Raw genomic sequence first — 115,343 nt, forward strand, 5'->3', positions numbered from 1 at the left:
TGGAAGGTACGGCCGATGGCCATCACTTCACCCACCGACTTCATCTGGGTGGTCAGGCGCGCGTCAGCCTTGGCGAATTTCTCGAAGGCGAAGCGTGGCAGCTTGGTCACTACGTAGTCGATGGACGGCTCGAAGGACGCCGGAGTCTTGCCGCCGGTGATGTCGTTCGACAGTTCGTCCAACGTGTAACCCACGGCCAGCTTGGCCGCGACCTTGGCGATCGGGAAGCCGGTGGCTTTCGAAGCCAGGGCCGACGAACGCGACACACGCGGGTTCATCTCGATAACGACCATGCGGCCGGTGTCCGGGCAGATGCCGAACTGTACGTTGGAGCCACCGGTCTCCACGCCGATCTCGCGCAATACCGCCAGGGAGGCGTTACGCAGGATCTGGTATTCCTTGTCGGTCAGGGTCTGTGCTGGCGCCACGGTGATCGAGTCACCAGTGTGCACGCCCATCGGGTCAAAGTTTTCGATGGAGCAGACAATGATGCAGTTGTCCTTTTTGTCGCGGACAACTTCCATTTCATATTCTTTCCAGCCGATCAGGGATTCGTCGATCAGCAGCTCTTTGGTCGGCGACAGATCCAGACCACGGGCGCAGATTTCCTCGAACTCTTCACGGTTGTACGCGATACCGCCGCCGGTGCCGCCCATGGTGAAGGACGGGCGGATGATGCATGGGAAACCCAAGGTCTCGAGGACCGCGTTGGCTTCTTCCATGCTGTGGGCGATGCCGGAACGCGGGCACGCCAGGCCGATGGACTTCATGGCCTTGTCGAAACGCGAACGGTCTTCAGCCTTGTCGATGGTGTCGGCGTTTGCGCCGATCATCTCTACACCGAATTTCTCCAGAACGCCTTCGCGCTCCAGGTCCAGAGCGCAGTTCAGCGCGGTCTGGCCGCCCATGGTCGGCAACAGCGCGTCCGGACGCTCTTTTTCGATGATCTTGGCAACGGTCTGCCATTTGATCGGCTCGATGTAGGTCGCGTCGGCCATGGCCGGGTCGGTCATGATGGTGGCCGGGTTGGAGTTCACCAGGATGACGCGGTAACCCTCTTCACGCAGTGCCTTACAGGCCTGTGCGCCGGAGTAGTCGAATTCGCAGGCCTGGCCGATAACGATCGGGCCAGCGCCGAGAATCAGGATGCTTTTTATGTCTGTACGTTTTGGCATGGGTTTGTCACTCAAATCCGCAGGTCAGTCGGCAAGCCGTCTTGAACAATCTTTGAAGAGCCTGCGGGGGCCTCCGAACTTCGGGGCCGCCCGCAAGCCGCTCAGTCAGCGTCGCTTGGCCATCTCATTGATGAAACGGTCGAACAGCGGCGCTACGTCGTTCGGGCCCGGGCTGGCTTCAGGGTGGCCCTGGAAGCTGAACGCGCTCTTGTCGGTACGTTCGATGCCTTGCAGGGAACCGTCGAACAGCGACTTGTGAATAGCGCGGACATTGCTCGGCAAAGTCGCTTCATCCACCGCAAAACCGTGGTTTTGGCTGGTGATCATTACGACGCCAGTGTCCAGATCCTGCACCGGGTGGTTAGCACCGTGGTGGCCGTGCCCCATTTTCAGGGTCTTGGCGCCGGAGGCCAGGGCCAGCAGTTGGTGACCGAGGCAGATACCGAATACCGGGATCTCGGTCTCCAGCACGTCCTTGATGGCCTGAATGGCGTAGTCGCAAGGTTCAGGGTCGCCCGGGCCGTTGGACAGGAAGACACCGTCCGGCTGCAGGGCCAACACATCGCTGGCCGGGGTTTGTGCAGGCACCACGGTAACGCGGCAACCGCGCTCGACCAGCATGCGCAGGATGTTGTACTTCACGCCGTAGTCATAAGCGACTACGTGATAGGGCAGGTCCGCGGACTCGATAGTCGCGTGACTGTCAGTCTTCAAGTCCCAGACGGTGGAGCGCCACTCGTACTGTTCCTTGGTGCTGACGACTTTCGCCAGGTCCATGCCTTTCAGGCCAGGGAAGCCTTGCGCTGCGGCGATCGCCGCTTCTTCGGAGATAGCGTCACCGACCATGATGCAGCCGTTCTGCGAGCCTTTTTCACGCAGGATGCGTGTGAGGCGGCGCGTATCGATACCGGCGATCGCCACAACGTTGTTGGCTTTCAGGTAATCCGACAGCGACATCGTGTTACGCCAGTTGCTCGCAACCAGCGGCAGATCGCGAATGACCAGGCCGGCGGACCACACGCGGTCAGACTCGACATCTTCCGGCGTTGTCCCGGTGTTGCCGATGTGCGGATAGGTGAGGGTAACGATCTGTTGGGCGTAGGAAGGATCGGTAAGGATTTCCTGATAGCCGGTCATGGCGGTGTTAAACACCACCTCTCCAACGGTTTGACCGTCGGCTCCAATGGCTTCGCCGCGAAAAATGCTGCCATCAGCAAGGGCGAGTATGGCTGGCTTAGTCAAGAAGACCTCCCGTAAATAAAGCCTGAAAGGGCGATCGCAGGTTGTAAAAAAGCGGAGTGACGTATGGACACGTCACCCCGCTTCTTCACTGAATTATTCTGCGCGCTTTTAGTGGACACACTAAAGCTGTAGCTTACAGAAAAAGGCTTTTTGGGTCCACCGCTAATGAGCCCTAAAGGCAGGAGAATGCGACAGTACGTCGCTTAGCGGTTAAAAAAGGGGCCTCAGGATAATCCTGAGGCCCCTTTTTAGCTACTGATTAGTGCAAATCCAGCACATCGCGCATGTCATAAAGACCAGGCTCGCGACCGTCCAGCCAGAGCGCAGCACGCACAGCGCCTTTGGCGAAGGTCATCCGGCTGGAGGCTTTGTGCGTGATTTCCAGTCGCTCGCCCTCGGCGGCAAACAACACGGTATGGTCACCGACCACGTCACCACCGCGAACGGTTGCAAAACCGATGGTGTCGCGCGCACGGGCACCGGTATGGCCTTCGCGGCCGTATACCGCCACCTTTGACAGGTCACGACCCAGCGCATCAGCAATCGCCTCACCCATGCGCAGCGCCGTACCCGACGGCGCATCGATCTTGTGACGATGATGGGTCTCGATGATCTCAATATCAGCCTCATCCCCCAGCACACGAGCAGCCATATCCAGCAACTTGAGCGACAGGTTCACACCAACACTGAAGTTCGCAGCAAAGACGATAGGAATATCCTTGCCCGCCTCCACCAGCAGTTGCTTCTGCTCAGCCGTCAAACCCGTAGTCCCGATGACCATGGCCTTGCGGGCCTTACGACAGAATGCGAGGTTTTTCAGCATCACTTCCGGCAGGGTGAAGTCGATCAGCACATCGAATTCGTCAGCCACCTGTTCAAGATTGCCGGACAACGACACGCCGATACGCCCCAGCGAAGCCAACTCACCGGCATCCGCACCGATCAACGTACTGCCCGGACGAACGATCGCCGCCGTCAGCCCAGAGGCCGGCGAGCGCTGCTGCACCGCCTCGACGAGCGTTTTACCCATGCGCCCGGCAGCGCCCATTACGGCTATACGTCGCATACTCAATTCCTTACAGGTCGCCGAAGAAGCGCTTCACGCCTTCGAAGAAGCCAGTGGTTTTCGGTGAATGGGTGTCATCACCCTCCAACGAACTGCGGAACTCTTCAAGCAGCTCGCGCTGACGGCGATTGAGGTTGACCGGCGTTTCCACCGCCACACGGCACATCAAGTCACCCGCACCGCCACCCCGCACCGGCGCAACCCCTTTGCCACGGATACGGAACTGTTTGCCGGTCTGCGTGCCCTCAGGGATCTTGAGCTTCACACGACCATCAAGGGTCGGAATCTCCAACTCACCCCCCAAGGCTGCATCGACAAAGCTGATCGGCACTTCGCAGAACAGGTGCTTGCCGTCGCGCTGGAAAATCGAGTGCTCGCGCACATTGATTACCACGTACAGATCGCCCGTTGGACCACCTTGAGTACCCGCCTCTCCTTCACCAGACAGACGGATTCGATCACCGGTGTCGACACCGGCCGGCACTTTAACCGACAGCGTCTTGTACTCTTCGACACGACCTTCGCCGTGGCAGGCATCACACGGATCAGAAATGATCTTGCCCTGCCCATGGCAACGCGGACAGGTCTGCTGCACCGAGAAGAAGCCCTGCTGCATACGGACTTGGCCGATACCGCCGCAGGTAGGACAAGTAATGGGCGAGGAACCTTTCTTGGCACCCGAACCGTCACACGGCTTGCAGTTGACCAGCGTCGGTACACGGATATTGACGCTGGTGCCGCGCACGGCTTCTTCCAGGTTCAATTCCAAGGTGTAGCGCAGGTCGCTGCCACGCTGGGCGCCACCACGCTGACCACCTCGACCACCACCGAAGAAGTCACTGAACACATCGCCGAAAATATCGGAGAAATTCTGACCACCAAAGCCGGCACCGCCGCCGCCCATGCTCGGATCGACGCCGGCATGACCGTACTGATCGTAGGCCGCACGCTTATTGGGATCAGACAGACATTCGTAGGCCTCATTGGCCTCTTTGAACATTTCTTCGGATTCTTTGCTATCCGGATTACGGTCCGGGTGGTGCTTCATCGCCAGGCGACGGTAAGCCTTCTTCAGGTCCGCCTCACTGGAACCACGCTCCACACCCAACACTTCGTAATAGTCACGCTTTGCCATAAGTCTTTGCACTCTTAAGGACGTTCAGCCAGACCCTCCTGAGCCTTGCCAAACTCGTTGAGCCCCAATACAGGCCCGGACCCAACTCACGTCAATTCAACGATCCTGGTCATTACTGCTTTTTAGCCAGGGACCCGGCCAAAAACGCGGCGTTTATTGTTCGGGAAGCAGGAGCATCCCCGATCACACCGCCAACACGCGAACGCTGTCGCATGCTGTAAAAATTCGCGTACCCCAGACACGCCAACGCGGGAGCAAGCTCCCGCGCGGCGACATCCTACCAGTCACCGCTTGTCAGCGGTCAACCGGGCGAACAGATTACTTCTGCTCTTTGACTTCTTCGAACTCAGCATCGACAACGTCGTCATGCTTGGCTTCAGGCTCTGCTTGTTGCGCAGCGCCATCAGCCGGCTGGCCTTGTTCGGCGTACATTTTTTGAGCAACCGGAGCGGAGACTTTCGACAACTCCTCAACCTTGGCTTCGATGGCAGCCTTGTCGTCGCCTTTAACAGCGGCTTCCAGGGCAACCACGGCAGCTTCGATCGCGGTCTTCTCTTCAGCGGTTACTTTGTCGCCTGCATCAGCGACCATTTTGCGCGTCGAGTGAACCAGAGCATCACCCTGGTTACGGGCACCGGCCAGCTCTTCGAACTTCTTGTCAGCTTCGGCATTGGTTTCAGCATCACGGATCATCTGTTGAATTTCTTCATCAGAAAGACCGGAGTTGGCCTTGATGGTGATCTTCTGCTCTTTGCCCGTTGCCTTGTCTTTCGCGCCGACGTGCAGGATGCCGTTGGCGTCGATGTCGAAGGTCACTTCGATTTGTGGCACACCACGTGGTGCTGGTGGAATCTCGGCCAGGTCGAACTTGCCCAGAGACTTGTTCTGAGCGGCTTGCTTACGCTCACCTTGCAGCACGTGAATAGTCACCGCGCCCTGATTGTCATCGGCAGTCGAGAACACTTGCGATTTCTTGGTAGGAATCGTGGTGTTTTTCTCGATCAGCGCAGTCATCACGCCACCCATGGTTTCGATACCCAAGGTCAGTGGGCTCACGTCCAGCAGCAGCACGTCTTTCACGTCGCCGGCCAGAACGGCGCCCTGGATGGCAGCACCCATGGCAACCGCTTCATCCGGGTTCACGTCTTTACGCGCTTCTTTACCGAAGAACTCAGTTACTTTCTGCTGCACCAGCGGCATACGAGTCTGGCCACCGACCAGAATCACGTCGTTGATGGAGCCAACGTCGATACCCGCGTCTTTCAACGCAATGCGGCAAGGTTCGATGGTGCGCTGAACCAAGTCTTCAACCAGTGCTTCCAACTTGGCGCGAGAAATCTTCACGTTCAAGTGCTTAGGACCGGTGGCATCCGCAGTGATGTACGGAAGGTTAACGTCGGTCGACATGCTCGAGGACAGTTCGATCTTGGCTTTCTCGGCAGCTTCCTTCAGACGCTGCATCGCCAGCGGATCACCCTTGAGGTTCATGCCGCTTTCTTTCTTGAACTCGTCAACGAGGTAGTCGATCAGACGGATGTCAAAGTCCTCACCACCCAGGAAGGTGTCACCGTTGGTAGCCAACACTTCAAACTGGTGCTCGCCGTCGACTTCTGCGATCTCGATCACGGATACGTCGAAGGTACCGCCACCCAGGTCATAAACGATGACAGTGTGGTCGCCTTTGGCCTTGTCCATACCGTAAGCCAGTGCGGCTGCGGTCGGTTCGTTGATGATACGTTTTACATCCAGACCAGCGATGCGGCCCGCGTCTTTAGTCGCCTGACGCTGACTGTCGTTGAAGTAGGCAGGAACGGTGATCACCGCCTCGGTCACTGCTTCGCCCAAATAGTCTTCGGCAGTTTTCTTCATCTTTTTCAAGACTTCAGCCGAGATCTGTGGCGCAGACATTTTGTTGCCATTCACTTCGACCCAGGCGTCACCGTTGTCAGCCTTGGCGATTTTGTACGGCACCATCTTGATGTCTTTCTGTACGACTTCTTCGTCGAACTTACGACCGATCAGACGCTTTACCGCGTACAGGGTGTTATGCGGGTTGGTCACAGCCTGGCGCTTCGCCGACTGACCAACGAGGATCTCGCCATCGTTGGCATAAGCGATGATCGACGGCGTAGTACGCGCGCCTTCAGCGTTTTCGATAACTTTAGCTTTGCCGTTTTCCATGACCGAGACGCACGAGTTGGTGGTCCCCAGGTCGATACCGATAATTTTGCCCATGATTTACTCTCCCGAAACTTGAATTTGGTTGCCGCAGCAGTTGTGGCTAACTGCGGTAGCACTTAAACGCTTGACTTATAAATGGGGGCCTTGCGACGTATTTCAAGCCTGCTCATCAATAGAAGGCGAAACCGGCGCCGGCGCCTTGCTGACAACAACCATCGCCGGGCGCAGCAAGCGACCATTGAGCAGATAACCTTTCTGGAAAACCTTCAACACGCTGTTGGGCTCAAGGTCATGACTTTCCTGCATGGCCATTGCCTGATGATGCTCAGCGTTAAACGGCTCGCCGCCTTGCGGGTCGATGGCTTCCAGCTGATAACGCTTCAGGGTGTCCTGGAACATTTTCAGGGTCAGCTCGATCCCTTCGCGCATCGGACGGATATTTTCGTCGTCCGGGTTGGATAACTCAAGGCCACGCTCCAGGCTGTCGATGATCGGCAGCAAGTCACTGGCGAACTTTTCCAATGCGAACTTGTGAGCTTTTTCTACATCCTGCTCGGCACGGCGGCGGACGTTCTGCAGATCAGCGGCAACACGCAAAGACTGATCCTGCGCAGCGACCAACTGCTCTTCGAGCACTTGCACACGAGTTGCCAGTTCATCACCGACGGCCGAATTGGCGTCTGGAGTTTGCGTATCCTGCGTCTGTTCGTCAGCCATAGTTCTCTCCTTTCAAAATCATGCGCGATCTCAACTCACGCTTCTGTTCCGGTATATGGGGCCACAATTTCCAGGTTCAAGGGCGGGGGCGTTACCAAAAGACTTTCCTGTGCCCTGAGTCAATTCCTCCACTTAAATTCTTTCTGGCACTAAGAAAAAGCACTAATCAAGCAAATCGAGCTAAGAACCCGGATTGTCAGCCCAAGACAAAACACTGTATAAATAACCAGACCTAACACCTGGGAGCGCCGTCATGCTCGTTCACCTGTCTGTACATAACTACGCCATCGTTGAACATCTGGATCTCGAGCTGGATCGCGGGATGAGCGTAATCACAGGCGAAACGGGCGCCGGCAAGTCGATCATGCTTGACGCCCTGGGCCTGACCCTGGGCGACCGCGCCGACAGTGGCGTAGTGCGCCCCGGCGCCGACAAGGCCGACATCCTGGCCACGTTCGACCTGTCAGACATTCCCGAAGCCGAAACCTGGCTGACCGAACGCGACCTGAATAATGAAGGCCCCTGCATTCTGCGACGGGTCATCACGGCCGAAGGGCGCTCCCGCGGCTATATCAATGGGACACCCTGCCCCCTGGGTGACCTGAAAGCCCTGGGTGAGTTGCTGATCGATATCCATAGCCAGCACGAACATCAATCCCTGCTCAAAACCGATACCCATCGCCGCCTGCTCGACGAATACGCAGGCGCCACTGACCTTGCCCGCCAAGTTCAATTGGCCGCGCAACGCTGGCGCCAGACACGCCAGGAGCTGGACCGCCTCTCCAACTCGGGCGATGAGCAACGTGCACGGCACCAACTCCTCAGCTACCAGCTTGAAGAACTGGAAAGCCTGAACCTTGGCGAAACGGAGCTGGAACAGCTTGAGCAGGAACACAAAAACCTCACCAATGCCGAAACGTTGCTGGGAATCTGTCGACAAGTCGTGGAGCAATGCAGCGAAAGCGATTCCGGCAATGTGCTCAATGCTCTTACGGCCAGTCTCAACCGCTTATCCAGCGTTAACAGCGCCTCAGGCTCGCTGAGCGAAGCGACTACTTTGCTGACCAGTGCGCAAATCCAAGTCGAAGAGGCCGTGGGCGAGCTGAATCGCTTTCTCGATCACTTCGACGCTGACCCGGCGCGCCTGCAGGAAATTGAAGAACGCCTGGACACCATCTATACGCTGGCGCGCAAACATCGCATCCAACCCACAGAAGTGGCAGCGATGCAGCAAAAGCTGCTGGATGAAATCGAAACCCTGAACGCCAATGACGAATCCATTGAGCGACTGGGAGAAGAGCTCGCCTCGTTCGCCCGTCATTATCAAGAGAAAGCACGCGAACTGAGCAACCTTCGCCAGCAAGCCGCCACAAGCCTTGCCGGCGCCGTTGAGCAGGAAATTCAACGCCTGGGCATGCCGGGCGGACGATTTACCATTGAGCTACGCGCCAATACCAACACTGAATTGCAGCCCCATGGCCTGGAACAGGTGGAACTGCTGGTCAGCGCCAACCCAGGGCAACCTCTCAAGGCGCTGGCAAAAGTTGCTTCTGGCGGTGAGCTCTCGCGAATCAGCCTGGCGATTCAGGTGATTACCGCACAGACCTCACGTGTACCGACGCTGGTGTTCGACGAGGTGGATGTGGGTATCGGTGGCCCGACTGCGGAAATTGTTGGCCAACTGCTGCGCCGCCTTGGAGATCGAGGCCAGGTGCTTACGGTTACCCACTTGCCGCAAGTGGCAGCACAAGGGCACCAGCACTTGTTTGTGCATAAGGTCAGAGGCAGTGATGCAACGCATACAGCCGTGTCCAAGCTGAACAAGTCCGAACGCGTAGAGGAAGTGGCGCGGATGCTAGGAGGAATCGATTTGACGAAAGAGTCTTTGGCGCACGCAAAAAAAATGGTCGTTGCGACCAAGGCCTGAAGACTTTTTCGCCTCATATATAAAGCACGAAGGCGACCCTAGGGTCGCCTTCGATCGTTTCGCAAAGCAATTTTGCGTCGTTTTTACTTTTTCTTACGGATGTACAGCACCAGATTATGGTCCACCAAATCGAACCCATGCTCCTCAGCAATCTGATGCTGGAGCTTCTCGATTTCCGGACTGGTGAACTCGATTACCTCGTTGGTATCCAGGTCAACCATGTGGTCATGATGACCACCGTCAGCCAATTCGAATACTGCATGACCGCCGTCGAAATTATGACGAACCACCAGCCCTGCGGCTTCAAACTGGGTCAGTACACGGTAAACCGTGGCCAGACCGACGTCTTCGTTAGACTCCATCAGCGCCTTGTAAACGTCTTCGGCACTCATGTGACGTTGCTCAGCAGAATCGAGCATTTGTAGAATCTTGACTCGTGGCAGAGTCACTTTAAGACCGGCTTTGCGTAGTTCGCTATTTTCAACCATGGTTAGCTTTCTCGCGGATGCTGCTTCGCAGCTTCTCTTAATACGGGTATGATCGGCGTTTACGTTGTCCCAGCCAAGATAGTGGAAGTCGCCCACCGATGCAAAACACCAAGCTCTTGCTAACCAGTTTCACCTTTGTGGGACTGCTCGCACTCGCCGGTTGTTCATTCCCCGGGGTTTACAAAATCGACATCCAGCAGGGCAATGTCGTCACGCAGGACATGATAGACCAGTTACGCCCGGGAATGACCCGACGGCAAGTACGGTTTATTATGGGCAACCCCCTGCTGACCGACACTTTTCACGCCGATCGCTGGGATTATCTCTACAGCCTGCAGCCTGGTGGCGGTGAACGCCAGCAGGAACGCGTCAGCGTCATTTTCAATGGCAATGACCAGCTCGTCAGCCTGTCCGGCGACTTCATGCCTGGCGTGAGCCGCGATGAAGCCCTGCTCGGCAAAGATAACGGCACTAACGTGACTGCGCCCGCGCAGGAAGGCGAGAAGCCGAAGTCCGAAGTCCCGGCCAAGCCCGGCTCCTTGCTCGACAAGATCCAGAAAGACGTCGACGGGGTGGAAACCGTTCCAGTCCCGACGCCACAGCCTCTGGACACCAGCCCGCAGTAACTTCGCGGCGCTCACAAAAAAGCCCGGCATGCCGGGCTTTTTGTTGCCTGTGGTTTGGCGACTCTACAGACCTCGCTGTTTAGCCAGTGCCGCCTTGGCTGCACGCAACCTGCGCACTTCCTTCGGATCGGCCAGCAGAGGACGGTAGATCTCGATACGGTCACCCGCTTGCACAGCGCGCACCTCAGGATCTGCGACCACCTTGCCGAATATCCCCAAAGGGCAATCAGCCAGATCCAGTTCAGGAAACCGCTCACCAATGCCTGACGTACGCACCGCCGCCCGCACACTGGTGCCCGCCGCCACCGCCACCACCAGCAAGACCTGATGATCGACAGCGGCATACACAACCTCAATCTCAACCATGCAGTTGCTTGGCCCGCTGGCAGAACGCATCCACCAGGGTATTGGCCGCCTGATTGAACAACGGACCCAGCGTCGCGCGCACAATCGGCCCCGCGTAATCGAACGATAGGTCCAGGCTGATTTTGCACGCCTTGTCAGTCAGCGCCTTGAACACCCAGACGCCGTGCAACTGGGTAAACGGCCCCTCCTGCAAGTTCATCTCAATAGACTTGCCAGGCACCAACACATTGCGTGTCACAAAATGCTGGCTGAGCCCGCCCTTGGCCACCCCCACACTGGCGACCATGTGCTCATCACTGTTTTCCAGCACTTCGGCGGTGGAGCACCAAGGCAGGAATTCCGGGTAACGCGCCACGTCGTTGACCAGGTCATAAAGCGCCTGCGCCGGATAAGGCAGCAGGGCCGAACGTTGAATATGCGTCGTCATGTGTGCGTCATTTCCACAGCTGAGCAGCAAACATCGCGAAAGAACAGCCCGATTCGCGAGAGAAAAAAACCAAAGAACTGCCCGCATTGTCCGGGATTCGTCCAACACGCTCAAGCACGCAGGTTGACCGTAGCCGACACGCTCGCAACTCCCTATAATGCCGCCCCTATGGCTAAACAAAAGAAACACCCTACAGGGACCATCGCGCAAAATAAAAAGGCGCGACACGATTACTTCATCGAACATCGTTTCGAGGCTGGTCTGGTCCTGGCCGGCTGGGAAGTAAAAAGTCTGCGCGCCAGCAAGCTGCAACTGGTCGACAGCTACGTATTGCTCAAGGACGGTGAGGCATGGCTGCTCGGCAGTCATATCACGCCACTGACCACCGCGAGCACCCACGTGATTGCCGACCCGGTGCGTACACGCAAGCTGTTGCTCAATGCCCGCGAACTGGAAAAGCTCGCCGCCGCCGTACAGCAGAAGGGCTATGCCTGCATCTGCCTGTCCTGGTATTGGAGCAAGCACCTGGTCAAGTGTGAGATCGCACTGGGCAAGGGCAAAAAGGAATACGACAAGCGCGATACCGAGCGCGAGCGTGATTCCAATCGTGAGCTGCATCGCGCCGTGCGCAACAAGGGCAAGGAAGACTAATCCTTGTAACGATGTGGCCTTGGGAATCCCCCCTGGCTACATCCCCTTGCGCCGCTCCGCACGCGCGACGCGCTGAACCTCCTGACGCACTTCCTCCAACACCTCCTGCACATACTCCAAGTGACGCGTCGACACTTCTCGTGCCTGCTCCGCGCGCCCCTCGATAATCGCCAGGTACAGATCCCGATGCTGACTGATCAGCATGTCGCGGGTTTCCGTGCGCTGCTGGTACATCCCGCCAATGTTAGTCACCACGTTGCGCTTAAGCAGGTCGAACAACCCGCGAATAGTGTGCAGCAACACCGCGTTATGACTGGCCTCGGCAATGGCCAAATGAAACCTCGCATCCGCCGCGCCCTCCTCCGCCCGACTCACTTCGTCGACGCGCGCATAACAATCCTGCAGCGCATCGAACGCCGCCGTCAGCCGCTCACGGTCGACTTCGGTCGCGCGTAACGCCGCGTAATAAGCACACGACGCTTCAAGGGTTTGACGAAACTCCAACAGATCGCGCTGCGCCTCAGGATTGTTTTCCAGCAGGTGAAGCAGCGGATCGCTGAAGGTTGACCCCAGGGACTCTGCAACATAATTGCCGCCCCCCTGACGACTCACCAGAAGCCCCTTGGCCGCCAGCTTCTGAATCGCCTCGCGCAGCGAAGGGCGCGACACACCGAACCGTTCGGCCAACGCGCGCTCAGCCGGCAAGCGCTCGCCAGACTTCAGCGTGCCCTCAAGGATCATGCCCTCGAGCTGCTCGACAATATCGTCAGACAAACGGCGCTGACGCACCAGATCAAACCCCATAACTCGCTCTCCACCATCCCGACCACTCGCCGGGGCCTCTATTCTGGCCTATCACCGCATTTCCAGCACCTACCAGAACGCCTTCGCTTTACCCGATCAGATGGGCCAACCGCTCACCTACGACCAAAGTTTCTCAGGCGGCAAATTGACACATCCCCCCGAAGGCTTTTAACCTAGCCCACAGCGATTGTAAATTGGTATTACCAATTATCCAAGCTGACCAAACAACAACAATCAGGGGCCACCCCATATGCAAACCTGGCAACAGCTTTACAGCCCACTCGGCAGCCTCGGCCTGTCCGCACTGGCCGCCGTCATCCCGATCGTATTCTTCTTCCTGGCCCTGGCCGTGTTTCGTCTCAAAGGTCATGTGGCCGGCAGCATTACGCTGGCGCTGTCGATCCTGGTCGCGATCTTCGCCTTCCAGATGCCCGTGGACATGGCACTTGCCGCCGCCGGCTATGGATTTGCCTATGGCCTGTGGCCCATCGCGTGGATCATCGTCGCGGCGGTGTTCCTCTACAAACTCACCGTCAAGAGCGGCCAGTTCGAGATTATTCGCAGCTCGGTGCTGTCGATCACTGACGACCAACGCCTGCAAGTGTTGCTGATCGGCTTCTGCTTCGGGGCCTTCCTCGAAGGGGCTGCAGGTTTCGGCGCACCCGTGGCGATTACCGCCGCGCTGCTGGTGGGCCTGGGCTTCAATCCGCTGTATGCAGCAGGCCTGTGCCTGATTGCCAACACGGCCCCTGTCGCCTTTGGCGCACTAGGGATCCCGATCATCGTTGCAGGCCAAGTGACCGGCATCGATGCATTCAAAATCGGCGCTATGACCGGCCGCCAACTGCCGCTGCTGTCGCTGTTCGTGCCGTTCTGGCTAGTGTTCATGATGGACGGCTTGCGCGGCGTTCGCGAGACCTGGCCGGCAGCGCTGGTAGCAGGCCTGAGTTTTGCCATCACCCAATACTTCACGTCCAACTTCATCGGCCCGGAACTGCCGGACATCACCTCGGCCCTGGCCAGCCTGATTTCCCTGACGCTGTTCCTTAAAATCTGGCAACCCAAGCGCACCGCAGGCGCGCAGATCGCCGGCGCCACCTCTGGCGTAGCGGTCACCGCCAGCGCCGGCGGCTTCGGCTTGCCACGCAGCACCATCGCCTCGCCCTACAGCCTGGGACAGATTGTCAAAGCCTGGTCGCCGTTCCTGATTCTCACCGTGCTCGTGACCATCTGGACGCTCAAACCGTTCAAGGCGATGTTCGCCGCCGGCGGCTCGATGTACAGCTGGGTCTTCAACTTCGCGATCCCGCACCTGGATCAGATGGTGGTCAAGGTCGCGCCCATCGTCACCAATCCAACCGCGATTCCAGCGGTGTTCAAGTTGGACCCGATTTCAGCGACCGGCACCGCGATCTTCTTCTCCGCATTGATTTCGATGCTGGTACTGAAAATCAACCCGAAAATTGGTCTTACCACTTTAAAAGAGACCTTCTACGAGTTGCGCTGGCCGATCCTGTCCATCGGCATGGTGCTGGCCTTCGCTTTCGTCACCAACTACTCCGGCATGTCTTCGACCATGGCGCTGGTATTGGCCGGCACCGGGGCAGCCTTCCCGTTCTTCTCGCCATTCCTTGGCTGGCTGGGGGTTTTTCTGACAGGCTCCGACACGTCGTCCAACGCCCTGTTCAGCTCGCTGCAAGCCACTACTGCGCACCAGATCGGCGTCAACGACACCCTGCTGGTCGCCGCAAACACCAGTGGCGGCGTGACCGGCAAGATGATCTCGCCACAGTCGATTGCCGTGGCCTGCGCCGCGACAGGCCTGGTGGGCAAAGAGTCGGACTTGTTCCGCTTCACCCTCAAACACAGCCTGTTTTTCGCCACCATCGTCGGCCTGATTACCCTGGCTCAGGCCTACTGGCTTACCGGCATGCTGGTGCATTAAAGGCACAAGCAATAGGGTAAGAAACGACGCCGGGCAGTCATCCCGGCGTCGGTTTTGCGCAATCGTGTTAATACGGCGCCCTGGGGGTGCTGAGCCTGGAGGCCCCATGAGTCTGCCCGCCGCTTTCCTTACTGACGTCGCACAGTTGATCCCCAAGGATCGACGCTTCGACGACCCGCTTTCCACCTTGGCTTTCGGCACCGACGCCAGTTTTTACCGATTGATCCCACGACTGGTAATCCGCGTGGAGTCGGAAGACGAAGTCGTCGCGCTGCTGCAATGGGCACAGCGTGACCGCGTACCGGTGACCTTTCGCGCGGCAGGCACCAGCCTGTCGGGCCAAGCGATAAGCGACTCGGTGCTGATCGTCTTGGGCGACAACTGGAACGGCCGCGAAATTCGCGGGCAAGGTACGCAGATCCGCCTGCAACCCGGCGTCATCGGCGCCCAGGCCAATGCCTGGCTGGCCCCCTACGGGCGCAAGATCGGACCAGACCCTGCGTCGATCAATGCCTGCAAGATCGGCGGTATCGTCGCCAACAACGCCAGCGGTATGTGCTGCGGCACCGCACAAAATACCTATCACACCCTGGCGGGCATTCGCCTGGTGCTCGCCGACGGCAGCCGCCTGGACACTGAAGATGCCGCCAGTGTCAGCGCCTTTCGCAAGCAGCACGGCGCACTGCTTGAGCGCCTGGCGACATTGGGCCGTGAGACGCGGGCAAACGCCGAATTGGCTGCAAAAATTCGCCACAAATATCGTCTGAAAAACACCACCGGCCTGTCACTCAACGCCCTGGTGGATTTCGATGAGCCACTGGATATTCTCAGCCACCTGCTGGTAGGTTCCGAAGGCACGTTGGGGTTTATCAGTGCCGTCACTTACGACACTGTGGTCGATCACCCCAACAAAGCCTCGGCGTTGATCGTGTTCCCAGACGTCGAGACCTGCTGCAACGCGGTAACCGTGCTGAAAACCCAACCGGTTTCGGCCGTGGAGCTGCTGGACCGACGCAGCATGCGCTCGGTGCAGAACAAGCCGGGCATGCCGGCTTTCGTACAACACCTGTCGGAAAACGCCTGCGCGCTGCTCATCGAATCCCGCGCCGCGTCCTCCTCGTTACTGCATGAACAACTGGCGCTGATCATGGCGTCCCTGGCCTCTTTCCCAGTGGAAAAGCAGGTCGACTTTACCGAAGACCCTGTAGAAAACGCTCGGCTGTGGGCCATCCGTAAAGACACCTTCCCCGCCGTCGGCGCCGTGCGCAAAACCGGCACCACGGTGATCATCGAAGACGTCACCTTCCCGGTCGAACAATTGGCCATCGGCGTGAACCGCCTGATCGCCCTGTTCGACAAACACCGCTACGACGAAGCCATTCTTTTCGGACATGCGCTGGAAGGCAATCTGCACTTCGTGTTCACCCAAGGCTTCAACAGCGCCGAAGAAGTCACACGCTACCAAGCGTTCATGGACGACGTTGCACACCTGGTGGCGGTGGAGTTCGGTGGCTCACTGAAAGCCGAGCACGGCACCGGCCGCAATATGGCGCCTTTCGTGGAATTGGAATGGGGCAGCGATGCCTACCAGTTGATGTGGCAACTCAAGCGTCTGCTCGACCCCAACGGCATACTCAACCCGGATGTGGTGCTCAGCGAGGACCCGCAGATTCACCTCAAGCACCTCAAGCCGCTGCCGGCGGCCGATGAACTGGTGGACAAGTGCATCGAGTGTGGCTTCTGTGAGCCGGTGTGCCCGTCCAAAGGGCTGACCTTAAGCCCGCGCCAGCGCATCGTGATCTGGCGTGACATCCAGGCAAAAAAACGCGCCGGCATCGATACCACCGACTTGGAAGAGGCCTATCACTACCAAGGCATCGAGACCTGCGCCGCCACCGGGCTGTGTGCCCAACGCTGCCCCGTAGGCATTAATACCGGCGACCTGGTGAAAAAGCTGCGTAGCCATGACGCTGACCGTACGAAAACCGCCGAATGGCTCGCCACCCATTTCGCCACCGCCTTGCAAGGTGCGCGTTTTACCCTGCACGTGGCTAACGGCGCGCGCATGCTGCTGGGCTCACCGCGCCTGGCGAAGTGGTCGGCGGCGGTGACCCACCTGTCCAAAGGGCAGGTCCCGCAGTGGTCTGACGCAATGCCACAACCGGAGAAGGCCATTCGCTTCAGCCCACCTGTGACAGACGAACGACCACGGGTGGTCTACCTGGCGGCATGCGTATCGCGGGCAATGGGCCCAGCCGCCGACGATAAAGAGCAGATGTCGCTGCACGACAAAACCCGTGGCCTGCTGGAAAAAGCCGGTTACCAGGTTGTCTTTCCCGACAACCTGGACAGCCTGTGCTGCGGCCAACCTTTCGCCTCCAAAGGGTACGCCGAACAGGCAGAGCATAAGCGCCAGGAGTTGATCGGCGCGCTACTGCATGCAAGCCGTGGCGGCCTGGACCCTATCTATTGCGACACCAGCCCCTGCACCCTGCGCCTGGTACAAGACATCGGCGAAACGCGTCTGGACCTCTATGACCCCGTACGCTTTATCCGCACGCACCTGATGGATCGGCTCGACTTCACCCCTCAGGAAGCGCCGATCGCCGTGCACGTCACCTGCAGCACCCAGCACCTGGGCGAAAGCCAGGCGCTGATCGACCTGGCCCGGCGCTGCGCCAAAACCGTGGTGATTCCGGAAGGCATCCATTGCTGCGGGTTCGCGGGCGACAAAGGCTTCACCACACCGCAACTCAACGCACACTCGCTGCGCAGCCTCAAAGACGCGGTGCAGCATTGCAGCGAAGGCATCTCCACCAGCCGCACCTGCGAGATCGGCCTGAGCCAGCATGGCGGCATCGATTACCACGGGTTGGTGTATCTCGTGGACCGCGTAACACAGGCACGCGCGCACTGACCCTGCAAAAAAACAGAACCCCTGCGCGCCGACGCAGTCATCTGCATAGGCCTCGACGAACGAGGCCCTTCAGTGATGTCGCTGGCAGCCCCTGAACGCCAGCAGCGTCGAGCCCTTTTACGCAAGGAGATACCCCATGAAGCGTTCCGCTCTTGCTGGCTTGTTCATTACTGCTGCGATGTTGACCTCCCCTGCCTTTGCGGCGGGTGAGGCCGACCTGTGCAAAATCAACCTGGATAAAATCAACAACGGCAAAGCACTGCTCGCCACCGACACCAGTGGCAAAAGTGGCGAGGTCGACACGGCCGTCTCCCAGGCGAAGGCCGCCCACGCCGCCGGTGATGACAAAAAATGCATCGAGATCACCTCCAAGGCGCTGCAGGACCTGCAGAACATGGACAAAGGCGGCGAATAGGCGCGAGGCCAACCTTCGGGTTGGCCTTCCGTGACCATTTGGCGTACACTGCACAGGCTTGTCACTCACTATGAAACAACGAGTTACAAGCACGGGGCCGTTTAGGATTCGACGCCGGTCGCGAAACTTTAGGTGCATGCCGAGTTGGTAACAGAACTCGTAAATCCACTGTTGCAACTACTTATAGTTGCCAATGACGAAAACTACGGCCAGGAATTCGCTATCGCTGCGTAAGCAGCCTTAGACCTGAGCTTCTGGTACCTTCGGGTCCAGCAATCACCAGGGGATGTCTGTAAACCCAAAGTGATTGTCATATAGAACAGAATCGCCGTGCAGTACGTTGTGGACGAAGCGGCTAAAACTTACACAACTCGCCCAAAGCACCCTGCCCTTCGGGTCGCTGAGGGTTAACTTAATAGAAACGGCTAAGCATGTAGTACCGACAGCGGAGTACTGGCGGACGGGGGTTCAAATCCCCCCGGCTCCACCATTTCATCATCTAAAGACGTCCACGGACGTCTTTTTTTGTGCCTGAAATCCATTAAATACAGGAGCTTCAGCGCTTATGGGAGCTTTGGAGAATTTCTGAGTTCCAGCCGGTTTGGTATCCCGGGTGGTATCCCGGACTGCCAAATGCTATTTTCAGGATACCAAAACGGTGCTGGAGGTAGCACCCATGCCTACTAACGCAACCCGCCTCTCCGATCGCCAGCTCAAAGCGGTCAAGGCAACTGGTAAAGACTTCGTCCTCAGCGACGGCGATGGCTTGCAGCTTCGAGTACGCGCCAGCGGCTCGATGATGTGGAACTTCAATTACCGCGAGCCGTTGACCAGAAGCCGTATCAACATGGCGCTTGGTCCATACCCCGACCTCTCGCTAGCAAGCGCCCGGAAGAAAGCCGCAGAGGCGCGAGAGTTGCTCGCTCTGGGCACTGATCCCAAAACCCGGCGTGATGAGGTAAGGCAAGCCAAACTTGCTGAGACTGAACACACTTTCGAGAAGGTGGCCACGGCCTGGTTCGAGTTGAAGAAAGACTCCGTAACCAAAGCCTACGCCGAAGACATTTGGAGATCGCTGACGCTGCATGTTTTCCCAAGCATGAAAACAACGCCACTCTCTCAAATCACTGCTCCGATGGTTATCAAGATCCTTCGCCCAATCGAGGCCAAAGGGAGCCTCGAAACCGTGAAACGATTGAGTCAACGACTCAACGAGATCATGACCTACGGGGTCAACTCCGGGCTGATATTTGCGAACCCCCTCAATGGAATTCGGGCGGTGTTCAAGAAACCCAAGAAAGAGAACATGGCTGCGCTACCACCTGAGGAGCTTCCCGAGCTCATGATGGAAATCGCGAATGCCAGCATCAAACGCACGACCCGCTGCCTGATCGAATGGCAGTTGCATACGATGACCCGCCCTGCCGAAGCAGCCACCACACGATGGGCAGATATCGACTTCGACAAGCGCATTTGGACCATTCCGCCAGAGCGCATGAAAAAGCGTCGCCCGCACACAATCCCCCTCACCGATCAGGCACTTTCGTTACTGGAGACGCTCAAGCAACTCAGTGGTAACAGAGAGTACGTGTTCCCCTCAGATAGAAATCCCCGCACCCATTCCAATAGCCAGACCGCCAACATGGCGTTGAAGCGCATGGGCTTTCAGGACCGTTTAGTCAGCCACGGCTTGCGCTCGATGGCGAGCACCATCCTGAATGAACATGGATGGGATCCGGAGCTGATCGAGGTCGCGCTGGCGCATGTCGACAAGGACGAAGTTCGTAGCGCCTACAACAGGACGGACTACATCGAACGCCGGCGTCCGATGATGGCTTGGTGGAGTGAACATATCCAGAAGGCGGCCACCGGCAGCCTGTCGGCATCGGCTATCAATCAAACCAGAGATCGCAACGTCGTACCGATTCGCTGAACATCCAAAAGGTACGCGCCACCGGCTACGATCCGTGTCGTGTAGTAGGGCGAAAGGAGTGACGACAGTTGCCAGATATCTGGTATGCCTGCGCTTTTTCAGCCAAGCCCCTGAGTATGGGAAGGCTCCGCATTCCCATACTCAGGGGCTCACGCTTAAAGGTCTATCAGGCAACCACGATTTTTGCCTTTCTACGGCGGATCAACCCTGCTGTTAACTCGTAGTAGTAAATGGTATCTGGAGCTGAGCATCGCAAATAGTGCTCCAGAAACCATCTCACGTGCTTTTCTCTCCAGGACCAGGGAGTCGCGCAACCCCAGCGTTCACGAATCACCTCGTGCATCCTTTCTGCTTGCCTGATGTGCCGCTGCTGCGTGGCATGTGCACCTTTGAGCACGGGGCGCAGGAACAACGCTATGTCGAACTCGGCCGTCATCGCCGGCCTCCGATGTAGGCACTCACCACATCGATGCGGTTATGTCCCAATTCGTGGCTGATCTGCTGTCGTGCACGCTGATCAAGCTCTCGATCTTCTCGATGAACGCGACCGCCATTGACGGGTGTATTGAAGCCAGTCAGTCGCTCATAACGCTCACAGGCGTAAGCCGCCCGCAGCTCATGAAAGCCTTTCAATCCATGCTCATGCAAGATGTCCCGTGCCGGTCGCACAACTGATTGCATAAACTCTTTGTAGCTCTCATTGGGGGCCAACAGGTTCCGACTGCGACTGGGTGAAGCCTCCCAGGCCCTATGCAAGGCGCCACGGATTTGATCTGTGATCACGATCCAACGCGGTGCTGACGCGCCTGATCGACCGCCTTTGGTGCCGTCCTGAATATTGATCTTGCCCAGTCGCCCGGCCTCACGTTGCAGTCGGGGCAGGTCCGCCAAGATCGCTTCACGCAGGCGCATACCAGTCTCCCGGGCCAGATGCACAATTGCAGCCACTCGTTGCTGACCTCGCTCTGACAGTGCGCGTGCGATCAACTCGATCTGAGCACGATCTTGGCCTTGCGGGGCCTCCACGCGCACGCTTGAGCGCTGCAAACCCAGCGCCTTGCTCGGACTGGGGATTTTGACGTACTGATCACCGCGCAGCGCAGCCATCGTTCGGTTCACGGTTGACAGTCGGTTCTGCGCGGTGGCGATGCCGACGTTACGCTGCTCAACCTGCTGCCGCATAAAGGCGGCGTACCGCATGAGGGTCTCGCGGTCGATCTGTCGCGCGTCATTGAGTCTCGGCCCTTCCTCGGATCGACACCAACGCACGAATGCTTGCCAGCGATCGCTATGGGCTTTGACGGTAGCAAAATGGCCCTCGCCAAATAGATCTTTCAAGGCTTGCGGTCCGGCATAGCTGAGCTGGCGACCAAAGCCGAAATTGCGCCCCGCTCGCTTATCGACGCGAGCCATTTTTCTGCTCCTGATCGACTGCAGCGAGCTGATGTTGAAGGGCTCGCCAGTGTGCGCCTACGATGGCGAACTGGGCCCAATCAGTAGGGCGAAAACATAGCGCGTTGTCGACGACGTAGAGATGCGCCCCCTCCTTTTCTAACCACTGGATAATGGCTGTCGTCGAGGTGACAGTTTTACGATCGGTGGCGACATCGGCGACAGCGGCGACAACCCTTGTCCTACCTGGTTTTGAGCGTGGCGACAAAGTGGCGACACTCGCGGCGACAAACCACACTTTCGGCTCATTGTGACGTTGAGCTAAGTGGTTGCGCAGTGCTTCATCAAGATTAAACATGGCGCACCTCGAAGGTGTGGCCGTCGGTGATCAGCCACTGATGATCAAGCAACTCGACTAACAGCTTGGTGGCATGGCGACTGCTTTTACGGGCAAAGCGGGGGCCGTTGCGGTTCAGGTCTCGAATACTAAAGCGCTTCCAATCTTTGACCTGCAGCCAGCGCAGCAGCCGGTCTGCCTCCTCTTTTACCCTGCACATCGGTTCCTGCTCGGTCAGGCGCTGGATCTCGGTGAGGTAGTAGCCGACTAAGGCTGAGGCCCGTTGGATATGATCGACCTCCACGACGCTGCTCTCCTCCACAACTGCCAGATTGCCGGCGACGCGCAGCAGGTTGTCGGCGGCCTTCGATCCGCTGGGCCGTACGCTGGCCAGCTCGCCAAACTCACCCAACTGAGCTTCGATAGCATCATGTAGATCAATCCAGCGACGGCGGGCTAACGGGCTGAGGCTAAGCGGTGATAGCTGCAAGGCACCATCAGCGGAAAGCGACCAGGGCTGATAAAACAGGGCCGAAAGGCGGCGGTGATATCGCTTCAGGGCGGCGTCTTTGGACAAGTCGACAGCCTGGTAGCTCCGTTGCCCGGCTAGACTGGTTGGCCAGGTCATCAAGCAACGACCGAGGATGCCTTGCCCCTGCAGCAACGGGTCACTGAGTAACTGCATGGCCAAGTACGGTTGAAGCATGAGGTGCAGGCTCAAGCGTCGGTCATAAGCCCGAAGGCTTTCGCCTGCCATCGAGCGAGCACGATCAATAGGGCTACCGTCCCAGAGTGACGACAAGGCCGTAACCGCTTTCAAACGGTTATCCCGACTCATGGTGCTGCTGCCGAGAAATTGTCCGCCCTCATCACAGAACAGCCCCATGCTGGGCAAGTCATGACAGAGCCCCTTGATCAGGGCTTCAATGGTTGGATCTGTGGTGATAAGTCTGGGTGCAGAGGGCTCCGCTTCAAGCGCAATGCTTACTGTGGAGCCGGGTTCGACAGGGTTGACACGCAATGCCTGTCGCTGCGCAACACGGTACCGGGCGAGCTGTTCGCTATAGCGCTGCCACTGCTCACGCTCCCATTGCCGCGCGGGCAGCAATGCAAATCGATCTGCCGCCGTTTTACGATCCCCTGACGCGGCCACCGTGATCAGGTACAGCGACAGGGGATAATTTCTCCCGTCGAGCTGTAAGCCCGCATGTCCTTGGGTGGCCAGCGCCGAGGTGGCCAACACCGATTGCGCGGCCAGTGCTTGGGGCACGCCGATAACCTCGGCCATGCGCTCCACCGCAGGCCCAAGAATCCCACCCAGTGCCTGCACCGGATAAGGCTGGGCCACGGGATTCGACTCAATCAGCGGTCGAGGTGGTCGTGGTAGTTCAAGCTTCGGATCTAACTGCTGCATGGGCCCTCTCCTCGTTCATTGCTGGTTGTCCTCACGTAGTCCCGCCACGGCTGTTGAGTGTTATCAGGGATCAAGGCCCCTGCGGCCTGTGAGGTGTTCACTGACGCGGAACGCACGGCTCCTTACGACCGGGAGCAAGGGCATGAACCCATGAATCAGGCCTCCTTAAACGCATCCGAAGATGCGGGCGGGTGGAGGCTGTGCCGACTGACGAGTTCGGCACCTGGAGATCCTGAGTGGGAGAAGGCAACAACATCGACACCAGGGGCATACCCGACTGTCAGTCAGGTGCAGCCTGTCCATAGGCTGCGGCACCGGTGCCTGTGTTATTGCGGATGGCGACGAATCGGAGTTGTCAGGCCGATTGTCACGAGGAGAGTTGCGGCAATGCCTTGTACGACATGGCTTACAGCAGTGGTACGAGCGCCCGTCTCTTTCCAGAAGAAAGAGACGGGCGCGGTCTGGCGCAGCGAAGTGTGCCGATAGGTGAGGTTGCTGCAGCGCAGCGAGGTAGGTCCATCGTCTGCCGCAGTGGGCAGATAAGTCGAGTGAGCACCCATCACTCTTAGGGAGTGACCGTGCGAGCTGCCGGATGCTAATCGCACTTTGGGAGAACCACCACACAAGTGGCGTAGCCTTAAAGGTTCTGGCTACCTGGGCAGGTGCTGTCAACGACAGCGATCCGTGCGCCAATTTTTATACCCACTCGAAAAGGCGGTCAAGCGTCACTGCCGAAGTGCTCAGAAAGTGGCGACTGTCGCCAATTTTGTCGCCATGCTCCAGGCCACGTTCTACGTGGGTTGTCGCCGGCGTCGCCGCTGTCGCCACACCTACATCCATGCCCAACGAAAAGATTCGCACATACACTGAAATGGCGCTGCGCTTGATAAAGGTTGCAGGGAATTACTGACGGGTGAAAGCAAGCGTGGCGTTCGTCAAATTTGAGAATGGGAGGGTGGAACGCCGCGGCTTTGAGAAAAGCGAGTGAACCCTCCGATCGGCGCGATCAAAGATCGCTGGATCGGAGGGTTTGGCGGGAAAAGCAAATCTCAAACGTCAATTACAGACTCAGGCATCAAAGCGGGGTTGATTGAGAAGTGACGGCCTCACGTCGCATGATCAGCGTCTGCTGCAACCGCAGCAAAAAACCTCCTTCAAATGCTTCTTGAGGATCACCCGGACGGTGATGCTTTCGGTTTTGCGCCAGTGCCCACCACAGCGGCAATGATGAGCCATCGAGCCAGGTCTCAGCGCATCGAACGCCGTCCTCAATCATCGGGCGGAATTCATTGCCCCATGGTGTTCGGATACCGGGACAGCCTTCAGCGGAAGGGACAGAGACGTACTCACCAATCTGTTGATGAACGCGCTGAGCAGGGATACCCGACAGATATCGGAATGCCTTGTCGAACAGCACTGCTGCGTCATCCAACAGCTCTACCGCCAGTTCAACATCTTGCGGAAAATGAAGCAGAATACTCTGTGCTCCATTAAGCCGAAGAGTGGCAGCCTGCCGTAGTTTAATGGCGGCATCTTCAGGGGTGAGCAACGCGGTATCGATGCTGTTGGGTTTGGGAAGGCCAATGAGAAGCGAGAGATCAAACATCACGGAATCCTCCGAGATAGTTTGTGGTACTAAAAAAACACCTAGGGCGGCGCACGGGCTTAAAAGGGGGACAGGTCATTTCCTTCTCTCCTCGGACAGTTAAGGAGCCGTCCACCCAGCCGTTCTGACACGAAATGGGTGGCGGACCGTACGGGGGTCAGAAACCGGCGTCCGAGGGAACCGGCCAGGCCTAAGCCTGCCCCGCACGGACCGCCATAGAAAAGCAGCAGCTAAGCCTCTGTAAGCACTTAATCGCTGGCTATGGCGCTATGCGCCTCGAACAATTCAGGTTCTGACACCCGGCCACGGGATTGACCGCGACGACGCAAAGCGTAAATGTGAAGTAGCAACAATACAAGCATGAGTGTCAATAAGCGCCGTATCCTCATGAAAGCGTCAGGCAGAAGATAACGCTCATCCACATCTATTGCCTTGCGCTCAGTCCGCCCAACCTCTCTTTATTACAGAATCCGGCCATGATGTTAGAATTAGATGGTAGACATAACGCCTAAGGAAGAAACGGCATGAATGCAGAGTTGACGGAAGACGAGATGCGCCGGGCGCTATTCGGTGAATCTGAGCCCACTGTACCTGCGATTGACTCTCGCGCGCAAAATACCATCTCGGATGTCATGCTAGCGAAACCGGTAAAGAAGGCGAATAAACAACAAGCCTCAAAAGGCTTCACACCCAGGCTGAAAGTCACCTTGCGCGTGGGAAATGAATTCGAAGGAGAGATGCACGAGATTGTGCATGAGGCCGATACGCTGAGCTCTTTAGTAGCCGAGCAAGACGCAACAAAGACGGCCAGAAAAAAATTCAGGTTTGTGGAAGTGGTATCGGTCAAATCAATGTAAGCTGGAGTTCTAACTTTACATCGTATCGTTTTCTGTCAATCGACCAGTTTGTTCCGGCTGGCGAATCAACCCACAACTTACGATGTAAGTATCGCAGACTTAAACGCGAAGCCAAACCAACCAATAGTCAGCTTATTAGCCACAACATAAACTTGAAATCGCCTTCAGGAATTTATTACTCAAAAAGTCGAATCAGCTATACAACCAATGATAAAGCCGAATGAACTGAAAACGCGCTTCTTAGGTCACCATTCGGATCAAGCATATCCTCTAGCTCTAATGGCCAAGGCTCGCCCAATGCCTTCACTGCGCCCTTCCATTTACTGTTAGCTATATCAGGCAATCCATTCCTGATTCTCACGAATAAACTCTCAGCATCAACCGTCCGAGGGCAAGACATATGATGCGTGTATACAAAAAGATTTCTCCAAGAGTTCAATTTAATTAAATCGTTCGACATTCCATTAAGAGAAAAACCACCATTAGATAGAGCAGAAAGCAGAGCATCAAAGCCAACCCACTCCTTATTCGGAGTGGCCATTCTAGCTCCACTACGGGAGGTAAAATCAAGCATGTTTTGATCTGCGCATTTAGCCGCAAGCAGCCATTCAGCCGCCCTGTGCAAGAATAGTAAAGCAAGCACATAATTTTTATTAGCATAATGAATATCCGAGGAAACCGTCATAAACGCTGAGGCCTGCCTGAAAACATCAGACTCCTTCCGCGTAGATGTCACCTCTAAATGCAAATCTGCTGCTTCCTCTTTAATTGCCTCAATCCACTCTTTGATTTTTTGCAGGCTAGAAGGTATCCCACCATTTAGAATAGCGGCAAAACGCTGGCTTGAACGTTCTAAAGAGTTAGCCAACGATGCAGGCTCTTTCCACCAAACTCGGTGTTTAGGTAATGCGTCATCATGAATGAAGAAAGCAGGCAAGCTCCACTCATGTAATGAAGTACGTCCAAAATCCGATGCAAATTGTGAAACTTTTATGAGAAGACGCTGTGAACTTACAGGTAAAACATTAGACATTCCGCTAAAAATTTCTAGGCGTGCAGCAGATGTACATACTGCATTAATATCGAAGCGCCTCAAGCCAACTAACAATTCACAAGCAGACTGCACTATATCCCGGACAGACTCTTGCAACGTACCAACGGCAGCGAGAAACCCTGGCGTATCAATTTGTTGCCGGACACAGTCTTTAATACCCTGCAGACGTACTAAAGCGTCTATCACATCGACGTGCGCACAACCGGCAGGGAGCACTCTTACAACCTGCTCTACGTTAGGCCAATTACCACAACTAATGTGCAGACTGGCATCATCCATATCATTGTGCTTAACGTAAACGATGCGAGCACCGCCTAGCGAAGTTCCTTCTGTCCACAGCACATGCTTACTCCACAGGCCAAAGATCAGAAGGATCCTGTTCGAGCTGATTGGCAAAACGAGTTAATGCCTCCCTAAACTTCTCCATAGCCTTCTCGCCAGTACTTTCCTCGAATGCAGCCGGATCACTCTTTCTCAAATCTCTTAGAGAACCAGCTTCGGTTTCGCCGAAAAAATCAGCTAAATTGCGCTTAACATCTCGGGATATTTGATCAAGCATTGTTGAGGAATAACGTAGCGCCGCATCTGTACCTAAAGCCAACAATCGACGATCAAAAACTCCCTGCTGCTCTAAATCCATGTTGGCTTTCAACTGCTCTATTAACGCTTCGCGCACGTCTCGACGCAGAAGAGCAGCAAGCTGAACATCGGCCCATGCATCTCTAGCCCACTGCGCGCCAAAATTGATGTTATCGTTCTTCCAAAGCACCCTGCGAGTATATAATTGATGCTCACTCAAATAATCTAACTGGGAAGATGCTACGAACACATTAGAAGCCGCTACTGCAGCATTCACTATGTGAATATTATCAACCCCTTGGTGAGCTAGCTCACGAGCCAGAGTTAACCAAAAGCGCATATAACCTTGCTGGAAGGCTTGTCGCATATACACGACATCTTTATCTGGCACTTGGGTGTCAGCCTTGAATACTGCCCAAGCGCCCTGAGCGAGTTCGTCATACATCTCTCGCTCATTATAAACAAATCGAGCAAGATAGTTAGACAAGCTTGCACTTGCCGGATTCCCAAGATCGGTCTGCTTTTTGACTTTAGCAAACGCTTTACCTAAGCGAGATTCAAGCTCTTGATATGGACGCAACTTACGCAATAGAATATCTAGCGCAGGAGTAAGGTGAGAGTTAATTTGCTCCCTAATTATTGGATCAATACGCAGCCCTGGAGATTGGTCACGCATCCCCAACGGATCAAATTCAGGGTCGATTTCCTCTAGCTTATCCTCACACTCTCCGAGGTGCAGCATCGCTGCGGCCAAACGCGGGACACCAAACAAATAATTCTCAAGTATACCGGCGATTATAGACACAGTGGTGATAGAAAAAGGTCGCAATCTGGCGTCGGTACTTTGATTCTCGCGTGTATTCCACTCTAACAAATGGAGACGGCTCCAATTGTTGTCCTCTATATCATGTTTCCACTGGTTAGCTAAGGAACGAACCGCAGAGGCTGCGTTACTTGAGTCATCAAGTAACAAGATGAAATGTCCACTAACACGCTGTGGTTCTGAGTTGACTGTAACAAAAATATCGCGCAAGTCTTTGACAATCTGCTCATCCGCCTCCGCCGTAGCTAAGGGCATCCAAACTATACAAACAGGCTGTTCAATATTTGCCACGATCTGTTTAGTTTCCGGCTTACTATTTAGCAGCCGTAGCGCTTGAAGCCGATGCTGCCCGTCTAAAGTTACCAACTTCGTACGGTCTGGATTGACCCCAAGCATAGCCGCGTAGTCATAAAATTCTACAGCCTCGCCAAGCCAATCTATTACGCGCCCACCTTGCCCCTGTGCGGCTTGGTACAAGTCTAGCTTGAAGCCATCACGATCATAAACCGTACTTAAAGTGCCCTCTGAAATCGGTTGCTGAATGACAGAGTCATAATTAGGCTTAAGATTGTTATCGCCGTCCATCACCGCTAGACAAACCAACAACGGCGGAAAAAACACCGCCCGCTGGCTCCCCATTTTTAAGTAGCCTTCAGCTATACGAACAACCCTAGAATGATCAATATCCCTCTGAATAAGCTCTTCGAATGCTACACGGCGAATGTTGAATACATCTGCAGCTACGTTGAGCTTTTCAAGCTGACTAATTCGGAGCGTAGTAGACAGATAATTCAACGTATGACTCGAATCGGTTTGAAATCGACCGAATGAGCCACGCAGCTTCAAGCCAAAAACGTCAATATTTCTTGGGCCGGGCGGCATAGCCATATGCTGTTATCCTTTAAAATCTGTTAATGGGGCTATCTTGCCTTATCACATGATTCGAAGCTAGACGCAAAATCTGCCCTTCAGAAGGCGCACGGCCTTACTGCAGTGCGCCGCCCCCCCCCACAACTGAAAGGTTGACCAGTGAATGTAGCCTGTTTTTTGCCTTACGTCGGCGAATCGTTTGCGTCTCTGCACGTCATCGGTATTCATGCGGCTGTGTAACGCGTCATTGAGTGTTGGGCGTCGCCCCACTACTGAGAAGGACCCGCCAAAAAACTCTGTTTCACAAGGGTACAGACCAAACCCACCAATCAACCCGCTCGCTTTCTACCTAACACACGTTTCGGTAGATAGTATCCGCTAGATAGCTATCGCTCTTACCCGCGAGGTAAGAGAGCCCTCGATGCAGATGACTCACACATAGCTTCCTAATGTTTTCAACACTTGGTTCTTTACCATCTTGCTGAAGACGCTGTAGCAAAAGGTTAAGATATAGCTCTTCAAATCCGCCTGTAAAGACTCGCCAATCTATCTCTACTCCGCCACTATAATTGAACTCCTCATCTGGCAGCACAGATGGCTCGGCCAAAGACAGGCAAAGTGCATGCCGACATATAGAATTATAATGCTCCATACCGGTCTTACGCTTTAAAGTAGAAAGCTGAATTTTCGCTGCCGCGGTTAAACGGATTCGGTCAATCATTAGTCATTACCAAGTGGGTCTGATGAGCTTTTACCGAAACTAAACTCCGACGACTCTCGTCGTCAAAAATCAATTCATACTCTCGACTCAGATGCTGTTCCAAAGCCTCATGCACACTACCTTCCACTTCCTCATCCGTGGACAACACTAACACTTGATGAGAAACCTTGGCGAAGAAGTTATGGATTAAAGCTTCTCGATGCTGGCGATCTAGGCGCGCTAAAGGGGTATCTACTACTACTGGGAATCGACCTTTGCGCTCTCGAATCAGCGCGCTCAATACGGAAATAGCCAGTATTTGCCGCTCACCTGCTGATAAGCGCTCCATTGGCAAGGTATAACCATTTACATCTTCGATGGAAACCGCGTACGTCTGCGGTTCCACTAAAACACGAGAGATCAAGTTTCTCTTACGAAGTAGCTGCTTGAATTCGGCGGTTATCATCTCTGACAGCCACTTTGCCTTGGAAGCTAATAGGCGATCTCGAAAGATGTTCAGCGCTAATTTCGCACGATCAGCAGCTTCCAAAGCAATAAGCTGGAAGGCACCCTCCTTAAGCTCGGCTCGATTCCGTGACATTGCAGCGTTGTATCGCTGCTCGAAGTGAGCTTGTTTACCCCTCAGTTCGCCCAGTTCTCGACTCAGCTCTTGTGACTTCCATTCAGCGACTGAAACAGCTTGAGTAAGACTCTGCATAGCCTGAAAAACAGAACCAATTTGTTCATCGTCAGGTATCTGCTCCGCTGCCTGCTGAGCTTTTTCCATAATTTGTTGAGTGACCGCAACGTCTTCCTGCGCAGCTTTCAAACGTTGTTTGGCTTGCTCTAGACCCGGCTCTAACTCAAACGGGTCCCCCCCTTGCAGAAATACTGGCGAATGCTCTTCGACCGCTCGCAGCTCCTGCAAGTCAGCTGCTAACAGGTCAGCGACAGCATGTTGAGCGTTCGGAGCCCTATCAGCTAATAGCTCCAAAATTCGTTTGTCACGATCAGCAAACTCTTCAAGCAGCAAGCTAGCGTGCTTAGCATCGCGATCTTTCTGCCACTGAGCCTTGTAGCCAGCCCAAAGTGGAGATAACCATGCTAAAGGGAGGAGCGGATCCTCTAAGGCAGCTACTAACGCCATTTGCGCTTGTTCATTTTGCTGCTTGCTAAGTTTGGCTCGAGCCCCTAAATCCGCAGCTTGCTGATATGCTTTAAGGCCACTACGCTGCGCCTCGACGGAGTAGGCCTCTAACTTGCGCTGCGCATCGTCTAGCTCGTTCCTAGCTTGGGCTTGACGTTGCGACAATATACCGATTTGCCCCTTTAACTCTTCGAGCTGCTGCTCATAGTCGTCAGCCAGTGGCTCGTCGTTGCCCCCCCCAGAAGCATTCTTTTTATTAGTTCGACGCTCTAGAGCTCTCAAATCTCCAGCTAATGCGTCGATGCCGCCGACACCTAGGAAAACCTCAGTCGCTCGACGTAAAAGCTCAGGAAGACGTTCAGGGTTAGCCAACGCCTCAATTTTTTCTCCATCAAAAAGAAAAAGGTGAACTAGCTCTACCGGCATGATGCCGTTGATGAAGTCATCCCAATCTTCCGCTAGTGCTAAATCCTCAAAATGTCCAGCGAAGACTCGGAAACGCTCACGATAACCTTTTTCCTTAGGTAACCACTCACGGCGGATGGTAAGCACCTGTGTGTAGTCGCCGACCTCAATACCAAGCTGCATCTCTATTCGAGCAGGTCCAGTGGCATCTGTCCGCTGCAAACCAGTGATCAGTTGGTCATATTCTGTGCGCCGAGTTTGGTTAATGGCCTTGTAACCATACAATCCAATCTGCAAAGCAGTGAGAAGAGTGGTTTTACCGCTACCATTTAGAGCTTTCACCAAGATCACAGGGCGCAGAGCATGCACGCTCAAATCGAAAATCTGCTGCTCACGAAATGGGCCGAGATTTTCGATAGAAATTTTGTTAATTGTTAACTTGGCCATGCTTACGTCTCTTCCACTTCTACTACTGCCAGAGGGATTAGTTCTAGCTCGTCGTTAGTACTTGCCTCATCCTGACTTTCGTCTCGAGTGCTTTTAGCGAATTCTAAAGCATCAAGCTCTGTACGGAATGCGTTGGCCTTGAGAACTTCCTCCAAACGGTCTAAATGGCGAGAGCGTTTTTGGGTCTGCATGGATTGAAACTGGACAGCGAGCAGGTTGCGAGTGAGTTGATAAAGCTGTTCACTAGCCTCCGGATCGAGCTCTGCCGCGACCTCGCTCAATAACGCTAAGTCCTCTGCTTCCAAAGGAACAGGCTCCATTGCCCGCCCTGGGTATTTTTCAAGGAAAACGCGCTCATAGATTTCCGGTACTAAGTCCTCGATTTCGCCCTTTTCCTCAACCCAAATGCGTCGAATGGCATCAAGTTCATCGAGGGAGATTAATTCGATTTGAACATGTCCTGGGACTTTGGCATCCCGCAACGCACACTGGGTACGCAGTAGCTCTTCCAGCAGCTTTGCTCGATAACTCTGCAAATACGGACCATGTATAAGCTCAGCAGTATCTCCCTTGCCCATTAGTTTTACGCGGCCGTTCATGCGTTTGAAATCCCGGACATCCCAATCCTGTACGCTTAAATAATTATTGCGGAAGTCCAGAATCGGCTTCATCCATGACTTTTGATCATCGTTCTGGATCATGGCCTGCATGGACTTGTCCTGCGACACCATGGTGCAGACGTAGCACCCAAAGCGACTGTCACCACAGCTGGGGGTCGATTTATCGACCACTACCGGGCATTCAGCATCAGGAGTTGCTCCTTTATAGATGCTGAACAAATCCTGATTGTCGACGCCCCAAGGATTTTCATCAGTCAGGACGTACATCCAGACGTCATCGCTAGTCCAGGTTTCTATAGGAAGGTAAACCCAAACTCGAGAAAGTTTGGGATCACGATTACGACTCAGACGATCGCGAGTACTTCCACTGTAGTTTTCGATCACCTTGTCACGCGCCTGGCTTTCGCCTCGGCGCTGACCGAGCACTAAAATTGCCTCGTTATTAGCCTCAGACAGCTCCTGAATAAATTTCGTGGAAGCACTTATCTTCAAGCGATCAGTGCACCAACGGAAACGATTTCGCGGAGCGGGATAACCCTTGCCAATCAGATTGACCCAAAAACGGTGCTCGATGCTGGGAGTAAGCCGGTGAGGATGAATTGGCAGCCCCTGCCGCTCCGCCTCGACCTTCATACTTCGTAGTGATGAATCAACCCAAGCCGCAATAACTGGGTTCTCGACCAAGGTATCAGTACTGATGACATGAATATCTTTGGTACGTTGTTCGGCAGGGAGAGCCGCGACAGCCTTCCATATTAGCTGCAGTGACGCCGTTGAGTCCTTACCGCCGCTATAACCTACGATCCAGGGCATGGAATCAGAGCGGTAAAGCGACTGAATTTCTTCAATGATAGTTTCGGGAGGCGTGGTCATAATTTTTCCGATGTGAAGCGTAGAGCCTTACTGGCGGGCAGCAGCAAAGGCGCTTTCGATAATTTGCTCTTCAGGGCTTAAAGGAAGTCCGAGTGTGCGTTTGATTTCGTTGCACGTGAGCGTGATATTTTGGCTATTTTTCGCCATCCTTCCGCCAATCATAGCGCGCCCCTCCCACGTCTTAATGTTAGATCGAGACCAATCAATCTCACGCAGGTTGCTGAAAACGGTTTTCAGGTTGGGCTGCCCTGCTCCAGCTTTGTAAATGAATTTCCCAACGCGTCCCAAAGCTTGAAGTACGATTGCGTGCGAATGGATAAAATCCTGGCGCACCTCTCCGGCTGTCATCCGCCCTTCTCGTACGTATATCCACTCCGGGATTTGGTCGCCAATAACCTCCCAAAACTCATTGCATTTCTTCGATGCAGCAGAGAAATCTTCCAACTCCTGCTCGCTGAGCATCTCTAAAATGGAGAAATGAAGCGCACTTAGGGTAAACAGCTTGCGGGAACGCTTGGACAGTGACGATCGTTCCGACTCTATCAAGTTCCTGAACACTCGCGAGGTCAACCCCAAATGCTTAGCCACACTAGCTGCCGCGTTACGGTGATCATAAAGCACGCTCAACGAAGCTGAAGGCTTGACGGCGTGCCTATTGAGATCGGCGAACATTTGCTGACAACGTTCCAGTCCACGGTCATGAAAAAACACAACCGCGATGGTTTCATCACCAAGCTCAGGTCGCTCTTCAATAGCCAGCTCGATAGCCGCCCGCCGATGTTGCCCATCGTTGACGATGAATTTGGCGTCCATATCGACCGTCAACGTCCCCATACGAAAGTGATTGGTATCGCGTTCGCTCACTGGAGCGAAGCTTAAGCCACCGTCGATGGACGCCGTAATGGCAGAGAATGTGTAGCTTCCCGAGTTGGAGACGATGTATCGTGCAATTTCAGGAATGCGTGAGCGGTTGATCGAGCGCTGCGCTCTCAGCTCCGGCATCAACTCCTCATTGTCAAAGACAAATAGCTTCGCCAAAAGCCTAAGCGGGCACATCGAGACGTAATACTCCCGCCCCGCTTGTACTCCACGGATCGCAGGAAATGTGTAAGAAAAAGGACTAGTCATGGCTGCAAAGCCTACCATGTTTGCTTCTCAACAGACAAACAAGAGCAGTCATCCAGACGTACAGCTAGCTAGCCCAAATTTGCCCTTGTCAGCATAATTCAGACGACCGGTCTGAGCAGGAAATGCTGTCGTGAACGGCATTTACAGGCCTAAAGGGTAAAGCGCCTGTACATGCCTTTGATTACATAAGCTATAGCCAACTGCCATCCAGCTCACAATGGGGCACGCCTTCGTATGAATACGCAGGTGACGCAGCTAACCATCCAGCGGTAGCCATCGCGCTCAATCTTCGTGTGTAACGAAAAACTCAAGTCCGGTAATGATTCGAACGTAGGCTCAACGCTACCTACGATGCCGGTGAATTAGCAACCTATCGCTCATCAAAGCGCATTTTGCCTGCATAAGAGCTAAGCGACTGCAAACCTCCGGTGTGCCCAGCTACGGATCCGATTGTTGCATTTCTTGCATCTTCCATGAGCGAGCATCTCTCAACTGCACAATAGCTTCGTGCCATTACACGGTTTTTCGGTAATACTCTAGGAGCTAGGGATTCGTGGAAGACTAGAAATGGATTTCGATCGCACCATCACCCAACTTTGGTACGCACCAGTCACACCTTTCGGGGCCATGATCAAGATTCGCACGGTTGTGGGCCAATGGAACAGACCAAACCGCCGACGATTTCAACCACCCTATTTGAACCTGGTAGCATCACATCGCCCCGATCTACTACAATCTTCACAGAATTGTGTCGAAGTTAGATCGAATTGCATTGAATCATTGAACCTGCCTAAGAGTTTGATTTTCCTCATAAGAGAAGTGTACAACCGCGCGCGCAATTTTACTATATTCCGGGCGAGAGCTTCTACCCATCGCACAGCTAAATTCTTGTTTACTTCGCACCGCGCTGAACAGCGGCTACAGACAACTTCATTAAAGTGAAACATATATGATAGATAAAAACATAATAAAGGCAAATCCCACCAAAGAATTTTTCATCAACATGTTGACGCGTGACATTGCAACTGACCGAGCGATACTTGACTTAATTGACAACAGCATAGATTCCGCTATTCAAAACAACCTAAAAAACCCAGAAATAATAATAACCGCGACGAAAGAAAGCTTCCAGATCAAGGACAACTGTGGCGGCTTAGACTTAGAAAAAGCAAAGGGTTACGCCTTCCGTTTTGGTCGCCCCAAAGATGCGCCAGACACTCCAAACTCTGTAGGGCAGTTTGGGGTTGGTATGAAGCGCACATTATTTAAGCTAGGAACTAAGTTCGAGGTTGAGTCAAACCATAATCACACCGCATACAATGTAAGTGTCGACGTAGAGAAGTGGGTAAACCTTGATGAGTGGCACTTTTATTTTAATATACTTGAAGACTCAGACTTAAAAAATGGAGAAACGAAAATATCAGTAACCAAACTAAAAGAGGAGACGATCGAAAATTTCTCCGAAGAACCCTACCTCAACAACTTGATGAGGGAAATCTCTTCAGCCTACTTCAAGCAAATAAACAACGGCTTTAAGATTTACTTCAACAACACCTTAATAAAAAGCAAAGACATAACAATAAAAAACTCAAAAGACTTAAGCCTAATAAAAAAGAAATTCACATATGAAAATGTGGATATAACTATAACTTGCGGCCTATCGGACCGAAACAAAGATGACAGTGGTTGGTACATCGTATGCAATGGTCGGCTAGTTGCAGAAGCAGATCAAACAGAAAAGACTGGATGGGGAAAAAATGGAGCAAGCAAGTTTCATACTGACTTTGCCTTCTTCAGAGGCCTAGTTGAATTCGCCTGTGAAGACGCATCCAAACTACCTTGGACTACTACCAAAACGGGCGTGGATGGTGACAGCAAAGTATATAAGTATGCCTTACTCCTTATGGGGCAGTGCATGGAGCCAATCTTGAAGTTCCTAAGAGAACGTACTGAGGAAAATTACCATTGCGATCAGGAGCTAATAGAAGTAACACCTCTGGCCAATAGCATAGCCGCGGCAGACGCCATTAGAATTTTAGACGCGCCGTTTTCCGAAAAATTTATACGCCCCGAAAAAATTATCCCTCCAAAGCCAGACAAAAACCACACATCGATCACTTACACTATTTCGAATGACAAGCTTGAAAAAGCCAAAGAATCTCTCAACGTAAAAACTGCCACCCAAGTTGGCAAGCTAACTTTCGACTACTACTACCAGTACGAGTGCGAAGATGAGTAATAGCGGCAGAAAAATAAATTATTCTATTCGACCAGCCAAAAGCATTGAGCGTAAAATGATGCGAGATGTATTTAGCTGCCTCCGTCACCACGCGCCTCTTAGGGACTATCAATATATCGGCTTCGGATCAAAATACTTCGTAGATTTTTCTCTATTCCATCGTCATTTGGGGATAGAAAACTTAATAAGCATCGAAGCCGACACAACTAATATTGAACGATACGAGTTCAACAAGCCATACTCCTCCATTCAAATGAAGTTTGGCAGATCCACGGAAATACTACCGCAACTTTCCGCCCAACCTGGAAGAAAGATTTATTGGCTTGACTATGACGGGACATTCTCTCCGTACATGCTTGATGATGCCGCAATAATCGCTGGGACCATTGAAAGCGGAAGCATCTATAGCGCTAGTTTCAATTGTTCTCCATTAATTTCCGGCTCGCACCAGAATGACCCACCTGAAGATATAGAGTCTAAACTTGTAGATTTAGTTGGAAAGCCCTACGTTCAGCCAGGCATAGATACCAGAGGTTGGAAGCAAAGTAAAAGACTAGCAATATTTCTAAAAGAATGCTTAAAAAAAGAAATACAAAAAATAATAACAATTAGAAACACTGCACTACCTCCCGAAGACAGAATAATTATAGAGCAAGTATTATTCTTTCGGTATGCCGACGGCTGCGAAATGGCAACAATCGCTTTTACTTTCTATAAAGAAAGCGACACCCAAATTCACTCCGACTGCAGATTCAATGAACTTTACTTTCACAGAAGCGGAGACTCGCCCTTTGAGATAAAAACGCCAAATTTAACAATAAAGGAAATTAGACATATCATGGAGACTATGCCTGACAGAGAAAAACTCTCAAAGAAAATCTTCACAGATAAAGATATTGACGCATTATGGGACAACTATAGATACTTTCCAAACTTCACTGAAGTCGAGTCAACATGAATCGTCCAAGGACCATTGTCGAGGCCATTGTAAATATCCTTACCCAAAATAAGGACGACCTCTCAGCTCAGCAAATCTATGAAAAAATAGAAGAGAAACAACTTTACAGATTCAATACACAATCTCCTGTAGGAGTGGTCCGCCAGCAAATACGTAGGCATTGTGAAGGGCTAGCATTTCCCTCAGCCATGCCACGTAAGTATTTCTTCCAGGCAGAAAGCGGGAAGTATGGACTAATCAAAAATATTGAAACCTCTGTATCTATTACTACTACAAGCAAAGATAAAATCCCGGAAGAACACCTCCAGCAAGCTCATGAAAGACATATTACCGAGACAAAACAGGAACTCCTAGGAAAAATAATAACTTTACAACCTAGAGTTTTTGAATCCTTAGTACTCGACTTATTGCTAAAGATGGGCTACGGGATCAATGGATCAATTAAACACAGTCCTTCCGGTGCAGATGGTGGTATTGATGGTGAAATCCACTTGGATAAATTAGGATTCGATAGAATTTATGTTCAAGTCAAACGCTATGCATACAACCGTACAGTTGAGGCTTCCCAAATAAGGGATTTTGTTGGCGCGATGAAAAACGGTGTTAGAGGGGCCTTTATAACCACATCAAAATTCTCGAGGGCCGCAATCAACTTTGCAGAAAAAGAACAGCAGCAAAAAAACTTAGCGCTAATTGATGGAAATAACTTAGCACAACTGATGATAGAGTACGGACTGGGTGTCATAGAAACAAAACAATACTCCACATACAAACTCGACTCAGACTATCTTGGTGAAACTTAGTATTCTTTCGCCTATACTCTCCAGACAGTTCCCTGTTACCAGCCCTACAAAATCGCCTGGCTTTGAAGACGTACTATACGCCTCTGAGCCACGCCAAAGTAAAGCTACAATCATGATACAATACATTGAAAAGATTTAACTGAAAATCAGAATAACACTAACCTATATTGTTTTTAAAAAAGAAATTGGCGACCTCTTTTATAAATGGTTCATTACCATGATCCGCAGTCATGATCATGACATTTAGCCCATTTTCAATAATTCTTATTTTTGACTCAAAAAAACGAAAATTTAAAAAAACTCTAAATCTCAGACCTAAAATGTAAAATTCAAAAAAGTTGAACTCTTCCCCAGCGTGAAATGATGGAATTGATATTATATCATTCAACCCATCATACTTATTGACAGAAATCATTATTAAAGAATTTTCGAGATTGATACATCCTCCCAACAGGTACTCTTCGATCCGCCTCAAGCTCTCGTAACTAACTCGAACATCAGCACCACCAAAGCTACAATCCTCACCAGGCCATTTTATTGCACGCCATACGACGCTAACCGCAAAATAATGTAAAGACCTGACAATAAATTGATCCAAATCTTCAGTTGCATATCCATAATTTTCGCCACGAATACTTACGGGGTGAAGCAGCTGAAGAATTTCCAGAAGCGGAAATTTTTCTCCTCTAGCCCAAAGTTTTGAAACTACGTCTTCACCTCTTATGGAGAATGTTTGCTCACATTTTCCACATAAAAAATACTCCACTATCTGCCGATCCGTTTTTACAAATCTTTTCCGATCAATTTCAACTTTAGTTGGTGGTGAAAACTTAGCGCCTGAGGACCTAAGTACTTTGTAGGCCGATTTAGGCAATAAATGACTTTTCTTGAGAATTGCCTGTCTTTTGCACAATCCACATATCCCATTTTTCAATTATTTTCCTCTGCAAGCATTCTAGGAATTCTATTAAGCCAAAAAAGCTTACATCGCAATGTGAGATAGCGTGTCTGGCGCGTACATACTCCGCCAAGGAACGAATGACAACGGTTTTCCGAGCAATCTGCTTATCACGTTGGGCGGATCGCAAACGAAAATCCATTAACTCCGCAATTCGTTCGAGGATGTGGCGAGCTCGGACTGACTTCTATCAGCGGACTAAATTCCGATATAACAACGCGAAGCGCCAGCCACAAAAGCAAACCGTTCGGAGGTACTACCACAAATTCTATCCTCTGCCCGGCGCAATAAATAGTAGCCATCGGGATTTTCTATGCGGACTCTAACATTAGCTTTTTTCCTACAGCCAATACCAACTGAACGGCAAACTAGTGGCCAGCTTTGCCTGTCGCAACTTTCAGCTCAGATCGATTGTGGTCTGTTATCCCGACAGATTTTCGAAGGTCCCTGCTAATCATAGATACGAAAAAATTGCCACCTCGGATACACCCGAGAGCTAACAGGATACTTTGAGGTATTCCAATTGGTATTCCAGTCAAAACCTGGGACAAGAGTTTATTATATTAATCAATAGCATAAAGAACTGTTTCAGATTACCCCGGCCCACCACTTCATCATCTAAAGACGTCCACGGACGTCTTTTTTTGTGCCTGAAATCCAGCAAAATCAAGGGTTTAAGCGCTACTGGGGCTCCGTGGAGTTTTCTGAGCCCCAGCCGTTTGGGTATTTCAAATGGTATCCCAGGCTTTCTCGTGCCAATTTTTGAAATACCAAAACGGGTCACAGGCAGCTCTCATGCCCGCTCAGGCCCATCGCCTAGCTGCGCGACTAAGCCGGCCACCAGCATTGCGACTCACTCTTCAGCGAAGTAATCACTGTCCAGCTGCTTCACTTCATAGACCTGTTTAACGCTCACACCCAAGTTGTTTTCCACCATCAACCGCGCCAGCTCAATACCGTCGATCAATACCACTTTGATATCCAGCCCCAGCGCCGCAGTGCGGGCGCCTTCGGAAAACTCCGAGGTGGTGATGAACACGCCCTTACGCGCACGCTGGCGAGTCAATGCGCCGATAAACTTGTCGATTTCCGGACGATGCACCGTATTGGCCCAGCGTTTGGCCTGCAGATAGATCACATCGAGACCTAGCTTGTCTTCTTTGATGATGCCGTCGATACCATCATCGTTGGTCGCTTGGGTCGCTTTGCCAGCCTCTTTACGCGAGCCGCCGTATCCCATAGCAATCATGAGATCGACCACCAATTGTTCAAAGAAGCGGGGGGTGGCCAGCCGGACTTGCGTCAGCAGCTCATCTGCCAGGGACTGCATCAGTGCTTGATGCGCCTCAGCCAACTGCTCGTCTGGCGTGGTTTCGGCGATACCAACGCTCAGCAGGGATGGCGCGTCGACTGATTGCGGTTTGGCCGTATGGAAGTCCGCAAACTCGGGAAACTGCTTTAACCAGCTCACCGTGATGCGCTGCGGGCCATTGGTCAACGCATCAAGACCACGCGGGGTAATTTGCACCATGCCTTTAACCGGAATGCACAGCAGCCCGGCCTTATTCAAATAGGTACGAGCCCAGCCCACTCGGTTGTTGATTACCGTCTGCTGACCAGACGGCAGGCGCTCCTTGCGTTCGTCCTCGGTCAATTGAAATTGGTCAGCCATCCGTTCGCGCAGCTCATTGAGCGGCAGCGGCGCACCGTTCTGCACGGTGCTTAACACCGGGCGCATCACACTTTGAAAATCCGGAATTGCCACGGTTACTCCCTAATTCTGGCGGCCGATTCAGATTCCGTCCGCGCGGTTTTCATCAACGGCAGCCGCAGTCTTGAGCATCTTCAAAATCACCAGCGCAAACGCGCGGCTCTTCGTTTCGTTGTCCAATACTTCCAGTGACAGCTTCTCGTGGTCGGTCATGGCGTCCAGCACGGTGTCGAGGACGCGCTTGGGAAACAAGCCGTGCATCACTTGATCAACCGAATGATTGTTTACCTGGGCCATCACATCTGCTTGGCGGCTGATGCGCTGGGCGATGCCGGTAAGGAACTGCAGTTGGTCGTCGTCGCTCACTTCAGCACCAAAGATATCGTTAAGCGCCTCAATGATTTCGGATAAGCGCTTCTTCTCCGGATCATGCGGCTTACCGCTCCCAACGTCACTGCCGGGTTTGACGGTGTATTTGCCCGTTTCCTCGTTCAGACGCAGCACGTGCTCAGCGCGCTTGCTCAGGCGGTAGTGGCTCAGTTGCAGCTCCCCCACATCCACGTCATCTTCCAGCAGACGATCTACGCGCAGCAGCGGGTGCAGATGCTTGGCGTACACGCACAGTTGCTCTAGTTCGCGGTCCTCATAAGGCACGATCTGCGAAAGAAACTCGTATAGGCGCACAAAGCTTTGCAGGTTCTTGCGGAACAGGTCGAGCTGATCGACCTGCTCGCCAGCTTCTTTCAATGCGTGCTCGGCTTTTTTCAAGCCGGCGCTATCCCCATTGGCTTCGGCGGTTCGTTTGTAATCAAGTGCCTGCTGACGAGACTCCTGCGAGAAGGCATAGCGCTTGGCAAAGCGCTCTTTGGCCGGCGCACAGTAATAACTGAGTTTGCTGGCTTGCGCCTTAGGATCGAAGAAGGCTAAGGCAAAAGCTTCGACCTCTTGCCAGTGATAGATGCCCTCGGCATCCAACGTCTTCTGCAAGTCATAGATGATCTGCGGGTCGGTCACGTCGGTCAGCTCGGCCTTGGTGTAGTACGGCAAGAAGGCGTCGAGAATGTCCTGCGGCTCGTTGAAGAAGTCGAGGATAAAGGTTTGTTTGTTGTTACCAAAGGTGCGATTCAATCGCGACAGGGTCTGCACGCAGTCCACGCCTTGCAGTTTCTTGTCCACGTACATGGCGCACAGCTTGGGCTGATCAAAACCGGTCTGATACTTGTTGGCCGCGATCATCACGTTGAAGTCCTGGGTGTCGAAAGCGTCCGCCAGATCTCGGCCATTCAGGCCCGCGTTGAGCAGGCTGCTATTTTCCGTCACCTCTTCGGGGATTTCCTCGTCCGGTAATACGCTGCCGGAAAACGCCACCAGCGGATGCACATCGCTGTAACCCATCTGCTGCACATAAGCTTTTAATGCCAACTGATAACGCACTGCTTCCTGACGGCTGCTGGTGACGACCATCGCTTTGGCCTGCCCATTGAGCAGACCACGGATATTGGCGCGGAAGTGCTCGACGATCACCTCGACCTTCTGGCTGATGTTGTACGGGTGCAGCCGCACCCATCGGGCTAGCTTGATACGCGCCTTTTTACTGTCCACCTCGTCGTCTTCGCCATCCGGGTGGGCGATTTTCCAGGCGGTGCTGTAGGTGGTGTAGTTGCGCAGCACATCGAGGATAAAACCCTCCTCGATGGCCTGGCGCATGGAGTACAGGTGAAACGCCTCGGGCTTGTTGCTTGAGCTGGCCGGCAGCGTCGGGTCGGCCGGGCGACCGAACAGCTCCAGGGTCTTGGCCTTGGGCGTGGCGGTAAAGGCGTAGTAGCTGATGCGCTCGTTCGGCTGGCGCGCCTGTACGGCGGCGTCAAGCAGCTCGTCGGCGCTGACTTCTTCGGCATCCAGCGCATCGCTGCCGAGAATCTGTTTCAGCTTGCTGGCCGATGAGCCGGTTTGCGAAGAATGCGCCTCGTCGGCGATCACCGCATAGCGCCCGCTGGCCAGCTTGGGGTACTTGTCCAGGGCATCGAACAGCGCCGGGAAGGTCTGGATGGTGACGATGATGATGCGCGTCTGCTCAGCCAGCGCCTCGGCCAGTTGTTCGGATTTGCTCTGGTTGCCGACATCGCGACTGATCGGCTTGACCACACCCTGAGCGTGTTCGAACTGGTAGATGGTGTTTTGCAGTTGGCTGTCCAGCACCGTGCGGTCGGTGACCACGATCACCGAGTTGAACAACCGCTGACCGGCCTCGTCGTACAGCGAGGCCAGTTGGTGAGCGGTCCAGGCGATGGAGTTGGACTTGCCTGAGCCGGCGCTGTGCTGGATCAAATAACGCTTACCCGGCCCTTCGGCGCGGGTGGTGTTGATCAGCTTATTGACCACTTCCCACTGGTGGTAACGCGGGAAAATCATTGCTTCCTTCGTTACCGGTGTGCCGTCGAAGCCTTCGCTGGTTTTCTTGTCCAGGTGCAGAAAGCGCCCCAGCACCTTGAGCCAGGCATCCGGCTGCAGCAGCCGTTGCCACAGGTAGCTGGTGGCGTACTGACCGTCGTCCTCCGGCATCGGGTTGCCTGCGCCGCCTTCTGCGCTACCTAGGTTGAACGGCAGGAAGAAGGTGTCTTTACCCGCCAGTTTGGTGGTCATTGCAACTTCGTTTTGGCCGACGGCAAAGTGCACCAGCGCGCCGCGTTTGAAGGTCAGCAGTGGCTCGGGTTTACGCGTTAGCGGGTCTTTTACCGGACGGTCCTGGCGGTATTGGCGCTTAGCGTTTTCCACCGATTGCTTGAACTCGCTTTTCAGCTCCAGCGTTGCGGTGGGGATGCCGTTGACGAACAGCACCAGATCCAGACGCGGGTTGTAGCTCTGCCCGCCGCTAGCGGCATCACACGCATGCGGCGAGTAGGACACCTCCGGCACCACGCGCAGGCGGTTGCACTGGTAGCGTTTGAGGGTGTCCGGGTTCATCCCGTGGTCGGGCTGGAAACTGCACAGCTCGACCTTTACCGCCGGCAGCTTAAAGCCGTGGCGCAGCACATCCAGGGTGCCGCTCTGCTCCAACTCGCGCACCAGCTTCTGCACCAGTACGCCATCCGGATCATTGGGGTTGGCCTTGGCGAACTTGTCCCAACGTTCTGGCCAGGCGTCCTTGAAGTAACCCAGCACATCTTCGGTATACAGCGCCGTGCGGCGATCATAGCCGCTGGCGGTGCCGACCAGCCAGCCTAGGGCTGCTAGGGCGTCGATAATGTCTTGTTGAAACTGAGCTTCCTTGCTATCCGCCATTACACGGCCTCTTGTTCTAGTTCTGGGGTTTGCGCGCTAGCCGGTGGTTGCCAGCCGCGCACGTCGATTTTACCGGTGACGGCGGCGGAGATTAGGGCGGAGCGGCGTTCTTGGAGCAGGCAACGCTGACTAGCGGTCTCAGTAATCAGGTCATCTAATTTTTTTAGCATGTCACTTAGAAACTGCAGAATGTTCTTCTGCTCGCCAAGTGGCGGGAGTGAAAGAGTCATATCCATTACGACTGACTGCGAGATGTTTTGCATCGAGTCACTTGCGCCACTCGCAGCCAATTCAATTTGACTTCTAGGAGCGTTTGATCCGAGATACAGCGCCAAAAATTCGGGAATAGCCCGCTCCATGTTTAGACGCAGTCGGTAAAGTTTGTCGCACAGCATCAGTCGCGGGAAATCTTTTGTCGCAACAGCGGTACTGCCAACCAATTCTCTAGTATTCGCTCTCGATATCAATAGGTCGCCTTGCTTGATCGCTAGTCTCTCTACTGGCTCAAGCTCAACGGGTAGATGCTTGTTCTCAGCAGAGTTAAATTGGCCGCCATTTACACAGCCGACTTTTAATACACCCCACTCACCATCTTCAGCTGGATAGTTATCGCACTGAGGGCTCCATCCTTGTTCGAGGTGGCTAACTACATATTTTAGAGCTGTTACTTCCCAATGCGTCGGTACCTTGCCTAACCACTGTGCTCCGGAGTCTTTCATCGGCACATTCGGGTCGAGTCCTTTGGTGACGGCGTGCGAGATCATTGCGTGGCGCTTTTCCTTGAGCAGTTCGATCAGGCGCTGCTGCTCTTCGATCAGCGCGTCGATGCGGGCGGTTTCGTGGTCGAGGAAGCGAGCGATTTGGGTTTGTTCAGGGATTCCAGGAGCTGGAACTTTTAGATTGGCAATAATTTCTTGATTGATATTCGGCTGCCCACCACCTGACGCGTACAAATCGATGATGCTTTGCTTAAAAACGAGCAGCCAATAAAACGTGAATTTGACATGCAAGTACTTCGGCCGAGTCAACAAACAGCATGCTTGATTTGTAGTGGCATCAACGCCAAGGATTCCAAGTCTTCCAATAGTTGCGCCATACATAGCGATAGCTAAAGAGCCAGCAGGATGAAGTCGGAGCGCTGAAAAAGCAGAAAGAACAGTAGATGAAAGTAGTTTTTTGGTCTCCCAAATAACACCCTCTCTCAGCTCGCCTGTAGTCACCCAGGGCACGGTTCCATCCTCATACCACCCAGCTTCACTAGTGGGTGGTGTGGTGCCGCTACCAAGCTCCCCAAATGCATGAGATATCTTCCAAGACTCCCAATACGATGGCACCGCCCCTAGCCACTCGACCCCGGAGTCCCTGTAGCCCGGATACGCTGGGAACGTCATGCCGACAGCCCCTCGATCATCTGCTTGATACGGTCGGTGCAGGCTTTCAGGTCGCGGTCGATCTCGGCCAGCGGGCGTGGCGGCTGGAACACATAGAAGTGGCGGTTAAACGGAATTTCGAAGCCGACAATGCCGACCTCGCCGTCCAGCGCATCGGTTTTGCTTTCGTCGATCCAGGCATCTGGCACATGGGGGATGACTTCGCGCTGAAAGTAGTCGTACACCGACTCGCCCAGCGGCACATTTTCGTTGTCGCGCAGGCCGGCATCGGCTTCCGGCTGGCCTTTGCTGGTACAGATATCCGCCTCGGGGTCACGCTCGCCCAGGGCGCTCATAAGGGCTTTTAGCTCCGGCGTGCTGAGGCTGAGGCTATGCGCGGTAAGCGCTTTTTTCAGCAGCTTGCTGAACTGCTCGCGGTTACGGTGCAACTGGCTGGCGTCCATCGCTTGCAGGGCAGCCATGAGTTGCTGCTGGGCGGCGCTGTCGAGTTTCTGCAGGGCTTTTTCTTCTAGCACCTTGGCGATGCGCTCGTCACTGGCTTGGAAGTTCAGACGCAGCGGACGCTCGACGGTGATACGCCGGTAGCCGAAGGCGTCGATGGGGAAAATCTTGCTCTGTGCGCTGTGCTCGAAACTGCCATACAAACGCACCAGCTCGCTGATTTGATCCTCGGTGATGTACTGGCGCTTGCTGCCCAGCGACTTGCGCATTTTGGCGTAGTGCTGGCTGCCGTCGATCAACTGCACCTTACCCTGGCGCGCAGCGGCTTTGTGGTTGGAAAGAATCCACACATAGGTGGCGATGCCGGTGTTGTAGAACATGTCGGTGGGCAACGCGACGATGGCTTCAACCAGATCGTTCTGCAGCAGGTAGCGGCGAATCTCCGACTCACCCGAACCCGCGCCACCAGTAAACAGCGGCGAGCCGTTAAGGATAATGCCGATGCGCGAGCCACCGTCGCGCGGATCACGCATCTTGCTGACCAGGTGCAGGAGGAAAAGCAGCGAACCGTCGGACACGCGCGGCAGGCCGGGGCCGAAGCGGCCTTCGAAGCCCTTGTGGCTGTGCTCGTCGGTGATCTGCTTCTGGACCTTCTTCCACTCTACGCCAAACGGCGGGTTGCTGAGCATAAAGTCAAAGCGCTTGTCGGCAAGCTGGTCGTTGGACAGGGTGTTGCCGAGCTTGATGCTGGCTACATCCTGGCCCTTGATCAGCATGTCCGCCTTGCAGATGGCGTAAGACTCAGGGTTAAGCTCCTGGCCGTGTAGCGACACGCTGACCTTCTCGCTGATGGACTGGATGTACTCATCGCCCTCGGACAGAAAGCCGCCGGTGCCGGCGGTTGGGTCATAAATGGTGACGATGCTATTGGGCGCGAGCTTGTGGTCCTGATCGGTGATCACCAGCGAGGTGGTGAGGTGGACTATATCGCGCGGGGTGAAGTGCTCCCCGGCGGTTTCGTTCGAGCTTTCCGCAAACTTGCGGATCAGCTCTTCGAAGATAATGCCCATGCCGAAGTTGCTGATGAACTCGGGGCTCAGATCGGTGGCGGCGAAGCGCTGCACCACCTGATACAGCAGGTTGGCGGTTTCCAGCTGCTGAACGAAATCTTCAAAGTGAAAGTGCTCGAAAATCTCGCGGGCATCCTTGCTGAACGCCTGCACGTAGCTCATCAGGTCGGCGGAGGTTTGGGTGTCTGACAGCGTGCCAAGGGTCAGTGGCGAGGCGTTGAAGAACTGCTGTCCACCTGCGGCCCGCATCATATACATATCACGTACGGTGTCCGGGCGGCCTTCTTGAGCATAGAACTCGCGAACCACAGCGTCTTTGTTTGGCGCCAGGACACACTCCATCCGCCGCAACAGGGTGAATGGCAGGATGATGCGACCGTATTGCGACTGCTTGAAGTCACCGCGCAGCAGATCGGCAATGGACCATAGAAACGCAGCCGTCTGGGAATGATTTTCCGTGTTCACGCAATAACTCCTTGGAGTACGGGCAAAACCGCAAGTCTAACACTTGAGGGTGCACATCCGGAGCGTCCGCTTTAGCTTGTCAACTGCCACCGAGCCGGCGTCCACTTTGGGCAGATCTGGCTGACAGTCCTATCCCCCATATACCTTAACCACCCAAACCCGCCTCCAAATATGCGCAACTTTATTACACCGCCTCATTCAATCTTAATAATTCTCAACTAAAACTAGTAACTTAGCCAACTATCTATTTTCAACCCATCAATCGAATAGCCCTTCCCCGCCCCCCTATTGCTTTAACGATAAACCCACCCATTATTTCTCTTCACATATCTTTTACATTCCCACACATATGCTAATGTCATTAAGACATCACCACTGTTTAAGCCAAGACCAAGGGGGCGTGTATGGCAGGTGTAATGGCATCCGTAAACAGCCGCACGCAACTGGTCGGCCAGAACAGACTGGAACTATTGCTATTTAGATTCAACGACCATCAGTTGTATGGCATCAATGTCTTTAAAGTCAGGGAAGTTATTCGCTGCCCCAAGTTATCTCTACTACCAAAGTCTAATAACAACATTTGTGGCGTGGCCAATATTCGGGGCACGTGTATTCCGATTCTAGACCTCGCGATGGCGACTGGGCTGCCGGGTATCACGGATAAGGAAAGCGCTTTTATCATCCTTACGGAGTACAACAACCGCGTTCAAGGCTTCTTGGTGTACGCCGTCGAGCACATCGTCAATTTGAACTGGGAAGACATTCATCCGCCGCCCAAGGGCAGCGGCGATAACAATTATCTGACGGCGGTGACTCGAAGCGATGACCGCCTGGTAGAGATCATTGATGTCGAAAAGGTGCTGACGGAGATCTCGCCGTCCAGCGAAGAAATTTCCTCAGGCGTGCTGGACGACGACGTCACCCAGCGGGCTCGTCATCTGCGTGTGTTGACCGTGGACGATTCGATGGTGGCGCGTAAACAGGTCACCCGCTGCCTGGAGACGGTCGGTGTCGAAGTGGTCGCCTTGAACGATGGTCGCCAGGCGTTGGACTACCTTCGCACCATGCTCGACGAGGGGCGAAAGCCGGAGGAGGAGTTTTTGATGATGATTTCCGACATCGAAATGCCGGAAATGGACGGCTATACCTTGACCGCCGAAATCCGCAGCGACCCACGCATGGCTGCCTTGCACATTGTGCTCCACACCTCGCTGTCGGGTGGGTTCAACCAGGCCATGGTCAAGAAAGTCGGGGCCGATGACTTCCTGGCGAAGTTTCAACCGGACGATCTCGCCGGCCGCGTGGTCGCGCGCATCAAGGCAACGATTCCAGCCTGACGCTTAAAACAACACACCTCAAGCCAAGGAGGCTGCCGAGAACAGTAATAAAAAGAACGTCAACAGAGGGCATGCCATGTTGAAATGTAATGAGCTCAATGATCAGACGCCTGATGGCGAAACCAAGCCATTTTGGCGGGACCGGGTGCCAAGCGCCCAGCCTGACGCCCCGTGCGCCATGGGGTGCGGTGCCCAACCCGGCGATGCTGGGTCCTCGTCTGCTCCGGCCGTCGCAACGCCAAATCCCCCCACGTCCATGCAGGATGAACTGGTCGCCGCGCAAGCCATCTGTGGCCGCGCCAAGACCGCCGTGGTCGAAATGTTCGGTCATGCCCGCATGGGCAGGGCCTTGGAATTGGAAAGCGTCAGTGCACTGGTCGAAGATATTTCCAATTCGATCGCACGCCATCCCGATGCTTTTATCAGCCTGGCACGCTTGAAGAGCATCGACGACTACACCTACATGCACTCGGTTGCCGTGTGCGCATTGATGATTGCCGTGGGCAACCAGCTGGGCCTCTCCAACGCAATGATCCGCAGGGTCGGGATGGCCGGGCTGCTGCATGACATCGGCAAAATGGCCATACCTGGCGCAATCCTCAACAAGCCCGGCAAGCTCAGCGATGATGAATTGCAACTGGTACGCACCCACCCGCTGGAGGGTGAAAAAACCCTGCTGGCCACCGCGCAGATGTGCGAAATGGTCGTGGATGTATGCCTGCATCACCACGAAAAAGTCGACGGTACCGGCTACCCCCATCAGTTGGTGGGCGACCAAATCAGCCTGGTTGCGCGGATGGCCGCGGTCTGCGATGTCTACGACGCAATCACCTCGGACCGGTCCTACAACCAGGGTTGGGACCCCGCTGTTGCGATCCAGCAAATGTCATCGTGGGAGGGGCATTTTGACGATGAAGTGTTCCGCGCGTTTTTAAAGTCCGTGGGCATTTACCCAGTCGGTTCTATTGTTCAATTGAAAAGTGGCGGCATCGGCGTGGTCATCGAACAACACGCCGACTCGTTGTTGGCACCCAAAATAAAAGTGTTCTTTCTACCCGTACTGAACATCTATATCCCCCACCAAATAATAGACCTGAGCGAGCCTAACCAACCCGATCGTATTATTGCGCGCGTCCCTTCACAACGTTACGGTTTCAAAAACACCGAGCGCTTGTGGCTCGACGCTGAAACATCACAGACGCACTAACAATCTACAGCGCTGTACAGCATATCCATGCCTAAACAGCCGGTGATTCATTAAGCCTTGCGTACACCAAAAACACTGAAATGCCGACATCCCATGATGTTGGTAACTATAAGCGCGGGCGGGAAACATCATGAAATTCAACTCATTGCAGACTCGAATTTGCTTTACGGCCGGACTCTGCCTGTTTATTTCGTGCGCAAGCCTGGTGTTATATGGGTTGTACTCCTCAAAGGCCAATGAAGCCTACGTCGGTACCGAAGTTTCGACATTGATAGAAAGCGCCACCATCCGCGAAGTGCAAAACCTGGCGGAGTCGCGTGCCAATGCCATTCAGGCGAAGCTGCAAAATGCCTTGGACTCGGCACGCACACTGGCCAATACGCTCGGCGCGGGCAAGGCCGCACAGAGCCCGCTGGCCTTGAGCCGGGACGCCATTAATACGATGCTGCTCAGCGTGCTCAAGGACAACCCGGACTTCAACGGCACCTACTCCTGCTGGGAGCCGGATGCGTTGGATGGCCAGGATCAAGCCTTTCGCAACAACGAGGGCGGTAACAACCCGTTGACGGGCCGCTTCACTCCCTATTGGACGCGAAGCGCAGACGGCCACATCGCGGTGCAGCCGCTGGTTGAATATGACTCCGATGCCCGCCACCCCAATGGCGTGTTGAAGGGCGGCTGGTACTCCGGCCCCCGGGACACCCTGAAAGAAAGCGTACTCGCCCCCCTCCCCTACGTGGTGCAAGGCAAGAATGTGTGGCTGACCACCCTGTCGGTGCCGATCACCGCCAATGGCAAGTTCTACGGCGTGGTCGGTGCCGACTTCGATATCTCGTTTATCCAGAAGCTCAGCGAGCAGATGTCCGCCGACCTGTATGGCGGCAAAGGCTCCGTGTCGATCCTCAGCCATCAAGGCCTGGTGGTGGCCGACAGCAAGCGGCCGGAGCTGATTGGTCAGCCACTCAAAGCCTTGCTACCAGGCACTTGGGACAAGGTCCTGGCCAATGTGCAGAAAGGCCAGGGCGACAGCCGCCTGAACCAGGACACTCAGGAAATCGAGGTGCAGATGCCCATCAACCTCGGCCGTACCGGCAAGCCTTGGGCTATCGTGATCCATCTGCCCAAAGCGGTTGTCATGAGCCAGGCCCTCGCACTTGAGCAGGAATTGCAGTCACGCGGCGTCAAGAGCAGCACCTGGCAGGTCTCGGTCGGTGTTGCCATTTCCCTGCTGGCACTGCTCGCCCTGTGGTTCGCCACCGCGAAGATCGTCGGCCCGATTCGTGAAGCCGCCGCCTTGGCCGCCAACATCAGCCTGGGCGATTTCTCTCGGCGGCTGGAGCAAAAGTCTGAAGATGAAGTCGGTCAACTGTCCTTTGCCTTGAACGATATGTCGGAAAGCCTGCAACGCCAGGTTCGGGTGGCCGAACGTATTTCCGAAGGGGACCTGGACCTGGAAGTGCGTCTGTCGTCGCCCAACGACACACTGGGCAAGTCACTGGAAAAAATGGTCGGCAACTTGAACGCCCTGATTTCCCAGGTCCAGGCCAGCGCCACACAAATCACCGGGAGCTCTGCGCAGGTCACCGAGTTGAGCCAGTCATTGTCCGATGGCGCATCGAACTCGGCGTCTTCGATCACGGAAATCAGTGCGGTGATGACGCAAATGGCGGCGCAGACCACCGATAACTCTGCCAACGCGAAAAAGGCCGATGAGCAGTCCCAGGCAGCACGCGCCGACGCAGGCGAAAGTGACAAGCTGATGAGTGAACTGATCGCGGCCATGGCCGAAATCGACAATTCGGGCAAAGACATTACCGCCATCATCACCACCATCGACAACATTGCCGCGCAGACCAACCTGCTGGCGTTGAACGCGGCGATCGAGGCGGCACGTGCCGGTGAGTTGGGCCGTGGCTTTGCCGTGGTCGCCGATGAGGTGCGCAGCCTCGCCGCCCGCAGTGCCGAGGCGGCGCAGCAAACGGCGGCGCTGATTGCCGACTCTTCGACCAAGACGCAACGCGGCATGGTCATCGCCGGGCGCACCGCTGACTCGCTGCGCAACATCGTTACCGGCACCAGCACCGTCTCCAGCCTGGTGTCGATGATCTACCAGGCGTCCAGCGAACAGGCGTCCGGCTTGCAACAGGCCAGTATCGGGCTGGAGCAAATCGACGAAGTGACCCAGCAGAACCAGCTCAACTCGCAGCAATGCGCAGCAGCAGCCAGGAACCTGTCGGAGCGCGCCAGTGCCATGCAGCAAGGCTTGAGTCGCTTCAAAGTCAAAGCCTAGCGGTACGTCTAACGCAGCCGGGGGGCGCGCCCCCCTGGCATCGCGTGATAAACCCTCTGTCCGTTCACGAAATATTAAGAATCGCCTCCCTATACTCGCCCCTTGCCCGAGTCGTTCCCCCCGAATGCCCTCCTGCCCTGGTAGCCAGACTTCATGACGCGCCCCGCTCCTCTGCTGCTCCTTCTCGCTGGTCTGTTGTTCTTCTTCGCCCTGGGCAGCCATGAGCTGCAAGGCTCCACAGAGGCACGCGTCGCCGGCATCGCCATGGCCATGCACCTGGACAATGACTGGGTGATCCCACGCCTGTTTCGCGAGCCCTTCCTGGAAAAACCGCCCCTGAGCCTCTGGCTGGATGCCGGCGCGATTCGCTTGTTTGGCGCCACCACCTGGGCTGTGCGCCTGGCTTCGGCGTTTGCCGGACTGTTCAGCGTGATGCTGTTCTACGGCATGTTGCGCCGCTTCGGGCGCCCCAAAACCCTGGCGTTTTGCGCGGCGTTGATTCTGGCGACCATGGCCAGTTACTGGGGCAATGTGCGCGGTGTGGGTGAGGATTCGTTGCTCAGCCTCGGCGTGACCACCGCATTGCTGGCGTTCTACCAGGCCGTACGCCCCGAACGTGAGGGGTCCAGTACCGACGCGTGGGCGCTGTTTACCGTGGGGATGGTGATCGCCACCCTGAGTAAGGGCGTACTGGGCCTGGCCATGCCGGGGATTGTGATTTTCGTGTACCTGCTCAGCACCAGCGTGATGGATAAACGCCTGCGCATCGGCGACTGGATCAAACCGGCGGTATTCACACTGCTGGCCTTGGTGCCGCTGCTGATCTGGCTGGGGTTTCTCTACCAGCGCGGCGGCCCGCAGGCCGTGGCCGAGGTGCTGTGGACCAACAGCGTCGGACGCTTCAGCGGCTCGTTTGTGGAGGCCGGGCATTACGAGCCCCTCTACTACTACATCGCAAAGCTGCCCGAGGCCTTTTTGCCGTGGAACATCCTGGTGTACCTGGGCTTGTGGCACTTTCGTAAAAGCCTGGTGCGCAACCGCTACTACCTGTTTTTCAGCGTGTGGCTGGTGGCGCAGTTCACCCTGCTGACCCTGGCCTCCAGCAAGCGCACCGTTTACCTGATGGCGCTCACGCCAGCCGCAGCGGTGCTCGCGGCAGAATATGCAGGGGTCGTGTTGGCGTGGCTCAAGACGCGCAAACCGGCGCTGTACCGCTACCATCGCGGCATCATCGTCGGTGCGTTCAGCCTGGCGATTGCCAGTTATCTGACGGCCGCGTTCTGGTTCGCGCCAAAGGCGGACAAGCGCGAGTCCTTCGTGCCGGTGATCAGCCAGGCCAGGGCCTTTCAAAACCAAGGCAAAGACGTGGTGATGTTCCGACCCAACGAGCGTATCGCCGGGGCGAGCGTGTTCTATCTGCAGGGGTACTTGCCAATCCTGCAAACCGAGGCAGAACTGCGCAGTTTTCTCACGGCCAAGCCCGGCAACGTTGCGCTGCTGGACAACCCCAGCCAGTTGAACGAGAAGGTCAGCGTGATCAAAGAGATGAAGATTGGCCGCCAGCCTTACTATTTCATCGAACAGTAAGGCGGGCGCGAAGGGATCAGTGCTTGGTGACCTTGTCCAGGTAACCCATGGCAAACGCCGAGACCACGAAGGTCATGTGGATGATCACGTACCACATCAGGTGCTCGGGATCGACGTTCTTGGCATCCATGAAGATGCGCAGCAAGTGGATCGAAGAAATCGCCACGATGGAGGCCGCCACTTTCATCTTCAGCGACGAAGAGTCCATGGTGCCCAGCCAGTTGAGTTTTTCTTTGTTGTCATCGATATCCAGCTGCGAGACGAAGTTCTCGTAGCCGGAAATCATCACCATCACCAGCAAACCGCCGACCAGCGCCATGTCGATCAACGACAGCAGCAGCAGGATGACGTCAGCCTCGAGCATGGAAAATACGTTGGGCAGAACGTGGATGATTTCCTGGAAGAACTTCAGCGCCAGGATCAGCAGGCCCAGGGACAATCCGAGATAGATCGGCGCCAGCAGCCAGCGTGAAGCGTACATAGTGTTTTCAATAAAGCGTTCCATGGGGTCTCACACAGCGTGGCTAGAAATGGCGGCGAGTATACCAGCCGCCACAAGACACCTGTAACCGCGAGAAAACTGACCCAGGCGGCTTCTGTAAGAGAATTTTTCTGCTAGTGTCGAGCCGAATAACTCGGCTCGATGACGTCGGACAGGAAGAATGTAAATGATGGATGTGCGATCACCTTTGGCCACTGTCAGCCTGTGTGCGGCATTGCTGCTCGGCAGCGGCTGCTCCCCCAGCGATGAACAGAAGCAGGCCACCCTCGAAGAAAAGACCGCCACCTTCGAACAGTCCCTCGACCGCATCCAAGACCCCAAACTGCGCGACGCCATCGCCGATCTCGGCGGTTCGTTGCTGTTGCTCGAACGCGCACGGGTCAAGCTCGCCGCCAAACCCATCGAAGCCGAATACGGCGAAGACGCGCTGGCCCTGCTCAAGCACTACCCCACGCCTCAGGCGCTGGTAGACACCTATATCAACGGCCTGTTCGTGCTGCGCAAAACCTCGCACTCCGACTACCTGACGGATTTGCAGCCGGTCTTCCCGTTCAGCTTCAACCTGCCCGACGCATTCCCGTTCCCCCATGGCGTGGAGTGGCAATCGGTGACGCTGAGCAACAACAAAGTCATACCGTTCCAGCCGGAGTGGTCGGAAACCGACCCAGGCATCCAGTTGAGCCCCAGCAGCTCCAACCTGACCAACCCGGATGACTTGACGGTGACCTACCCGTTCATCGATGGCATCGAAACGGAAAACAAGAGCCAGCCGCAGCCCGTCAGCCTCAAGGCCGCAGTGGAGGTGATCGCGCCGAGAGCGGTGTTGACGTTCGACCTGTCTAAAAAGGACGTCGGCCACAAGCGCACCGAGGGCGCTGTCACCGTCAACCTGCTGCTCCTGGAAAAAAACTACGCCGAGATCGAACTGATCAACAACGAGCCGCTGGCACCGCAGGTGGGCGATGTGTCACCGAACCCGTTGCTGGTGCAGGCGCGCGATGCCACCGGACAATTCCTCACGCGTTCGGGGTCGATCAACGAAAGCGCCGCGCAGGTCGCGTTCTATGAGAAACAACTGGCCGAGATGCAAAAACAGACGGTCTGGTCCGACGCCTTCGAAAAACAGCTCACCGAGCAACAAAAGGCCTTCGAACACAAACAGAGCAGCCATTACGCCAAGGTGTATTTCAACGGCCTGATCGACAGCGTGCAGGTCAACGTGCTGGACTTTTCAGAGGCGTCCGTCACGCGTAAGGACCTCGATCTGCCGGTGATGCGCTTCGACAAGAACAGCCTGGAAAAAACCGTGCAACCCTTGCCGATGCCGGTCACCGTGTACGACGACAGCGCCGCCAACTGGCTCAAGAGCGCTGCGCTGACCGAGGACCAGCTCAAAAGCAGCGTGACCATCAGCCAGTCCGTCGAAGACGCCAGCGCCGCCCATATCACGTTCGATCACCCCTATACCTTCAATGACGAACTGGTAGGTGCCGAGCGCAGCAGCAGCGAATCGCCGGTGACGTTCTTTACCGCCGACGACAAGGGTGAACGCGGCGAACCCATTGAGTTGCCCACCGAGGCTTACGAAATGAACCCGGCGCGCGGCACGCTCACCTACGACCTGACCCTGTTCCCGGAAAACCCGGCCTTTGTGGTGGGCTCCATTCCGCTGTTCCTGGCGACCATCGAAAAGGGCGAACTGGAAGCGGCCAAGCTACCCAAGGGCTTGTCACTCAAGGACAACGCACTGATCGTCGACCAGAAAGAATTCCCCGCCGACAGCTGGCGTTTCTACGCCAAGGACGCCAGCGGCCAGTACCTCAAGGAAATCCTCGGCGTCAGCCACCGCGCAGAGGAATACGGCACGCCGGTGTTTGACGTGCATTATTTCTACGGTAAGCCGACCACCCTGGAAAGCTACCAGCGCACCGACCTGAGCACCGTGCAATACGGCTTCGAGGTCAAGCTGGACAAACCCGAGGGCAAATAGCCAGGCTACAGCGCAAGCTGTTCACGATTGCCGTTGAGCTGTCGCAAATGGGCCTGCATATGCAGGCACCAGATCTGCGGGTCGCCCGCCAGCTCATAGCCGTGCATCGTCAAGCTGTCGACGATGGATTCCAGCATGGTTTGCGCCGCAAACGGCCCATGAAACGGGCCTTGCGACTTGATGGTCGACGGCTGCTCGCCGGACATGCCGGCGGCAAACAATAACGTCCACATCCCGGCATCCCCCGCGAGAGGGCGAATGGAGCATTCGATACGGGTGACCAGGCCGAAGCACTGGCGAATAAGGCAAAGGTTGCGCGGCATGGCGGCGACCCTCGGTAGATCGGTGTTCAACCTCAGCCCATGGCGAGGCTGTTTCTATCCAGCGACTCCTGTGGATATCCCTGAAACAGAGAATAGAAGAAAAACTCACCAAACCAAGGCGCTAAGGACCAACGGTGGTGCCGCCCACATTCCAGTCAAATTATTGGCGAGACAGCCGACCCCGCGCAGCGGCCCCAAACGACCGCTGCGACGTGTCAGATGATTTGATTGGTCTGGCTTCAGGGCTGCTTCGCAGCCCTGCGCGGGGCAAGCCCGCTCACCACAAAAGAGAACGGGCCGGGCCATTTCAACCGGCGGGCTTGGCCTCGGCGAGCGCCTGCTGCGCCAGTTCTTTCTCCGCCTCCTTCAAGTCTTCCTCGCTGATCATCTCGGCAATCGCGCGCAAGCGTTCTACCACGCGCGCGTTGACGGTGCCTTCCGGGAACTGCCCCTCGGCATCCGGCTCCCCGGCATCCTCGCCCACCAACAGGCTCAGCGCCTCATCCGCCTGCCGCACCGCGTAGATATGGAACTGCCCGGCGCGTACGGCCTGCAGCACCTTCTCATCGAGCATCAGGGTGGCGACGTTGGCCTGGGGAATGATCGCTCCTTGCTCCCCGGTCAGTCCGCGCGCTTCGCAGAGCCGGAAGAAGCCCTCGATCTTCTCGTTGACTCCGCCCACCGCCTGCACTTCACCAAACTGGTTGATCGAGCCGGTAATGGCAAAACACTGCTTGAGCGGGGTTTTCGACAACGCCGAGATCAAGGTGCACGCCTCGCCCAGGGACGCACTGTCACCGTCCACATAACCGTAGGACTGCTCCAGCGCGATACTCGCCGAGATCGCCAGCGGGAATTCCTGGGCGTAGCGGCTGCCCAGGTACCCGGTGAGGATCATCACGCCCTTGGAGTGAATCGGCTGGCCGAGATTGACCTCGCGCTCAATGTCGACGATTCCGCTGCCACCGGGGTACACCGTGGCGGAAATCCGCGCCGGCACGCCGAACGCCGAGTCCCCCACCTCCAACACCGTCAGCCCGTTGCATTTGCCGACGGCCGCACCGGCGGTGTCGATCAGAATCACCCCGGCGAGCATGTCGTCCAGAATCCGTGCCGACACCCGCCCGGTGCGCGTGGCCTTGGCCTTGAGCGCGCGCTCGATGTGGCCGGCGTCGGTCATCTCGTCGCCCGCCAGGTGGCGGATAAAATCCGCCTCACTGACCAACTGGAACAAATCGCCAATGCGCGCCGACAACCGCCCCTGGTGCTCCGCCAGCCGCGCGCTGTAGGTGGCGAGCCGCGCCACCGCGTCCGAGGTGAGCGGCGCCATACCCTCTTCCGAGGTGCGGGTTTTGAGCAACTGGGCAAACTGCTCCAGGCTCTCGTCCACCATCGGGATGTCTTCGTCGAAGTCCACCAGCACCCGGAACATCTCCTGGAAGTCCGGATCGGCATCCTGCAGCGCGTAATACAGCTGGCGCGAGCCGATGATGATCACCTTGACCTGCAACGGGATCATCTGCGGGTTGAGGGTCACCGTGGCCAGGCGGCCCAGCTCGCCCAGAGGCGATTCCATCTTCAGCTTGCGCGACTGCAGGGAACGCTTGAGGGCGTCCCACACAAACGGTTCGCTGAGCATTTTTTCGGCTTCAAGGATCAGGAAGCCGCCATTGGCCCGGTGCAAAGCCCCCGGACGCAACTGACGATAGGTGGTGTAGAGCGCGCCCTGGTCGGTGCTGTATTCAATGCGGCCGAACAGGTTGTCGTAGGTCGGGTGCGGCTCGAACACCACCGGTGCGCCGCCGTTGACCGAATGGCCCACCACCAGGCTCGGGCAGTATTGCTCCTCGAGCAGCTTGCGCGCCTGGGCGTCGGTCTTGGCGTCGTCGACCAATTGCTCGACCACGGTTTTGAGCAGGTACACCTGCATGGCTTGCAGGTAACCACAGACGGCGGCGTTTTCTGCGTACTTTTCCGACAACGGCGCCAGCAAAGGTTGCAGCGCCAGGGTGATGGTTTCTTCGTTGAACTGGCGTAGCTGGTTGTTGGACTCGCGCTTCCACTGCGGCAGGCTGGCCAATTCTTCGTTGAGACGCTCTTCCAGCTCAGAAATGTCCGTATGGAAGCGCTCGCGATCCACTTCGGGCAACTGCGAAAACTCGGCTTCGTCCAGCGCCTTGCCGTCGAGCATCGGTGTGAAGGCGATGTTGGAACTGTCGCGGTACAACGCCACGTCTTTTTCCAGGGCCAGACGCTCGATCACGTCCAGGGCCTTGTCGTAACGCTGGTTGAAGGCGCGGTCGATGGCGCTTTTACGCTGTTGATACGTCGGGTGCTCGAAGACGGCCGGGAAGGTGGCCACCAGGTTATCGACCAGGCCATTGATATCGGCAATGAACGCCGCCGCTGCGCCGCCGGGCAATTCCAGGGCGCGGGGTTCGCGCGGCTCATCGAAATTATTCACATAGACCCAGTCCGCCGGGGTCTGCAGGCGCTTGCCTTCGGCCTTCAGGTAACGTTTGACGAACGAAAAGCGGCCGGTGCCCGGCTCGCCCATGACGAACACGTTGTAACCGGGGCGTGGCATCGCCACACCGAACTGCAACGCTTCAACTGCGCGTTCCTGGCCAAGCACACCGCGAAAGGGCTCCAATTCATGGGTGGTCGAGAAGCTGAACTGTTCAGCGGAGAAAGGGCGAGTCAGCGCTTCAGGCGCTAGACGCAAGCTGGCAGCAACAGGATCAGGCATCGGACTTCCTTACATCAGGCGGGGCAGATGACGGCATTCTGGCTCCCCCTTGCGCGCTCTGGCAAGGCGCGGCGTTGGGAAAGCGCAGGCACGGGATGCGTCCTACAAAAAAATCGCGACAATGCTGATTGTTTTATAAAAACACACGGAACCCTTGGAAAGTGCCTAAACTCCAAACTGCGCGGGTTGGACTAATAACTGGCCCCTAGGGCGCTACGAAGCGCCTGAACCCTTGTCCATTGGTTTGCACACAAAGAGAACAAAGCTATGAAACGGATCCTTCTCGGTACTCTCTTCACCGTCGTCTCCCTCAATGCAATGGCAGAAGCACCAGGTGGCCCGAACTGCGGTTGGGGCAACATGTTGTTCGAAGGCCAGCGCGGTACTCCGGCTCACTTCCTGGCTTCCACCACCAACGGCACTTCGGGCAACGCCACCTTCGGCATGACCTCGGGCACCAACGGTTGCAGCACCAACAGCGCGCTGACCTACGGCGGCAAGTCCTGGATTGCCATGAATGGCATGATGAACGAGCTGTCCGAAGACATGGCCAAGGGCAATGGCGAAGCACTGACCACCTACGCCGTGGTACTGGGCGTGGCTCCGGAAGATCGCGAGCACTTCGCGGCCGTGACTCACGAACACTTCCAGCAAATCTTCAGCAAGGCTGACGTCACCGCTGATGATGTGCACAACAACACCCTGGCTGTACTCAAAGGCGATGCCCGTCTGGCGAAATACGCTACCCAGGCTTAAGCTCGACCTGCCCGCGCCTCCCCAGGCGCGGGTTTTATTTTTTGGGCCCACCTCCCTTTGGGTCTGTCCAATATCCGACTTAAGTTGCCCCTATGCTCAAACGCTTTGCCTGGATGGCACTCTTCGCCTGCGCCCCGCTGTACGCGGCACCGCATCTTGATGATCAACGTTTGCAGCAACTGGCCAACGATCCGTTCTGGCTGTCGTTAGGCCATTACGAAGCCGGCAAGCTAAAAGGCTGGCGCAGTTATGTCAGCGACCAGAAATTCTTCCTCGCAGCCGATGGCGCCCACCACCCGGATGCGGAACTCAAGGCCACCGTTGACGCCCTCTATGCGCCGGCCAGCCTGGGTGAAAAACACGCCCAATGCGTTTACCCCGCACGTACCCGCTGGCTCAAGGATCAGTTGCACCTGACCGACCTGCCGGCCGTGGACTGCACCGAATTCAAACAATGGTTCAAGGACGTCGCCCCCCACAGCGCGGTGATGATTTTTCCGGCGGCCTACCTCAATAGCCCGTCGTCGATGTTCGGCCACACCCTGCTGCGTATCGACCAGGCTGACGTGCAGAGCAACAACACGGCGCTGCTCAGCTATGCGATCAACTTCGGCGCCTACATCGAAGGCTCGGACAACAGCATCCTGTATGCCTGGAAAGGCCTGATGGGCGGCTACCCCGGCCTGTTCGCGCTGGTGCCGTACCAGGAAAAACTCTCCGAATACCGCAGCCTGGAAAACCGCGACCTGTGGGAATACCGCCTCAACCTCACCCAGGTCGAGACCGAGCGCATGGTCGAGCACGTGTGGGAGCTCAAGCAGATCAAGTTCGACTATTTCTTCTTTGACGAAAACTGCTCTTATCGCCTGCTCGAACTGCTGCAAGTGGCGCGCCCCGGCCTGCGCCTGACCGAACAGTTTCCGCTCACCGCCATTCCCACCGACACGGTCAAGGCTGTGAAAGACGCGGGCCTGGTCGAAAAAATCGACTACCGGCCGTCCCGCGAGCGCGAACTGTTGGAACGCGCCAAGCCGCTGGACAGCGATGAGCAGCAATGGGTGCTCAAGGTCAGCGATGACCAGAAACAATTGCAGGAGCCGGCCTTCAAAGCGTTACCCCGCGACCGTCAGGCACTGATCATCGACGCGGCCTATCGCCTGGGCCGCTACCGCGCCAACGGCCTGGAGCGCGACACTGCCCGCTCCCAGCGCAGTTTCGAACTGCTGCGCGCGATCAATCAGAACCCTGCACCGGACCTGAAGATCACGCCCCCTGGTCTGCCGGAAAACGGCCATGAGTCGCGCACCTGGCAAGCCGGCATCGGCACCCGTGGCGACAAAGCCTTCGGCGAATACGGCCTGCGCATGGCCTACCACGACCTCAACGATAACGCCGAAGGCTTCCCCCTCGGCGCGCAGATCGAAATCCTGCAAATGAAACTGCGCCAGTACGAAGGCAACCACTGGCAAATGCAGCAACTGGACCTGGCCACCATCCGCTCCCTGACCCCGCGCAACGCCCTGCTGCAACCCTGGTCATGGCAAGTCACCGGCGGCCTGGAACGCGTACCGGGCAAACACGACGACGAGACCCTGGTGGCCCACGTCAACGGCGGCGCCGGCGGCACCTGGCAGCTGAACGACGACATGCTCGGTTTCGCCCTCGGCACCGTGCGCGTGGAACACAACAACGACTTCAGCGAAGCCATCTCCCCCGCCGCCGGCTTCAATACCGGCGTGCTGTGGAAAAACCCGCTGGGCAACTTGAGCCTGGAAGCCAAAGGCGACTTCTTCACCAATGGCGAGGTGCGACGCAGCATCAGCCTCAACCAGCAATGGGAACTGTCCCGCAACCTCGGCCTGCGCCTGAGTGCACAGCGCGAGTACAGCCACTTGTCGACACCGGTGAATGAAGTGATGCTTGAGGTGAAGTGGTATCACTATTAGGAGGATCAACAACATGGAAGTGACCTGCACCAGCCTGGACGAGGTTCGACACCACATCGACCGACTCGACCAACACATCGTCGCCTTGCTGGCCGAACGCGGCCAGTATGTGTCCCAGGCGGCACGCTTCAAAAAAGACGCCGACGGCGTCAAGGCCCCCCAGCGGGTTGAACAGGTCATCGCAAAAGTGCGGGACTTGTCGCACGCGCTGGGTGCCAACCCGGACGTCACCGAGCAGGTGTATCGCGCCATGATTGCGGCGTTTATCAGGCAGGAATTGGCTGAGCACGCGGCGCTGAACACCTAACCTCTTGCGTCCCGGTCTACACATTTCTCACACCCCTTTCACATCCCCCCAACGAATCCCCTTCTAGACTTCCCACATCAGCCGTGAAACGGCCAGGGAGCAAGCGATGTGGCGGTATGCAGTGGTGCTGTGTGCGGTGATGTGGCTGGCGGGTTGTCAATCGACTCGCCAGGAGTTGCTGGCCAAAGGGTATCCACCGGCGTTTGCCGATGGCTTTGACGACGGCTGCAGCAGCGGTCGCCAGGCGGCCGGGGTGATCAGCGGGGAGTTTCGCAAGAACGTGCCGCGTTACTTGAAAGACCGCACCTACGCCGAAGGCTGGGAGGATGGTTTCCGCCAGTGCAAGGCCATGCGCGAGAACGAAGAACTACGCGACTACAAGGACAACCACTGGAATGACCGTGAACGCGCCTGGCAGCAGGAGAAAGACCGCGATGCCGCACGGGCCTATCGCTCGCCCTAGGTCGTTTTCAGACATCCATCGAAACTAAAGCGCGGCGACCATGGCCCAAGCTCCATAGAGGGAGAACACCATGAGCCGAGCTTTTGTGAATGAAGACAGCGCCGCCGCCCAGGCCGATCAGCCGGTGGAGCGCCAGGTCAGCGAGCAACCCAATCGCCTGACGGCGCAGGGTTTGGCGCAGTTGCAGGCCAAGGTTGCGCAACTGCAGTCCGAATACAGCACCGAGTCCGCCAGGGGCGAGCAGGCCGACAAACAGCGCCAGGCCGACCTTGAACGGGACCTGCGCTACTTCAACCAGCGGGTGCAGAGCGCTCAAGTAGTGGCGCCGGCCACCGCCACCGACAAGGTTCAGATCGGCAGCTGGGTGACCTTTGCCAACGAGCAGAATGAACAGCAGCGCATCCAGTTGGTCGGTGAGGACCAGGCGGACGCCGGTGCCGGCCTGATCAACTGGGGCTCGCCCCTCGGGCGCGCCTTGCTGGGCGCCCGGGTGGGTGACGAGGTGCTGTGGAAGCGCCCCGTCGGCGATCAGTTGATCGAGGTGCTGCGCATCGACGCTGACGTCTAGACGATGCCTTGGGCCAGCATCGCGTCGGCAACCTTCACGAAGCCTGCGATGTTTGCGCCCTTCACATAATTGATCCGGCCGTTTTCTTCGCCGTAGTGCACGCAGGCGTGATGGATCGATTGCATGATGTTATGCAGCTTGCTGTCGACCTCCCCGGCCGTCCACAGCAGGCGCATGGCGTTCTGCGACATTTCCAGACCGCTGACGGCCACGCCACCGGCATTGGATGCCTTGCCCGGTGCGAACAAAATGCCCGCCTCGATAAAGATGTCCACCGCTTCCAACGTCGTCGGCATGTTGGCGCCTTCGGCCACGCAGAGGCAGCCATTGCGCAGCAGCGCGCGGGCGGCGTCGGCATCCAGTTCGTTCTGGGTGGCGCAAGGCAGCGCGATATCGCACGCCAACGCCCACGGCGTCTCGCCGTTGCGAAACTCCAGACCAAAGCGCTCAGCCAGTTCGCTGATGCGACCGCGCTGCACGTTTTTCAGCGCCAGCAGGGCCGCCCACTGTTCTTCGGTCAAACCACTTTCGGCGTACAGCGTCCCTTCGGAGTCAGACAGGGAAATCACCTTGCCGCCCAGGTCCATCACCTTGCGCGCCGCGTATTGCGCCACGTTGCCGGAGCCGGACACCGCTACACGCTTGCCCTCGACTCGCAGGCCGTTGCGCTTGAGCATTTCTTCAGCAAAGTAAACGCAGCCAAACCCGGTGGCTTCCGGACGGATCAGGCTGCCGCCGTAAGTCATGCCTTTGCCGGTAAGCACCGATGTGAACTGGTTGCTCAGGCGTTTGTACTGACCGAACAGGAAGCCGATCTCACGGGCCCCCACACCGATATCGCCGGCCGGAACGTCCACGTCCGCACCGATGTGGCGGTACAACTCGCTCATGAACGCCTGGCAGAAGCGCATGACTTCGGCATCGCTCTTACCTTTTGGGTCAAAGTCCGAGCCGCCTTTGCCGCCGCCCATGGGCAGCGATGTCAGGGAGTTTTTGAAGGTTTGCTCGAAGGCGAGGAATTTCAACACGCCCAGGTTCACCGACGGGTGAAACCGCAGGCCGCCCTTGTACGGGCCGATGGCGCTGTTCATCTGGATGCGGAAACCGCGATTGACCTGAACCTTGCCATGATCGTCCACCCACGACACCCGGAAGGTGATCGCGCGTTCAGGCTCGCAGATGCGCTCCAGAATGCCTGACGTCAGGTAATGAGGATTGGCCTCAAGAAACGGCCACAGACTGCGTAGGACTTCTTCTACGGCCTGGTGGAATTCCGGCTGGTCCGGGTCGCGTTTCTTGAGGCGGGTAAGGAAGGATTCGACGGATTCGGTCATGAACAGTCTCGGCAAATTGATTGTTTTTAAGGGAGATTGAGCCGGACTTTATCAATTCGTGTCGCACCGCGACAGGGCAAAATGTCGCTTTTGTGAATTTAAAAGGTGCATTTGATATAAATGTATCCACTTTGAAGGGGGCTTACGCACCATTTAAGGGATAAAGCCTGGCCGTTGCGCACCAATACAATCCCCTATAAATCCCGAGCAAAAAAAAGCGGAGCCCGAAGGCTCCGCTCATTCACGCCGCAGACCTGAATCAGGCCAGCTTTTTGTGACGCACACGGTGCGGCTGGGCAGCAGCTTCGCCCAAGCGTTTCTTACGATCGGCTTCGTACTCGGTGTAGTTACCTTCGAAGAACACCGCCTGGGAGTCATCTTCGTACGCCAGGATGTGGGTCGCGACGCGGTCAAGGAACCACCGATCGTGAGAGATCACAATGGCGGCGCCCGGGAAGTCCAGCAGGGCTTCTTCCAGGGAACGCAGGGTTTCAACGTCGAGGTCGTTGGACGGTTCGTCGAGCAGCAGCACGTTGCCGCCCTCTTTCAGGGTCAGGGCCAGGTGCAAGCGACCGCGCTCACCACCGGACAGGTCCTTGACGAACTTCTGCTGGTCGCCACCCTTGAAGTTGAAGCGCCCCACGTAAGTGCGCGACGGGATTTCATAGTTGCCGATGCGGATCTGGTCGGAGCCGTCGGAAATCTGCTGGAACACGGTCTTGCTGCCGTCGAGGTCGTCGCGGCTCTGGTCCACACAGGCCAGTTGCACGGTTTCGCCGATCTCGATGGTGCCGGAGTCCGGGGTTTCCTTGCCCATCAGCATGCGGAACAGGGTGGATTTACCCGCACCGTTACCACCGATAACGCCGACGATCGCGCCTTTTGGCATGGAGAACGACAGGTTGTCGATCAACACGCGATCGCCATAGCCTTTGCACACGTTCTTGAACTCGATGACCTTGTCACCCAGGCGCGGGCCAGCCGGGATATAGATCTCGTTGGTTTCGCTGCGCTTCTGGAATTCCTGCGACTGCATCTCTTCGAAGCGTTGCAGACGTGCCTTGGATTTGGACTGGCGGGCCTTGGCGCCTTTGCGCACCCACTCCAGTTCTTCCTTCATGGCTTTTTCGTGAGCCGATTGCTGCTTGGATTCGGCGGCCAGACGGTCGGACTTGGCTTCCAGCCAACCGGAGTAGTTGCCCTCGTAAGGGATACCGGCGCCACGGTCGAGTTCGAGGATCCAGCCTGCAACGTTGTCCAGGAAGTAACGGTCGTGCGTGATCGCGACCACGGTGCCTGGGAAGTCGTGAAGGAAATGTTCCAGCCAGGCGACGGAATCGGCGTCCAAGTGGTTGGTCGGTTCGTCGAGCAGCAGCATGTCGGGAGCCGACAGCAGCAGACGGCAAAGCGCCACACGACGCTTCTCGCCACCGGACAGGTGTTCAATCTTGGCGTCCCAGGCCGGCAGGCGCAGCGCGTCGGCGGCCACTTCCAGCTGACGCTCCAGGTTATGACCGTCGCCGGCCTGCAGGATGGCTTCGAGCTTGGCCTGTTCGGCGGCCAGCTTGTCAAAGTCGGCGTCCGGCTCGGCGTAGGCCGCGTAGACCTCGTCCAGGCGCGCCTGGGCGTCCTTGATCACGCTGACGGCCTCTTCGACCACTTCACGCACGGTCTTGGACGGATCCAGTTGCGGCTCTTGCGGCAGGTAACCGATGTTCAGTTCGGGCATCGGGCGGGCTTCGCCTTCGAACTCGGTGTCGACGCCGGCCATGATTTTCAGCAGCGTGGACTTACCCGAACCGTTGAGGCCGAGCACGCCGATCTTGGCGCCAGGAAAGAAAGACAGCGAAATGTTTTTCAGGATTTCCCGCTTCGGCGGAACAACTTTTCCCAGCCGATGCATGGTGAAGACGTATTGAGCCATGGTGAACCTAGCGTCAGTGACTGATGAATTAAGCGGGCGAAGCCCGTGTCAGGCCATGCGCGGCGCGGGCCGTTGATTATCATCAATGCCTGCGGGCGGAAAAAACCTGAATGTCTGGGGCTGGAACGCCCCCGCGTAACCGGCAAAGCTACCTGAATGCGCTTGGTCAGTCCAGCCGAGCGGGACTGGCACTTTGCCACAAGTCAAGGCATGCTAGCCGCCCTTCGGGCGTCCGGCTTATAGTGCACGTCGCGCGCCAGTCCAGCCAAACCGCAGGATCACAGCTTGTCCAAAGTCACGCCGCCAACTCCCTTGCGCGCCGCTCATATAGCGCCGGGAGCGCCCCTGCACGGCACCCTTAAAGGCGCATTGGCGACGCTTGTCCTCATGCTGCTCGCCTTATTGTTCTGGCAACTGCTGGACCAACTGCAGCAAAACCAGAAAAACCAGCAGCAATACACCATCGACTACAGCGCCGATCTGGCGGAACAGATCAGCCTGAACATGGCCCTGAGCGCAAAAATCGCCCTAAACCTGCTACCGATGGTCGAGCCGCCACGCGACAGTGAACAACAACAGGCGCTGATGCGTACCTTGCAACGCTCGCTGCCGGAACTGCGCAGCATTGCCCTGTTGGCGCCCAGCGGCGCGATGATCAGCGACAGCGCCACTGACAGCCGGGACCGCGCCTGGCTCGAAGAATTGGTACAGCGCAGCCACGGCCAGTCCTATTACCTGAGCAACAACGACGACGGCACGATCGTTTATCTGCTGCTGCATCAACCCAGTGGCGGCTCGCGGATGTACTGGGCACTGCGCCTGGCGCCCGACTATCTGGTCAACCTGACTCGCCAGGACAGCCAGGGCCAACGGCCGATGTGGGCCATCGAAAATCGCTTGAACCAACGCGTGGTCAGCCGTGACAGCGGCATGCCGGCGCAATGGGCCGGCACCCTGACCCCGGGCGAGCTGAACAAAAGTGTGCTGGTCACCCCCTTAAGCAAAAGCGATTGGCAACTGCGCGGGCTGTTCGACCGCTCGGCCGTGCTGGAGCAATTATTGCCGGCATTTATCGGCAAGTGCCTGCTGGGCCTGGCATTTTCGTTGGTCCCGGTGATCGTGCTGTTGAACATGCGCCGCCGCCAGCGCCAGGTGCATGAAGGCCGGCGGCGTTACCAGGATATTTTTGAAGGCACCGGCGTCGCTCTGTGCGTGCTGGACCTGTCGGGCGTGAATACGTTCTTTGACAAGGCGCACGTGAAAAGCCGCGAGCAACTGCTCGCCTGGCTGCAAGGCAGTCCCGAAGAATGCCGACGGCTACTCAAGGAGCTGCGCGTCACCGAAGTCAACCAGGTGGCGGTGCGCCTGTTGAACGTGGGCTCGTGCGAGGACGCCTGGGAGCGGCTGATCAACGACGGCCCAGGCAACCCCACCTCCATCGGCCACCGGATACTCGAAGCCTTGCTGACCCAACAGCAACAGCTTGAACTGGAGATCCAGCTCAAGGATGTAGCCGGTAACGAACAGTACCTGTGGTTGGTCATGCGTCTGCCCGAGCAGCAGGACGATTTCAAGGCCGTGATCCTCAGCATCAGCGATATCACGAGCCGCAAGCTGATCGAGCTGTCGTTGGTGGAGCGTGAGAGTTTCTGGTCGGACGTTGTGCGCACGGTGCCCGATCACCTGTATGTGCAGGATGTGATCAGCCAGCGCATGATTTTCAGCAACCACCACCTGGGGCATACGCTCGGCTATACCCAGGCCGAACTGCAGCAAATGGGCGAGTACTTCTGGGAAATCCTGCTGCACCCCGAAGACGCTGAGCACTACCACGATTTGCGCCAACAGCAACGCCAGGCCGGCTATTTGACCCAACTGCAATGCCAACTGCGCTTTCGCCATCGCAACAATGAATGGCGCCGCTTCGATATTCGTGAGCAGGCCCTGGCCCGGGACAATACCCACCACGTCACACGCATCATCGGCGTGGCCAAAGACATTACCGACCAGATCGAAGCCAGCGAATCCCTGCGCGACAGCGAAAAACGCTACCGCATGCTGGCCGAAAGCATCAGCGACGTGATCTGCTCCACCGACAGCCAATTGGCCCTGAACTACGTCAGCCCCTCGGTCAACGCGGTGCTGGGCTATGACGTGGACTGGGTGTTCAAGAACGGCTGGCAGTCGATCATCGCCAACCCGCAGCAACTGGCCGGCGTTTATAGCCTGATGGAACAGATCAGCCGCGCGCTGGGCGACATCGAGGCGCTGAACAGGCTGCGCGATGAAGTCCAGACACAGCTGTTTCTATTCGACTGCCTGCGCGCAGACGGTCGCAAAGTGCCGATCGAATTGCGCCTGGTACTGGTCTGGGACGAGCATGGTGCTTTCGAGGGCATCCTGGGTGTCGGCCGCGACATCAGCCAGCAACGCCGCGCCGAGAAAGACCTGCGCATGGCCGCCACGGTATTCGAGCACTCAACCTCGGCGATTCTGATCACCGACCCCGCCGGTTATATCGTGCAGGCCAACGAGGCGTTCAGCCGCGTCAGCGGGTACGAAGTGAGTGACGTACTCGACCAACTGCCGAACATGCTCACGGTCGACGAACAACAGGAAGCCCACCTGCGCTACGTGCTCAAACAACTGCACCAGCACAGTACCTGGGAAGGCGAAGTGTGGCTCAAGCGTCGCAATGGCGAGCATTACCCGGCCTGGGTCGGCATTACTGCGGTGTTCGACGATGAAGGCGACCTGGCCAGCTACGTGTGTTTCTTCAGTGATATCAGCGAGCGCAAGGCCAGTGAGCAGCGCATCCACCGCCTGGCTTACTACGACGCCCTGACCCACCTGCCTAACCGCACACTGTTCCAGGACCGCCTGCACACCGCGCTGCAGTCTGCCGAGCGGCATAAGTCGTGGGTGGTGCTGATGTTCCTCGATCTCGACCGTTTCAAGCCGATCAACGACTCCCTGGGCCACGCCGCCGGCGACCGTATGCTCAAGGAAATGGCCACTCGCCTGCTCGGCTGCGTGGCCGAAGACGACACCGTGGCGCGCATGGGCGGTGACGAGTTCACCCTGTTGCTGCAGCCGCGGGTCAACCGCGAACTGGCACTGAACCGGGCGATTCACGTCGCCGAACAGATCCTCGCCAGCCTGGTCAAGCCGTTCGTGCTCGAAGGCCGCGAGTTCTTTGTGACCGCCAGTATCGGCATCGCCCTCAGCCCCCAGGACGGGAACGAGCTGAGCCAACTGATGAAGAACGCCGACACGGCGATGTATCACGCCAAGGAGCGCGGCAAGAACAACTTCCAGTTCTACCAGGCCGACATGAACGCCAGCGCCCTGGAGCGCCTGGAACTGGAAAGCGACCTGCGCCACGCCCTGGACCAAAACGAATTCGTGCTCTATTACCAGCCGCAGTTCAGCGGCGACGGCAAACGCCTGACCGGCGCCGAAGCCCTGCTGCGCTGGCGCCATCCGCGCCGCGGGCTGGTGCCGCCGGGGGATTTCATTCCAGTGCTCGAAGAGTTGGGCCTGGTGGTGGAAGTGGGCGATTGGGTCATCGCCGAAGCCTGCCGTCAGCTCAAGACCTGGCACCAGAACAAGGTGCGCGTGCCAAAAGTCTCGGTGAATATCTCGGCGCGGCAGTTCTCCGATGGCCAGCTGGGCACCCGTATCGCCACCATCCTCAAGGACACTGGCCTGGCGCCGGCATGCCTGGAGCTGGAGCTGACCGAAAGTATCCTGATGCGCGAAGTCAACGAGGCCATGCACATCCTCGACAGCCTGAAAAACCTTGGCCTGAGCATTGCGGTGGACGACTTCGGTACCGGTTACTCATCGCTCAACTACCTCAAGCAGTTCCCGATCGACGTGCTGAAGATCGACCGCACCTTCGTCGACGGCCTGCCGTCCGGCGAGCAGGATGCACAAATCGCCCGCGCCATCATCGCCATGGCCCACAGCCTGAACCTGGCGGTGATCGCCGAAGGCGTGGAAACCCATGAGCAACTGGACTTCCTGCGTGAGCATGGTTGCGATGAGGTGCAAGGGTATCTGTTCGGGCGGCCGATGCCGGCCAATCGCTTCGAAGCGCAGTTCAGCAATGACGCGCTGTTCATGTTCGACTGAAAGACTGGGTGGGGGCTTATGGCCGCCACATCCCCAGATGAGCCCCGCTTGTCCGCGACATGACGTCCTTTCATATGCCATCTAAAACCCATTGGGTTAGAATGCCCTCCTTTTCTGCCCCCGATCCTTGAGGACCGCCATGTTCAGCCGTGATTTGACCATTGCCAAGTACGACGCCGATCTCTTCGCCGCCATGGAGCAAGAAGCCGTGCGCCAGGAAGAGCACATTGAGCTGATCGCTTCGGAAAACTACACCAGCCCCGCGGTCATGGAGGCTCAAGGTTCGGTGCTGACCAACAAGTACGCCGAAGGCTACCCAGGCAAGCGCTACTATGGCGGTTGCGAATACGTCGACGTGGTTGAGCAACTGGCCATCGATCGCGCCAAAGAGCTGTTCGGTGCCGATTACGCCAACGTCCAGCCGCACGCCGGCTCCCAAGCCAACAGCGCCGTCTACCTGGCCCTGCTGCAAGGTGGCGACACCATCCTGGGCATGAGCCTGGCCCACGGCGGTCACCTGACCCACGGCGCCAGCGTCTCCTCCTCTGGCAAGCTGTACAACGCCGTTCAATACGGCATCGACGCCAACGGCCTGATCGATTACGACGAAGTCGAGCGCCTGGCGGTTGAGCACAAGCCAAAAATGATCGTGGCCGGTTTCTCTGCCTACTCGCAGATCCTGGACTTCCCGCGTTTCCGCGCCATCGCCGACAAAGTCGGCGCGTACCTGTTCGTCGACATGGCCCACGTGGCCGGCCTCGTCGCCGCAGGCGTCTACCCGAACCCGGTTCCATTCGCTGACGTGGTCACCACCACTACCCACAAGACCCTGCGCGGTCCACGTGGCGGCCTGATCCTGGCTCGCGCCAACGCCGACATCGAGAAGAAGCTGAACTCCGCCGTATTCCCTGGCGCCCAGGGTGGCCCACTGGAGCACGTGATCGCCGCTAAGGCGATCTGCTTCAAGGAAGCACTGCAGCCTGAGTTCAAGACCTACCAGCAGCAAGTGGTGAAGAACGCCAAGGCCATGGCCGGCGTCTTTATCGAGCGCGGCTTTGATGTAGTGTCCGGCGGTACTGAAAACCACCTGTTCCTGCTGTCGCTGATCAAGCAGGACATTTCCGGTAAAGATGCTGACGCTGCCCTGGGCAAAGCCTTCATCACCGTAAACAAAAACTCCGTGCCGAACGACCCACGTTCGCCGTTCGTCACCTCGGGCCTGCGCTTCGGCACCCCGGCTGTGACCACTCGTGGCTTCAAGGAAGCAGAGTGCAAGGAACTGGCCGGCTGGATCTGCGACATCCTGGCGGACCTGAACAACGAAGCCGTGATCGACGCGGTCCGTGAGAAGGTCAAGGCCATCTGCAAAAAGCTGCCGGTATACGGCGCTTGATTGCAGTTTCGTGAATAAGAAGCCCGGCTTTTGAGCCGGGCTTTTTATTTCAGTTTGAAATGCAATTCACGGTTGGTAGACCTTGGCAAACCCCTCACGAATTTTGTCTTCCGGCAATTCATCGGCAATAAACACCATCACACTTTCCCGCGTTTCGCCTTCGGCCCATTCGGTATCCCAGTCGAAGCCATAAAGCTTCAACACCCCCTGGAACACCATGCGTCGATCCTCCCCGGCAATATTCAGCACGCCCTTGTAGCGCAGCAGTTGCTTGCCGTGGTCTTCCAACAGCTCGTTCATGAAGGCGCTGAGACGGTCGATATCCAGCGGCTGGTCGGTGCGCAGCACAAGGCTGGAGATACGGTCGATGGACGGCGCCTTGCTCACCGGGCGCAGGCTCATGCCGGCGTTGAGGTTGAAGCCCCGCACATCGAGCAACTCGGCAAGGTCAATGTTGCCGTGGTCCACCACACGGATCGGCGCGCGACGGTTGATACGCGTCAGACGTTCGCTGAGTGCATCGAAGGTCGCGTCGTCCACCAGATCACGTTTGCTCACCAGCAGGCGGTCGGCGAAGCCGATTTGGGCCTGGGCAATGGTCTGGGTCAAATGATGCTCGGCGTGGGCCGCGTCCACCAAAGTAATAATGCCATCGAGGATATACCGCTCGCGCAGCTCTTCATCGATGAAAAAGGTCTGGGCTACCGGGGCCGGATCGGCGAGGCCGGTGCATTCGATCACCAGGCGGTCGAACGCGATCTCTGCGCTGTCCAGGCGCTCAAGCAACAGATAAAGGGCCTTGGTCAGGTCGGTGTGGATGGTGCAGCACACGCAGCCGTTGGACAGGGTCATGACTTGCACCGGCTCTTCGCCCAGCAGTTGGGTGTCGATACCGGCGTCACTGAATTCGTTTTCGATCACGGCGATTTTCAGGCCGTGCTCGGCTTTAAGCAGGTGACGCAGCAACGTGGTTTTGCCGGCGCCGAGGAAACCGCTGAGGACGGTGACGGGAATGGGAGAGGACACAGCATTCTCCTTGAAGGAACGCAGAAACGAATGTGGGAGGGGGTAAGCCCCCTCCCACAGTTAGATCACCGCCAGCCCGAACAATCGGGTCAACAGCACTTGGGCCCACCCTTGCCGCCGTAACGAGCTTCCTGGCGCTCCCGGAAGAACGCCTTGTAGTCCATCATCGGCTTGTCCGGGTGCTTGGTTTGCATATGCTCGACGTACGTGTCGTAGTCGGGCATGCCGACCATCAGGCGCGCGGCCTGACCGAGGTATTTACCGAGGCGACTGATGTCATTGAACATGGCTGCAATCCTCGATCAAGCGTCCGGTACGGCCTGGAACGGGGCTTCTTTATCCGTGCGTTCTTTGTTGCCCCAGGCGGCGACACCGACCTTGAGCGCATAGAACAGGATGCTGAATACCACGAACAGGAACAGCGCCGTCAGCGTTGCGTTGGTGTAGGCGTTGTAGATCACGTGCTGCATCTGGTCGATGCTCTTGGCCGGCGCCAGGATCTGGCCGTTGGCCAGGGCATCGCTGTACTTCTTGGCCAGCGACAGGAAGCCGATCGCCGGGTTGGCGTCGAACAGCTTGATGAAGCCCGCCGTGGTGGTGCAGATCAGCAGCCAGACCGCCGGCAGCATGGTCACCCAGATGTAGCGTTGGCGTTTCATTTTGATCAGCACGACCGTCGCCAGCATCAGCGCGATACCCGCCAGCATCTGGTTGGAGATACCGAACAACGGCCACAAGGTGTTGATGCCGCCCAGCGGGTCGATCACGCCTTGGTACAGCAGGTAACCCCACATGGCCACACAACCGGCGGTGGCGATCAGGTTGGCGGTCCAGGATTCGGTGCGTTTGAGCGCCGGCACGAAGGACCCCAGCAGGTCTTGCAGCATGAAGCGACCGGCGCGGGTGCCGGCGTCGACAGCGGTCAGGATAAACAGCGCTTCGAACAGGATCGCAAAGTGGTACCAGAACGCCATGGTGTTTTCACCCGGCAGCACACTGTGCAGGATCTGCGCGATACCGACCGCCAGGGTCGGTGCACCGCCGGCACGGGCCAGGATGGTGGTTTCACCGATGTCGTGGGCCACGGCCGACAACGCTTCAGGGGTAATTGCAAAGCCCCAGCTGCTGACGGTCTGCGCCACGGTGACCACGTCGCTGCCGACAATCGCCGCCGGGCTGTTCATGGCGAAGTACACACCAGGCTCGATCACCGAAGCGGCGACCATCGCCATGATGGCCACGAACGACTCCATCAGCATGCCGCCGTAACCGATGTAACGGGCGTGGCTTTCATTGGCCAGCAACTTGGGCGTGGTGCCCGAGGAGATCAGCGCATGGAAGCCCGACACCGCGCCGCACGCGATGGTGATGAACAGGAACGGGAACAGGCCGCCCTTCCACACCGGGCCGGTGCCGTCGATGAACTGGGTCAGCGCCGGCATTTTCAGGTCTGGCATGGTGACCAGGATGCCGATTGCCAGGGCGATGATGGTGCCGATTTTGAGGAAGGTCGACAGGTAGTCACGCGGTGCCAGAATCAGCCACACCGGCAACACCGCCGCCACGAAACCGTAGCCGATCAGCATCCAGGTAATTTGAATGCCGGTGAAGGTAAAGGCCTTGGCCCAGACCGGGTCAGCAGCGATCTGCCCGCCCAGCCAGATCGAGCCCAGCAGCAAGGCCACGCCGATGATCGAGATTTCGCCAATGCGGCCCGGGCGGATGTAGCGCATGTAGATGCCCATGAACATCGCGATCGGGATGGTCGCCATCACCGTGAAGATGCCCCATGGGCTCTCGGCCAGGGCCTTGACCACGATCAGCGCCAGCACCGCGAGGATGATGATCATGATCAGGAAGCAGCCGAACAGCGCGATGGTCCCCGGAATGCGGCCCATCTCTTCACGCACCATGTCCCCCAGGGAACGGCCGTTACGACGGGTGGACAGGAACAGGATCATGAAGTCCTGCACCGCACCGGCAAGCACCACGCCGGCAATCAGCCAGAGTGTGCCGGGCAGGTAGCCCACTTGCGCCGCCAGTACCGGACCGACCAGCGGGCCTGCACCGGCAATCGCCGCAAAGTGGTGACCGAAAAGGATGTGTTTGTTGGTCGGCACATAGTCCAGACCGTCATTGTTGACGACTGCGGGGGTGGCCCGCCGTGGATCGAGTTGCATCACGTTATTGGCGATGAACAGGCTGTAGTAGCGATAAGCGACCAGGTAAATGGCCACCGCAGCGACCACAATCCACAAGGCGTTGATCGCCTCGCCGCGGCGCAAGGCCACTACGCCAAGGGCGCACGCTCCTACGATTGCCAGCACCAGCCAGGGTAGGTGGCGTAGCAGGCTATTATTATTTTTCATTTTTATATTCCAGCCAGGGTGGACAGAAAGGACAGCCACCCGGAGTTTAGCGCTGTTGGCCTTAAAGACCACCCCCCTACGTTGGTCTAGAGCCTTGCAACGGCAAAAAAAGCAGAAAAAAAGGCCCAGTGATGGCGCAGGGCTACACTGCTTCTATTCACAGAGGGTTTCACCATGACCGACCACCCGTCCGACCGCCGCTGCTTCCGCCGTATTGCCCTGGATGCCACCACCGAACTTCGGCAAAACGGCCACGAATGGCCGGTGCAATTGGTGGATTTGTCGCTCAAGGGCCTGGCAGTCAAACGGCCCGAGCCCTGGAAAGGCAATAAAGCATTGCCATTCGAGGTCGACATCCGCCTGGACCCAAAGGCGCACATAAAGATGCAGGTCAAGCTGACCCACGATGACCACGGCCAATTAGGCTTTGTATGCAAGGAAATCGACCTGGACTCGATCAGTCACCTGCGGCGGCTGATCGAGCTGAACCTCGGTGATCAGGAAGAACTCGAGCGGGAACTCGGTGCGCTGCTGGACGTGTGAGCGTTCAGGGAAACTCGGTGCGCGCCGGGAATTCGTTTTCCATGTCCCAAAAGCCTTTTTTCTGGCGCGAGGCGCCCTGCCACTGCCCATCGACAAACCGATAAGTCTCGTAGCGGATAGCAAAATCATCCTCGCCGTCACCGTCCATGAAGCACGATACCTGCAACAGCTCATCCACCCCGCCAGCGTCTGGTGTGGCAACGGTCCAGTCGGCCTTGCCGGTGTGCGCCAGGGTCAGCGGCTCGAGTTTGCCGTCGGCGCGGGTGTAACTCAACGGCGTGAGCTGCTGCCTGGCCGGTTGTAACAGTTGCGTGGCGGGCCCGCTGTAGCTGCCCATCGGCGCAGTCTGGTCGATGCTCAAAAAATATACCGGCGCGGGTAGCCCCTTGAGCCCCGATTTGCTGAGCTTGGCCAGGGGATAACCGAGGGCTTGCCGGGCGACCACCTCGCCCGAGGCCGATAGCAAACGCACCTGGGCGTTGAGCAGCGGGTTTTCGATGAAGTCCGTAGGGTCGTCGAACGAATCCTCATCCAACCCACTGCCCCAACTGTCCTCGTGCAACTGGGCGCTGATGCGCTGGTCTTCAAGCACCTGCAACACGCTGCCATCGTCGGTGACCAGCTTTTGCGCCAAGCGGTAACCGGCAGGCAGCGCAGCCGATGCCACGGCGGGAAATCCGACAAATGCGACAAACAGGGCGACCAGCCCCCAGACATTCATTCGTTGCATAGCGCCCATCCCTGAAAAATTATTCAAACAGCGCATCCAGCGCCTGTTCAAGGCGCGTTACCGCAATAATCTGCAAGCCCGGCGGCGACTCTTTCGGCGCATTGCCCTTGGGCACGATCGCGCGCTTGAAGCCATGCTTGGCCGCCTCCTTAAGGCGCTCCTGGCCGCTGGGCACCGGGCGCACCTCGCCGGACAGGCCCACCTCGCCAAACACCAGCAGGTCGTGGGGCAACGGCCGATTGCGCAGGCTGGACATCACCGCAGCCATCAACGCCAGGTCTGATGCGGTTTCCAGCACTTTGACCCCGCCCACCACGTTAAGGAACACGTCCTGGTCATGGGTGGGGATGCCACCGTGACGGTGCAGCACCGCCAGCAACATCGCCAGGCGGTTCTGATCCAGGCCGAGGGTCACCCGACGCGGGTTGGCCAGGTGGCTATCGTCCACCAGTGCCTGCACCTCGACCAGCATTGGCCGGGTGCCTTCCCACGTCGCCATCACCACACTGCCTGGGACTTCTTCCTGGGCGCGGGTCAGAAAGATCGCCGACGGGTTGGAGACTTCCTTCAGCCCGCGGTCGGTCATGGCGAACACGCCCAATTCGTTCACGGCGCCGAAACGGTTCTTCACCGCCCGCAGCAACCGCAGGCGGCCGTCGGATTCGCCCTCGAAGTACAAAACGGTGTCGACCATATGCTCCAACACCCGCGGCCCCGCCAGCGCGCCCTCTTTGGTCACGTGGCCGACCAGGAAAATCGCCGTGCCGCTCTGCTTGGCATAGCGCACCAGCAGCGCCGCACTCTCGCGGACCTGGGACACGCCCCCCGGCGCCGATTGCAGTTGTTCGGTGAAAATCGTCTGGATCGAGTCGATCACCATGACCTTGGGCTTTTCGATACGGGCCGTGGCGATGATGCTTTCGATGCAGGTTTCGGTCATGACCCGCAATTGATCCTGGGGCAAGCCCAGGCGACGGGCGCGCATGGCCACCTGCTGCTGGGATTCTTCCCCCGTGACGTACAGCGCCGGCGTGCGGCTGGCGATGCTGCACAGGGTTTGCAGCAGGATGGTCGATTTGCCAATACCCGGGTCGCCGCCGATCAGCACCACCGAGCCGTCCACCAGGCCGCCGCCGAGTACCCGGTCCAATTCTCCGGAGGCGGTGGAGAAACGCGGGACCTCCTCGACACTGACTTCGGCCAGGGTCTTGATCTGTGCCTGCTGCCCGGTCCAGCCGGCGCGACCGGTGGGGGCTGCCGCGCCGCCGCTCTCGATCATGGTTTCGGTCAGCGTGTTCCACGCCCCGCATTCGCCGCACTGGCCGGCCCACTTGGGAAAGGTCGCGCCGCACTCGGTGCAGCCGTACATGCGCTTGGCCTTTGCCATTTGAGAACCTCCAACCGAAAAACCGCGATGATAGCTCAGCGCGGCGCCGGGGTCCGGATTTCACCGCTCGCCAGGCGTGAAGCACTGTTGCCGATCGGGTCTTCGGCGTTCAGGTCGGCGCCCTTGGCTTTCAAGGCGTCAAGCAACTCAATGCGCTTGAACAGCCCGGCGTACATGGCGGCCGTCTGTCCGGCACCGTTGCGCTGGTCGGGGTTACAGTCGGTAGCCAGCAGGCGCTGGGCGATTTTCAGCTCGCCCTTGAAGATCGCGCCCATCAGCGCTGTGTTACCGCGTTTGTCCTGTACACAGGCGTCGGCCCCTGCGCTGAGCAGGCGCTCCACGAACGGCCCCTGGCCGTGGTAAGCGGCAAGGATCAATGCGGTGTAGCCCTTGTCGTCCTGGGTATTGAGGCTGTAACCGGACTCGATAAAGGTATTGAGCATGTCGAGGTCGCCACGGCGGGCGGCATCGAAGTAATAGTCCTGCAACTGCGCCTTGAGTGCCGCCGGCTCCGCGGTCTCGGCGTGGGCGACAAAGGCCAGCATGGCCATCAGCCAACCGATGAAAATTCGCATAGGGTTCTCCTGTCAGAGGCCGACGCCCCACAGAGCGTCGACCGGGACCAACGGTTCAGTCCGTCAGTTTTTCCGCCAGCGCCTTCACGCGCGCCAGATCACCCTTGGCAACCTTGGCCACGCCGGTGCCGTACTCCGGATCGGCTTTGTAGAGGAACGACAGGATGATGTGCTTGCTCTCGTCATCCGTGGTGGCCAGGGAGCCGCCAAAGTTTTCGATCAGGTCCTGGCGTTCCTTGGGGCTGTAGGAACGGTACAGATCACCGGCCTGCTTGAAGTTCTGCTCACGCTGGATCTTCGCCTGCTGGGTACTGCCCACCAGCGCCGACTGGCTGTAGCGCGCGGTTTGCGGCTCTTCGCGCGGCATCAGCCGGCTTGGCTGGTAGTTCACACCGGTGCTGGTTTTACCGCTGTTCATCGCGCCATCCTGGTTACCGTTATTGACGGTGACTCGCGGGGCGTTGATCGGCAATTGCAGCGCATTGGCGCCCAGGCGGTACATCTGGGTATCGGCGTAGGAGAACACACGGCCTTGCAGCAGACGGTCTTCCGACGGTTCGATGCCCGGCACCAGGTTGGCCGGGGCCATCGCTACTTGCTCGGTTTCCTGGAAGACATTCGCCGGGTTGCGGTTGAGCACCATCTGCCCGACTTTGCGCTCGGGTACGTTTGGCCAGATCTTGGTCGCGTCCAATGGGTCGAAATCAAACTTGGCCAAGTCTTCCGGCTTGAGCACCTGTACATACAAGTCCCACTTGGGGAAGTCGCCCTTGTTGATATGGGTGACCAGGTCGTTGGTCATGTGGCTGTAGTCACGCCCCTGCACTTGGGTGACTTGCTTGGGGTCGAGGTTTTTGATGCCTTGCAGACTCTTCCAATGGAACTTGACGTAGTGCACTTCGCCCTTGGCGTTAATCAACTTGTAGGCATGTACGCCGTTGCCGTCCATTTCCCGGTAACTGGCCGGGGTACCGGAGTCGGAGTACAACTCGGTGAGCGTACGCGTGGACTCGGGAACATGGGAGAAGAAGTCAAACCGACGCGAGTCGTCATCCAGGTTAGTGCGTGGGTCCGGCTTGAAGGCGTGGACCATGTCCGGGAACTTGATGGCGTCACGAATGAAGAATGTCGGGAAGTTATTCCCGACCAAGTCCCAGTTGCCATCAGCGGTGTAGAACTTGGTGGCGAAGCCCCGCGGGTCGCGCAGTGTTTCCGGGGAATGGTTGCCGTGGACCACGGCCGAGAAGCGCACGAAGACCGGCGTGGTTTCACCCGCGGCAAACACTTTGGCCTTGGTCAGGTCGCTGAGGTTATCAGTGACCGTGAAGGTACCGTGGGCGCCGGTGCCACGGGCGTGTACCACACGCTCCGGGATGCGTTCGCGGTCAAAGCGCTGCAGTTTCTGGATCAACTGCACGTCTTGCAGCAACACCGGGCCGTTGGCGCCGGCGGTCTGCGAGTTCTGGTTGTCACCTACCGCAGCGCCGTTATCGCGAGTCAGGTTGGCGGCCTGCACCGAAACGGACAGGAGGCTGGCCGTCGCCATGACCAGCGCATATCGCGCCAGCACCGGGCGGCCGTTCATTGGAGTCTTCATCAAGGTGTCCTCTGGTTTTTTTAGTGCACATTCAGTTGTGCTTGCCAGAGGCTAGTGACCCACGGGTCAGAAGATAAATAGAAAAAGCCCACCGGGGCGATTAGGAAATTGATGTGGTAAACCACTGAAATGGCGCGTATTTCGCGCGCGATTGGTGGCACTTTGCAAACTATTTGCGTTTTAATGTGTCGATTAAAACTAACAGTGTTAATGGTTGTGTCCGGCAGGCCCGCTATGACTGACTTACACTGAGTCCCACCCTTCTCATCTGTAACAAGGAATAACCTATGAGCGTGATCAGTGAGTTCAAGGCCTTCGCGGTCAAAGGTAATGTGGTCGATATGGCCGTCGGTATCATCATCGGCGCAGCCTTCGGCAAGATTGTTTCCTCGTTCGTAGGCGACGTGGTGATGCCGCCCATTGGGCTGTTGATCGGTGGGGTTGACTTCGCTGACCTGGCCATAACGCTCAAGGCGGCGCAAGGCGATGTGCCTGCCGTGGTCTTGGCCTACGGCAAGTTCATCCAGAGCGTGATTGATTTTGTGATCGTCGCATTTGCGATCTTCGTGGGTGTGAAGGCCATCAACCGTCTCAAGCGCCAAGAAGCCGCGGCCCCAAGCCTGCCGCCAACGCCGAGCAAGGAAGAAGTGTTACTGGGCGAGATCCGCGATCTGCTCAAGGCACAGAACGACAAACCGCTCTAAGCGGAATCGGTTTGAAAAGAAGGCGCCTGTGGTTGAGGCGCCTTCTTTATTACCAGTAGTTTTCCACCGCGACCTGCCCCGGACGTCGGCTCAGGCTCAGTTGCATGTCACGTTGCTTGAGCAATTGGCGGGTGTCATCGACCATTTGCGGGTTACCGCAAATCAGTACGCGGGAATGTTCCGGGGCCAGCTCAATGCCAGCCGCGCGCTCCAGCTCGCCATTTTCAATCAATGTGGTGATACGCCCGTTCAGTGCACCGGGATGTGTCTCGCGGGTAACGATGGGGATGTAAGTGAGTTTATGTGCGTATTCGGCCAAATACTCACGCGCCCCCAGCTCGTTGATCAGCGACTGGTACGCCAACTCCCGGGCCTCGCGGGCGCTGTACACCAGGACAATGCGCTCAAATTTTTCCCAGACCTCAAAGTCCTGCAGGATCGATAGAAACGGCGCGACCCCGGTGCCGGTACCCAGCATCCACAAATCGCGGCCGTCGACAAATCGATTCAGGGTCAAAAAGCCTGTGGCCTGGCGCTCTACCATCAACGTGTCGCCGACCCGCAGGCGACTCAGCTCACTGGTGAACTCGCCACCTGGAACGACGATCGAGAAGAAATCCAAGTGTTCGTCAAAGGGTGACGACACCACCGAATAGGCACGCCATACGGTACTGCCGTCGGCCTTGGTCACACCCAGGCGCACGAACTGGCCGGCGGTAAACCGGAAACCCGGATCACGGGTAGTACGCAGGGTAAACAGGCTGGGGGTCAGCGATTGCACATCAAGCAATGTCTGGCGGGTGAATTTTTCAGCACTGGCCGTCATGGGGAACTCCGTTTTGCACAGGGCCCTAGTGTCCCTCAAAGCAGCACGCGCTAACACCGATGATTTGTCCCGGCATTGCCGCTCCACAACTCGCCAGCACACTACCTCCCGAAAAAACCACTAAGTTGCTGAGGTTATTCCGCTAAAACTTACGGCTTCAACTGAACTAATTATTTCGCTATTAGACTTGGACAAATCCAATTTAAAAATGCGAACTCACAGCCAATGCTGGTAATTTGATATCACCCCCAAGCTTTTAAAATAGATAATTTTTCAACTTGGTATCAATATTTTTTATACAAATGCACGCCCCCTTGTACAAGTTAGGAAAATTCAAATACTTCATCGTTATTACGATTTTTTTCCTACAAAAAACATCCGCTGTCCTACACTATTTTTCGTGCCGCGTTGGGATTCAGGACGTACCCAAGGCACGCAAAATACCCATGGAGAGTTACCGATGGTCAACTGGCGCAACACGAGACTCCCGAAACTGGAAGACCAGGACCAAGTCACAGAAGTTTTTGAAATGGTTATCAACGAGACACATGCGCTCGGCTTCCAATTCTGTTCATTCACGATGAGTACTCAACAACCCCTAAACCCCGCTCCACTGTTTGAAAGAAACAACTATCCCGCTCAATGGAACCATCTGTACAAACAAGCACGTTTTTCAGAGGTCGACCCCGTAATTGCCCACTGTCAGCGTTCGGTACTGCCTTTCGTCTGGCAGGAAACGGCGTTTAGCGACGCGCCGCATTTATGGGCGCTGGCCAAATCCCACGGTGTACACGTGGGATGGACGCAACCGTTGCATGGCCCCAAAGGCACATTCAGCATGCTGACGCTGGGCCGAAGCACCGATGAGATCAGCCCGGAGGAGCTTTACGAAAAAGCCGGTAATGCCTTGTGGCTCTGCCACGCCATGCACACGGTGGTCGCGCATAAATATGCGAATGAGCCGGTGGCAAAAACCAGCAGCAATTTAACGCCACGTGAGATCGAAGTGCTGCGCTGGTCAGCGATGGGAAAGACTGCAGGCGAGATCGCCAAGATCCTGTGCCTGTCTGAACGTACCGTCGGTTTTCACAACTGCAGTTCGATGCGCAAATTGGGCGTCAATAATAAGATTGCCGCCGTGATGGTGGCAGCGAAAGCCGGGTTTCTGTAAAGACCCTATGTAATCCTTGCGGAAAAAACGTAACATTCGCGACCAGTTCCGGGTGATGACGCAGCGTGCAGCTTAGCGTCGCGGTTCACCTGGATGGTTCGATTACCCAGAGTTTTCTCCCGCCATGCCCCTGCTCGAAAGCCCCTTCGCCCAGCTCGATCTGATCCGCCAGCCAGAGCAGCACAACGATCCGCTGCAAGCCTTCGATGCCGCCGACGAGTACCTGCTCAATCACCTGGCAGAACAGCAGCCAGCGGCGACGACACGCGTGCTGGTACTCAACGACAGCTTCGGCGCGCTGGCCGCCAGCCTTGAAGGCCGGGTGCAGGTGACGTCCAGTGGCGACTCATTCCTCGCCGCGCAAGGGCTGGAGAAAAACCTGGTGCGCAATGGCAAGGCATTTGATGCCGTGACTTTCATACCGGCCAGCCAAATCCCGAGCGGCCCTTTTGACCGCGTACTGATCCGCGTACCCAAGACCCTGGCGCTGCTGGAAGAACAGTTGATTCGCTTGCAAGGTCAACTGGCACCGGGCGCCGAAGTGATTGCCGGGGCGATGATCAAGCATTTGCCACGGGCGGCCGGGGAGTTGCTGGAGCGCTATATCGGCCCGATGCACGCCTCGTTGGCCGTGAAGAAAGCCCGACTGCTGATCGCAACCCCGGCCGACCGCCCGGCCGCCGTTTCCCCCTACCCCACGCGCTACACGCTGGACGCCCCCGCCCTCGAACTGCTCAACCACGCCAACGTGTTCTGCCGCGAAGGCCTGGACATCGGCACGCGCGCGTTCCTGCCGCACCTGCCGACCGGCTTGGGCAGCGCACGCGTGGCCGACCTGGGTTGCGGCAACGGCGTACTGGCTATTGCCAGCGCACTGCAAAACCCCGATGCCCACTACACGCTGGTGGACGAGTCCTACATGGCCGTGCAATCGGCGGCCGAGAACTGGCAAGCGGCGCTCGGTCATCGCGAAGTAACGGTACAGGCCGGCGATGGCCTGGCCGGTCAGGCGCCAGATTCTCTGGATGTGGTGCTGTGCAACCCGCCGTTCCACCAGCAGCAGGTGGTGGGCGACTTCCTCGCCTGGCGCATGTTCCAGCAGGCACGCGAAGCGCTGGTGGTCGGCGGTGCTCTTTATATCGTGGGCAACCGCCACCTGGGTTATCACAGCAAATTGGCGCGCTTGTTCCGGGGTGTCGAGCAGGTGGCCGCCACGCCCAAGTTCGTGATCCTTAAGGCACGCAAATAAAAAAACCCTGCCTTTCTTGCCAAAGGCAGGGTTGCAAAGCCGGGCCGCGAAGCCCGGTCGGGATGTCAGTGGGTGGTCAGGCCGGCCGCATTCATGAACATGCGCATCAGGCTGGCCACGACAAACAGGGCCAGCACACTGCCGGTCCAGATCATCGCCAGCCACCCCAGACGCCGCCATAACGGCTGTTTCTCGGCCTTTTCGATCTCGTGCAACGTCGGCTTGCCGGACATTCAACGACCCTCCTAGTGATAACCGTCTTCGTGGGTGACCTTGCCGCGGAACACGTAGTAGCTCCAGAAGGTGTAACCCAGGATGAACGGGATGATGAACAAGGTGCCCACCAGCATGAAGCCCTGGCTTTGCGGCGGAGCGGCGGCGTCCCAGATCGACACTGACGGCGGAATGATGTTCGGCCACAGGCTGATGCCCAGACCGCTGTAGCCCAGGAAGATCAACACCAGGGTCAGCAGGAACGGCGTGTAATGCGCATTGCGCGCCACCGCGCGGATCAGCCCGTACATCGTCACCAGTACCAGGACCGGCACCGGCAGGAACCAGAACAGGTTAGGCAGGGTGAACCAGCGCGACGCGATTTCCGGGTGCGACAGCGGTGTCCAGATACTCACGATGCCAATCACCGCCAACACCACGAACGCCAAAGGCCGCGCCAGATTGTGCATTTGCTCCTGCAACTTGCCCTCGGTCTTCATGATCAGCCAGGTGCAGCCGAGCAACGCGTAGGCCACGATCAGCGCCGCGCCGCAGAACATCGTGAACGGGGTGAACCAGTCCAGCGAGCCGCCGGCGAACTGGCGGTCGACCACTGCAAAGCCGTCGATAAACGCCCCCAGCGCCACGCCCTGGAAGAAGGTGGCGGCAATCGAGCCGCCGATAAACGCCTTGTCCCATAGATGACGCTTGTGGTCCTTGGCCTTGAAGCGAAACTCGAAGGCCACGCCGCGAAAGATCAGCCCGATCAGCATCAGGATCAGTGGCAGATACAACGCCGACAACACCACCGAATAGGCCAGCGGGAAGGCGCCGAACAGCGCCGCGCCGCCGAGTACCAACCAGGTTTCGTTACCATCCCAGACGGGCGCGACGGTGTTCATCATCACGTCACGGTCGACTTTGCCCGGAATGAACGGGAAGAGAATGCCGATCCCCAGGTCGAAACCGTCCATGACTACGTACATCATGATGCCGAAGATGATGATCACGGCCCAGATCAGCGGAAGATCAATACCCATCTCAATGCCCCTTGTGCTGAATATGGTCGTGGTCGTCATCGCTGCCGTCATCGGCAGCCGACAACGGACGCGCCGGTGTGCGCTTCTGGCCAGGCCCGCCTTTGGTTGGCTCGGTGCCTTCATGGGTCACAGGCCCTTTGCGCACCAGGCGCATCATGTAACCCAACCCTGCGCCGAACAGCGCGAAGTACACCACCACGAACAGCACAAGCGTGATGGTCATCTGCGCCAGGCTATGCCCGGAGGACGCGTCCGCCGTGCGCATCAGCCCGTAGACCACCCACGGCTGTCGGCCGATCTCGGTGGTGAACCAGCCGGCGAGAATCGCGATCAGCCCCGATGGCCCCATCCACAACGCCAGATACAGGAACGGTTTGGAGGTGTACATCTTGTCGCCCCGGCGCAGCCACAGGCTGAACAGACCGGTGAAGATCATCAGAAAGCCCAGGCCGACCATGACCCGGAATGACCAGAACACGATGGTCGAATTAGGGCGGTCCTCCGACGGGAACTCCTTGAGGGCCGGCACCTGTTTATCCAGCGAGTGGGTCAGGATCAGGCTGCCCAGATAGGGAATTTCGACCGCGTATTTGGTTTCTTCGGCCTTCATGTCCGGCCAGCCGAACAGGATCAGCGGGGTGGGCTCGTCGCCCTTGTTTTCCCAGTGGCCTTCAATCGCCGCGATTTTCGCCGGCTGGTGCTCAAGGGTATTGAGGCCGTGGAAGTCACCGATCACCGCCTGGATAGGCGCCACGATCAAGGCCATCCACATGGCCATCGAGAGCATTTTGCGGATCGCCGGGTTGTCCCTGCCCCGCAGCAAATGCCAGGCCGCCGACGAGCCGACGAAGAACGCAGTGGCAACAAAGGCCGCCGTGGCCATGTGCATCAGGCGGTAGGGGAACGACGGGTTGAAGATGACTGCCAGCCAATCGGTCGGGATCACCCGGCCGTCGATGATTTCAAAACCCTGGGGCGTCTGCATCCAGCTGTTGGACGCGAGGATCCAGAACGTGGAAATCAAGGTGCCGACGGCCACCATCACCGTGGAGAAAAAGTGCAGCTTGCGCCCGACCTTGTTCCAGCCGAACAGCATCACGCCAAGGAAACCGGCCTCGAGGAAGAAGGCCGTGAGCACTTCGTAGGTCAGAAGCGGTCCGGTGACGGCGCCGGCAAAATCCGAGAAGCGACTCCAGTTGGTGCCGAACTGGTAGGCCATGACCAGACCGGACACCACACCCATGCCGAAGTTGACGGCAAAGATCTTCGACCAGAAATGGTAGAGGTCACGGTAGGTGTCGTTGTGGGTCTTGAGCCACAACCCTTCCAGCACCGCAAGGTAACTGGCCAGGCCGATGGTGATCGCCGGGAACAGGATGTGGAACGAGATGGTGAACGCAAATTGAATTCGGGCGAGATCGAGCGCCTCCAAACCGAACATAAGTTTTCCTCTGTCAGGTAATACCGGCTGCTGGCGGGAGCCTGCACCCACTGCTGCCCCCACGGATATGGAGTGTGACGAATTTCAATTCGTTTCTTTTTTTAACCAGCCACACGGGGGAATCGGGCCTTGCGGCCGCCAGATCAAACCCTACGCGGGCGTTGATCTGGATCAAGCATTGATCAAAGAGTAGTCCCAATTTGTGTGTCCAGCCGTGTGGTCTTTTGCCGCGTGACAGCTTGCCTCAGTGGGGTTCTTGCAACTATTTGTTACAGCTTGATGCTAATCTCGCCCTTCCCTCCGGCCTTGACCTGAACTCCCGATGCCTAGTGAACCCGCGTTGCTGTTGCGTCATCACCGTCCTTTCATTGCGTTCTGGCTGGCACGGATCTTCACCGCCAGCGGCTTCCAGATGCTCACCGTGGCCATCGGCTGGAACCTCTACCAACTGACCGGCAATGTGCTGGACCTGGGATTGGTCGGCCTGGTCGAGTTTGTGCCGCGCGTACTGTTCATGCTGCACACCGGGCATGTGGCCGACCGTTACGAACGGCGCAAAGTCGCCGCCATCTGTCAGACCGTGCAGGCGTGCATCGCCCTGTGCCTGGCCATTGGCGGCCTGACCGACAGCGTGACCCGCGAGATGATCTTCATCCTCGCTTTCCTGCTGGGTGCGGCACGCTCCTTTGAAATGCCCACCACCCAGGCACTGCTCCCGAGCATCGTGCCCAGTGCGTTATTTCCGCGGGCCGTGGCGTCATCGCAATCGGCCCAGCAACTGGCCACCATCGTCGCCCCGGCGCTGGGCGGTCTGCTCTATGCGTTCGGCAGCGTCTGGGTGTATGGCCCCACGGTGGTGCTGTACATCATTGCCTGCACGCTGACCCTCAACCTGCCTAACCGCCAGACACCGCTGAACAAAGGCAAGGCCACCCTGGACTCGCTGCTGGCCGGTATCCGCTTTATTCGCAGCCGCCAGGACATTCTCGGGGCGATTTCCCTCGACCTGTTCGCCGTGCTGCTGGGCGGCGCCACCGCGCTGCTGCCGGTGTTCGCCAAAGACATCCTGCTGACCGGCGCCTGGGGCCTTGGCCTGCTGCGTTCGGCGCCGGCAGTGGGAGCGCTGTTGATGTCACTGTGGCTGGCACGCTTCTCGGTCGACCGCCACGTGGGCCGCGTGATGTTCACCGCAGTCGGCGTGTTCGGTGTGGCGACCATTGCCTTCGGCCTGTCGACTTCGTTCTGGTTTTCCCTGGCGGTGCTGGTGGTGCTGGGCGCGGCGGACATGATCAGCATGGTCATCCGCGCCTCCTTCGTGCAGTTGGAGACGCCGGATGAAATGCGCGGGCGGGTCAGTGCGGTCAACGGCCTGTTTATCGGCGCGTCCAACCAATTGGGCGAGTTCGAGTCCGGCATTACCGCCCACTGGTTCGGCACCGTGCCCGCCGTGGTCATGGGCGGCATCGGTACGCTGCTGGTGACCGGGGTGTGGATCAAACTGTTCCCCACCCTGGCCAGCCGGGACCGTATGCACGTGCCCATGGAAGAGCCCAAGGCCTGAGCCTATCAAAGCGCCTCGCGCTAGATCACCTTGTCCAAGGTGATGGGAAACTCCCGCACACGCTTGCCGGTGGCGTGGTAAATCGCATTGGCCACCGCTGCAGCGACCCCGACAATGCCGATTTCGCCGACGCCCTTGGAACCGAGTGCGTTGACGATTTCGTCATGTTCTTCGACAAACACCACGTCAATGTCGCCGATATCGGCATTCACCGGCAGGTGGTACTCGGCCAGGCTGTGGTTCATGTAGCGGCCCAACCGATGATCGATCTGCGTCTCTTCATGCAGGGCCATGCCGATGCCCCACACCACCCCGCCGAGAATCTGGCTGCGCGCCATCTTGGGATTGACCACCCGCCCGGCGGCAATCGCACTGACCACCCGGCTGACCTTGATGGTGCCCAGGTCTTCATCGACCCGCACTTCCACAAAAACCGCGGAATGGGTGGCGGTGGCATAGCCCTCGCGCTTTTTGTCGGGCTCGCTGTCGACCTGCACCTGCAAGGCCTCCTCGCCACTGTCCTTGACCAGTTGCGCCAATGACACACTCACATCACCGGTGTGCAACTGGCCGTCTTCAAAGCGTACCGACTCGGCGTCCTTGAACACCGGGTATGTCTGGCGCGCAACGGTCAGCAGTTTGGCCGCCAGTGCTTCGCAAGCTTGCTGCACGGCGGTGCCCACCGAAGACACGGTGAACGAGCCGCCCTGCAGCGGCGCGGTGGGCAACGATGAGTCGCCGAGCAGGAAGCTCACGTCTTCCACCGCCACGCCGCTGGCCTGGGCCGCGATCTGGGTCATTACCGTATAGGTGCCGGTGCCGATGTCCGTGGTTGCACTGCTGACGGTGAGCTTGCCCTCGGCATCGATCCGCGCCTTGGCGCTGGCCTTCATCTGCATCGCCTCCCACACGCCGCCGGCCATGCCCCAGCCGATCAACTGGCGGCCATCGCGCATGCTGCGCGGTTCCGGGTTACGCTGCTTCCAGCCAAAACGCTCGGCGCCTTCGCTGTAGCACTCACGCAAGGCTTTGCTCGACCAGGGTTTGTCTTCGTTCCCATTGCGTTCGGCATAGTTGATCAGCCGCAGTTGCACCGGGTCGATGGCCAGGGCGCAGGCCAGTTCGTCCATGGCACATTCCAGGCCGATCACACCGAGCGCTGCACCGGGCGCGCGCATGTCCAACGGGGTGAACACATCCAGCGGCACCAGTTTGTAGGTCAACTGCACGTTATCGCAGTGGTAGAGCATGCCGCTCCACTCCACCACGTGCTCGCTGAAGTCCTCGAAACGCGACGTCTGGCCAATCGCCGTATGCCCCAGTGCCAGCAGGCGTCCGTTGGCAGCGGCGCCCATTTGCAGACGCTGCAGGGTGCGCGGGCGGTAGCCGAACGTGAACATCTGCTGGCGCGTCAGGGTCACCCGCACCGAACGCTGGAGCGCCAGCGCCGCCATCACCGCCAACGGCAGTTGATACTGCGGGCGCAGCCCCGAACCAAAAGCACCGCCGACAAAAGCGGCAAAAATGCGCACCTGGCTTTTATCCAGGCCGAACACTTTTTGCACGTAGGCCTGACAGTTTTGCGGGCCCTGGGTCTTGTCATGGATATGCAACGTGCCGTCCGGCTGATACAGCACGGTGCTGGCATGGGGCTCCATGGGGTTGTGGTGTTCGATGGGGGTGCTGTAGTGCACATCAAGGCTGATGGCGGCGCCGGCCCATTCGGCCTGGAAGTTGCCGCGCGGTGCCGGCGGCGTCTGCGGGGACGGGTAGGCCCGTTCCTGCTGGGCGAGCAAGTCGGTCTCGAAGTCTTCGCGTGCGTATTCGATCTCGATCAACGAGCCTGCGTGCCGCGCCAGTTCCAGGTTGTCGGCGACCACCAGTGCCAGCGGCTGGCCGCTGTAGAGCACACGGTCGTTGTAGAGCGGGCGGAACGGCGAGCCATCGGCGGCATCGGCGTCGGCAAAGGCGTCATCGTAGCTGGCGATTTTCGGCCGGTTGAGGTGATGGATGACGTCCACCACCCCTGGCAGCGCCAGGGCCTTGGAGGCGTCGATGCTGAGCACGCGGCCTTTGGCAATGGTGCTGGACACCACACTGCCGTGCAGCAGGCCAGCCTCGGGGAATTCACCGGCATAGCGCGCTTGCCCGGTGACCTTGAGCAGACCGTCGACACGGTCCAGGGGTTTGCCGATAGCAGTCATGGCTGTTCTCCTGCGACAGCGGCGTCGCTCAAGGCGCGCACAATTGCACGGCGCGCCAGTTTGATCTTGAAGCCGTTGTGTTGCAGCGGCTCGGCGTCTTGAAGCACGGCGTCGGCGGCGTTGCTGAAGGTTTCGCGACTGACGGACTGGCCGATCAAGGACGCTTCTACCGCACGGTCGCGCCAAGGCTTGTGGGCCACGCCGCCCAGGGCCAGTCGCGCATCAATGATCACATCACCGTCCAGCTCAAGCGCGGCAGCGACGGAGACCAAGGCAAAGGCATAGGACGCACGATCACGCACCTTCAAGTAATGACTGTGACGCGCCAGTTGATCGGCGGGCAGCTCAATCGCGGTGATCAGCTCATCGTCGGCCAGTTGGTTGTCACGTTGCGGTGCATCACCGGGCAAGCGATGGAAGTCGGCAAACTCGATCACCCGCGCGCCGCCGCGCCCTTCGACATGCACCCGCGCGTCGAGTGCCGCCAGCGCCACGCACATGTCCGACGGATGAGTCGCCACGCACTGCTCGCTGGCACCAAGAATTGCGTGGATACGGTTCAGGCCGTTGCGCGCCGGGCAACCGCTGCCGGGCTCGCGCTTATTGCACGGCACGGTGGCGTCATAGAAGTAATAGCAGCGGGTGCGCTGCAGCAGGTTTCCGCCGGTACTGGCCATGTTGCGCAGTTGCGGCGAGGCACCGGCAAGAATGGCCTGGGACAGCAATGGGTAACGCTGTTCGATAAGCGGGTGCCAGGCCAGGTCGGCGTTGCTGACCAATGCGCCGATCAGCAGCCCGCCACTGGCGGTCTGTTTAATGTCATGCAACGGCAGGCCGGTGATGTCGATCAGGTGCTCGGGGCGGCTGATGTTTTCTTTCATCAGGTCCAGCAGGTTGGTGCCGCCCGCGATAAAACGTGAGACCGCGCTGCTCAGGTGCACGGCTTCATGGACGTCTTTCGGCTTGCTGTAGTGGAAGGGGTTCATCGCTCACCTCCCAGCACATCCTCAATGGCGTCGCGAATGTTGGTGTAGGCACCGCAGCGGCATAGGTTGCCGCTCATCAGTTCCTTGACCTGTGCGCTGTCGTGGGCACGCCCCTCATTGGCCAGGCCAACGGCGGAGCAGATCTGGCCAGGCGTGCAGTAACCGCACTGGAAGGCGTCGTGTTTGATAAAGGCTTGCTGCATGGGGTGCAACTGATCGCCGCTGGCCAGGCCTTCGATGGTGGTCAATGTGGCGCCATCGCACATTACCGCCAGGGTCAGGCAGGCATTGATGCGTTTGCCGTCGCGCAACACAGTGCAGGCACCACATTGGCCGTGGTCGCAGCCTTTTTTGCTGCCAATCAGGTCGAGTTGTTCACGCAGCAGGTCCAGCAGGGTGGTCCAGGGCAAGACGTCCAGCTCGCGGGACTGGCCGTTCAGGGTCAAGCGTATTGTGCGGGCGACGAACGGTTGGGCCGCCGCGCCATTGGGGGTCGCGCTCATAAACACCTCACGGGTCTGTGTACATCCGCGGCGTTCAGGAAAATCGCCGTCTCAGGGGTACGACTTTGCGAGGTTTTGAGCGTTCAAGATGATTGATCAGTGGATATTGAGCAGGGTCTTGAGGGTATTTCGCGGAGGGTTGATCGACGAGTTGCTGTATTCGAACCAGCCCTGGGCTTTGACGTCCAGGTCAAACACATAGATGTAGCCCATCAAGGTGCCCGTGCCAGTGCAGGCCTGGCTGACGTTGCCGACCTGGCACACCGGGGTACGCGTCCCGCTCAACTCGGCGCCATTGAAGCGGCCGACGGGATTGTTGCCCAGGCCGACTTCCATCACTGAGACCTTGGTGGGCCCACGGTGGGTGCACATCTGGGTGCCTTGCGCACGCTCCGGGATGGTTTCGGAGCATCCCGCCGACTCGACCTTGAACACCCGCACCTCGCTCAAGGCCGGTGCAGTCGCGCCCCACGCCGGTGCCGCGCCCAGCCACAGGCCGAGACAAGGGATCAGCGCTAGACTCCACGCGTTGGCTTTTTTCATGCTGTCGATGACCCGTTATTGAACGTCGGCGCAGTATGCCTCAAGGCCATGCGCCACACAGCCTCGGCTGCTGGTATGATGCGCCGCTTTTTCCGATCCTCTCTGGAACCACAGGCGCTTGGCGCAATTTGTGCTTTGACTTAGAGGTCAACAAATCACGACGCAAAATAGCGTCACAGGGAGCAGGCATGCTGGAAAAGCTGTTTCAACTCAAAGCACACAACACCAACGTGCGCACCGAGATCCTCGCGGGCATCACGACATTCCTGGCCATGGCCTACATTCTGTTCGTGAACCCGAGCATCCTCGGCGAGACCGGCATGGACAAGGGCGCGGTGTTCGTCGCCACGTGCCTGGCGGCGGCCATCGGTTCCACCGTGATGGGCCTGATCGCCAACTACCCGATCGCGCTTGCGCCTGGCATGGGCCTCAACGCCTTCTTTACCTACACCGTCGTGCTGCACATGGGCCACACCTGGCAAGTGGCGCTGGGCGCGGTGTTCATTTCGGCGGTGCTGTTTTTCCTGCTGTCGATCTTCCGCATTCGTGAGTGGATCATCAACGCCATCCCCCTGCCGCTGCGCTCGGCGATTGCCGCCGGCATCGGCCTGTTCCTGGCGCTGATCGCCCTGCATAACGCCGGTATCGTGGTGAGCAACCCGGCCACCATGGTCGGCCTGGGCGACCTGAAACAACCGGCGCCGATCCTGGCCACCCTGGGTTTCGTGCTGATCGTCGCGCTGGAAGCCCTGGCCGTACGCGGCGCGGTACTGATCGGCATCCTGGCGGTGACCGTCGCCTCCATCGTCCTGGGCTTCACGCCATTCCTCGGCGTGACCTCGGTACCGCCGTCCCTGGCGCCGACCTTCCTGCAGTTGGATATCAAGGGCGCGCTGGACATCGGCCTGGTCAGCGTGATCTTCGCCTTCCTGTTCGTGGACCTGTTCGACAACTCCGGCACCCTGATCGGCGTCGCCAAGCGCGCCGGTCTGATGGGCAAAGATGGCCATATGCCGAAAATGGGCCGTGCACTGATCGCCGACAGTACCGCTGCCATGGCCGGTTCCCTGCTGGGCACCTCGACCACTACCAGCTACATCGAATCGGCCGCAGGCGTGAGCGCCGGTGGCCGTACCGGCTTGACCGCTATCGTGGTCGCGATCCTGTTTTTGCTGGCGTTGTTCTTCTCGCCACTGGCCGCCAGCGTGCCGGCCTATGCCACCGCGCCAGCCTTGCTGTTTGTGGCGGTGCTGATGAGCCAAGGCCTGGCCGAAATCGATTGGGACGACATTACGGTGGCAGCGCCGGTGGTGATCACCGCCCTGGCGATGCCCTTCACTTACTCCATCGCCAACGGCATCGCCTTCGGTTTCATCGCCTGGACCGCCATCAAGCTGCTTTCGGGCCGCTACCGTGAGCTGAACCCGGCGCTGGTGATTCTGTCGATTCTGTTTGTGATCAAGCTGGGCTGGTTCAACGCATGACTTTTGACGCCGCAAGCTACACCGTTCAACTGCAAGACAAGGTCACGCGCTTGCGTGACCTGTTGGCACCGTTCGACGCGCCCGAGCCCCAAGTATTCGACTCGCCTCTGCAGAACTTCCGCCTGCGGGCGGAGTTTCGCCTGTGGCGCGAAGGCGGTGATCGTCACTACGCAATGTTCTCCCAGGATGACAAGCGCACGCCGATCCTGATCGACGCGTTCCCCATTGCCAGCCAGCGCATCAACCAGTTGATGCCGCAACTCAAAGCCGCCTGGCAAGCCAGCGCAGCGCTGAGCCACAAGCTGTTCCAGGTGGAGTTCCTGACCACCCTGGCCGGCGACGCAATGATCACCCTGTGTTATCACCGCCCGCTGGACGAGCACTGGCACACCGCCGCCAACAAGCTGGCCGCGGACCTGAACGTGAGCGTCATCGGGCGCTCCAAAGGCAAACGTGATGTGATCGGCCACGACTACGTGGTGGAAAAGCTCGACGTGGGCGGCCGCACCTTCAGCTACCGCCAGCCCGAAGGCGCCTTCACGCAGCCCAATGGCACCGTGAACCAGAAGATGCTCAATTGGGCCTACGAAGCGCTGGGCGATCGCCCGGACGATCTGCTGGAGCTGTACTGCGGCAACGGTAACTTCACCCTGCCGTTGGCGACCCGCGTACGCAAGGTACTGGCCACCGAGATCAGCAAGACATCGGTGAACGCCGCCCTGAGCAACCTCGCTGAAAACGCGGTGGATAACGTCACCCTGGTGCGCCTCTCCGCCGAGGAACTCACCGAAGCCCTCAACGAAGTGCGCCCGTTCCGTCGCCTGCACAGCATCGACCTGAAAAGCTACGAATTCGGCAGCGTATTCGTCGACCCGCCCCGCGCCGGCATGGACCCGGACACCTGCGAGCTGACCCGGCGCTTCGACAACATCCTGTACATCTCCTGCAACCCGGAAACGTTGGCGGCGAACATCGCGCAACTGCACGACACCCATCGGATCACCCGGTGTGCAATGTTTGACCAGTTTCCATGGACGCACCATATGGAATCCGGAGTGTTGCTGAGCCGCCGATAATTCCAGGCCCCCTCGCTGCGCAAAGGTGGGGGGCTTGCCCCCGATGGCGGCGGGTCAGTCAAGGGGTTACTGATGGACACCCCGCGATTGATCTCTGATGTGATTCGCCCGCAGCAGGCGCTTGATTAACAGTTCGATAATCGAACACATCCGCCACCTTCAATTGACCAAATTAACTAACCAGTACATTTTATCTCCACAACGAACAAGAACTGTGGAGAGACCTCTTATGCCGCCCATCGTGCTGGTGCTCAACGGCCCCAACCTTAACCTGCTCGGCACCCGCGAGCCTGCCACCTATGGCCATGAAACTCTGGCTGACGTCGCCGCGCTGTGCGGGCGCAGTGCCGAAAAGTTGGGGTTGAAAATCGAATTTCGCCAGACCAACCACGAAGGCGAGTTGCTGGACTGGATCCAGGGCGCCCGCCAACGTTGCGCCGGGATCGTGATCAACCCGGCGGCCTGGACCCACACCTCGGTGGCGATTCGCGACGCGCTGGTGGCCAGCGAGGTGCCGGTGATCGAAGTGCATCTCTCCAACGTGCATGCCCGTGAAGCGTTTCGTCATCACTCGTTTGTATCGCCCATCGCCAAGGCGGTGCTCGCCGGGTTCGGCAGCCACGGCTACCATCTGGCCCTGGAACATTTCAGCCAGTTGCTCAAGGGATCGGCTCAATGAAACCGCGTATTCTCGCCGGCCTGATCGGCGCCGGTATCCAGGCCTCCCGTACCCCTGCCCTGCATGAACAGGAAGGCGATGCCCAGGGTTTGCGTTACCTGTATCGCTTGATCGACCTTGAGCCCCTGCACCTGGACATCAACGCCCTGCCCGATCTGCTGCGCGCCGCCGAGCAGATGAACTTCACCGGGCTGAACATTACCTACCCGTGCAAACAGGCAATCCTGCCGTTGCTTGATGAACTGTCCGACGAGGCCCGTGGTATCGGCGCGGTGAACACGGTGGTGTTCAAGGACGGCAAACGCATCGGCCACAACACCGATTGCCTGGGGTTCGCCGAAGGTTTCCGACGTAACTTGCAGGATGTGCCGCGCCAGCGCGTGGTGCAGATGGGGGCCGGCGGTGCGGGGGCGGCGGTGGCCCATGCGCTGCTGGCCGAGGGCGTGGAGCACTTGAGTATTTTCGACGTCGACGTCACCCGCGCCAAAGACCTTGTGGATAACCTGGCCCAGCGTTTCGGCAGCGGTCGGGCGCAAGTGGGCCAGAACCTCGAGAACGCCATGGCCGAGGCCGATGGTCTGGTCAATACCACGCCGATGGGCATGGCCAAGCTGCCTGGTATGCCAGTGCCTGCCGGCCTGCTGCGCGCGCAATTGTGGGTCGCGGAGATCGTGTATTTCCCGCTGGAAACCGAGCTGCTGCGCAACGCCCGCGCCCTGGGGTGCCGCACCTTGGATGGCGGCAATATGGCGGTGTTTCAGGCGGTGAAGGCGTTTGAGTTATTCAGCGGCGAAGTGGCCGATGCGCACAGGATGTTGGCGCATTTCCAAAGCATGAATACCTGACCGACAAAACGGGGGGCGCTTGCCCCTCCCGCATGGGGTCCACGCCTGCCTCAGGCCTGCAAGTACCGCAGCACCGACTCGCAGATCATCTCGCGATGCCGCTGTTTAACCGCCTCGTCCGACAGCTCGATCTGAAAGATCTCACTGAACGTATGGCGGTTTGACACGCGGTAAAAGCTGAATGAGTTGATCAACAGGTGCACGTCCAACGGTTCCAGGCCTTCACGGAACAGCCCCATCTCGGCACCCCGGCGCAACGTCACACCCAGCCCTTCAAGGATTTTGCTGTTCATCGCCTTGATGGTGTCGGTGCGTTTGACGTACTCGCCGTTGTGGATATTTTCGATGCTGACGATGCGCACGAAATCCACGTTCTGATCGTGGTGATCAAAGGTGAACTCCACCAGCCGCCGAATCGCTTCACGCGGCTCCAGCGCCGTGAGGTTCATGCGCGTTTCGGTGTTGCGGATATCGCCGTAGAGCTTTTCCAGCACCTCGACGTACAACTGCTCCTTGCTGCCGAAGTAGTAATAGATCATGCGTTTGGAGGTGTGGATGCGTTCGGCAATCGCGTCCACGCGGGCGCCGGCAAGGCCCTGCTGGACAAATTCCACGATGGCTTCCTGGAGGATGTTTTCGCGGGTCTTTTCCGGGTTGTTCTTGCGACTCTTGCGCGGCGCGTCTGGCACCGCGGGGAGTTCGGGACTTGAGGTCATGGTGCGTTCACGGCCATTTTTATTGTGCAGGCCGCGATTATGGGCTGCGGCGCTCGCCGAAGGAAGCACCCGCCCTGCCGTTATAAACGTGCCTGGCGCACCGCTCCGCTGCGGGACTTGGCCATGGCCGCCAACCGCACCGCCACGTTGGCCGCACCGTAGCCGGCGTAACCGTTCCTGCGCTGGATGATCTCGAAGAAAAACCGCCCTTCGAAGGGCTCGGTGTACACGTGAAACAACTCACCGCCCTGGGCATCACGGTCGTACAACACGTTGTAGTACGCCAGCTCGCTGAGGAACTCATCGTCAAAGTCGAAACGTGCCGCCAGGTCATCGTAGTAGTTGAGCGGGATATCCAGCAGCGGCACACCGGCCTCTTTGGCGCGGCGCACTTCGGCGAAAATATCCGCACAGTCGAAGGCAATGTGGTGCACGCCCGAGCCGCGATAGCTCGACAGCGCGTGGGAAATCGCGGTGTTGCGGTTCTCGGAGATGTTCAGCGGCAGGCGAATCGAACTGCAGCGGCTGCGCAGTGCGCGGCTCTTCACCAGACCGTAAGGGTCGGGCAGCACCACTTCGTCATCGGCTTCGAAATCCAGCAGGCTCTTGTAGAACAGCACCCAACTGTCGAGGCTGTCGGCCGGCAGCGCCATGGCCATATGGTCGATGCGCAGCAGGCCGCCACTGGTGGCCGTTGCCGCCTGCAGGTTGAAGTCGGTGTCGTACAGGCCACCCTCGCTTTGATCCACCAGGTAAATCAGGCTGCCATCCGGCGCGCGCACCGCCGCCAGTTCCAGTTCGTTGGGCCCGACCAGGCCGCGATACGGCTGGCCCTTGTAGGCCACCGCCCGCTCCAGGGCCTTGGCGCTGTCCTTGACCCGAATCGCGGTGGCGCACAACGACGGCCCATGGGCTTCGAAAAAGTTGTGGGCGAAGGAATAGGGTTCACAGTTGAGGATCAGGTTGATATCCCCCTGGCGCAGCAGACTCACACTCTTGGAACGGTGCTGCCCGGCCTTGACGAAGCCCAGGCGCTCCAGCCAGTTGGTCAGCTTGGCGCCGAGGTTTTCATCCACCGCAAACTCAAGGAACTCGATGCCGTCGTATTCGCTGGCGGCCGGGGTCTGGAAGAGGATATCCACCGGGGCGGCAGGCGCCTCCTCGGCCAGGCGCTGGCGGGTCTTTTCCTCCAGATACAACAGCGAGCGCAGGCCATCGGCGGCATTCGCGCGGGTCGGCGCGGCGCGGAAACCGTCGTTGAAAATCTCCAGAGACAGCGGCCCGGTGTAACCGCTCTTGATGATCGGCGCGAGAAAGCCCGCCAAGTCGAATTCGCCCTGGCCGGGGAAGCAACGGAAATGCCGGCTCCACTCCAGGACGTCCATGGCCAGGATCGGCGCGTCGGCCATTTGCACAAAGAAGATCTTGTCGCCGGGGATCTGCGCGATGGCGCTCGGGTCGCCCTTGAGCGACAGGGTGTGGAAACTGTCGAGCAACACACCGAGGCTCGGGTGGTCGACCTGGCGTACCAGGTTCCACACCTGTTCCCAGGTGTTCACGTGCCGGCCCCAGGCCAGTGCTTCATAACCAATGCGCAAGCCGCGACGGCCGGCGTGTTCGGCGAGCAGGCTGAGGTCATCGAGCAAAATACGTTCATCGCCCAGCGAGTCCGCCGCGGCGTTGCTGCATACCAGCACCAGGTCGGTGCCCAGCTCCTGCATCAGGTCAAACTTGCGTTCGGCGCGCTCCAGGTTGCGCGTCAGGCGGTCGCGGCGGCAGCCTTCAAAGTCGCGGAATGGCTGGAACAAGGTGATGGCAATGCCGAGGTCGGCGCACATCTGCCTGACTTCCCGGGGGCTGCCGTCGTAATACAACAAGTCGTTCTCGAAGATCTCAACCCCATCGAACCCGGCGGCGGCAATGGCTTCGAGCTTTTCCGGCAGGGTGCCGCTCAAGGACACGGTGGCGATGGAACGTTGCATGGGTGACTCCCGGCAATTGTTGTTTGTGGCAAATTATTCGCCCCCAGCCTACACGCAGCAATTAAAATGTACGAACCGGTTAGTTTTTGGTGCGATTATCGAACACTAAGCCCCTTTGGCGAATTGACGATGTTTTAGCCACTGCGCACCATCAATCCCGCATCACCGTGTAACAAAAGACCCAGAACACACCATAAAAATTTCAAAAAACGGGTACAACCACATGCCTCTGCAAAACTCCGCCCTGGCCTCGCGCCCCGGCACCCCGCACGCCGGCATCGGCGACAAGATCCGCGGCGCCATGGCCGTGGGTAAAACTCGCTGGGGCATGCTGGCCCTGGTGTTTTTCGCCACCACCCTCAACTACATCGACCGCGCCGCACTGGGCGTGATGCAACCGATCCTGGCCAAGGAAATGAGCTGGACGGCGATGGACTACGCCAACATCAACTTTTGGTTCCAGGTCGGTTATGCCATCGGCTTTGTGCTGCAAGGCCGCTTGATCGACCGCGTGGGTGTGAAACGCGTGTTCTTCTGCGCCGTGCTGCTGTGGAGCCTGGCGACCGGCGCCCACGGCCTCGCCACGTCGGCCGTCGGCTTTATGGTCTGCCGCTTTATCCTCGGGCTGACCGAAGCCGCCAACTACCCGGCCTGCGTCAAGACCACGCGCTTGTGGTTCCCCGCCGGTGAACGTGCGGTCGCCACCGGGATCTTCAACGCCGGTACCAACGTCGGCGCGATGATGACGCCGATGCTGCTGCCGTTGATCCTGCACGTATGGGGCTGGCAAGCAGCGTTTCTGTGCATGGCGTCGCTGGGCGCGATCTGGCTGGTGTTCTGGGGGTTGAAGTACTACAACCCCGAAGATCATCCGAGCGTTAAACAATCGGAACTGGACTACGTGCAACGGGAAGTCGAACCGGAACAACCGGGCGTACCGTTCAGCCGCATCCTGCGCATGCGCGGCACCTGGGCCTTCGCCATCGCCTACGCGCTGACCGCTCCGGTGTTCTGGTTCTACCTGTACTGGCTGCCGCCGTTTCTGAACCAGCAATACAACCTGGGCATCAACGTGACCCAGATGGGCATCCCGCTGATCATCATCTACCTGACCGCCGACTTCGGCAGTGTGGGTGGGGGCATCCTGTCTTCGTTCCTGATCGGCCGCGGGATGAACCCGATCAAGGCGCGGCTGCTGTCGATGCTGCTGTTCGCCTGCTGCATCGTGGGCGTAATCATGGCGGCCGGTTCCAGCCAGCTGTGGGTGGCGGTGTTCGCGATCTCCCTGGCCATCGGTGCGCACCAGGCCTGGACCGCCAACATCTGGAGCCTGGTGATGGACTACACGCCCAAGCACATGATGAGCACGGTGTTCGGTTTCGGCGGGATGTGCGCGGCCATCGGCGGCATGTTCATGACCCAGATCGTCGGTCATATCCTCACCGTGACCAACAACAACTACACCGTGTTGTTCACGTTGATCCCGGCGATGTATTTCATTGCGCTGACCTGGATGTACTTCATGGCGCCGCGCAAGATTCCCACCGTCGACGCTTGATCAACGCCGCCGCTGCTGCCAGGCAGCGGCCAACCCGCTCATGCAGATCACCCCGATGCCGATCACCGTGGTCCCATCGGGGGTATGGTTGAACACCAGCCAGCCCAGCAACCCCGCAAACACGATCTGGCAATAGCCGAACGGCGCCAGCAAGGCCGGCGCGGCAAAGCGGAACGCCTGGGTCAGCATCAAGTGCGCCGTCATCCCACAGGTGCCCAGCGCCAGCATCAACACCCCATGCCACAGCGTAGGGACCTGCCAGAAGAACGGCACCATCGCGCTCATCACCAGGGTGTTGCACAGCCCGGCGAAGAAGTTGCTGGTGGTCGGCGTGTCGTATTGGCTGAGGATGCGCGTCAGCAGTTGGTAAAAGCAGAAGAACAGCGCCGAACACAACGGCAACAGCACCGCCGGGGTGAACAGCTCGCCGCCGGGATGGATGATCACCAGCACCCCGACGAACCCGCAGATCACCGCCAGCCACTGGCCACGCGTCACGTGCTCACCCAACAGCGGCACCGACAGCGCGGTCACCAGGATCGGCGCGAGGAAGTTCACCGCCGTGGCCTCTGCCAACGGGATGTAATGCAACGCTGTCGTGAAGAACAGGCTCGTACCGAGCAGGCACAACGCCCGCACCACCTGCATGCCGGGTCGCTTGCTGCGCAGCACGCGCAGGCCCGATTGCGGCAGAAAGATGCCAGCCATCAACAACGTATGCACCACGTAACGCACCCACACCACCATCACGATCGGGTAGAAACCGGCCAGGTATTTGGACAAGGCGTCGTGGCTGGAAAACAGAAACGTCGCCAGCACAATCAGCAGGATGCCTTTGAAGGGATGGTTGACGCCGGAAAGCGGGGTACTGACAGTCATGGAAGTCTCTTGCGTGGCGGGTGGAACGCTGAACGCGGTGGCGCTCAACCCGGTAATCTAGCAGCCGGGTTGGAATGTGCCCCAAGAGCATAACCAAACACCGGGCGATCAGCGCACTAAATCACCCGAATCGAGTCCAACCCTGCACGCTCGCCCCGGCGTTGCACACTTTTTAACCAAGGCCTAGTTGTTATGAAAAAAACCTTCTTTGCGTTGTCTGCCCTTGCCCTGCTTACCGCTTGCCAGCAGGAGGCCAAGGACGCGCCAAAACCGGCGCCCGCTTCAGTCCAGGCGACCCTGGTGCCGCAAACCCCGCCCACCGATCAGTGGCTCGGCAAATGGGTGGGCGTCGAAGGCCTGCACCTGACCATCGCCAAGGACGACGTGGTCGGCCGCGGCCACTACATCCTCACCATGCAATACGGCCTCGACGCCGAAGACTCCGGCACCTTCAAGGGCGCAGCGTTTGAGGACGGCATCGCCTTCACCCGTCCGGACGGCCCGCAATTGCTGCGCGCAGGCGACGGCGAAGCCACGGGGCTTAAATGGCTGGCGGATAAAAAAGACTGCCTGGTCGTGAATACCGGTGAAGGGTACTGCCGCTAATACCGGCCATACTCAACCCACATCTTTGTAGGACCGTTCATCAAGAGGATTGCCCCATGCTATGGAAAAAAGGCCGACGCAGCGACAACGTGGTGGATGCCCGTAATGACAGTGGCGGCGGCGGTGGCGGCATGCGTTTTGGCGGCGGCAAGGGCCTGAGTCTCACGGCGATTGTGCTGATCGTCGGCATCGGCTGGCTGACCGGCCAGGACCCGCTGCAGATCCTCGGCCAGTTGACCGGCCAGATGGAGCAGGCGCCGTCAGTCAGCACGCAATCGCGCCAGGCCCCGCCCGCCAACGATGAGCAGGCCGATTTCGTCCGCGCCGTACTCGGTGACACCGAAGACACCTGGGGCCAGGTGTTCAAGGAAAACGGCCTGACCTACAAGAACCCGAAACTGATCCTGTTCCGCGGACGGGTCAATTCCGCCTGCGGTGGCGCCACCTCGGCCAGCGGCCCGTTCTATTGCCCGGCGGATCAACAGGTGTACCTGGACCTGGATTTTTTCCGGGAAATGTCACAACGCTTCCAGGCAGCCGGCGACTTTGCCCAGGCCTACGTGATTGCCCACGAAGTCGGGCACCACGTGCAGACGCTGCTGGGCATCTCCTCGAAAATCCAGGCCGCGCGCGAACAGGGCCGGCCAATGCAAGGCGACGGTGGCCTGCTGGTACGCCAGGAACTGCAAGCCGACTGCTTCGCCGGCGTGTGGGCCAACCGTGCGCAAAAACGCCTGAACTGGCTCGAACCCGGCGACATCGAAGAAGCCTTGAACGCGGCCAACGCCATCGGTGATGACCGTTTGCAGCAACAAGGCCAAGGCCGCGTGGTGCCGGACTCGTTCACCCACGGCACCTCGGCGCAGCGCGTGCGCTGGTTCAAGACCGGCTTCGCCCAAGGCCAGATCACTCAATGCGATACCTTCGCCGCCAAGAGCCTTTAAATGAATAAACGTTGGGGCTGGCTGTTGGGACTATTGGTGTCTTGCTCACCCCTGGCTGCCGAGCACGGCGTCAAGGTGGTCAGCCCCGAGCGTTTTCAGTTGGAGGGCGGCGATCTGAGCCTGGGCCTGAGCCAGGACTGGCGCCAACCGCTGCCCGGCGTCACCCGCGCGCTGATCATCGTGCACGGGCGCCTGCGCAATGCGCAGACCTACCTGCACAGCGGTGTCGAGGCCGCGCAGCGCGCCGCCGTGGGTGCCGGCACGCTGGTGATCGCGCCGCAGTTTCTCAATGAGTCGGATGTAAAACGCAACCAGCTGGATGACCGGTTACTGCGCTGGCAGGGCAACGACTGGATGGCCGGCGAGCCTTCCACCGGGCCTGGCCACGTCAGTTCGTACGGCGCGCTGGACCAGATCATCAAACACCTGGGCAACCGCACATTGTTCCCGGCGCTGAAGGAAATCGTGGTGGCCGGGCATTCCGGTGGCGCCCAGGTCGTACAGCGCTTTGCGCTCCTCGGCCACGCCCACCCAAGCCTGCAAACTGAAGGCATACGTCTGCGTTACGTGGTGGCCAACCCGTCGTCCTACGCCTACTTCAGCCCGCAGCGGCCGGTGCCGTTCGACGCCGCACGCTGCCCTGGCTTCAACGACTGGAAGTACGGCCTGCAACACCTGCCGGCCTACGCCAAGGGCCAGCGTGCCGAGCAACTGGAGCAGGCTTACGTGTTACGCGACATCACTTACCTGCTGGGCCAGCAGGACATCGACCCCAACCACCCGGCGCTGGATAAACGCTGCGAAGCCGAGGCCCAGGGCGCGTATCGGCTGATTCGCGGGCACAACTATTTTGACTACCTCAAGCGGCGCAATCCGCAGTTGCGCCAAACGCTGGTGGAAGTGCCGGGTGTTGGACATGACGGGGACGCAATGTTTACGTCGCCAGAGGGGCAAAACGTGTTGTTCACCCAATAACCAACCGAACCCACAATGGATGTGCGTCGCTGGTTTAGATCATCCGGCGCAGCGCCGCACAATCCTCGGCGTGCCAATCCGCCAACCCCGGCCAAGGGTTTTCACGCAGGTTAACCAGCACCGTGCGCGCCCCCGCCGCCCGGCCGCAATCGAGGTCAAAGCGGTAATCACCGACCATCACCATTTCGCTCGGCGCAACGTCCCAGGCGGCTGCCAGCTTCAACACCCCACCCGGATCGGGCTTGGGCGGTGCATCTTCACGACCCAGCACGTCTTCGACGGCAAAGCAGTCCGCCAGGCCAATGGCCTCCAGCGTCACATGCGCCAACTCCTGCGCATTACGCGTCAGGATGCCCAAGCGACAGCCACGGCCGGCCAACTCACGCACCAGTTCCACCGCGCCTGAAGCGGCGACGGAACCCAGCGCCAATTCCCGCTCATGCTCCAGCAACCAGGCATGCTTGGCCGCTGCCTCCTCCGCTGGCAGCGCCGCCAGGTGCGTGAGAATGTCGTCCTCGGGGGGAATGTCCAGGGCCACGCGAATGGCCGCAAAGTCATGCACGGCCACTGTGAGGGTGCCGTCCATGTCGAACACCCAGTGCTTCACCTCACTGAGGCTCATGCCCAGTCCTTGCGATGGCGAATCAAACCTTCCTGGGTCACTGAGGCCACCAGTTGCCCGGCGCGGTTGTACACGCTGCCACGGGAAAACCCACGGGAATTGCCGGCCCACGGGCTGTCCATGGCATACAGCAACCAATCATCGGCACGCAGGTCGGCGTGGAACCACAGCGCGTGGTCGAGGCTGGCCACTTGCATGTCTTTCTGCCACACGGTCTTGCCATGGGGCAGCAGCGAGGTGGTCAGCAGACCGAAATCCGAAGCGTAGGCCAGCAGGTATTTGTGCAGCGCCGGCGTGTCGGCCAGCGCGCCGTCGGCACGAAACCACACGTATTTGACCGGGTCGGACGGTTGCGGGTTGAACGGGTCTTTTTCGGTGACCGGGCGCACTTCGATGGGCTTGGGGCACAGCAGCTTGTCGCGCATGTGCTCGGGGATCAGGTGCGCACGCTGTTGGGTCAGCTCCAACTCCGACGGCAGATTTTCCGGGCCCACCACCACCGGCATGGTGGTCTGGTGCTCGAAGCCAGCTTCGTCGTACTGGAACGAGGTGGTACAGGTAAAGATCGGATGGCCCTTTTGAATCGCGGTGACACGGCGCGTGCTGAAACTGCCGCCGTCACGCACACGGTCCACCGAGTACACCACCGGCAATGCCGCGTCGCCGGGGCGCAGGAAATAACCGTGCAGCGAATGCACGTGCCGCGCTTCTTCTACGGTCTGGCTGGCGGCCGACAGCGACTGGCCGAGCACCTGGCCACCGAACAGTTGGCGAAAACCCAGGTCCTGGCTGCGGCCGCGAAAGAGGTTTTCCTCGATCGGCTCCAGGGTCAGCAAGTCCACCAGATCTTCCAATACTTGGCTCATAGAGCAACTCCTACAATCTATGGGGCATTCCGGGCTGCTTATCCGTGCAGCGTGTCCAACCATTGGGCGCGGGTGATGCGGTACAAAACATGCGGTCGCAGCGGTTCACCGGCTGCGACCTTGGGGTGTTCAAAATCAGCCCCGGGATCGTAATGCATCCCGATGGCCTGCATGACTTTTTGTGAGGGCAGATTCGTTTGGGTGGTGAAGGCGACGATTTCATCCAACTGCAGGCGGTCGAAACCACAGCGCAGCGCGGTCCACGCCGCCTCACTGGCGTAGCCCAGGCCCCAGTGTTCACGGGCCAGGCGCCAGCCGGTTTCCACCGCGGGGGTAAAGCCGGCTTCAAAGCTGACATTCTGCAACCCGGTGAGGCCGATAAAGGCGCCGGTGTCTTTGCGTTGCAAGGCCCAGAAGCCAAAGCCGTATTCAGCAAAATGCCCGCGAATCCGGCCGATCAACGCGGCGCTTTCCAGGTGGCTCAATGTGGCCGGGAAATAGCGCATTACCTGCGGGTCGGCGCACATGCGCGCAAACTCCGGCAGGTCGGTGTCGCGCCATTGGCGCAGCACCAGGCGTGCACTTTCCAATTCAAGTATCGGCTCCATGGGTCCCCTCCCTTGCCATGTGCGTGAGTGTACAGCGCTGGTAAGATCCTTCGCAGTTTCCCGTCAGAAAATCCCATGCCTTTGCCATTGATCTACCACGACGACTACAGCCCTGCGTTCCCGGCGGACCATCGGTTCCCCATGGACAAATTCCGCCTGCTACGCGATCACCTGGTGGACAGCGGCCTGACCCAGGACAGCCAATTGCTGCGCCCGCCATTGTGCCCTGCCGACATCCTGGCCCTGGCCCACGAACCGGGGTACATCGCGCGCTACATGAGCGGCGAGCTGTCGCGTGAAGACCAACGCCGCCTCGGCCTGCCCTGGAGCGAAGACCTCGCCCGGCGCACCGTGCGCGCAGTGGGCGGTTCGATCCTGGCCGCCGAACAGGCCCTCGAACACGGCCTGGCCTGCCACCTGGCGGGCGGCACCCACCATGCCCACTACGATTACCCGGCGGGCTTTTGCATCTTCAATGACCTGGCGGTGATCAGCCATTACCTGCTGGCCAGCGACCGGGTCAGCCGCGTGCTGATATTCGATTGCGATGTGCACCAGGGCGATGGCACCGCGCGGATCCTGCATGACACGCCGGAAGCGATCACCGTGTCGCTGCACTGCGAAAAGAACTTCCCGGCACGCAAGGCCCAAAGCGACTGGGACATCCCGCTGCCCATGGGCATGGGCGATGCCGATTACCTCAAGGTGGTCGACGATGCCCTCAACTACCTGCTGCCGCTCTACCAACCCGACCTGGTGCTCTACGACGCCGGGGTGGATGTGCATAAAGATGACGCCCTCGGTTACCTCAAGCTGACAGACGCAGGCCTCGCCGCCCGCGACGAAAGCGTGATGCGTCACTGCCTGGGCCGAGACATCCCGGTGATGGGCGTGATCGGCGGCGGGTATAGCAAGGACCGTCCGGCCCTGGCTCGCCGCCACGGCATCCTGCACCACAGCGCGCAACGAGTATGGACGTCATCAGGTTGTCATTGAATTGTGGGCGTTACCCACAATGGCTGTGGAACGGCCTGTGGATAACTTGAGCGTAAACGTCTGAGAGCGAGTAGCCATAAGGCGCGTAGGAAACTGTACGTTTTTTGATCAGGCATAAGCGCCGGTGTCGGGTAGAATGCTCGGCCTATTTCACACCACCGTAGCCCTGCCCATGCCTCACACCGCATCGCACCACGTCACTGTCATCGGCGGCGGCCCCGCCGGGCTGATGGCTGCCGAAGTCTTGAGCCAGGCCGGGGTGCGTGTGGACGTGTACGACGGCATGCCCTCGGTGGGGCGTAAATTCCTGCTGGCAGGCGTTGGCGGGATGAACATCACCCACTCCGAGCCTTACCCGGCGTTTGTGTCGCGCTATGCCGAACGCGCGCCGCACATGGCGCCGTTGTTGCGTGGCTTTGGGGCCGATGCGCTGTGTGAATGGATCCATGGACTGGGCATCCAAACCTTTGTCGGCACCTCCGGCCGCGTGTTTCCTACCGATATGAAAGCCGCCCCGCTGTTACGGGCCTGGCTCAAGCGCCTGCGCGATCAAGGCGTGGTTATCCACACCCGGCACCGTTGGACCGGTTGGAACGCCCGGGGTGATTTACTTATCCACAGCCCCGACGGCGAAAAAGTTGTCCACAGCGCTGCCGTGCTGTTGGCCCTGGGCGGGGGCAGTTGGTCGCGCCTGGGCTCCGACGGTGCCTGGCTCAAGCTGCTGGAAGACCGAGGCGTGCCCTATGCCGCGCTGCAACCGAGCAACTGCGGCTTCGAGGTGTCGGCCTGGAGCGACTTGATGATCAGCAAATTCGCCGGCGCGCCGTTGAAGAATGTCGCGATTGGTTTGGGGGACGATAAACCCCGGCTCGGCGAATGCGTCATCACTGCCACCGGGATCGAAGGCAGTCTGATCTACGCGCTATCGGCGCCGATTCGCGAAGCGATCAACCGCGACGGCTCGGCCACGGTGCATATCGATCTGCTGCCAAGCAAGCCGCTGGACAAGGTGCAGGCCGCCCTGGCCAAGCCGCGTGGCTCGCGCTCGATGAGCAAACACTTGCACAGTCAACTGGGGTTGGAGGGGGTCAAGGCCGCCTTGTTACGTGAACTGACGCCGGCTGAGCACTTCAGCGATCCCGCGCAATTGGCGGTGGATATCAAAGCATTGCCGTTGAGGCTGGTGAGGACGCGGCCGATCGACGAAGCGATCAGCACCGCCGGGGGCGTGCCCTTTGAGGCGTTGGATGAGCGACTGATGCTCAAGCAACTGCCGGGGGTGTTTTGTGCAGGGGAGATGCTCGATTGGGAAGCGCCGACCGGCGGGTATTTGCTGACCGGCTGCTTCGCCAGCGGGCAGGCCGCCGGACGGGGGATGTTGGAGTGGCTTAATCGCTGATCGGCGGTACACCCGAAGCGGCCATCAGCCACACCACACAATCACTTCTTTTTGCGCGGCCCGGTATTGAACACGGGCACCTTGCGCACCGGCTTGATCGACGGTTCCGCCGGCGCGGCGTCGCCGCTGTCTACCCACTTGCCGAGGTTGCGCTTACCGCCACCGCCGGAGGTTTTGGGCTTCTTCGGCTTTTTCGGTTTCTTCACCACTTGCCCGCTGGCGTCAGTGTCCGGCACGCGGTGCTCCGGTTCGAAGTCCTGCTCCATTTTGCGGGTCAGGGTCTGACGGGTGAGCATCTCGATGGCCGACAGCATGTTCACTTCATCGGCGCACACCAGGGAAATCGCCTCACCGGTATTGCCCGCGCGACCGGTACGGCCGATACGGTGGATGTAGTCCTCGGCGACGATCGGCAAGTCGAAGTTGACCACCAGCGGCAGGTCTTCGATATCCAGGCCACGGGCAGCAACGTCGGTGGCCACCAGGATCTGCACTTCGCTGGCCTTGAAGCGGTCCAGCGCCCGTTGGCGGGTTGCCTGGGGTTTGTCGCCGTGGATGCCATCGGCATTGATGCCCAGACCCTGCAACTTATCCACCAGCGCATCCACACCGTTACGGGTTTTGGCGAACACCAGCACCTGTTTCCAGCGGCCTTTGCGCATCAGGTGCACAAACAGCTCCGCCTTGCGCTTCTTGTCGACCGGCACCACCCACTGCTTGACGGTGTTGGCGGCAACGTTGCGCGGGCTGACTTCGATGCTCAGCGGGTCGTTAAGCATCTGCCCGGCCAGCAGGCGGATGTCATCGGAGAAGGTCGCGGAGAACAGCAGGGTCTGGCGCTTTTTCGGCAGCATGCGGTAGATGTTCGCCAGTTCTTCGGAAAAGCCCAGGTCGAGCATGCGGTCGGCTTCATCCAGCACCAGGGTTTGCAGCTGATTAAGCTTCAGCGCGTTCTGGCGGAACAGGTCGATCAGGCGGCCAGGGGTGGCGACGAGAATGTCGACCCCCTTGCGCAGCTTCATCATCTGCGGGTTGATGCTCACGCCGCCGTACACCGCGTACGTGGTCAGCGGCAGGTGTTGGGCGTATTCGGCAACGCTGGCGTGAACCTGCTCGGCCAGTTCGCGGGTGGGGCACAGGATCAACGCGCGCGCTGAGTTGGCGGCGACTTTCGGCCCTTCCATGGTCAGCAGCTGCAGCAGCGGCAAGGCAAAACCGGCGGTCTTGCCGGTGCCGGTCTGGGCCGCGGCCATCAGGTCGCGACCGGCCAGCACCGCCGGAATGGCTTGCGCCTGCACCGGCGTCGGGGTCTGGTAGCCAAGCGTCTCAAGGGCGCGCAGCAAGGGTTCGATCAGGCCAAGGGTGGCGAAAGTCATGTGTTTACCGTAGGAAAAATTCAGCGCAAGGGCGATATGCGCGGCAGTTTACCTTATTTCCGGTTTGGGCTTGCGCCATTGGGGCAGGCTGATCAGCAGCACCGCGCTGATGATCACCAGCATCGCCAGGGCTTCTTCCAGGCCAATGGTCTCGCCCACGAACACAATCCCCAGCAACACCGCGACCGCCGGGTTCACATAGGCGTAGCTGGTCGCCGCCGCCGGGCGCACGTGCTTGAGCAGGTACATGTAGGCGTTGAAGGCAATGATCGAGCCGAATACGGTCAAGTAGGCCAGCGCCAGCCAGCCTTCCAGCGGCGGCATGGCCTGCAGATGCTCACCGGACAGCGCGCTGCCGAGCAACAGCGCCACGCCGGCGACGAGCATTTCCGCGGCACTGGCCATGGCGCCCTGGGGCAGCGACAACTGCCGGCTCCACACGGAACCGAACGCCCAGGAAGCAGCGGCGAACAACAACAAAGCGGCGCCCAACGGGCTCGATTGTAGGGTGCTGCCCATGTTGAGCATGGCGATGCCGATGATGCCCAGGATCACCCCGGCCCATTCCAGCCGCGTATTACGCGCACCCCAGAAGTACCCGCACAACAAGGTAAACAGCGGCACCGTCGCCACCGCCAGCGCAGCCACGCCAGAGGACACGCCGGCATGCTCAGCCAGGGTGACGCCGCCATTGCCAAAGGTGAGCAGCAAAATACCGATCATCCCCGCGGCCTTCCATTGTGGCCAGGTCGGCGCCGGCACCCCGCGCCATCTGAGATAGCCATACATCAACGCCCCCGCCGTGCAGAACCGAATCCCCGCCAGCAGCAACGGCGGCCAGTACTCCACGCCGATGCGAATCACCAGGTAGGTAGACCCCCAGATCACATACAACGCAAAAAAGGCGGCGATCAACGGTAAGGGAAAGCGACGTGGGCCAGGCATGGGGCGGCTCTATGGCAGGACATGGGAGGCTTATTCTAGAAAGACAGGTCGATAAAGATAAGTTACAAAACCTGTTTAAACCGCCCATACACTTTTCAAAGCATGGTTATGAAAGCTATAACCCTTGCTTTCGAAAGCAACGCGCCACGAGAGCCTTATCATGGACAAATACGACCGCATGCTCCTCAGTGCCCTGCTCGAAGACGGCCGCGCGTCCTACGCGCAATTGGCCCGCACGGTAAACCTCTCCGCCCCCGCCGTCGCCGAACGCGTGGCCAAGCTCGAAGCCAGCGGAGTGATTACCGGGTATCAGGCCAAGGTGGACTTATCGAAGGTGGGCTTGCCGATCCAATGCGTGATCGAACTGCGGCTGACCAACCATGGCAGCCAGAAGACCTACGACGCACTGGCTGAAATCCCCGAACTGACCGAATGCCACCGGGTGACCGGCGATCCGTGCGTGATCATGCAGGCGGCGGTGGGCTCCATGCCGGAGCTTGAGAATTTGATCAATCGAATAGCCAAGTTCGGCTTCAGCAAGACTTCGATCATTTTGTCGAGCGCGATAGAGCGGCGGGTGCCGTTGGGGCAGTTGGAGGGGAATGGGAAAAGTGGTGGCTAAATACAGCAAGGTCTTCGGCCTCAGCCAACCGATCACTCCGCGCATGCTGATCGTTCCCACGCTCTGCGTGGGAATGCCGCCCTGGACGCTCTGCGTCCGCTCTTAAAGTCGTGACGCGGAGCGTCACCAGATGCATTCCCACGCGGAGCGTGGGAACGATCAGCGCCAGGCCTTAAAACCCGCGATGCTTCTTCAAATGCTCATTGATCTTCGCCGCCGGCACTTTCTGCAAGCTGCACAGCAAATCATGGGACAGCTCGCGCAAGCCGTGGGTCTGGCGCAGTTCCCGGGCCAGATGCGCGGTCAGGTTGGCGGCCATTGCTGATCGTTCCCACGCTCTGCGTGGGAATGCCGCCCTGGACGCTCTGCGTCCGCTCTCTCAGCGCCAGGCCTTAAAACCCGCGATGCTTCTTCAAATGCTCATTGATCTTCGCCGCCGGCACTTTCTGCAAGCTGCACAGCAAATCATGGGACAGCTCGCGCAAGCCGTGGGTCTGGCGCAGTTCCCGGGCCAGATGCGCGGTCAGGTTGGCGGCCATTGCTGATCGTTCCCACGCTCTGCGTGGGAATGCCGCCCTGGACGCTCTGCGTCCGCTCTCTCAGCGCCAGGCCTTAAAACCCGCGATGCTTCTTCAAATGCTCATTGATCTTCGCCGCCGGCACTTTCTGCAAGCTGCACAGCAAATCATGGGACAGCTCGCGCAAGCCGTGGGTCTGGCGCAGTTCCCGGGCCAGATGCGCGGTCAGGTTGGCGGCCATTTCCGCATCGGCCATGGCCCGGTGAGCCTGGCCGGTGTGGGGCAGTTGCGCATAGCTGTTGAGGGTGCCGAGCTTGTGGTTGGGCGCGGACGGCATCAGGCGGCGGGCAAGCAGCAGAGAGCAGGCAAATTTTTGCAGGCGGGTGCGGCGGATCAGGCCCAGTTCGAAGTCCCAGAACTTCTGGTCGAACGCGGCGTTGTGCGCCATCAGCGGCGTGGTGCCGACGAATTCATTGACCTCGTTCATCACCCGCTCGGCCGGCGGTGCACTGCGCAGCATGGCGTTGCTGATGCCGGTGAGCTGTTCGATAAACCCCGGCACGCGTACGCCAGTGTTCATCAGGCTCTGGTAGCGGTCGACGATGTGCCCACGCTCAAGGATGACCACGGCAATTTCCGTGGCCCGGCAATGGCTGCTCGGGGTAATGCCGGTGGTTTCAAAGTCGATGACCGCTATACGTTCCAAACCTGTTTCAACTCCGTTTATACAATCTATTTGAGCAGCAGCGCGCCTTCGATCGGCACATAGCGGCTGGCGGCGCGGATCAGTGAGTTGGCCGTCAGCCCCGGCACGCCGTAGGCCACGGCTTGCACGCCGTGCTTGTGGATGATGCGCTCGAGCAACATGTCAAAATCACCGTCGCCGGAGGCCAGCACCACTTCGTCGACATGGTCGGCGGCGTCCATGATGTCGAGGGTGATGCCCACGTCCCAGTCGCCTTTGGCCGAGCCGTCGCTGCGCTGGATGTAGGGTTTGAGTTTTACCGTAAAGCCCAGGTTGCGCAGGATCTGCTGGAACTGCTGCTGCTTGCTGTCGCCCCGGTCGATGGCATAGGCGTACGCCTCGACGATCTGCCCGCGCGAGCTGATGTCAGCCCACAAGGCGGCGTAATTGAAGTGGCAGCCGTACGCCTGGCGCACGGTGTAATAGAGGTTTTGTACATCGGCGAACACTGCAATTTTCTTCACCGCACTTCCCCATGACAGCCACTTGGACGCCGGACACACCGGTCCGCAAAGGCGCCAGTATGCCAGCCACAGGAAGGTTTCCGGGAAAAATCAGCCCGGCGCGACGAAGCGCGCCGGGCGTTGGCTGTGTCAGACGAAGGAATCGTCGTCGCCAAAGGAAGACGAGTCGTCGGAATAGTCGCTGTCCGCGTTGCTGCCGCCCCAGTTGTCATTGCCGGCAAACTTCTGATCATCGTTGCCCCAGTTGCCTTGATCGCTGGCCGGTGCGGGTTGCTCGATGATTTCTTCCACCATCTGCGGCTGCTGGTTGTGATGGAACAGGCTGCTGATGCCCTCGGCCAGCAACACGCCACCGGCCACACCGGCGGCGGTTTTCATGGCGCCCCCGAGGAAACCGCTGCCCATGGGTGCGGCGGCGGCAGGTTGTGGCGGCTGTTGGTAGTTCTGCTGCGGTGCGGGCTGGCTGAACCCAGGTCGCGCCGGCTCACGCCAGCCGCCGCCCGAGTTGGTCGGTGCCGGCGCAGGCTGCGCATCGCGCGAACCGCCGCCAAAGATGCTCGACAGGAAGCCACCGCTGCTCGCCGGGGCCGGCTGTGCGGACTTGGCCCGTTGCAGCTCATCCTGCAATTGCTCGATCTGTTGCGCCTGTTGCTTGTTCTGCGCGTCGAGACTTTTGAGTGCGTGCTCCTGCACCAGAATCGACTGGGTCATGTAGTAGCCGGCGGCCGGTTGGCGAGTCATGTGCTCCTTGATCCGCGCTTCGGCCTGGGCGTCGCGGGGGGCTGAGTCCGTTTCGGCTTGTTGCAACCGTGAAAACAGTCCATCGATCAGGGTTTGCTCTTCGCTGTTCATGGCGACCTCGTTAGATTGCCGTTGGAAATCGTGGTCCTGCCTGTCATCAGGCCAGGTGCGTGCTAGTTATGGGGCTGTTACCAATTGTTTCAATGGTCTTTACTCAAGGTTTACGTTTGCGCGCCAGAGACCCTGATCGGTTAAAGTGGCGCCCTTGCTTTTTGGCCTGCGATGAAGCTGATGAATCCGTTAGACGTATTGCGCGACTCCTTCCGTTTTACCCGGCACAACCTGGGGGCCATCATTCAGTTGTGCCTGCCGCTGGTGATGCTCGAAGCCTTGCTGCAACAGGTGCTCGACCACACGCTCGGGCCGGACGCGTTCCCCGGTTACAGCGTCATCGTGGGGTTGTTGGTGTATCCGCTGTACACCGGCGCGCTGATCCTGTTCCTGGACGCGCGCACCCGCGGCGAATCACCGCGCACCAGGGACGTCTGGGCCATGGCCTTGACCCTGTGGCCGCGCTTCGCCGTGCTCACGGCCATGAGTACGTTGCTGATCCTTTTGGGCTTGTCGCTGT

Annotated in this window: 97 protein-coding genes, 1 other RNA gene and 2 pseudogenes (2 of these 100 cut by a window edge); 41 read left to right on the plus strand and 59 right to left on the minus strand. The window is 58.1% G+C overall.

What is annotated here, in order from left to right; all coding sequences use genetic code 11:
* The 6 genes from carB to grpE all read right to left on the minus strand — a co-directional run.
* A protein-coding gene (gene carB / locus KZX66_RS08440) for a carbamoyl-phosphate synthase large subunit (RefSeq protein WP_248078276.1) crosses the window boundary here: on the minus strand, positions 1-1,175 show its 5' end (the start). 2,047 nt of this gene lie to the left of the window's left edge; 1,175 of the gene's 3,222 nt are visible here — the first part of the coding sequence; it begins with the start codon at positions 1,173-1,175; its stop codon lies beyond the left edge, outside the window.
* Positions 1,176-1,280: 105 nt separating this feature from the next.
* Positions 1,281-2,417, minus strand: coding sequence for a glutamine-hydrolyzing carbamoyl-phosphate synthase small subunit (gene carA / locus KZX66_RS08445; protein WP_248078278.1), 1,137 nt, complete (start codon positions 2,415-2,417; stop codon positions 1,281-1,283).
* Positions 2,418-2,676: 259 nt separating this feature from the next.
* Positions 2,677-3,483, minus strand: a complete 807-nt coding sequence (dapB, locus tag KZX66_RS08450; protein ID WP_248078279.1) for a 4-hydroxy-tetrahydrodipicolinate reductase — start codon at positions 3,481-3,483, stop codon at positions 2,677-2,679.
* A gap of 10 nt (positions 3,484-3,493) precedes the next feature.
* Entirely contained in the window at positions 3,494-4,618 is a 1,125-nt protein-coding gene (gene dnaJ, locus KZX66_RS08455) for a molecular chaperone DnaJ (RefSeq protein WP_248078280.1), read from the minus strand.
* A gap of 318 nt (positions 4,619-4,936) precedes the next feature.
* A complete protein-coding gene (gene dnaK / locus KZX66_RS08460; protein WP_248078281.1) occupies positions 4,937-6,853 on the minus strand; it encodes a molecular chaperone DnaK in 1,917 nt (638 codons plus the stop codon).
* Positions 6,854-6,955: 102 nt separating this feature from the next.
* Positions 6,956-7,516 carry a nucleotide exchange factor GrpE gene (gene grpE, locus KZX66_RS08465; RefSeq protein WP_248078282.1) on the minus strand — a complete coding sequence of 187 codons (561 nt, stop codon included), beginning with the start codon at positions 7,514-7,516 and terminating at the stop codon, positions 6,956-6,958.
* A 253-nt stretch (positions 7,517-7,769) separates the two neighbouring features.
* Here grpE and recN point away from each other — a divergent pair, with 253 nt between their 5' ends.
* Positions 7,770-9,443: a DNA repair protein RecN gene (recN, locus tag KZX66_RS08470; RefSeq protein ID WP_248078283.1), complete on the plus strand. Its 1,674-nt coding sequence runs from the start codon at positions 7,770-7,772 to the stop codon at positions 9,441-9,443.
* 83 nt (positions 9,444-9,526) lie between these two features.
* Here the strand turns inward: recN and fur are convergent, their stop codons facing one another.
* Positions 9,527-9,931 (minus strand): ferric iron uptake transcriptional regulator, encoded by a 405-nt coding sequence (gene fur / locus KZX66_RS08475; RefSeq protein WP_083360362.1) that lies wholly within the window; start codon positions 9,929-9,931, stop codon positions 9,527-9,529.
* 98 nt (positions 9,932-10,029) lie between these two features.
* On the opposite strand from fur, the gene KZX66_RS08480 reads away from it, so the two are divergent.
* On the plus strand, positions 10,030-10,557 hold the full coding sequence (locus KZX66_RS08480; protein WP_016976810.1) for an outer membrane protein assembly factor BamE: 528 nt from the start codon (positions 10,030-10,032) through the stop codon (positions 10,555-10,557).
* 63 nt (positions 10,558-10,620) lie between these two features.
* Here KZX66_RS08480 and KZX66_RS08485 read toward each other — a convergent pair whose 3' ends face one another.
* Positions 10,621-10,923, minus strand: coding sequence for an RnfH family protein (locus tag KZX66_RS08485; protein WP_248078284.1), 303 nt, complete (start codon positions 10,921-10,923; stop codon positions 10,621-10,623).
* On the minus strand, positions 10,916-11,350 hold the full coding sequence (locus KZX66_RS08490) for a type II toxin-antitoxin system RatA family toxin (RefSeq protein ID WP_010206630.1): 435 nt from the start codon (positions 11,348-11,350) through the stop codon (positions 10,916-10,918). The genes KZX66_RS08485 and KZX66_RS08490 overlap by 8 nt, the downstream gene beginning before the upstream one ends.
* Before the next feature lie 168 nt (positions 11,351-11,518).
* On the opposite strand from KZX66_RS08490, the gene smpB reads away from it, so the two are divergent.
* A complete protein-coding gene (gene smpB / locus KZX66_RS08495; protein ID WP_003235073.1) occupies positions 11,519-12,001 on the plus strand; it encodes an SsrA-binding protein SmpB in 483 nt (160 codons plus the stop codon).
* A gap of 36 nt (positions 12,002-12,037) precedes the next feature.
* Here smpB and KZX66_RS08500 read toward each other — a convergent pair whose 3' ends face one another.
* Positions 12,038-12,805, minus strand: coding sequence for an FCD domain-containing protein (locus KZX66_RS08500; protein ID WP_248078288.1), 768 nt, complete (start codon positions 12,803-12,805; stop codon positions 12,038-12,040).
* 250 nt (positions 12,806-13,055) lie between these two features.
* On the opposite strand from KZX66_RS08500, the gene KZX66_RS08505 reads away from it, so the two are divergent.
* The 5 genes from KZX66_RS08505 (at position 13,056) to KZX66_RS08525 (ending at position 20,015) form a co-directional block, all read left to right on the plus strand.
* The gene (locus KZX66_RS08505; protein ID WP_248078291.1) at positions 13,056-14,750 is read left to right on the plus strand and encodes a lactate permease LctP family transporter; all 1,695 of its coding nucleotides are present in this window, start codon (positions 13,056-13,058) and stop codon (positions 14,748-14,750) included.
* 106 nt (positions 14,751-14,856) lie between these two features.
* Positions 14,857-17,667: an FAD-binding and (Fe-S)-binding domain-containing protein gene (locus KZX66_RS08510; protein ID WP_248078295.1), complete on the plus strand. Its 2,811-nt coding sequence runs from the start codon at positions 14,857-14,859 to the stop codon at positions 17,665-17,667.
* A gap of 136 nt (positions 17,668-17,803) precedes the next feature.
* The gene (locus KZX66_RS08515) at positions 17,804-18,082 is read left to right on the plus strand and encodes a hypothetical protein (protein ID WP_248078296.1); all 279 of its coding nucleotides are present in this window, start codon (positions 17,804-17,806) and stop codon (positions 18,080-18,082) included.
* A gap of 93 nt (positions 18,083-18,175) precedes the next feature.
* Positions 18,176-18,572, plus strand: a transfer-messenger RNA (tmRNA) gene (gene ssrA, locus KZX66_RS08520).
* 186 nt (positions 18,573-18,758) lie between these two features.
* Positions 18,759-20,015, plus strand: coding sequence for an integrase domain-containing protein (locus KZX66_RS08525; protein WP_248078297.1), 1,257 nt, complete (start codon positions 18,759-18,761; stop codon positions 20,013-20,015).
* A 166-nt stretch (positions 20,016-20,181) separates the two neighbouring features.
* Here KZX66_RS08525 and KZX66_RS08530 read toward each other — a convergent pair whose 3' ends face one another.
* The 5 genes from KZX66_RS08530 to KZX66_RS08550 form a co-directional block, all read right to left on the minus strand.
* Complete coding sequence (locus KZX66_RS08530; RefSeq protein WP_248078298.1) at positions 20,182-20,451, minus strand: hypothetical protein; 270 nt, start codon at positions 20,449-20,451, stop codon at positions 20,182-20,184.
* Positions 20,448-21,428: an integrase domain-containing protein gene (locus tag KZX66_RS08535; RefSeq protein ID WP_248078299.1), complete on the minus strand. Its 981-nt coding sequence runs from the start codon at positions 21,426-21,428 to the stop codon at positions 20,448-20,450. Before KZX66_RS08535 ends, KZX66_RS08530 begins: the two co-directional genes overlap by 4 nt.
* Entirely contained in the window at positions 21,412-21,765 is a 354-nt protein-coding gene (locus KZX66_RS08540) for a hypothetical protein (protein WP_248078301.1), read from the minus strand. The genes KZX66_RS08535 and KZX66_RS08540 overlap by 17 nt, the downstream gene beginning before the upstream one ends.
* Complete coding sequence (locus KZX66_RS08545) at positions 21,758-23,158, minus strand: YfjI family protein (RefSeq protein WP_248078303.1); 1,401 nt, start codon at positions 23,156-23,158, stop codon at positions 21,758-21,760. The genes KZX66_RS08540 and KZX66_RS08545 overlap by 8 nt, the downstream gene beginning before the upstream one ends.
* 1,075 nt (positions 23,159-24,233) lie before the next feature.
* Positions 24,234-24,764, minus strand: coding sequence for a LasR-specific antiactivator QslA (locus tag KZX66_RS08550; protein ID WP_248078305.1), 531 nt, complete (start codon positions 24,762-24,764; stop codon positions 24,234-24,236).
* Positions 24,765-25,288: 524 nt separating this feature from the next.
* Here KZX66_RS08550 and KZX66_RS08555 point away from each other — a divergent pair.
* Positions 25,289-25,621, plus strand: a complete 333-nt coding sequence (locus tag KZX66_RS08555; RefSeq protein ID WP_248078307.1) for a hypothetical protein — start codon at positions 25,289-25,291, stop codon at positions 25,619-25,621.
* Positions 25,622-25,817: 196 nt separating this feature from the next.
* Here KZX66_RS08555 and KZX66_RS08560 read toward each other — a convergent pair whose 3' ends face one another.
* The 6 genes from KZX66_RS08560 to dndB all read right to left on the minus strand — a co-directional run bounded on the left by KZX66_RS08560 (position 25,818) and on the right by dndB (position 34,267).
* Positions 25,818-27,017 (minus strand): hypothetical protein, encoded by a 1,200-nt coding sequence (locus KZX66_RS08560; protein ID WP_248078309.1) that lies wholly within the window; start codon positions 27,015-27,017, stop codon positions 25,818-25,820.
* Positions 27,018-27,021: 4 nt separating this feature from the next.
* Positions 27,022-28,965 carry a hypothetical protein gene (locus tag KZX66_RS08565; protein ID WP_248078311.1) on the minus strand — a complete coding sequence of 648 codons (1,944 nt, stop codon included), beginning with the start codon at positions 28,963-28,965 and terminating at the stop codon, positions 27,022-27,024.
* Between the two features lie 331 nt (positions 28,966-29,296).
* Entirely contained in the window at positions 29,297-29,668 is a 372-nt protein-coding gene (dndE, locus tag KZX66_RS08570; RefSeq protein ID WP_123594478.1) for a DNA sulfur modification protein DndE, read from the minus strand.
* Positions 29,661-31,646, minus strand: a complete 1,986-nt coding sequence (dndD, locus tag KZX66_RS08575) for a DNA sulfur modification protein DndD (protein ID WP_248078313.1) — start codon at positions 31,644-31,646, stop codon at positions 29,661-29,663. The genes dndE and dndD overlap by 8 nt, the downstream gene beginning before the upstream one ends.
* Before the next feature lie 2 nt (positions 31,647-31,648).
* The gene (gene dndC / locus KZX66_RS08580) at positions 31,649-33,139 is read right to left on the minus strand and encodes a DNA phosphorothioation system sulfurtransferase DndC (protein ID WP_248078315.1); all 1,491 of its coding nucleotides are present in this window, start codon (positions 33,137-33,139) and stop codon (positions 31,649-31,651) included.
* A gap of 27 nt (positions 33,140-33,166) precedes the next feature.
* Complete coding sequence (gene dndB / locus KZX66_RS08585; RefSeq protein ID WP_248078317.1) at positions 33,167-34,267, minus strand: DNA sulfur modification protein DndB; 1,101 nt, start codon at positions 34,265-34,267, stop codon at positions 33,167-33,169.
* 949 nt (positions 34,268-35,216) lie between these two features.
* Between dndB and KZX66_RS08590 the strand changes: the two genes are divergently transcribed.
* The 3 genes from KZX66_RS08590 to KZX66_RS08600 are packed head-to-tail and all read left to right on the plus strand — an operon-like array spanning position 35,217 to position 38,267.
* Positions 35,217-36,506, plus strand: coding sequence for an ATP-binding protein (locus KZX66_RS08590; RefSeq protein ID WP_248078319.1), 1,290 nt, complete (start codon positions 35,217-35,219; stop codon positions 36,504-36,506).
* A complete protein-coding gene (locus tag KZX66_RS08595; RefSeq protein WP_248078321.1) occupies positions 36,499-37,464 on the plus strand; it encodes an O-methyltransferase in 966 nt (321 codons plus the stop codon). Before KZX66_RS08590 ends, KZX66_RS08595 begins: the two co-directional genes overlap by 8 nt.
* Entirely contained in the window at positions 37,461-38,267 is an 807-nt protein-coding gene (locus KZX66_RS08600; RefSeq protein WP_248078323.1) for a restriction endonuclease, read from the plus strand. Before KZX66_RS08595 ends, KZX66_RS08600 begins: the two co-directional genes overlap by 4 nt.
* A gap of 157 nt (positions 38,268-38,424) precedes the next feature.
* Here KZX66_RS08600 and KZX66_RS08605 read toward each other — a convergent pair whose 3' ends face one another.
* From KZX66_RS08605 to KZX66_RS08625, 5 genes are all read right to left on the minus strand, one after another.
* The gene (locus tag KZX66_RS08605) at positions 38,425-39,201 is read right to left on the minus strand and encodes a hypothetical protein (RefSeq protein WP_248078326.1); all 777 of its coding nucleotides are present in this window, start codon (positions 39,199-39,201) and stop codon (positions 38,425-38,427) included.
* 877 nt (positions 39,202-40,078) lie between these two features.
* A complete protein-coding gene (locus KZX66_RS08610; RefSeq protein ID WP_248078328.1) occupies positions 40,079-40,990 on the minus strand; it encodes a restriction endonuclease in 912 nt (303 codons plus the stop codon).
* A 27-nt stretch (positions 40,991-41,017) separates the two neighbouring features.
* The gene (locus KZX66_RS08615; protein WP_248078330.1) at positions 41,018-44,218 is read right to left on the minus strand and encodes a DEAD/DEAH box helicase family protein; all 3,201 of its coding nucleotides are present in this window, start codon (positions 44,216-44,218) and stop codon (positions 41,018-41,020) included.
* On the minus strand, positions 44,218-45,609 hold the full coding sequence (locus KZX66_RS08620; protein WP_248078332.1) for a restriction endonuclease subunit S: 1,392 nt from the start codon (positions 45,607-45,609) through the stop codon (positions 44,218-44,220). The genes KZX66_RS08615 and KZX66_RS08620 overlap by 1 nt, the downstream gene beginning before the upstream one ends.
* Positions 45,606-47,585 carry a class I SAM-dependent DNA methyltransferase gene (locus KZX66_RS08625; RefSeq protein WP_248078334.1) on the minus strand — a complete coding sequence of 660 codons (1,980 nt, stop codon included), beginning with the start codon at positions 47,583-47,585 and terminating at the stop codon, positions 45,606-45,608. Before KZX66_RS08625 ends, KZX66_RS08620 begins: the two co-directional genes overlap by 4 nt.
* 404 nt (positions 47,586-47,989) lie before the next feature.
* On the opposite strand from KZX66_RS08625, the gene KZX66_RS08630 reads away from it, so the two are divergent.
* The 4 genes from KZX66_RS08630 (at position 47,990) to KZX66_RS08645 (ending at position 54,006) form a co-directional block, all read left to right on the plus strand.
* The gene (locus KZX66_RS08630) at positions 47,990-48,922 is read left to right on the plus strand and encodes a chemotaxis protein CheV (protein ID WP_248078336.1); all 933 of its coding nucleotides are present in this window, start codon (positions 47,990-47,992) and stop codon (positions 48,920-48,922) included.
* A 256-nt stretch (positions 48,923-49,178) separates the two neighbouring features.
* Positions 49,179-50,129, plus strand: coding sequence for an HD-GYP domain-containing protein (locus KZX66_RS08635; protein ID WP_248078338.1), 951 nt, complete (start codon positions 49,179-49,181; stop codon positions 50,127-50,129).
* Between the two features lie 130 nt (positions 50,130-50,259).
* Positions 50,260-52,419, plus strand: coding sequence for a methyl-accepting chemotaxis protein (locus tag KZX66_RS08640; RefSeq protein WP_248078348.1), 2,160 nt, complete (start codon positions 50,260-50,262; stop codon positions 52,417-52,419).
* 153 nt (positions 52,420-52,572) lie between these two features.
* Positions 52,573-54,006 carry a glycosyltransferase family 39 protein gene (locus KZX66_RS08645; RefSeq protein WP_248078350.1) on the plus strand — a complete coding sequence of 478 codons (1,434 nt, stop codon included), beginning with the start codon at positions 52,573-52,575 and terminating at the stop codon, positions 54,004-54,006.
* Between the two features lie 16 nt (positions 54,007-54,022).
* Here the strand turns inward: KZX66_RS08645 and KZX66_RS08650 are convergent, their stop codons facing one another.
* Positions 54,023-54,511, minus strand: a complete 489-nt coding sequence (locus KZX66_RS08650) for a TIGR00645 family protein (RefSeq protein WP_248078352.1) — start codon at positions 54,509-54,511, stop codon at positions 54,023-54,025.
* 163 nt (positions 54,512-54,674) lie between these two features.
* Between KZX66_RS08650 and KZX66_RS08655 the strand changes: the two genes are divergently transcribed.
* Positions 54,675-56,498, plus strand: coding sequence for a hypothetical protein (locus KZX66_RS08655; protein WP_248078354.1), 1,824 nt, complete (start codon positions 54,675-54,677; stop codon positions 56,496-56,498).
* Between the two features lie 5 nt (positions 56,499-56,503).
* On the opposite strand, the gene KZX66_RS08660 is transcribed toward KZX66_RS08655, so the two are convergent.
* Both KZX66_RS08660 and KZX66_RS08665 read right to left on the minus strand, forming a co-directional pair.
* Positions 56,504-56,821, minus strand: a complete 318-nt coding sequence (locus KZX66_RS08660; protein ID WP_248078356.1) for a hypothetical protein — start codon at positions 56,819-56,821, stop codon at positions 56,504-56,506.
* Positions 56,822-57,128: 307 nt separating this feature from the next.
* Complete coding sequence (locus tag KZX66_RS08665) at positions 57,129-59,570, minus strand: ATP-binding protein (RefSeq protein ID WP_248078358.1); 2,442 nt, start codon at positions 59,568-59,570, stop codon at positions 57,129-57,131.
* Between the two features lie 267 nt (positions 59,571-59,837).
* Here KZX66_RS08665 and KZX66_RS08670 point away from each other — a divergent pair, with 267 nt between their 5' ends.
* The 5 genes from KZX66_RS08670 (at position 59,838) to KZX66_RS08690 (ending at position 63,610) form a co-directional block, all read left to right on the plus strand.
* Positions 59,838-60,326: a DUF3015 domain-containing protein gene (locus KZX66_RS08670; protein ID WP_248078360.1), complete on the plus strand. Its 489-nt coding sequence runs from the start codon at positions 59,838-59,840 to the stop codon at positions 60,324-60,326.
* A 92-nt stretch (positions 60,327-60,418) separates the two neighbouring features.
* On the plus strand, positions 60,419-62,272 hold the full coding sequence (locus tag KZX66_RS08675) for a DUF4105 domain-containing protein (protein ID WP_248078362.1): 1,854 nt from the start codon (positions 60,419-60,421) through the stop codon (positions 62,270-62,272).
* Between the two features lie 13 nt (positions 62,273-62,285).
* Positions 62,286-62,579 (plus strand): chorismate mutase, encoded by a 294-nt coding sequence (locus KZX66_RS08680; protein WP_248078364.1) that lies wholly within the window; start codon positions 62,286-62,288, stop codon positions 62,577-62,579.
* 106 nt (positions 62,580-62,685) lie between these two features.
* Positions 62,686-63,042, plus strand: a complete 357-nt coding sequence (locus KZX66_RS08685; protein WP_248078366.1) for a hypothetical protein — start codon at positions 62,686-62,688, stop codon at positions 63,040-63,042.
* Between the two features lie 70 nt (positions 63,043-63,112).
* Positions 63,113-63,610: a GreA/GreB family elongation factor gene (locus KZX66_RS08690; protein ID WP_248078368.1), complete on the plus strand. Its 498-nt coding sequence runs from the start codon at positions 63,113-63,115 to the stop codon at positions 63,608-63,610.
* On the opposite strand, the gene gdhA is transcribed toward KZX66_RS08690, so the two are convergent.
* Positions 63,607-64,944 (minus strand): NADP-specific glutamate dehydrogenase, encoded by a 1,338-nt coding sequence (gene gdhA, locus KZX66_RS08695; protein ID WP_248078371.1) that lies wholly within the window; start codon positions 64,942-64,944, stop codon positions 63,607-63,609. The two genes, KZX66_RS08690 and gdhA, sit on opposite strands and share 4 nt — an antisense overlap.
* Positions 64,945-65,203: 259 nt before the next feature.
* Positions 65,204-66,868, minus strand: coding sequence for an energy-dependent translational throttle protein EttA (gene ettA, locus KZX66_RS08700; RefSeq protein ID WP_248078373.1), 1,665 nt, complete (start codon positions 66,866-66,868; stop codon positions 65,204-65,206).
* A 285-nt stretch (positions 66,869-67,153) separates the two neighbouring features.
* On the opposite strand from ettA, the gene KZX66_RS08705 reads away from it, so the two are divergent.
* Entirely contained in the window at positions 67,154-71,005 is a 3,852-nt protein-coding gene (locus KZX66_RS08705; protein ID WP_282445878.1) for a bifunctional diguanylate cyclase/phosphodiesterase, read from the plus strand.
* Between the two features lie 139 nt (positions 71,006-71,144).
* Positions 71,145-72,398: a serine hydroxymethyltransferase gene (glyA, locus tag KZX66_RS08710; RefSeq protein WP_248078377.1), complete on the plus strand. Its 1,254-nt coding sequence runs from the start codon at positions 71,145-71,147 to the stop codon at positions 72,396-72,398.
* Positions 72,399-72,464: 66 nt separating this feature from the next.
* Here glyA and yjiA read toward each other — a convergent pair whose 3' ends face one another.
* From yjiA to KZX66_RS08725, 3 genes are all read right to left on the minus strand, one after another.
* Positions 72,465-73,424, minus strand: coding sequence for a GTPase (gene yjiA / locus KZX66_RS08715; RefSeq protein ID WP_248078379.1), 960 nt, complete (start codon positions 73,422-73,424; stop codon positions 72,465-72,467).
* An 89-nt stretch (positions 73,425-73,513) separates the two neighbouring features.
* Positions 73,514-73,711 carry a YbdD/YjiX family protein gene (locus tag KZX66_RS08720; RefSeq protein ID WP_003176208.1) on the minus strand — a complete coding sequence of 66 codons (198 nt, stop codon included), beginning with the start codon at positions 73,709-73,711 and terminating at the stop codon, positions 73,514-73,516.
* A gap of 15 nt (positions 73,712-73,726) precedes the next feature.
* Positions 73,727-75,793, minus strand: a complete 2,067-nt coding sequence (locus tag KZX66_RS08725; protein ID WP_248078381.1) for a carbon starvation CstA family protein — start codon at positions 75,791-75,793, stop codon at positions 73,727-73,729.
* 174 nt (positions 75,794-75,967) lie between these two features.
* Here KZX66_RS08725 and KZX66_RS08730 point away from each other — a divergent pair, with 174 nt between their 5' ends.
* Entirely contained in the window at positions 75,968-76,336 is a 369-nt protein-coding gene (locus KZX66_RS08730) for a PilZ domain-containing protein (RefSeq protein ID WP_248078383.1), read from the plus strand.
* A 4-nt stretch (positions 76,337-76,340) separates the two neighbouring features.
* On the opposite strand, the gene KZX66_RS08735 is transcribed toward KZX66_RS08730, so the two are convergent.
* Genes KZX66_RS08735 through katB form a run of 4 tightly spaced genes read right to left on the minus strand, consistent with a single transcriptional unit; the run spans position 76,341 to position 80,625 of the window.
* On the minus strand, positions 76,341-77,066 hold the full coding sequence (locus KZX66_RS08735; RefSeq protein WP_248078385.1) for a hypothetical protein: 726 nt from the start codon (positions 77,064-77,066) through the stop codon (positions 76,341-76,343).
* 19 nt (positions 77,067-77,085) lie between these two features.
* Complete coding sequence (gene radA, locus KZX66_RS08740) at positions 77,086-78,453, minus strand: DNA repair protein RadA (protein WP_248078387.1); 1,368 nt, start codon at positions 78,451-78,453, stop codon at positions 77,086-77,088.
* Between the two features lie 35 nt (positions 78,454-78,488).
* A complete protein-coding gene (locus KZX66_RS08745) occupies positions 78,489-79,028 on the minus strand; it encodes an ankyrin repeat domain-containing protein (protein WP_248078389.1) in 540 nt (179 codons plus the stop codon).
* Between the two features lie 55 nt (positions 79,029-79,083).
* A complete protein-coding gene (gene katB / locus KZX66_RS08750; protein ID WP_248078391.1) occupies positions 79,084-80,625 on the minus strand; it encodes a catalase in 1,542 nt (513 codons plus the stop codon).
* 287 nt (positions 80,626-80,912) lie between these two features.
* Between katB and mscL the strand changes: the two genes are divergently transcribed.
* Positions 80,913-81,329, plus strand: coding sequence for a large-conductance mechanosensitive channel protein MscL (gene mscL, locus KZX66_RS08755; RefSeq protein ID WP_248078393.1), 417 nt, complete (start codon positions 80,913-80,915; stop codon positions 81,327-81,329).
* A gap of 49 nt (positions 81,330-81,378) precedes the next feature.
* Here mscL and KZX66_RS08760 read toward each other — a convergent pair whose 3' ends face one another.
* Positions 81,379-82,155, minus strand: a complete 777-nt coding sequence (locus tag KZX66_RS08760; RefSeq protein WP_248078395.1) for a ferredoxin--NADP reductase — start codon at positions 82,153-82,155, stop codon at positions 81,379-81,381.
* Positions 82,156-82,615: 460 nt separating this feature from the next.
* On the opposite strand from KZX66_RS08760, the gene KZX66_RS08765 reads away from it, so the two are divergent.
* Together KZX66_RS08765 and KZX66_RS08770 are read left to right on the plus strand one after the other, a co-directional pair.
* Positions 82,616-83,326 carry a LuxR family transcriptional regulator gene (locus KZX66_RS08765; RefSeq protein ID WP_248078397.1) on the plus strand — a complete coding sequence of 237 codons (711 nt, stop codon included), beginning with the start codon at positions 82,616-82,618 and terminating at the stop codon, positions 83,324-83,326.
* Positions 83,327-83,450: 124 nt separating this feature from the next.
* Positions 83,451-84,575 carry a class I SAM-dependent methyltransferase gene (locus tag KZX66_RS08770; protein WP_248078399.1) on the plus strand — a complete coding sequence of 375 codons (1,125 nt, stop codon included), beginning with the start codon at positions 83,451-83,453 and terminating at the stop codon, positions 84,573-84,575.
* A gap of 65 nt (positions 84,576-84,640) precedes the next feature.
* Here KZX66_RS08770 and KZX66_RS08775 read toward each other — a convergent pair whose 3' ends face one another.
* From KZX66_RS08775 to KZX66_RS08785, 3 genes are read right to left on the minus strand one after another with little or no spacing between them, the layout of a single operon-like run.
* Entirely contained in the window at positions 84,641-84,808 is a 168-nt protein-coding gene (locus tag KZX66_RS08775; protein WP_248078401.1) for a DUF2474 domain-containing protein, read from the minus strand.
* Positions 84,809-84,820: 12 nt separating this feature from the next.
* Entirely contained in the window at positions 84,821-85,828 is a 1,008-nt protein-coding gene (gene cydB / locus KZX66_RS08780; RefSeq protein WP_248078403.1) for a cytochrome d ubiquinol oxidase subunit II, read from the minus strand.
* Between the two features lies 1 nt (position 85,829).
* The gene (locus tag KZX66_RS08785; RefSeq protein WP_248078405.1) at positions 85,830-87,269 is read right to left on the minus strand and encodes a cytochrome ubiquinol oxidase subunit I; all 1,440 of its coding nucleotides are present in this window, start codon (positions 87,267-87,269) and stop codon (positions 85,830-85,832) included.
* 322 nt (positions 87,270-87,591) lie between these two features.
* Here KZX66_RS08785 and KZX66_RS08790 point away from each other — a divergent pair, with 322 nt between their 5' ends.
* Positions 87,592-88,830, plus strand: coding sequence for an MFS transporter (locus KZX66_RS08790; protein ID WP_248078407.1), 1,239 nt, complete (start codon positions 87,592-87,594; stop codon positions 88,828-88,830).
* 20 nt (positions 88,831-88,850) lie between these two features.
* On the opposite strand, the gene KZX66_RS08795 is transcribed toward KZX66_RS08790, so the two are convergent.
* The 4 genes from KZX66_RS08795 to KZX66_RS08810 all read right to left on the minus strand — a co-directional run bounded on the left by KZX66_RS08795 (position 88,851) and on the right by KZX66_RS08810 (position 93,066).
* On the minus strand, positions 88,851-91,034 hold the full coding sequence (locus tag KZX66_RS08795; protein ID WP_248078409.1) for a xanthine dehydrogenase family protein molybdopterin-binding subunit: 2,184 nt from the start codon (positions 91,032-91,034) through the stop codon (positions 88,851-88,853).
* Positions 91,031-92,020, minus strand: a complete 990-nt coding sequence (locus tag KZX66_RS08800) for a xanthine dehydrogenase family protein subunit M (protein WP_248078411.1) — start codon at positions 92,018-92,020, stop codon at positions 91,031-91,033. The genes KZX66_RS08795 and KZX66_RS08800 overlap by 4 nt, the downstream gene beginning before the upstream one ends.
* Complete coding sequence (locus tag KZX66_RS08805) at positions 92,017-92,523, minus strand: (2Fe-2S)-binding protein (RefSeq protein WP_248078413.1); 507 nt, start codon at positions 92,521-92,523, stop codon at positions 92,017-92,019. Before KZX66_RS08805 ends, KZX66_RS08800 begins: the two co-directional genes overlap by 4 nt.
* Before the next feature lie 96 nt (positions 92,524-92,619).
* Positions 92,620-93,066: a DUF4879 domain-containing protein gene (locus KZX66_RS08810; RefSeq protein WP_248078415.1), complete on the minus strand. Its 447-nt coding sequence runs from the start codon at positions 93,064-93,066 to the stop codon at positions 92,620-92,622.
* Between the two features lie 188 nt (positions 93,067-93,254).
* Here KZX66_RS08810 and KZX66_RS08815 point away from each other — a divergent pair, with 188 nt between their 5' ends.
* The 4 genes from KZX66_RS08815 (at position 93,255) to KZX66_RS08830 (ending at position 97,150) form a co-directional block, all read left to right on the plus strand.
* The gene (locus KZX66_RS08815) at positions 93,255-94,550 is read left to right on the plus strand and encodes an NCS2 family permease (protein WP_248078417.1); all 1,296 of its coding nucleotides are present in this window, start codon (positions 93,255-93,257) and stop codon (positions 94,548-94,550) included.
* A complete protein-coding gene (trmA, locus tag KZX66_RS08820; RefSeq protein WP_248078419.1) occupies positions 94,547-95,626 on the plus strand; it encodes a tRNA (uridine(54)-C5)-methyltransferase TrmA in 1,080 nt (359 codons plus the stop codon). The genes KZX66_RS08815 and trmA overlap by 4 nt, the downstream gene beginning before the upstream one ends.
* Positions 95,627-95,855: 229 nt before the next feature.
* Positions 95,856-96,305 (plus strand): type II 3-dehydroquinate dehydratase, encoded by a 450-nt coding sequence (gene aroQ, locus KZX66_RS08825; protein ID WP_248078421.1) that lies wholly within the window; start codon positions 95,856-95,858, stop codon positions 96,303-96,305.
* Complete coding sequence (locus tag KZX66_RS08830; protein ID WP_248078423.1) at positions 96,302-97,150, plus strand: shikimate dehydrogenase; 849 nt, start codon at positions 96,302-96,304, stop codon at positions 97,148-97,150. The genes aroQ and KZX66_RS08830 overlap by 4 nt, the downstream gene beginning before the upstream one ends.
* Positions 97,151-97,200: 50 nt before the next feature.
* On the opposite strand, the gene KZX66_RS08835 is transcribed toward KZX66_RS08830, so the two are convergent.
* Positions 97,201-97,866, minus strand: coding sequence for a TetR/AcrR family transcriptional regulator (locus KZX66_RS08835; protein WP_248078425.1), 666 nt, complete (start codon positions 97,864-97,866; stop codon positions 97,201-97,203).
* Positions 97,867-97,946: 80 nt separating this feature from the next.
* Complete coding sequence (quiC, locus tag KZX66_RS08840) at positions 97,947-99,848, minus strand: 3-dehydroshikimate dehydratase QuiC (RefSeq protein ID WP_248078427.1); 1,902 nt, start codon at positions 99,846-99,848, stop codon at positions 97,947-97,949.
* 223 nt (positions 99,849-100,071) lie between these two features.
* On the opposite strand from quiC, the gene KZX66_RS08845 reads away from it, so the two are divergent.
* Positions 100,072-101,406, plus strand: coding sequence for an MFS transporter (locus KZX66_RS08845; protein ID WP_248078429.1), 1,335 nt, complete (start codon positions 100,072-100,074; stop codon positions 101,404-101,406).
* On the opposite strand, the gene KZX66_RS08850 is transcribed toward KZX66_RS08845, so the two are convergent.
* Positions 101,407-102,285, minus strand: coding sequence for a DMT family transporter (locus KZX66_RS08850; protein ID WP_248078431.1), 879 nt, complete (start codon positions 102,283-102,285; stop codon positions 101,407-101,409).
* Between the two features lie 192 nt (positions 102,286-102,477).
* Between KZX66_RS08850 and KZX66_RS08855 the strand changes: the two genes are divergently transcribed.
* From KZX66_RS08855 to KZX66_RS08865, 3 genes are read left to right on the plus strand one after another with little or no spacing between them, the layout of a single operon-like run.
* Positions 102,478-102,891, plus strand: coding sequence for a lipoprotein (locus KZX66_RS08855; protein ID WP_248078433.1), 414 nt, complete (start codon positions 102,478-102,480; stop codon positions 102,889-102,891).
* A gap of 56 nt (positions 102,892-102,947) precedes the next feature.
* Positions 102,948-103,835: a neutral zinc metallopeptidase gene (locus tag KZX66_RS08860; RefSeq protein WP_248078435.1), complete on the plus strand. Its 888-nt coding sequence runs from the start codon at positions 102,948-102,950 to the stop codon at positions 103,833-103,835.
* Positions 103,836-104,810, plus strand: a complete 975-nt coding sequence (locus KZX66_RS08865) for an alpha/beta hydrolase (RefSeq protein WP_248078437.1) — start codon at positions 103,836-103,838, stop codon at positions 104,808-104,810.
* Between the two features lie 34 nt (positions 104,811-104,844).
* Here the strand turns inward: KZX66_RS08865 and KZX66_RS08870 are convergent, their stop codons facing one another.
* Genes KZX66_RS08870 through KZX66_RS08880 form a run of 3 tightly spaced genes read right to left on the minus strand, consistent with a single transcriptional unit; the run spans position 104,845 to position 106,906 of the window.
* Positions 104,845-105,432 (minus strand): HAD family hydrolase, encoded by a 588-nt coding sequence (locus tag KZX66_RS08870; RefSeq protein WP_248078439.1) that lies wholly within the window; start codon positions 105,430-105,432, stop codon positions 104,845-104,847.
* Positions 105,429-106,298 (minus strand): acyl-CoA thioesterase II, encoded by an 870-nt coding sequence (tesB, locus tag KZX66_RS08875; RefSeq protein ID WP_248078441.1) that lies wholly within the window; start codon positions 106,296-106,298, stop codon positions 105,429-105,431. Before tesB ends, KZX66_RS08870 begins: the two co-directional genes overlap by 4 nt.
* Positions 106,299-106,336: 38 nt before the next feature.
* Complete coding sequence (locus tag KZX66_RS08880; protein ID WP_248078442.1) at positions 106,337-106,906, minus strand: GNAT family N-acetyltransferase; 570 nt, start codon at positions 106,904-106,906, stop codon at positions 106,337-106,339.
* A 75-nt stretch (positions 106,907-106,981) separates the two neighbouring features.
* On the opposite strand from KZX66_RS08880, the gene KZX66_RS08885 reads away from it, so the two are divergent.
* Together KZX66_RS08885 and KZX66_RS08890 are read left to right on the plus strand one after the other, a co-directional pair.
* Complete coding sequence (locus KZX66_RS08885) at positions 106,982-107,902, plus strand: histone deacetylase (RefSeq protein ID WP_248078443.1); 921 nt, start codon at positions 106,982-106,984, stop codon at positions 107,900-107,902.
* A 172-nt stretch (positions 107,903-108,074) separates the two neighbouring features.
* Positions 108,075-109,301, plus strand: a complete 1,227-nt coding sequence (locus KZX66_RS08890; protein ID WP_248078752.1) for a TIGR03862 family flavoprotein — start codon at positions 108,075-108,077, stop codon at positions 109,299-109,301.
* A 41-nt stretch (positions 109,302-109,342) separates the two neighbouring features.
* Here the strand turns inward: KZX66_RS08890 and KZX66_RS08895 are convergent, their stop codons facing one another.
* On the minus strand, positions 109,343-110,677 hold the full coding sequence (locus tag KZX66_RS08895; protein WP_248078444.1) for a DEAD/DEAH box helicase: 1,335 nt from the start codon (positions 110,675-110,677) through the stop codon (positions 109,343-109,345).
* A 48-nt stretch (positions 110,678-110,725) separates the two neighbouring features.
* Positions 110,726-111,622, minus strand: coding sequence for a drug/metabolite exporter YedA (gene yedA / locus KZX66_RS08900; RefSeq protein ID WP_248078445.1), 897 nt, complete (start codon positions 111,620-111,622; stop codon positions 110,726-110,728).
* A gap of 160 nt (positions 111,623-111,782) precedes the next feature.
* Here yedA and KZX66_RS08905 point away from each other — a divergent pair, with 160 nt between their 5' ends.
* On the plus strand, positions 111,783-112,244 hold the full coding sequence (locus KZX66_RS08905) for an Lrp/AsnC family transcriptional regulator (protein ID WP_248078447.1): 462 nt from the start codon (positions 111,783-111,785) through the stop codon (positions 112,242-112,244).
* Positions 112,245-112,416: 172 nt separating this feature from the next.
* Here the strand turns inward: KZX66_RS08905 and KZX66_RS08910 are convergent.
* From KZX66_RS08910 to KZX66_RS08930, 5 genes and pseudogenes are all read right to left on the minus strand, one after another.
* Positions 112,417-112,569, minus strand: a pseudogene (locus tag KZX66_RS08910) (3'-5' exonuclease); the annotation flags it as partial.
* A 67-nt stretch (positions 112,570-112,636) separates the two neighbouring features.
* Positions 112,637-112,789, minus strand: a pseudogene (locus KZX66_RS08915) (3'-5' exonuclease); the annotation flags it as partial.
* A gap of 67 nt (positions 112,790-112,856) precedes the next feature.
* Positions 112,857-113,468: a 3'-5' exonuclease gene (locus tag KZX66_RS08920; protein ID WP_248078453.1), complete on the minus strand. Its 612-nt coding sequence runs from the start codon at positions 113,466-113,468 to the stop codon at positions 112,857-112,859.
* A gap of 26 nt (positions 113,469-113,494) precedes the next feature.
* Positions 113,495-113,971: an NYN domain-containing protein gene (locus KZX66_RS08925; protein WP_248078457.1), complete on the minus strand. Its 477-nt coding sequence runs from the start codon at positions 113,969-113,971 to the stop codon at positions 113,495-113,497.
* Positions 113,972-114,100: 129 nt separating this feature from the next.
* The gene (locus tag KZX66_RS08930) at positions 114,101-114,823 is read right to left on the minus strand and encodes a DUF2076 domain-containing protein (protein WP_248078461.1); all 723 of its coding nucleotides are present in this window, start codon (positions 114,821-114,823) and stop codon (positions 114,101-114,103) included.
* 180 nt (positions 114,824-115,003) lie between these two features.
* On the opposite strand from KZX66_RS08930, the gene KZX66_RS08935 reads away from it, so the two are divergent.
* Positions 115,004-115,343, plus strand: partial view of a YciC family protein gene (locus tag KZX66_RS08935; protein ID WP_248078466.1) — the 5' portion only. It continues 320 nt past the right edge of the window; 340 of the gene's 660 nt are visible here — the first part of the coding sequence; it begins with the start codon at positions 115,004-115,006; its stop codon lies beyond the right edge, outside the window.

The sequence above is a fragment of the Pseudomonas sp. EYE_354 genome, from assembly GCF_023148575.1.
In the GTDB taxonomy this organism is placed as follows: domain Bacteria; phylum Pseudomonadota; class Gammaproteobacteria; order Pseudomonadales; family Pseudomonadaceae; genus Aquipseudomonas.

Excerpts from the sequence above, each read along its gene's own strand:
- KZX66_RS08535 (WP_248078299.1), bottom strand. The coding sequence starts at position 21,428 with ATGGCTCGCGTCGATAAGCGAGCGGGGCGCAATTTCGGCTTTGGTCGC.
- dnaJ (WP_248078280.1), bottom strand. The coding sequence starts at position 4,618 with ATGGCAAAGCGTGACTATTACGAAGTGTTGGGTGTGGAGCGTGGTTCC.
- KZX66_RS08645 (WP_248078350.1), top strand. The coding sequence starts at position 52,573 with ATGACGCGCCCCGCTCCTCTGCTGCTCCTTCTCGCTGGTCTGTTGTTC.
- KZX66_RS08815 (WP_248078417.1), top strand. The coding sequence starts at position 93,255 with ATGCTGGAAAAGCTGTTTCAACTCAAAGCACACAACACCAACGTGCGC.
- KZX66_RS08660 (WP_248078356.1), bottom strand. The coding sequence starts at position 56,821 with ATGCCGCGCAACCTTTGCCTTATTCGCCAGTGCTTCGGCCTGGTCACC.
- KZX66_RS08685 (WP_248078366.1), top strand. The coding sequence starts at position 62,686 with ATGTGGCGGTATGCAGTGGTGCTGTGTGCGGTGATGTGGCTGGCGGGT.
- KZX66_RS08930 (WP_248078461.1), bottom strand. The coding sequence starts at position 114,823 with ATGAACAGCGAAGAGCAAACCCTGATCGATGGACTGTTTTCACGGTTG.
- KZX66_RS08860 (WP_248078435.1), top strand. The coding sequence starts at position 102,948 with ATGCTATGGAAAAAAGGCCGACGCAGCGACAACGTGGTGGATGCCCGT.
- dapB (WP_248078279.1), bottom strand. The coding sequence starts at position 3,483 with ATGCGACGTATAGCCGTAATGGGCGCTGCCGGGCGCATGGGTAAAACG.
- KZX66_RS08720 (WP_003176208.1), bottom strand. The coding sequence starts at position 73,711 with ATGTTCAATGACATCAGTCGCCTCGGTAAATACCTCGGTCAGGCCGCG.
- KZX66_RS08600 (WP_248078323.1), top strand. The coding sequence starts at position 37,461 with ATGAATCGTCCAAGGACCATTGTCGAGGCCATTGTAAATATCCTTACC.
- dndE (WP_123594478.1), bottom strand. The coding sequence starts at position 29,668 with ATGATTGACCGAATCCGTTTAACCGCGGCAGCGAAAATTCAGCTTTCT.
- mscL (WP_248078393.1), top strand. The coding sequence starts at position 80,913 with ATGAGCGTGATCAGTGAGTTCAAGGCCTTCGCGGTCAAAGGTAATGTG.
- KZX66_RS08725 (WP_248078381.1), bottom strand. The coding sequence starts at position 75,793 with ATGAAAAATAATAATAGCCTGCTACGCCACCTACCCTGGCTGGTGCTG.
- KZX66_RS08615 (WP_248078330.1), bottom strand. The coding sequence starts at position 44,218 with ATGGCGGATAGCAAGGAAGCTCAGTTTCAACAAGACATTATCGACGCC.
- KZX66_RS08510 (WP_248078295.1), top strand. The coding sequence starts at position 14,857 with ATGAGTCTGCCCGCCGCTTTCCTTACTGACGTCGCACAGTTGATCCCC.
- grpE (WP_248078282.1), bottom strand. The coding sequence starts at position 7,516 with ATGGCTGACGAACAGACGCAGGATACGCAAACTCCAGACGCCAATTCG.
- KZX66_RS08635 (WP_248078338.1), top strand. The coding sequence starts at position 49,179 with ATGCAGGATGAACTGGTCGCCGCGCAAGCCATCTGTGGCCGCGCCAAG.
- KZX66_RS08490 (WP_010206630.1), bottom strand. The coding sequence starts at position 11,350 with ATGACGACGCATATTCAACGTTCGGCCCTGCTGCCTTATCCGGCGCAG.
- KZX66_RS08895 (WP_248078444.1), bottom strand. The coding sequence starts at position 110,677 with ATGACTTTCGCCACCCTTGGCCTGATCGAACCCTTGCTGCGCGCCCTT.
- KZX66_RS08800 (WP_248078411.1), bottom strand. The coding sequence starts at position 92,020 with ATGAACCCCTTCCACTACAGCAAGCCGAAAGACGTCCATGAAGCCGTG.
- smpB (WP_003235073.1), top strand. The coding sequence starts at position 11,519 with ATGGCTAAACAAAAGAAACACCCTACAGGGACCATCGCGCAAAATAAA.
- KZX66_RS08525 (WP_248078297.1), top strand. The coding sequence starts at position 18,759 with ATGCCTACTAACGCAACCCGCCTCTCCGATCGCCAGCTCAAAGCGGTC.
- KZX66_RS08835 (WP_248078425.1), bottom strand. The coding sequence starts at position 97,866 with ATGACCTCAAGTCCCGAACTCCCCGCGGTGCCAGACGCGCCGCGCAAG.
- dndC (WP_248078315.1), bottom strand. The coding sequence starts at position 33,139 with ATGACCACGCCTCCCGAAACTATCATTGAAGAAATTCAGTCGCTTTAC.
- KZX66_RS08855 (WP_248078433.1), top strand. The coding sequence starts at position 102,478 with ATGAAAAAAACCTTCTTTGCGTTGTCTGCCCTTGCCCTGCTTACCGCT.
- KZX66_RS08880 (WP_248078442.1), bottom strand. The coding sequence starts at position 106,906 with ATGGAGCCGATACTTGAATTGGAAAGTGCACGCCTGGTGCTGCGCCAA.
- KZX66_RS08735 (WP_248078385.1), bottom strand. The coding sequence starts at position 77,066 with ATGCAACGAATGAATGTCTGGGGGCTGGTCGCCCTGTTTGTCGCATTT.
- gdhA (WP_248078371.1), bottom strand. The coding sequence starts at position 64,944 with ATGACCGAATCCGTCGAATCCTTCCTTACCCGCCTCAAGAAACGCGAC.
- KZX66_RS08550 (WP_248078305.1), bottom strand. The coding sequence starts at position 24,764 with ATGTTTGATCTCTCGCTTCTCATTGGCCTTCCCAAACCCAACAGCATC.
- aroQ (WP_248078421.1), top strand. The coding sequence starts at position 95,856 with ATGCCGCCCATCGTGCTGGTGCTCAACGGCCCCAACCTTAACCTGCTC.
- KZX66_RS08885 (WP_248078443.1), top strand. The coding sequence starts at position 106,982 with ATGCCTTTGCCATTGATCTACCACGACGACTACAGCCCTGCGTTCCCG.
- tesB (WP_248078441.1), bottom strand. The coding sequence starts at position 106,298 with ATGAGCCAAGTATTGGAAGATCTGGTGGACTTGCTGACCCTGGAGCCG.
- cydB (WP_248078403.1), bottom strand. The coding sequence starts at position 85,828 with ATGGGTATTGATCTTCCGCTGATCTGGGCCGTGATCATCATCTTCGGC.
- KZX66_RS08810 (WP_248078415.1), bottom strand. The coding sequence starts at position 93,066 with ATGAAAAAAGCCAACGCGTGGAGTCTAGCGCTGATCCCTTGTCTCGGC.
- KZX66_RS08790 (WP_248078407.1), top strand. The coding sequence starts at position 87,592 with ATGCCTAGTGAACCCGCGTTGCTGTTGCGTCATCACCGTCCTTTCATT.
- KZX66_RS08760 (WP_248078395.1), bottom strand. The coding sequence starts at position 82,155 with ATGACGGCCAGTGCTGAAAAATTCACCCGCCAGACATTGCTTGATGTG.
- KZX66_RS08655 (WP_248078354.1), top strand. The coding sequence starts at position 54,675 with ATGATGGATGTGCGATCACCTTTGGCCACTGTCAGCCTGTGTGCGGCA.
- recN (WP_248078283.1), top strand. The coding sequence starts at position 7,770 with ATGCTCGTTCACCTGTCTGTACATAACTACGCCATCGTTGAACATCTG.
- KZX66_RS08765 (WP_248078397.1), top strand. The coding sequence starts at position 82,616 with ATGGTCAACTGGCGCAACACGAGACTCCCGAAACTGGAAGACCAGGAC.
- KZX66_RS08690 (WP_248078368.1), top strand. The coding sequence starts at position 63,113 with ATGAGCCGAGCTTTTGTGAATGAAGACAGCGCCGCCGCCCAGGCCGAT.
- KZX66_RS08890 (WP_248078752.1), top strand. The coding sequence starts at position 108,075 with ATGCCTCACACCGCATCGCACCACGTCACTGTCATCGGCGGCGGCCCC.
- KZX66_RS08555 (WP_248078307.1), top strand. The coding sequence starts at position 25,289 with ATGAATGCAGAGTTGACGGAAGACGAGATGCGCCGGGCGCTATTCGGT.
- KZX66_RS08830 (WP_248078423.1), top strand. The coding sequence starts at position 96,302 with ATGAAACCGCGTATTCTCGCCGGCCTGATCGGCGCCGGTATCCAGGCC.
- KZX66_RS08870 (WP_248078439.1), bottom strand. The coding sequence starts at position 105,432 with ATGAGCCTCAGTGAGGTGAAGCACTGGGTGTTCGACATGGACGGCACC.
- dnaK (WP_248078281.1), bottom strand. The coding sequence starts at position 6,853 with ATGGGCAAAATTATCGGTATCGACCTGGGGACCACCAACTCGTGCGTC.
- KZX66_RS08480 (WP_016976810.1), top strand. The coding sequence starts at position 10,030 with ATGCAAAACACCAAGCTCTTGCTAACCAGTTTCACCTTTGTGGGACTG.
- KZX66_RS08620 (WP_248078332.1), bottom strand. The coding sequence starts at position 45,609 with ATGACGTTCCCAGCGTATCCGGGCTACAGGGACTCCGGGGTCGAGTGG.
- KZX66_RS08545 (WP_248078303.1), bottom strand. The coding sequence starts at position 23,158 with ATGCAGCAGTTAGATCCGAAGCTTGAACTACCACGACCACCTCGACCG.
- KZX66_RS08640 (WP_248078348.1), top strand. The coding sequence starts at position 50,260 with ATGAAATTCAACTCATTGCAGACTCGAATTTGCTTTACGGCCGGACTC.
- KZX66_RS08785 (WP_248078405.1), bottom strand. The coding sequence starts at position 87,269 with ATGTTCGGTTTGGAGGCGCTCGATCTCGCCCGAATTCAATTTGCGTTC.
- KZX66_RS08515 (WP_248078296.1), top strand. The coding sequence starts at position 17,804 with ATGAAGCGTTCCGCTCTTGCTGGCTTGTTCATTACTGCTGCGATGTTG.
- KZX66_RS08675 (WP_248078362.1), top strand. The coding sequence starts at position 60,419 with ATGCTCAAACGCTTTGCCTGGATGGCACTCTTCGCCTGCGCCCCGCTG.
- KZX66_RS08865 (WP_248078437.1), top strand. The coding sequence starts at position 103,836 with ATGAATAAACGTTGGGGCTGGCTGTTGGGACTATTGGTGTCTTGCTCA.
- quiC (WP_248078427.1), bottom strand. The coding sequence starts at position 99,848 with ATGCAACGTTCCATCGCCACCGTGTCCTTGAGCGGCACCCTGCCGGAA.
- KZX66_RS08775 (WP_248078401.1), bottom strand. The coding sequence starts at position 84,808 with ATGTCCGGCAAGCCGACGTTGCACGAGATCGAAAAGGCCGAGAAACAG.
- KZX66_RS08595 (WP_248078321.1), top strand. The coding sequence starts at position 36,499 with ATGAGTAATAGCGGCAGAAAAATAAATTATTCTATTCGACCAGCCAAA.
- KZX66_RS08730 (WP_248078383.1), top strand. The coding sequence starts at position 75,968 with ATGACCGACCACCCGTCCGACCGCCGCTGCTTCCGCCGTATTGCCCTG.
- glyA (WP_248078377.1), top strand. The coding sequence starts at position 71,145 with ATGTTCAGCCGTGATTTGACCATTGCCAAGTACGACGCCGATCTCTTC.
- KZX66_RS08845 (WP_248078429.1), top strand. The coding sequence starts at position 100,072 with ATGCCTCTGCAAAACTCCGCCCTGGCCTCGCGCCCCGGCACCCCGCAC.
- KZX66_RS08805 (WP_248078413.1), bottom strand. The coding sequence starts at position 92,523 with ATGAGCGCGACCCCCAATGGCGCGGCGGCCCAACCGTTCGTCGCCCGC.
- KZX66_RS08650 (WP_248078352.1), bottom strand. The coding sequence starts at position 54,511 with ATGGAACGCTTTATTGAAAACACTATGTACGCTTCACGCTGGCTGCTG.
- KZX66_RS08590 (WP_248078319.1), top strand. The coding sequence starts at position 35,217 with ATGATAGATAAAAACATAATAAAGGCAAATCCCACCAAAGAATTTTTC.
- KZX66_RS08770 (WP_248078399.1), top strand. The coding sequence starts at position 83,451 with ATGCCCCTGCTCGAAAGCCCCTTCGCCCAGCTCGATCTGATCCGCCAG.
- KZX66_RS08665 (WP_248078358.1), bottom strand. The coding sequence starts at position 59,570 with ATGCCTGATCCTGTTGCTGCCAGCTTGCGTCTAGCGCCTGAAGCGCTG.
- KZX66_RS08630 (WP_248078336.1), top strand. The coding sequence starts at position 47,990 with ATGGCAGGTGTAATGGCATCCGTAAACAGCCGCACGCAACTGGTCGGC.
- KZX66_RS08905 (WP_248078447.1), top strand. The coding sequence starts at position 111,783 with ATGGACAAATACGACCGCATGCTCCTCAGTGCCCTGCTCGAAGACGGC.
- KZX66_RS08670 (WP_248078360.1), top strand. The coding sequence starts at position 59,838 with ATGAAACGGATCCTTCTCGGTACTCTCTTCACCGTCGTCTCCCTCAAT.
- KZX66_RS08850 (WP_248078431.1), bottom strand. The coding sequence starts at position 102,285 with ATGACTGTCAGTACCCCGCTTTCCGGCGTCAACCATCCCTTCAAAGGC.
- katB (WP_248078391.1), bottom strand. The coding sequence starts at position 80,625 with ATGAAGACTCCAATGAACGGCCGCCCGGTGCTGGCGCGATATGCGCTG.
- dndB (WP_248078317.1), bottom strand. The coding sequence starts at position 34,267 with ATGACTAGTCCTTTTTCTTACACATTTCCTGCGATCCGTGGAGTACAA.
- KZX66_RS08540 (WP_248078301.1), bottom strand. The coding sequence starts at position 21,765 with ATGTTTAATCTTGATGAAGCACTGCGCAACCACTTAGCTCAACGTCAC.
- KZX66_RS08505 (WP_248078291.1), top strand. The coding sequence starts at position 13,056 with ATGCAAACCTGGCAACAGCTTTACAGCCCACTCGGCAGCCTCGGCCTG.
- yedA (WP_248078445.1), bottom strand. The coding sequence starts at position 111,622 with ATGCCTGGCCCACGTCGCTTTCCCTTACCGTTGATCGCCGCCTTTTTT.
- radA (WP_248078387.1), bottom strand. The coding sequence starts at position 78,453 with ATGGCAAAGGCCAAGCGCATGTACGGCTGCACCGAGTGCGGCGCGACC.
- KZX66_RS08485 (WP_248078284.1), bottom strand. The coding sequence starts at position 10,923 with ATGGTTGAGATTGAGGTTGTGTATGCCGCTGTCGATCATCAGGTCTTG.
- KZX66_RS08795 (WP_248078409.1), bottom strand. The coding sequence starts at position 91,034 with ATGACTGCTATCGGCAAACCCCTGGACCGTGTCGACGGTCTGCTCAAG.
- dndD (WP_248078313.1), bottom strand. The coding sequence starts at position 31,646 with ATGGCCAAGTTAACAATTAACAAAATTTCTATCGAAAATCTCGGCCCA.
- fur (WP_083360362.1), bottom strand. The coding sequence starts at position 9,931 with ATGGTTGAAAATAGCGAACTACGCAAAGCCGGTCTTAAAGTGACTCTG.
- trmA (WP_248078419.1), top strand. The coding sequence starts at position 94,547 with ATGACTTTTGACGCCGCAAGCTACACCGTTCAACTGCAAGACAAGGTC.
- KZX66_RS08745 (WP_248078389.1), bottom strand. The coding sequence starts at position 79,028 with ATGCGAATTTTCATCGGTTGGCTGATGGCCATGCTGGCCTTTGTCGCC.
- ettA (WP_248078373.1), bottom strand. The coding sequence starts at position 66,868 with ATGGCTCAATACGTCTTCACCATGCATCGGCTGGGAAAAGTTGTTCCG.
- KZX66_RS08500 (WP_248078288.1), bottom strand. The coding sequence starts at position 12,805 with ATGGGGTTTGATCTGGTGCGTCAGCGCCGTTTGTCTGACGATATTGTC.
- KZX66_RS08680 (WP_248078364.1), top strand. The coding sequence starts at position 62,286 with ATGGAAGTGACCTGCACCAGCCTGGACGAGGTTCGACACCACATCGAC.
- KZX66_RS08530 (WP_248078298.1), bottom strand. The coding sequence starts at position 20,451 with ATGACGGCCGAGTTCGACATAGCGTTGTTCCTGCGCCCCGTGCTCAAA.
- KZX66_RS08565 (WP_248078311.1), bottom strand. The coding sequence starts at position 28,965 with ATGGCTATGCCGCCCGGCCCAAGAAATATTGACGTTTTTGGCTTGAAG.